General features: G+C 33.0%; 79 protein-coding genes (2 of these 79 only partly in view). 51 read left to right on the top strand and 28 right to left on the bottom strand.

Going from position 1 to position 115,343, the window contains the following annotated elements; translation table 11 throughout:
- Positions 1–1,740: the 5' portion of a DEAD/DEAH box helicase gene (locus tag ACVCZW_RS07155; RefSeq protein ID WP_452232043.1), read on the bottom strand. 144 nt of this gene lie to the left of the window's left edge; 1,740 of the gene's 1,884 nt are visible here — the first part of the coding sequence; its start codon is at positions 1,738–1,740; its stop codon lies beyond the left edge, outside the window.
- 490 nt (positions 1,741–2,230) lie between these two features.
- On the opposite strand from ACVCZW_RS07155, the gene ACVCZW_RS07160 reads away from it, so the two are divergent.
- The gene (locus ACVCZW_RS07160) at positions 2,231–3,274 is read left to right on the top strand and encodes a flavin-containing monooxygenase (RefSeq protein ID WP_452228419.1); all 1,044 of its coding nucleotides are present in this window, start codon (positions 2,231–2,233) and stop codon (positions 3,272–3,274) included.
- Between the two features lie 3 nt (positions 3,275–3,277).
- Here ACVCZW_RS07160 and ACVCZW_RS07165 read toward each other — a convergent pair whose 3' ends face one another.
- Positions 3,278–3,856: a non-canonical purine NTP diphosphatase gene (locus ACVCZW_RS07165; RefSeq protein ID WP_452228420.1), complete on the bottom strand. Its 579-nt coding sequence runs from the start codon at positions 3,854–3,856 to the stop codon at positions 3,278–3,280.
- 86 nt (positions 3,857–3,942) lie between these two features.
- Here ACVCZW_RS07165 and ACVCZW_RS07170 point away from each other — a divergent pair, with 86 nt between their 5' ends.
- Together ACVCZW_RS07170 and hpf are read left to right on the top strand one after the other, a co-directional pair.
- Positions 3,943–4,905 (top strand): DUF4421 family protein, encoded by a 963-nt coding sequence (locus ACVCZW_RS07170; protein WP_452232044.1) that lies wholly within the window; start codon positions 3,943–3,945, stop codon positions 4,903–4,905.
- A gap of 89 nt (positions 4,906–4,994) precedes the next feature.
- Positions 4,995–5,294, top strand: a complete 300-nt coding sequence (gene hpf, locus ACVCZW_RS07175) for a ribosome hibernation-promoting factor, HPF/YfiA family (protein ID WP_452228422.1) — start codon at positions 4,995–4,997, stop codon at positions 5,292–5,294.
- A gap of 19 nt (positions 5,295–5,313) precedes the next feature.
- Here the strand turns inward: hpf and rlmH are convergent, their stop codons facing one another.
- On the bottom strand, positions 5,314–5,787 hold the full coding sequence (rlmH, locus tag ACVCZW_RS07180; protein WP_452228423.1) for a 23S rRNA (pseudouridine(1915)-N(3))-methyltransferase RlmH: 474 nt from the start codon (positions 5,785–5,787) through the stop codon (positions 5,314–5,316).
- A gap of 91 nt (positions 5,788–5,878) precedes the next feature.
- On the opposite strand from rlmH, the gene nadC reads away from it, so the two are divergent.
- The 4 genes from nadC (at position 5,879) to priA (ending at position 10,698) form a co-directional block, all read left to right on the top strand.
- Positions 5,879–6,739 carry a carboxylating nicotinate-nucleotide diphosphorylase gene (nadC, locus tag ACVCZW_RS07185; protein ID WP_452232045.1) on the top strand — a complete coding sequence of 287 codons (861 nt, stop codon included), beginning with the start codon at positions 5,879–5,881 and terminating at the stop codon, positions 6,737–6,739.
- A gap of 101 nt (positions 6,740–6,840) precedes the next feature.
- Positions 6,841–7,788, top strand: coding sequence for a YihY/virulence factor BrkB family protein (locus ACVCZW_RS07190; protein WP_452228425.1), 948 nt, complete (start codon positions 6,841–6,843; stop codon positions 7,786–7,788).
- Positions 7,781–8,215, top strand: coding sequence for a DUF2147 domain-containing protein (locus tag ACVCZW_RS07195; protein WP_452232046.1), 435 nt, complete (start codon positions 7,781–7,783; stop codon positions 8,213–8,215). The genes ACVCZW_RS07190 and ACVCZW_RS07195 overlap by 8 nt, the downstream gene beginning before the upstream one ends.
- 32 nt (positions 8,216–8,247) lie before the next feature.
- Positions 8,248–10,698 carry a replication restart helicase PriA gene (gene priA / locus ACVCZW_RS07200; RefSeq protein ID WP_452228427.1) on the top strand — a complete coding sequence of 817 codons (2,451 nt, stop codon included), beginning with the start codon at positions 8,248–8,250 and terminating at the stop codon, positions 10,696–10,698.
- Positions 10,699–10,855: 157 nt separating this feature from the next.
- On the opposite strand, the gene ACVCZW_RS07205 is transcribed toward priA, so the two are convergent.
- The gene (locus tag ACVCZW_RS07205) at positions 10,856–11,551 is read right to left on the bottom strand and encodes a LytR/AlgR family response regulator transcription factor (protein WP_055442300.1); all 696 of its coding nucleotides are present in this window, start codon (positions 11,549–11,551) and stop codon (positions 10,856–10,858) included.
- A gap of 208 nt (positions 11,552–11,759) precedes the next feature.
- Here ACVCZW_RS07205 and rpsF point away from each other — a divergent pair, with 208 nt between their 5' ends.
- The 6 genes from rpsF (at position 11,760) to ACVCZW_RS07235 (ending at position 17,723) form a co-directional block, all read left to right on the top strand.
- Positions 11,760–12,098 (top strand): 30S ribosomal protein S6, encoded by a 339-nt coding sequence (rpsF, locus tag ACVCZW_RS07210; protein WP_452228428.1) that lies wholly within the window; start codon positions 11,760–11,762, stop codon positions 12,096–12,098.
- A gap of 2 nt (positions 12,099–12,100) precedes the next feature.
- Complete coding sequence (gene rpsR, locus ACVCZW_RS07215; RefSeq protein ID WP_055442298.1) at positions 12,101–12,400, top strand: 30S ribosomal protein S18; 300 nt, start codon at positions 12,101–12,103, stop codon at positions 12,398–12,400.
- 13 nt (positions 12,401–12,413) lie between these two features.
- Complete coding sequence (gene rplI / locus ACVCZW_RS07220; RefSeq protein ID WP_452228429.1) at positions 12,414–12,857, top strand: 50S ribosomal protein L9; 444 nt, start codon at positions 12,414–12,416, stop codon at positions 12,855–12,857.
- A 134-nt stretch (positions 12,858–12,991) separates the two neighbouring features.
- Positions 12,992–16,108 (top strand): TonB-dependent receptor, encoded by a 3,117-nt coding sequence (locus ACVCZW_RS07225; protein WP_452232047.1) that lies wholly within the window; start codon positions 12,992–12,994, stop codon positions 16,106–16,108.
- A gap of 84 nt (positions 16,109–16,192) precedes the next feature.
- Positions 16,193–17,134, top strand: coding sequence for a glycerophosphodiester phosphodiesterase family protein (locus ACVCZW_RS07230; protein WP_452232048.1), 942 nt, complete (start codon positions 16,193–16,195; stop codon positions 17,132–17,134).
- Between the two features lie 121 nt (positions 17,135–17,255).
- Positions 17,256–17,723 (top strand): DUF6495 family protein, encoded by a 468-nt coding sequence (locus tag ACVCZW_RS07235; protein WP_452228432.1) that lies wholly within the window; start codon positions 17,256–17,258, stop codon positions 17,721–17,723.
- 120 nt (positions 17,724–17,843) lie between these two features.
- Here ACVCZW_RS07235 and ACVCZW_RS07240 read toward each other — a convergent pair whose 3' ends face one another.
- On the bottom strand, positions 17,844–19,085 hold the full coding sequence (locus ACVCZW_RS07240) for an ABC transporter permease (protein WP_452228433.1): 1,242 nt from the start codon (positions 19,083–19,085) through the stop codon (positions 17,844–17,846).
- A 310-nt stretch (positions 19,086–19,395) separates the two neighbouring features.
- Between ACVCZW_RS07240 and hisS the strand changes: the two genes are divergently transcribed.
- On the top strand, positions 19,396–20,787 hold the full coding sequence (gene hisS / locus ACVCZW_RS07245) for a histidine--tRNA ligase (protein WP_452228434.1): 1,392 nt from the start codon (positions 19,396–19,398) through the stop codon (positions 20,785–20,787).
- An 83-nt stretch (positions 20,788–20,870) separates the two neighbouring features.
- Here hisS and ACVCZW_RS07250 read toward each other — a convergent pair whose 3' ends face one another.
- The 7 genes from ACVCZW_RS07250 to ACVCZW_RS07280 all read right to left on the bottom strand — a co-directional run bounded on the left by ACVCZW_RS07250 (position 20,871) and on the right by ACVCZW_RS07280 (position 42,697).
- The gene (locus ACVCZW_RS07250; protein ID WP_452228435.1) at positions 20,871–21,689 is read right to left on the bottom strand and encodes a T9SS type A sorting domain-containing protein; all 819 of its coding nucleotides are present in this window, start codon (positions 21,687–21,689) and stop codon (positions 20,871–20,873) included.
- 291 nt (positions 21,690–21,980) lie between these two features.
- Entirely contained in the window at positions 21,981–22,832 is an 852-nt protein-coding gene (locus tag ACVCZW_RS07255) for a T9SS type A sorting domain-containing protein (protein WP_452232049.1), read from the bottom strand.
- A gap of 358 nt (positions 22,833–23,190) precedes the next feature.
- Positions 23,191–28,173 carry a LamG-like jellyroll fold domain-containing protein gene (locus ACVCZW_RS07260; protein ID WP_452232050.1) on the bottom strand — a complete coding sequence of 1,661 codons (4,983 nt, stop codon included), beginning with the start codon at positions 28,171–28,173 and terminating at the stop codon, positions 23,191–23,193.
- A 157-nt stretch (positions 28,174–28,330) separates the two neighbouring features.
- Positions 28,331–29,989, bottom strand: a complete 1,659-nt coding sequence (locus ACVCZW_RS07265) for a PQQ-dependent sugar dehydrogenase (protein WP_452232051.1) — start codon at positions 29,987–29,989, stop codon at positions 28,331–28,333.
- A 229-nt stretch (positions 29,990–30,218) separates the two neighbouring features.
- Entirely contained in the window at positions 30,219–36,611 is a 6,393-nt protein-coding gene (locus ACVCZW_RS07270; protein ID WP_452232052.1) for a choice-of-anchor D domain-containing protein, read from the bottom strand.
- A 220-nt stretch (positions 36,612–36,831) separates the two neighbouring features.
- Positions 36,832–40,800 (bottom strand): M14 family zinc carboxypeptidase, encoded by a 3,969-nt coding sequence (locus ACVCZW_RS07275; protein ID WP_452232053.1) that lies wholly within the window; start codon positions 40,798–40,800, stop codon positions 36,832–36,834.
- 358 nt (positions 40,801–41,158) lie between these two features.
- Entirely contained in the window at positions 41,159–42,697 is a 1,539-nt protein-coding gene (locus ACVCZW_RS07280; RefSeq protein ID WP_452232054.1) for a T9SS type A sorting domain-containing protein, read from the bottom strand.
- Positions 42,698–43,287: 590 nt separating this feature from the next.
- On the opposite strand from ACVCZW_RS07280, the gene ACVCZW_RS07285 reads away from it, so the two are divergent.
- From ACVCZW_RS07285 to ACVCZW_RS07345, 13 genes are all read left to right on the top strand, one after another.
- Positions 43,288–46,089 (top strand): type I restriction endonuclease subunit R, encoded by a 2,802-nt coding sequence (locus ACVCZW_RS07285; RefSeq protein ID WP_452232055.1) that lies wholly within the window; start codon positions 43,288–43,290, stop codon positions 46,087–46,089.
- The gene (locus tag ACVCZW_RS07290; protein WP_452232056.1) at positions 46,089–46,466 is read left to right on the top strand and encodes a hypothetical protein; all 378 of its coding nucleotides are present in this window, start codon (positions 46,089–46,091) and stop codon (positions 46,464–46,466) included. Before ACVCZW_RS07285 ends, ACVCZW_RS07290 begins: the two co-directional genes overlap by 1 nt.
- 10 nt (positions 46,467–46,476) lie before the next feature.
- A complete protein-coding gene (locus ACVCZW_RS07295) occupies positions 46,477–48,114 on the top strand; it encodes an N-6 DNA methylase (RefSeq protein WP_452232057.1) in 1,638 nt (545 codons plus the stop codon).
- Positions 48,115–49,263, top strand: a complete 1,149-nt coding sequence (locus tag ACVCZW_RS07300) for a restriction endonuclease subunit S (protein WP_452232058.1) — start codon at positions 48,115–48,117, stop codon at positions 49,261–49,263.
- Entirely contained in the window at positions 49,260–51,008 is a 1,749-nt protein-coding gene (locus ACVCZW_RS07305) for an AAA family ATPase (protein WP_452232059.1), read from the top strand. Before ACVCZW_RS07300 ends, ACVCZW_RS07305 begins: the two co-directional genes overlap by 4 nt.
- 1 nt (position 51,009) lies before the next feature.
- The gene (locus ACVCZW_RS07310; RefSeq protein ID WP_452232060.1) at positions 51,010–51,894 is read left to right on the top strand and encodes a hypothetical protein; all 885 of its coding nucleotides are present in this window, start codon (positions 51,010–51,012) and stop codon (positions 51,892–51,894) included.
- Between the two features lie 91 nt (positions 51,895–51,985).
- Positions 51,986–54,364 (top strand): AAA family ATPase, encoded by a 2,379-nt coding sequence (locus ACVCZW_RS07315; protein WP_452232061.1) that lies wholly within the window; start codon positions 51,986–51,988, stop codon positions 54,362–54,364.
- Position 54,365: 1 nt separating this feature from the next.
- Positions 54,366–55,667, top strand: coding sequence for a 5-methylcytosine restriction system specificity protein McrC (locus ACVCZW_RS07320; protein ID WP_452232062.1), 1,302 nt, complete (start codon positions 54,366–54,368; stop codon positions 55,665–55,667).
- 120 nt (positions 55,668–55,787) lie between these two features.
- Complete coding sequence (locus ACVCZW_RS07325; protein ID WP_452232063.1) at positions 55,788–56,270, top strand: hypothetical protein; 483 nt, start codon at positions 55,788–55,790, stop codon at positions 56,268–56,270.
- Positions 56,271–56,439: 169 nt separating this feature from the next.
- Positions 56,440–56,724, top strand: a complete 285-nt coding sequence (locus ACVCZW_RS07330) for a hypothetical protein (protein ID WP_452232064.1) — start codon at positions 56,440–56,442, stop codon at positions 56,722–56,724.
- Between the two features lie 50 nt (positions 56,725–56,774).
- Positions 56,775–57,128, top strand: coding sequence for a hypothetical protein (locus tag ACVCZW_RS07335; RefSeq protein ID WP_452232065.1), 354 nt, complete (start codon positions 56,775–56,777; stop codon positions 57,126–57,128).
- A gap of 65 nt (positions 57,129–57,193) precedes the next feature.
- The gene (locus ACVCZW_RS07340) at positions 57,194–57,799 is read left to right on the top strand and encodes a hypothetical protein (RefSeq protein WP_452232066.1); all 606 of its coding nucleotides are present in this window, start codon (positions 57,194–57,196) and stop codon (positions 57,797–57,799) included.
- 9 nt (positions 57,800–57,808) lie between these two features.
- On the top strand, positions 57,809–58,708 hold the full coding sequence (locus ACVCZW_RS07345; RefSeq protein WP_452232067.1) for a helix-turn-helix transcriptional regulator: 900 nt from the start codon (positions 57,809–57,811) through the stop codon (positions 58,706–58,708).
- Between the two features lie 31 nt (positions 58,709–58,739).
- Here the strand turns inward: ACVCZW_RS07345 and ACVCZW_RS07350 are convergent, their stop codons facing one another.
- Entirely contained in the window at positions 58,740–60,560 is a 1,821-nt protein-coding gene (locus tag ACVCZW_RS07350) for a sigma 54-interacting transcriptional regulator (protein ID WP_452232068.1), read from the bottom strand.
- Between the two features lie 163 nt (positions 60,561–60,723).
- On the opposite strand from ACVCZW_RS07350, the gene ACVCZW_RS07355 reads away from it, so the two are divergent.
- From ACVCZW_RS07355 to ACVCZW_RS07395, 9 genes are all read left to right on the top strand, one after another.
- Complete coding sequence (locus ACVCZW_RS07355) at positions 60,724–60,864, top strand: hypothetical protein (RefSeq protein WP_452232069.1); 141 nt, start codon at positions 60,724–60,726, stop codon at positions 60,862–60,864.
- Positions 60,865–60,927: 63 nt separating this feature from the next.
- A complete protein-coding gene (locus ACVCZW_RS07360; RefSeq protein ID WP_452232070.1) occupies positions 60,928–61,218 on the top strand; it encodes a hypothetical protein in 291 nt (96 codons plus the stop codon).
- A gap of 103 nt (positions 61,219–61,321) precedes the next feature.
- Positions 61,322–63,622, top strand: coding sequence for a glycosyltransferase (locus ACVCZW_RS07365; RefSeq protein ID WP_452232071.1), 2,301 nt, complete (start codon positions 61,322–61,324; stop codon positions 63,620–63,622).
- Positions 63,622–65,049, top strand: a complete 1,428-nt coding sequence (locus ACVCZW_RS07370; protein WP_452232072.1) for a tyrosine-protein phosphatase — start codon at positions 63,622–63,624, stop codon at positions 65,047–65,049. The genes ACVCZW_RS07365 and ACVCZW_RS07370 overlap by 1 nt, the downstream gene beginning before the upstream one ends.
- Positions 65,042–66,007, top strand: a complete 966-nt coding sequence (locus ACVCZW_RS07375) for a methyltransferase (protein ID WP_452232073.1) — start codon at positions 65,042–65,044, stop codon at positions 66,005–66,007. Before ACVCZW_RS07370 ends, ACVCZW_RS07375 begins: the two co-directional genes overlap by 8 nt.
- A complete protein-coding gene (locus ACVCZW_RS07380) occupies positions 66,007–67,785 on the top strand; it encodes a carbamoyltransferase family protein (protein WP_452232074.1) in 1,779 nt (592 codons plus the stop codon). The genes ACVCZW_RS07375 and ACVCZW_RS07380 overlap by 1 nt, the downstream gene beginning before the upstream one ends.
- Positions 67,782–68,483 carry a WG repeat-containing protein gene (locus ACVCZW_RS07385; RefSeq protein WP_452232075.1) on the top strand — a complete coding sequence of 234 codons (702 nt, stop codon included), beginning with the start codon at positions 67,782–67,784 and terminating at the stop codon, positions 68,481–68,483. The genes ACVCZW_RS07380 and ACVCZW_RS07385 overlap by 4 nt, the downstream gene beginning before the upstream one ends.
- Before the next feature lie 4 nt (positions 68,484–68,487).
- Positions 68,488–68,847, top strand: a complete 360-nt coding sequence (locus tag ACVCZW_RS07390) for a hypothetical protein (protein WP_452232076.1) — start codon at positions 68,488–68,490, stop codon at positions 68,845–68,847.
- 153 nt (positions 68,848–69,000) lie between these two features.
- A complete protein-coding gene (locus ACVCZW_RS07395) occupies positions 69,001–69,288 on the top strand; it encodes a GIY-YIG nuclease family protein (protein WP_452232077.1) in 288 nt (95 codons plus the stop codon).
- Positions 69,289–69,357: 69 nt separating this feature from the next.
- Here the strand turns inward: ACVCZW_RS07395 and ACVCZW_RS07400 are convergent, their stop codons facing one another.
- On the bottom strand, positions 69,358–70,692 hold the full coding sequence (locus ACVCZW_RS07400) for an exonuclease domain-containing protein (RefSeq protein ID WP_452232078.1): 1,335 nt from the start codon (positions 70,690–70,692) through the stop codon (positions 69,358–69,360).
- On the bottom strand, positions 70,689–71,462 hold the full coding sequence (locus tag ACVCZW_RS07405; protein WP_452232079.1) for an XRE family transcriptional regulator: 774 nt from the start codon (positions 71,460–71,462) through the stop codon (positions 70,689–70,691). Before ACVCZW_RS07405 ends, ACVCZW_RS07400 begins: the two co-directional genes overlap by 4 nt.
- Before the next feature lie 52 nt (positions 71,463–71,514).
- Here ACVCZW_RS07405 and dinB point away from each other — a divergent pair, with 52 nt between their 5' ends.
- Together dinB and ACVCZW_RS07415 are read left to right on the top strand one after the other, a co-directional pair.
- Complete coding sequence (dinB, locus tag ACVCZW_RS07410) at positions 71,515–72,729, top strand: DNA polymerase IV (protein WP_452232080.1); 1,215 nt, start codon at positions 71,515–71,517, stop codon at positions 72,727–72,729.
- Entirely contained in the window at positions 72,729–75,686 is a 2,958-nt protein-coding gene (locus ACVCZW_RS07415; RefSeq protein ID WP_452232081.1) for a DNA polymerase III subunit alpha, read from the top strand. The genes dinB and ACVCZW_RS07415 overlap by 1 nt, the downstream gene beginning before the upstream one ends.
- 61 nt (positions 75,687–75,747) lie before the next feature.
- Here ACVCZW_RS07415 and tamL read toward each other — a convergent pair whose 3' ends face one another.
- Positions 75,748–78,003 carry a translocation and assembly module lipoprotein TamL gene (gene tamL, locus ACVCZW_RS07420; protein ID WP_452232082.1) on the bottom strand — a complete coding sequence of 752 codons (2,256 nt, stop codon included), beginning with the start codon at positions 78,001–78,003 and terminating at the stop codon, positions 75,748–75,750.
- A gap of 4 nt (positions 78,004–78,007) precedes the next feature.
- Positions 78,008–83,035 carry a translocation/assembly module TamB domain-containing protein gene (locus tag ACVCZW_RS07425; protein ID WP_452232083.1) on the bottom strand — a complete coding sequence of 1,676 codons (5,028 nt, stop codon included), beginning with the start codon at positions 83,033–83,035 and terminating at the stop codon, positions 78,008–78,010.
- Between the two features lie 398 nt (positions 83,036–83,433).
- Between ACVCZW_RS07425 and ACVCZW_RS07430 the strand changes: the two genes are divergently transcribed.
- On the top strand, positions 83,434–85,137 hold the full coding sequence (locus ACVCZW_RS07430) for a hypothetical protein (RefSeq protein ID WP_452228470.1): 1,704 nt from the start codon (positions 83,434–83,436) through the stop codon (positions 85,135–85,137).
- Between the two features lie 176 nt (positions 85,138–85,313).
- Here the strand turns inward: ACVCZW_RS07430 and ACVCZW_RS07435 are convergent, their stop codons facing one another.
- Together ACVCZW_RS07435 and galE are read right to left on the bottom strand one after the other, a co-directional pair.
- The gene (locus tag ACVCZW_RS07435) at positions 85,314–86,324 is read right to left on the bottom strand and encodes a LacI family DNA-binding transcriptional regulator (protein ID WP_452228471.1); all 1,011 of its coding nucleotides are present in this window, start codon (positions 86,322–86,324) and stop codon (positions 85,314–85,316) included.
- A gap of 71 nt (positions 86,325–86,395) precedes the next feature.
- Positions 86,396–87,421, bottom strand: a complete 1,026-nt coding sequence (galE, locus tag ACVCZW_RS07440; protein ID WP_452228472.1) for a UDP-glucose 4-epimerase GalE — start codon at positions 87,419–87,421, stop codon at positions 86,396–86,398.
- Positions 87,422–87,516: 95 nt separating this feature from the next.
- Between galE and ACVCZW_RS07445 the strand changes: the two genes are divergently transcribed.
- The 8 genes from ACVCZW_RS07445 (at position 87,517) to ACVCZW_RS07480 (ending at position 96,558) form a co-directional block, all read left to right on the top strand.
- Positions 87,517–88,515 (top strand): GntR family transcriptional regulator, encoded by a 999-nt coding sequence (locus ACVCZW_RS07445; RefSeq protein ID WP_452228473.1) that lies wholly within the window; start codon positions 87,517–87,519, stop codon positions 88,513–88,515.
- A gap of 1 nt (position 88,516) precedes the next feature.
- Positions 88,517–89,413, top strand: coding sequence for an aldose epimerase family protein (locus ACVCZW_RS07450; RefSeq protein ID WP_452228474.1), 897 nt, complete (start codon positions 88,517–88,519; stop codon positions 89,411–89,413).
- A gap of 26 nt (positions 89,414–89,439) precedes the next feature.
- Complete coding sequence (gene galK, locus ACVCZW_RS07455; RefSeq protein WP_452228475.1) at positions 89,440–90,585, top strand: galactokinase; 1,146 nt, start codon at positions 89,440–89,442, stop codon at positions 90,583–90,585.
- A gap of 16 nt (positions 90,586–90,601) precedes the next feature.
- Complete coding sequence (locus tag ACVCZW_RS07460; RefSeq protein ID WP_452228476.1) at positions 90,602–91,624, top strand: UDP-glucose--hexose-1-phosphate uridylyltransferase; 1,023 nt, start codon at positions 90,602–90,604, stop codon at positions 91,622–91,624.
- Positions 91,625–91,674: 50 nt separating this feature from the next.
- Complete coding sequence (locus ACVCZW_RS07465; RefSeq protein ID WP_452228477.1) at positions 91,675–93,060, top strand: DUF1800 domain-containing protein; 1,386 nt, start codon at positions 91,675–91,677, stop codon at positions 93,058–93,060.
- A gap of 10 nt (positions 93,061–93,070) precedes the next feature.
- A complete protein-coding gene (locus ACVCZW_RS07470) occupies positions 93,071–94,261 on the top strand; it encodes a DUF1501 domain-containing protein (protein ID WP_452228478.1) in 1,191 nt (396 codons plus the stop codon).
- A 383-nt stretch (positions 94,262–94,644) separates the two neighbouring features.
- Positions 94,645–95,430: a T9SS type A sorting domain-containing protein gene (locus ACVCZW_RS07475; RefSeq protein ID WP_452228479.1), complete on the top strand. Its 786-nt coding sequence runs from the start codon at positions 94,645–94,647 to the stop codon at positions 95,428–95,430.
- A gap of 84 nt (positions 95,431–95,514) precedes the next feature.
- Positions 95,515–96,558 (top strand): T9SS type A sorting domain-containing protein, encoded by a 1,044-nt coding sequence (locus ACVCZW_RS07480; protein WP_452228480.1) that lies wholly within the window; start codon positions 95,515–95,517, stop codon positions 96,556–96,558.
- 325 nt (positions 96,559–96,883) lie between these two features.
- Here the strand turns inward: ACVCZW_RS07480 and ACVCZW_RS07485 are convergent, their stop codons facing one another.
- The 9 genes from ACVCZW_RS07485 to ACVCZW_RS07525 form a co-directional block, all read right to left on the bottom strand.
- The gene (locus ACVCZW_RS07485; protein WP_452228481.1) at positions 96,884–98,338 is read right to left on the bottom strand and encodes an NAD-dependent succinate-semialdehyde dehydrogenase; all 1,455 of its coding nucleotides are present in this window, start codon (positions 98,336–98,338) and stop codon (positions 96,884–96,886) included.
- 14 nt (positions 98,339–98,352) lie between these two features.
- Positions 98,353–99,510: a mandelate racemase/muconate lactonizing enzyme family protein gene (locus ACVCZW_RS07490; RefSeq protein ID WP_452228482.1), complete on the bottom strand. Its 1,158-nt coding sequence runs from the start codon at positions 99,508–99,510 to the stop codon at positions 98,353–98,355.
- 97 nt (positions 99,511–99,607) lie between these two features.
- Positions 99,608–100,252: a hypothetical protein gene (locus ACVCZW_RS07495; protein ID WP_452228483.1), complete on the bottom strand. Its 645-nt coding sequence runs from the start codon at positions 100,250–100,252 to the stop codon at positions 99,608–99,610.
- 17 nt (positions 100,253–100,269) lie between these two features.
- A complete protein-coding gene (locus ACVCZW_RS07500; RefSeq protein WP_452228484.1) occupies positions 100,270–101,982 on the bottom strand; it encodes a hypothetical protein in 1,713 nt (570 codons plus the stop codon).
- Between the two features lie 7 nt (positions 101,983–101,989).
- Entirely contained in the window at positions 101,990–103,750 is a 1,761-nt protein-coding gene (locus ACVCZW_RS07505; protein WP_452228485.1) for a RagB/SusD family nutrient uptake outer membrane protein, read from the bottom strand.
- Between the two features lie 12 nt (positions 103,751–103,762).
- Complete coding sequence (locus ACVCZW_RS07510) at positions 103,763–106,861, bottom strand: SusC/RagA family TonB-linked outer membrane protein (RefSeq protein WP_452228486.1); 3,099 nt, start codon at positions 106,859–106,861, stop codon at positions 103,763–103,765.
- A gap of 41 nt (positions 106,862–106,902) precedes the next feature.
- Complete coding sequence (locus tag ACVCZW_RS07515; RefSeq protein WP_452228487.1) at positions 106,903–109,893, bottom strand: sulfatase-like hydrolase/transferase; 2,991 nt, start codon at positions 109,891–109,893, stop codon at positions 106,903–106,905.
- A gap of 266 nt (positions 109,894–110,159) precedes the next feature.
- Positions 110,160–110,519 carry a hypothetical protein gene (locus tag ACVCZW_RS07520; RefSeq protein ID WP_452228488.1) on the bottom strand — a complete coding sequence of 120 codons (360 nt, stop codon included), beginning with the start codon at positions 110,517–110,519 and terminating at the stop codon, positions 110,160–110,162.
- 39 nt (positions 110,520–110,558) lie between these two features.
- A complete protein-coding gene (locus ACVCZW_RS07525; RefSeq protein ID WP_452232084.1) occupies positions 110,559–111,593 on the bottom strand; it encodes a family 16 glycosylhydrolase in 1,035 nt (344 codons plus the stop codon).
- A 242-nt stretch (positions 111,594–111,835) separates the two neighbouring features.
- Here ACVCZW_RS07525 and ACVCZW_RS07530 point away from each other — a divergent pair, with 242 nt between their 5' ends.
- From ACVCZW_RS07530 to ACVCZW_RS07545, 4 genes are all read left to right on the top strand, one after another.
- A complete protein-coding gene (locus tag ACVCZW_RS07530; protein WP_452228490.1) occupies positions 111,836–112,783 on the top strand; it encodes a 2-dehydro-3-deoxygalactonokinase in 948 nt (315 codons plus the stop codon).
- Complete coding sequence (locus ACVCZW_RS07535) at positions 112,776–113,420, top strand: bifunctional 4-hydroxy-2-oxoglutarate aldolase/2-dehydro-3-deoxy-phosphogluconate aldolase (protein ID WP_452228491.1); 645 nt, start codon at positions 112,776–112,778, stop codon at positions 113,418–113,420. Before ACVCZW_RS07530 ends, ACVCZW_RS07535 begins: the two co-directional genes overlap by 8 nt.
- 159 nt (positions 113,421–113,579) lie before the next feature.
- Positions 113,580–114,443 (top strand): AraC family transcriptional regulator, encoded by an 864-nt coding sequence (locus ACVCZW_RS07540; protein ID WP_452228492.1) that lies wholly within the window; start codon positions 113,580–113,582, stop codon positions 114,441–114,443.
- A 184-nt stretch (positions 114,444–114,627) separates the two neighbouring features.
- Positions 114,628–115,343 carry the 5' portion of a sulfatase-like hydrolase/transferase gene (locus tag ACVCZW_RS07545; RefSeq protein WP_452228493.1) on the top strand. The gene runs 718 nt beyond the window's last position, so 716 of the gene's 1,434 nt are visible here — the first part of the coding sequence; the start codon lies at positions 114,628–114,630; its stop codon lies off the right edge, out of view.

Below are 115,343 nucleotides of genomic sequence, written 5' to 3' on the forward strand. Positions count from 1 at the left end.
AGATTCACTTCTTCTTCCAGAACTACGTCTTTCTCCGCCACCTCTTGGTCTGTCAGATCCACCACGTCTTCTGTCGCCTCCACCGCCGTCACGTCTTCCGCCACCACGATTTCTTCCGCCACCGCCTCCGCGGTTTTCGCTAACTTCTACATTAACAAAACGACCTTCATGTTTGTAATCTGTAAAGAATGCAATGATTTTTTCTTGGTGTTCTTTTTCCGTATTAAAAAAGGAGAAGCTTTCTTTTACATCTACTTTAAATACATCATCTCTACCAAGTTCTAATATTTCTTTTAAGAAGTCTTTTAACTTCATCCAGTCAAAACCATCTTTTTCACCGACATTAATAAAGTAACGAGAATCGCTTCCGCCACCTTGACTTCTTCCGCCTTCGCGATCACTACCTGCTGCTGGTCCAGAAACATTTAAGTTTTTAGATTTTTGGTAGTAATTAAAGAATCTTGTAAATTCTACAGAGAAGAATTTTTTAATCAGTTCTTCTTTAGTTGTTTCTTCAAATAAGCCATTAATATCTTCTAAATACTTATCAATTTCGTGATTGATTTCTGTATTATGAATCTTATTTGCTAAAGACATTAGTTGTACTTCGCAAATAGCCATTCCGTTAGGAATTTCTTTTAATTCAAATTTTTGGTTAATAATACGTTCAATACTTTTTAAACGTCTTACTTCACTTTTAGAAACAATAACCATAGAAACACCAGTTTTACCAGCACGACCAGTTCTACCAGAACGGTGCGTATACGTTTCTATTTCATCACTTAATTGGTAGTTAATTACGTGTGTAATATCATCTACATCAATACCACGAGCAGCAACATCTGTTGCAACAAGCATTTGTATTTGACGAGATCTAAATTGTTTCATCACAATATCACGTTGATTCTGACTTAAATCACCGTGTAATGCACCAGCGCTATATCCATCTTCAATTAAGTTTTCTGCAACTTTTTGCGTATCCCGTTTCGTTCTACAAAAGATTACTGAAAATATATCTGGATTAGCATCTGCTAAACGTTTTAATGCTTGGTAACGATCTCTAGCGTTTACTAAATAGTATTCGTGAGAAACCGTATCTGTACTTTGATTTTTATGACCAACCGTAATTTCTTGTGGGTCGTTCATAAATTTCTTTGCAATCGTAGCTACCTCTCTTGGCATAGTTGCAGAGAACAACCAAGTGTTTTTATCATCAGGAGTTCCAGAAAGAATATCTGTAATATCTTCCTTGAAACCCATGTTAAGCATTTCATCTGCTTCATCTAAAACGGCATATTGTATTTTGGTAATATCTACCAAACGCCTTTTTATCATGTCTTTCATTCTACCAGGAGTAGCCACAATAACTTGTGCGCCACGCTTTACTTCACGTGCTTGATCTGTAATACTAGATCCACCATAAATAGCGACAACGTTTAAGCCTTTACAGTATTTACCGTATGCTTTCATTTCATTTGCAATTTGCAAACAAAGTTCACGAGTAGGAGAAAGTATTAAACCTTGAGTAGTACGACTATCCACGTCTATTTTTTGTAACATTGGAAAACCAAATGCTGCAGTTTTACCAGTTCCAGTTTGCGCTAAGGCAACTAAATCTGTCTCTTCGTTTAATAAAATTGGGATTGCTTTTTCTTGTACTTCAGACGGTGTTTCAAATCCTAAATCTGTAATACCTTTTAATAGTTCTTCGTTAAGACCTAAATCTTGGAATGTGCTCATTCTTGTTTTATGTATTTCAATGTCAATCTATTTTGGTGTTACGAATAGAAGTGCATTGAACATACTTAACCTAAAACTTCTAGTAACACATCCTCTCTCTGAGGAGTAATCAAACCACATGGTTTTTTCAAGTTGCAAAGGTACTCTTTTATTTAATATAAACACTAGATATGTTGTTTATTAATTATTTGGGCGTTTTAACACGCTATTCGTTCTATCTTTTTTTGCCATATACGGCAGCAAAAAAAGGATGCCACTGCTATCGTTAACGCAAACCACTTCGTTTTTTATTTTTATTAAAAGAAAAGCCACTCCGCCTTGAAAAAAATAAGGAACATGCAGTAATCGTATTTCTTAGCGTACTAATCTAAGTGGTCTTACCTTGTGTTTATGCGTGGAATGAAAAGGGGAATGCAATCTTATTCCTTCCTTTATAGTAATCCGTGTAAAAGTTTCTACCTTTGACAGGTATAAATATTAAAGAAGATACATGTTAGATTATATTATAATTGGTGGCGCGCAAGCAGGATTATCGATGGCGTATCATTTAAAAAAATCAGAAAAGGAGTTTGTAGTACTAGATGGTGAAAACGAAATTGGTGCTTCTTGGTTAAATCGATGGGATTCTTTAAAATTATTTACACCAACCGAATACAACCATTTGCCTGGTTTGAAATTTGATGCTCCAAAAGGACATTATCCTACAAAAGTAGAGGTGAGTGAATATTTTAAAAAATATGTAGAAACTTTCCAAATCCCGGTACAGCTGAATACCTTGGCGACTTCCGTAAGAAAAACGGATAAAGGTTTTTTTGTGACGTATACAGACGGCGAATTGCAAGCCAAAAATGTTATTGTTGCTACAGGACCATTTCATATTCCATACACACCGCCTTGTAATACTAAAATAGCTAAAAGTATATTACAATTACATAGCAATTATTATAAAGGAGTACACCAATTACAAGATGGAGATGCTTTGGTAGTTGGAGGAGGAGATTCTGGATATCAAATATTAAATGAAATTTCTAAAGATGCTAACAGAACTGTTTATTTTTCTGGAGATACTACGGTGCGATCCTTGCCACAGCAAATTTTAGGTAAAACCTTATGGTGGTGGTTTACACTTGTTGGTTTTTTAAGTTATAATAAGTATAGTTGGATAGGGAAGAAGATCAGTAATTTTTCACAACCCGTTATTGGTACCGATGTGAAAGAAATTCTTTCTAGAGAAAATGTAATTACCAAAGGAAGAACTAAAGATGCATTACAAGAAGATGTTATTTTTGAAAAGTCGAAAGTTTCTACCATTAAAAATGTGATTTGGGCAACAGGGTATCGTCCAAACTTTACATGGATTGAAGGTTTAGAATTAGATGAAAACAGCTATCCTAAAAATTTTAGGGGTGTCAGTAATATTGACGGTTTATATTTTATTGGTTTGCCTTGGATGTACACACGCGGATCGGCAACTTTAGGAGGTGTTTCAAAAGATGCTAGTTACTTGGCAGATATTATAAGTAAGCAGGATTAGTAGTTAACGGAAGCTTTGTAGAAAATCAACAAGCTGCTTAACGGCTTTTCCTCTGTGTCCAACCTTGTTTTTTTCTGCTATAGAAATTTCAGCAAAGGTTTTATCAAATCCTTCCGCTTTAAAAATAGGGTCATAACCAAAACCATTTTGGCCATGTTTTTCAGGCGTTATTGCACCCTTACAAATTCCTGTAAAGGTTTCTAGTTTTCCGTTTAGATGCAAAGCAACAACGGTTTTAAATCGCGCTTGTCTGTTGGTTTTGTCTTTTAGATTTGATAAAAGTAAATCCATATTATCGTTATCCTTACGCTGTTCTCCCGCATATCTAGCAGAATAAACGCCAGGCTCGTTATTTAAAGCTTCCACTTCTAATCCGGTGTCATCTGCAAAACAATCGTAACCATAGTGTTTTTTAATGTAAGCTGCTTTTTGAACCGCATTACCTTCTATCGTATTTTGCGTTTCTGGTACTTCTTCAAAACAGCCAATATCTTTTAAACCCAAAAGTTTAATGTGCTCCGGAATTAAAGATTGTACTTCTTTTAATTTATTTAAATTGTTGGTTGCGAAAACAAGTTGCATAGTTCGTGGTAATTAATGTATTTTAGCTTCTGTAAAAGTAAATTAATATTCCTTTGTTAGAACAACATATTTTTAAAAAGACTTTCATGTCTAAGTTATTTTTCCTCATTCTTTTTTGTTTTTCTTTTTTTTCTGCGCGTTCACAAACGTTGGAAGATGTAGATTCTATGCTAGTAGATCGTAATTTGGAAAATTATTCGATACGACTATTTTCTAATTTTAAAGTAAAAAAATTCAGCATAAAAGATGGCGATTCCAAGTCCAAGTTTGTGCCTAATAATAGATATGGTTTAGGTTTTGGAGTGGCTAGTGAAAAGTTTATATTGGATATCGCTTTCAATATTAAAAACCCTAATAAAGCAGAAACAAAGCGGTTTGATTTACAAGGGACTACCATTTTAAAGCAGCAGCATTATGTAAATTTATATATACAAACCTATAAAGGATTTAATGTTAAAAATGATTTTGATGTACCAACGGTTTTTAGAAGTGATATTCGTTCGGTAACCTTCGGAATTAATTATTTGTACACTTTTGATGATGTGGCATTTTCATATTCGCAATTGAAAGCAGGCTTGCCACAAAAGAGAAATAAAGATGTGTATATCACCGGAGGAGTTGGTGTTTTTGGGGTGTATGATTATTTTTCAGCAGATGCTACTATTTTATCCGAAGATACTAGTGCATACTATAATGAAGAAGCAAATATTAAAAGATATAATGGTCGCGCTTTAGGTCTTTTAGCCGGATTTGTTTCGTATTTTAAACTTCCCGAAAATATTACAGCTACTTTTAATTTTATGCCTGGAATAGCATTAATAAACAAGAAAATTACCTTAGAAGAAGATAGTTACAGACCATCAAATCCAATGCTTTATAAAATCGATTTTCATGTGGGATTGGGCTATAGTTATAAACGATACTATGCTAGTTTAACGTATGGAAACGGTTTTTATGCCACAGATTTTGATAATGATAACAAATACCTTTTTAATCTGTCTAACGCCAAATTAGCAATCGGTTATAAGTTAAAAAGGAAGAAAAAATAAGAGGTTTTAAAAGAATATGATATAAATCATTTTTAATGATCTATAAAAGTCTTATTTTTAAATAATCGAAAAATAAAATACTTAAGATTATGACTATAAACTTTGAATACGTGGATGTAGATGTTAGTGAGATGCTAAACGCTTTTACGACAGAAAAACTAGATAAATTATTTAACAGATATGACTTTTTAATTAGTGCTACCGTTCGTTTTAAAAAGAACGAAAAAGATCCTAACAAAGGAGAAATCTGTGATATAGAACTAAGCCTTCCAGGACCAAGAGTATTTGCTACTTCCGATGAAAAGAAATATGAAGTTGCCGTACGTGAAACCATTAAAGATTTAGAAAAACAACTTAAAAAACGCAAAGAAACTTTTTCTACCCATTAAATTTTATTCTATAGAGGATTTACCTGTGATGATATGGCTCATTCTTTAAAATGGTAAATCCTCTATATAATTGCTCGATTACAAATAAACGCACCATTTGATGGGAAAAGGTCATTTTTGATAAAGATAGTTTTCCTTGTGCTTTATGATATACATCAGGACTAAAACCATAAGGTCCGCCAATTACAAAAACCAATTGCTTGATACCAGAATTCATGTGTTTTTGTAAGTAGTTTGAAAAACCAACAGAGTCTAATTGTTTCCCGTTTTCATCCAATAAAATCAACACATCGGTTGCATTTAACTTTCCTAAAATAAGCTCGCCTTCTTTTTGTTTTTGCTGCTCCTCGCTTAGATTTTTAACTTTTTTTAAATCCGGAATAACCTCTAATTCAAACTTAATATAAAAGCCTAGACGTTTTGTGTAATCATCTATTAAGCTTTGTAATTGCTTGTTGTCTGTTTTGCCAATGGCTAGTAGTTTAATCATCATAGGTCGCAAAGATAAAGTTTTTTAGAATTTGGAATTTATAAATTTGAATATTTCCATTTTCAATCGTTATTTTAGCACAAAGAAATTTTTTATGATAAGCAAAGCTCAATTGGATACAGAAATAGAATTAATAATTGCCAATGCCATTAGAGAAGATGTTGGAGATGGTGATCATAGCTCACTTGCGTGTATTCCTGCAACAGCACAAGGAAAAGCAAAACTTTTAGTTAAAGATGAAGGTATTATTGCAGGCGTAGCATTCGCAAAACAAGTTTTTGCTTATGTGGATAAGGACTTGAAAGTAGAAACACTTATTGAAGATGGCAGTAAAGTGAAATATGGGGATATTGTTTTTTATGTGGAAGGTGCTTCGCAATCGATCTTAAAAGCAGAGCGTTTGGTGTTAAATGCCATGCAGCGTATGAGTGCAATTGCCACAAAAACCAAGCAGTTTGTAGACCTATTGGATGGTACAGGAACTAAAATTTTAGATACCAGAAAAACAACTCCAGGAATTCGTGCATTAGAAAAATGGGCGGTAAAAATTGGAGGAGGAGAGAATCACAGATTCGCTTTATACGATATGATTATGCTTAAAGATAATCATATCGATTTTGCTGGCGGACTAACCAAAGCAATTGAAAAAACAAAAAATTATCTAAAAGAAACCAATAGAGATTTAAAAATTATAGTGGAAGCTAGAGATTTAAAAGAAATTGAAGAAATCTTGAAAACAGATGGTGTATATCGAATTTTGATTGATAACTTTAATTATGAAGACACTAAAAAAGCAGTCAAATTGATTGGAGACAAAAGCCTAACAGAAAGTTCTGGTGGAATCAATGAAAAAACAGTTAGAAAATATGCCGAATGTGGCGTAGACTATATATCTTCTGGAGCATTAACGCATTCTGTTTATAATATGGATTTAAGCTTAAAGGCTGTGAATTAGGCAGAAGGCAGAAGTTTAATATGGAAAAGTAAAAAGTATTAAAGAATGCAAAATATTATATCCAACAACCCAATCATCCAACAATCGAACCGATCTAATTAATGACCAAAAAAATAGAAGATAAACTAGATAAACTACCAGTAATAAATATATTGGTAAAGCTTTTTAAGCAAATAAAACTTCCGGGTTTTGAGGGTTTATCTATTTATGATTTGTTAGAATTGTATGTAATTGGTATTGCTAGAGGCACTTTGGCAACTCGTGCAAGTGCTATTGCATTTAGCTTTTTTATGGCCATTTTTCCGTTTTTGTTATTTGTCCTTATTGTGATTCCGTATATACCAATAGACGATTTTAGAATAGAATTTATATCTTTTCTAAACTCTTTTTTGCCTCCAAATACCTCCGAGTTTTTTGATGATAATATTTACGAAAATATAAATACAGGCCGTGGAGGTTTGCTTTCTTCTGTATTTTTACTTTCTATATTTTTAATGGCTAATGGCGTAAATGCGCTGTTTTCTGGATTTGAAAATTCCTATCATGTGCAGCTTACTCGTAATGTGATAAAGCAATATTTGTATGCTTTAGGTGTCGCTTTAATTTTAGCAATTATGGTGATTTTAACCGTAGTTATCTTTGGTTATGTAGAGATTTACTTGCTACAACCATTTTTTGATAAATTAAATGAAGAAGGACTTACTAAAGCAGACTCTAATGTGTTTTGGATTGTTGCCGCCAAATATTTATTCTTTTTAATAATGACCTATTTAGCAACGGCAACCTTATATTATTTTGGAACCAGAGAAGGAAAAGATTCTAAATTCTTTTCTGTAGGAGCGATATTAACTACCTTATTATTTGTTTTAACCTCGTATCTTTTTGGTATTTATATCAATAATTTTGCACAGTATAATGAGTTGTATGGTTCTATTGGTGCCATATTAATCTTAATGTTTTATTTGTGGTTAAATGCAAATATTTTATTGTTAGGCTATGAGTTAAATGCCTCTTTAAACGGATTGCGAAAAATTAACGGAAATGACTAAAAGCATCTTATTTGTTTTTTTCTTTTACTTGTCGTTTTCTGTTGCTGCACAAGATATCTTCGGGAAATGGAAAACAATAGACGACGAAACCGGGGAAGCAAAATCTATTGTCGAAATTTATAAAAAGGATGGAAAGGTCTTCGGTAAAATTATAGAACTTCTTAAAGATAAAGATAAAGATAAAGATGCACGTTGTACCACCTGTGAAGGCGAAGAGTATAACAAGCCAGTTCTAGGACTTGAAGTCATAAAAAATCTAACTAAAGAAGGAAAACATTATAAAAACGGAAGCATTTTCGATCCAGAAAAAGGCAAAATGTATACCTGTAGATTAGCTTTAGATAGCGAAGATCCTGATATTTTAGAAGTACGTGGTTATATTTCCTTTTTATACGCTACGCAATATTGGGTTCGTGTTCTGGAATAATTTTAATTCTTAATATTTAATATCAACAACAATTGCATTATATAGACGTCATTCTTCCCGTTCCTCTAGAAAAACTATTTACCTATAGTATTACAGAGGCAGAAGCATCTTTTCTACAAGTAGGAATGCGTGTGGCTGTTCCTTTTGGTAAAACAAAAATGTACACCGCGCTTGTGCATAGTATTCATAACAACAAACCGTTGGGATATGAAGCCAAAGAAATTCATCAAATTTTAGATGAGACCCCAATAATTAATCCGCAACAATTAACGTTTTGGCAGTGGATTTCTAAATACTACATGTGTACTTTAGGGGATGTCATGCGTGCCGCTTTACCAAGTGCATTTTTGCTAGAAAGCGAAACGATTATTAGTAAAAATAACGATAAGGTAATTGCAGAGGACGAATTAAAAGATGATGAGTTTTTGGTTTACGAAGCTTTGCATCATCAGTCTTCCTTAAAGATTCAAGATCTCATAAGTATTTTAGATAAAAAGAATGTACTTCCAGTAATCAAAAGGCTTTTAGAAAAAGAAGCGATTCATTTACAAGAAGAGATTTATGAAAAGTATAAGCCTAAATATGTGCGGTATGTAAAGTTGCATACAGCGTTTACTTCGGAAGCTGCACTTCATAATTTATTAGAAGAATTAAGTAGAGCGCCAAAACAAAAACAAGTGATTATGACTTTGTTTATGTTAACCGCTAAAACGAAGAAACCAATAAAAGTTACCGAATTAACGGAAGCAAGTGGCGCTTCTTCATCCATTATAAAAACATTAGTAGATAAAGGTATTCTAGAAGAATATCATATTCAAACCGATAGAATTAATTATTCTGGTGAAGAAAATGAAGCTTCCAAAGCACTAAACGAATATCAAATTACAGCTTTAGAAGAAGTGAAAACTTCTTTTGAAAAACATAGCGTTACTTTATTACACGGTGTAACTTCTTCTGGGAAAACGGAAATATATGTCAAGCTTATTGAAGAAGCTTTGGCAAAAGGGGAGCAAGTATTGTATTTGCTTCCGGAGATAGCATTAACTACGCAGTTAGTTTCTAGGCTTCAGAATTACTTTGGAGAGCAAGTTTCTGTGTTTCATTCTAAGTATTCGATTCATGAACGCGTAGAAGTCTATCAAAATTTGCTGAACAATTCCGCGAAAGCGCAAATCATATTAGGAGCACGTTCTTCTATATTTTTACCATTCAGTAATCTCGGGCTAATTATCGTAGATGAAGAGCACGAGCAATCTTTTAAACAGTTTGATCCTGCGCCAAGATATCACGCAAGAGATGCAGCAGTTGTTTTAGCAAATATTTTTAAAGCAAAAACCTTATTAGGTTCTGCTACGCCAAGTTTGGAAAGTTCTTTTAATGCACAACAAAATAAGTATGGTTTTGTGGAATTAACCACGCGTTATAATAATGTCATGATGCCAGAAATTGAGTTGGTAGATATTAAAGACAAGCAGAAACGTAAAAAAATGAAAGGCCATTTTAGCGATAGGTTGCTAGAGGAAATGGACGAAACTTTAAAAGACGGACAGCAAATTATACTGTTTCAAAATAGAAGAGGATATTCGCCAATTGTAGAATGTAATACCTGCGGTAATGCGCCGCAATGTCCTAATTGTGATGTGAGTTTGACCTATCATCAATATAGAAATCAGTTGCGTTGTCATTATTGTGGTTATAATTCTGCCATGCTACTAAAATGTATGGCTTGTGGGAGTCCGTCATTAGATAGTAAAGGTTTTGGTACCGAGCAGATAGAAGTAGAGGTGAAGGAGTTGTTTCCGGATTATAAAGTGGGGAGAATGGATTTAGATACCACGCGAGGGAAATATGGGTATGAAAAGATTATTACGTCTTTTGAGCAACAGGAAGTCGATATTTTGGTGGGTACACAAATGCTTACCAAAGGATTGGATTTTAGAAATGTGCGGCTTGTAGGAATTATGAATGCCGATAATATGTTGAATTTTCCAGATTTTAGAGCGCATGAACGTAGTTTTCAATTGATGCTACAGGTTTCTGGTAGAGCAGGACGTACCGAAAAACGAGGAAAAGTATTAATACAAACCTATAATCCGTATCATAAAATTTTACAGCAAGTATCTACCAATGATTATGCTGGAATGTACAAAGAGCAAATGGATGAAAGGTATACTTTTAAGTATCCTCCTATTTTTAGACAAATAAAAATCACTTTAAAGCATAAGGATTATAATCGCGTAAATATGGCTGCAGATTGGTATGCGAAATCCTTGCGACAAGTTTTTGGGGATTTTGTTTTAGGGCCGGAGTTTCCGCCAGTATCTAGAATTAGAAATCAGTTTCACAAGAATATTTTAGTGAAAATTCCGCAAAAGCAGGCTTTAGGAAAAACAAAAGAAACCATATTACGAATAGATGCCAGTTTTAATGCGGTGAAAGATTTTAGATCGGTTCGCGTGATTTTGAATGTGGATAATTATTAAAATAACCCATTTACATTTGAAAAACGATTTGTCTTTTCCAGAGTATTTTATGCTTTTTGAGGCATGCAATTAGTATGGAGAACCTTTCTATCCATAAATGAGTAAAACAAAAAAAGCCCAGCAAATGCTGAACTTTTTAATACTAAATAATTTTTGGTTAGTTATTATTTAATGCTTCTACAAGTTGGGTTTTCTTATTTCTACTTAAAGGAATCTCATAAGCGCCAACTTCAACGTTTTTGCTATTAAATCGATCTACTTTATCTAGATTAACAATATATGATTTATGAATTCTTAAAAACTTACCTTCTGGTAATTCGTGTTCAAAAGCTTTCATTGTAGAAAGAACAACAAGGCTTGTTTCTTCGGTTACTAATTTTACGTAGTCACCAAGAGCTTCAATCCATTTAATGTCCTTAATATATACTTTACGTTTTTTAAGGTTACTTTTCACAAAAATGTGTTCTCCTTCTGCTTCGTTAAAGTCTAATTTTAATTTATGCTGTTCAAGAGCTTTATCGACAGCAGTACTAAATCTTTCTTTTGTAATTGGTTTTTGCAAATAATCTGTTGCATCATAATTAAATGCTTTAAAAGCATATTCTGTTTTACCAGTCACAAAAATAATCTGAGGTTTATTATTTAATACATCCAATAATTCAAATCCGTTAAGCACAGGCATTTCTATGTCTAAGAAAATTAAATCTACTTTGTGCGTATTTAAACCATTTTTAGTTTCAAGAGCACTACTATATTCTGCTATTAAATTAAGAGAAGAGTGATTTTCTATTAACTTTACAATAGACAGCCGTTGTATTGCTGAATCATCAACTACTACACAGTTTAAAGTCATAACATTATTATTTATTCGGTTAAGATATCGACAATAGTACGAATAATTCGGTTAAAAACCAAAAAACGCCGACTAAATGATTCTTTTAACAGAATTTTAACAATTGAAAATATTTCCAAATTGCTTGTAATTTGTTTTCTAATTAGTTGTACTATTTAAATAAAAGGCTTACTTTTGCACCCAATTTTAACAAATAAATTAGATTTTTATGAATCACTATGAAACTGTTTTCATCTTAAATCCCGTTTTATCTGATACACAGATAAAGGAGACAGTAAAGAAATACGAAGATTTTCTTGTTTCTAAAGGAGCAAAGATGGTATCCAAAGAAGATTGGGGCTTAAAGAAATTAGCTTACCCAATTCAAAACAAAAAAAGTGGATTTTACCACTTATTCGAATTCCAAGTAGATGGAGAAGTAATTAACCCTTTAGAAGTAGAGTTTAGACGTGATGAGCGTTTTATGCGTTACTTAACTGTATCTTTAGACAAGCACGCGATTTCGTGGGCAGAAAGAAGAAGAGTTAAACTAAAACAAAAAGCATAATTATGGCAAGTACTATAGAACAACAATCTAAAGGAAAAAAAGACGGAGAAATTAGATATTTAACTCCTCTTAATATAGAAACGAACAAGAATAAAAAGTACTGTCGTTTTCAAAAATCTGGAATCAAATATGTTGATTATAAGAATCCAGACTGGTTATTAGGTTTTGTAAACGAGCAAGGTAAAATTTTACCAAGACGTTTAACAGGAACTTCATTAAAATACCAAAGAAAAGTGTCTGTTGCTGTAAAAAGAGCACGTCACTTAGCATTAATGCCTTATGTGGCAGATTTATTAAAATAAAATACTCATAACAATGGAACTTATATTAAAACAAGACGTTGATAATTTAGGATTTAAAGACGATATTGTAACGGTTAAGAACGGTTATGGTAGAAATTTTTTAATCCCTACAGGTAATGCTGTTATAGCTACATCTTCTGCAAAAAAAGTATTAGCAGAAAATGTAAAGCAAAGAGCATTTAAAGAAAAGAAAGTTATTGATGATGCTAACCAAGTTGCAGATGCACTTAAAGCATTAGAAATTAAAATAGCTGCTAAAGTTGGTTCTGGAGACAAATTATTTGGATCTATTAACAACATTAACGTAGCAGAAGCTTTAACAAAAGAAGGTCAAGCAATTGATAAAAAATTCATTACGGTTACTACTGTAAAACGTTTAGGAAAGTATAATGCTTCTATCCGTTTACACAGAGAAGTAACTGTGGATTTAGAATTCGAAGTTATTGCACAAGCTTAAAATATTATAATTCTTGTTAACAAAACGTTAATAAATTATAAGTAAATTTAAAACCACTCTATCTAGAGTGGTTTTTTTTGTGGTATTTTTGATATATTATGCATGCATATTAATTAATCAAAACCAAAATAACCATGAAAAAACTACATGTAACCATGGCCTTTTTGTTATTTACGGTACTGAGTTTCGCTCAAGTTACTACATCTAACATTAAAGGTCTTATTTTAGAAGACACAGGCCAAACCTTATTTGGCGCAAATGTTATTGCTGTACATCAACCAACTGGTACCAAGTACGGAGCCATAACCAATTTAGATGGCCGTTACAATTTGCTAAACCTAAGAGTAGGTGGACCATATCAAGTAACCATAACCTATGTAGGATTTAAAGATCAAGTATTTAATGAGGTTTATTTAACCTTAGGTAAAACAACCAATATTGACACGGTAATGGCTACAGATACAGCCTCATTAGACGAAGTAATTATTACCACATCCACTTCTGGAACTTTTAGTAGTGATAGAACAGGAGCGGAAACAAGTGTTGGAAGACGAGAATTAACATCGCTACCAACGATTTCTAGATCTGCATCCGATTTTACAAGATTAGAGCCTTCAGCTTCTGGTAACTCTTTTGGTGGTAGAAATGACCAATTTAATAACTTCACATTAGATGGCGCCGTTTTTAATAATCCGTTTGGATTAGATGCAGCAACGCCTGGCGGACAAACAGATTCGCAACCAATATCTTTAGATGCCATCGATCAAATACAGGTTTCATTAGCCCCTTATGATGTTACTTTATCCGGATTTACTGGTGCTGCAGTGAATGCAGTAACCAAAAGTGGATCGAATGAATTTCACGGAACCGTATATGGTTTTACTAGAAATGAAGATATGACTGGTGGAAAAATTAAAGGAGAAGATGTTATTCAAGCAGATTTAGAGCAACAACAATATGGTATTAGTATTGGCGGACCAATTGTAAAGAATAAATTATTCTTCTTTGCAAACTTTGAAAAAGATGAACGTTCCGATTTAGGTACCGCTGGTTTTGCTCCTAATACAGGAAGTGGCGCTATTAATGAAACACGTGTTTTAGAATCTGATTTACTAATTGTTCAAAATGCGTTATTAGATATAGGATATAATCCAGGTAGCTATGAAGGTTTCAATTATAATTCTAACTCGACGAAAGGAATTGTTAAATTCGATTGGAATATTAATGATAATAACCGTTTAGCTGTTATTTATAATTTCTTAGATGCTTCGAAAGAAAAACCTGCACATCCCTCTGCGTTAGGTTTTAGAGGTCCGAGTACCAATACCCTACAATTTGAAAACACAGGATATGAAATTAATAATAAAATAAGATCTGTTCAATTAGAATTAAATTCCACTTTACCTGGAGATGTAACTAATAAATTCCAAATGGGTTTCACGCATTTTGACGATTTTAGAAATCCGCTTTCCACGCCAGCACCAACAGTAACCATTACAAAAGATGGTTCTAACTATATTATTGCAGGACATGAGCCATTCTCTATTAACAATAAATTAGATCAAAAAGTTTTTCAATTTTCTAATAACTTAAACTTTTTTAAAGGAGATCATACCTATACGGTTGGATTCTCTTTCGAGAAATTTCAGTTTGATAATTCCTTTAACTTAGGAGCATATGGAGCGCAAGGTGTTTTCTTTCCAACAACAACCATGGCAGACTTTCAAAACTTTGCAGATTCCGGACAATTACAAGCTTTATTCAACCAAGCAAACGCAGCACATAATAGCTTAGAAGCGAATGGAGATGGTGTTGCTGGCGGATGGACTTTAGCCGAAACGAACGTTGGTCAACTTGCTTTTTATGTACAAGACGAATGGAATGTAACCGACAACTTTAAACTTACCTACGGTTTACGAATGGATAAACCATTATTTTTCGATTCTGCTGAGAAAGCGCAAGAGGTTATTGATAGAGCGTGTTGTTATGCACCAGGGATTGAATATCTAAATCCGAATACCGGCGAATCGGTGTTTTTAGATAATACCGAAATGCCTTCTAGCAAACTTTTATTCTCTCCAAGAGTAGGATTTAATTATGATGTTAAAGGAGATAATAGTTTTCAAGTACGTGGAGGAACAGGAATATTTACAGGTAGATTACCTTTTGTTTGGCTAGGAAATCAAATAGCAAATCCAGAAGTATTCTTTTATCAAGTAGTAGATCCAGATTTTAAATTCCCACAAGTATGGCGAACAAATATTGGAACCGATTACAGATTCGAAAATGGTATTGTAGCAACAGGAGATATTTCTTATACTAAAGATATTCATGGCGCACACGTACAAAACTGGGGAATTCGTGATCCTTCTGGAACCTTAAATGCACCAGGAGATACTAGACCAATCTATACTTCTAGCGATGTTATTAATAACGCGTATGTATTTACAAATTCAGACAAAGGACGTATTTGGAATTTCACAGCTAAAGGACAAAAAACATTCGGTAATGGTTTATATACTAGTTTAGCATATAATTATTTAAATGCGAAAGATGTAAACTCTATTGAAGCAGAAATTACTGGGGATGCTTTTGCTTTTAATCCGGTGGTTGGTAATGCAAATGACGATGTATTATCGTATTCTAAATACGGAGATACGCATCGTTTTATTGGTGTTGCTAGCAAAAAGTTTACCTACGGAAAAGATAAATGGTCCACTACCATTTCTACTTTCTTTGAGTATGCGCAAGGCGGACGTTTCAATTACACCTATGGTGGTGATTTAAATGGAGATGGATCCAATTTAAATGATTTACTATATGTACCAACAAGTTCCGAATTACAACAAATGCAATTCTCGGGTGCCGGACAAGCAGAAGCTTACGAAGCTTTCATTCAACAAGATGATTATTTAAGTGATCGTCGTGGAGATTACGTAGAGCGTTACGGTGCATTAGCGCCTTGGAGAGGTCGTTGGGATCTTAAAATATTACAAGATTATAAATTTAAAGTAGCTGGCGAAAAAACCAATAGTATCCAATTAAGTATCGATGTATTAAACGTAGGAAACTTAATTAGTAGCGATTGGGGACTTGTACAACAACCAACATCGGTACAACCAATAGGTGTAGATGTAGATGGTTCAGGTGTTCCAACCTATACATTTACTGGCGTACAAGAAACTTTTTCTTATGACAGTAGCTTATTATCCAGATGGCAAGCACAATTTGGAGTTAGATACATTTTCTAGTCCATACGTCACATATATTTTTTAAATTTGCGCTCCTTTTAAGGGGCGCATTTTTTTTAACACAACTATTTAAAATTATTTTTAATGACTTTTTTATTTAAACGCTTTCGCGGAAATCGATCTATAAAACATCTATGTTTCGTATTCCTTTGTATAGCCTTTGTGTCTTGCAAGAACCAAAATGCTAATGTTTCTATTCCAACGGAAGCAGCTAAGGAAACCATTAATAAGTCCGCTTTAATGGAAGCTTTTAAATACCAACCCAATGCAGATCCAATAATAAGTGTGCATCGTGGTGGAAAAAGTATTGCCTTCTACCCTGAAAACGCCATAGAAACCATAGCACATGTGTATCAAAGTATTCCGACGGCTATTTTTGAAATAGATGTAGCAAAAACCAAAGACAACCAATTGGTATTATTACATGATAATACGCTAGATAGAACGTCGACAGGAACAGGAAAATTAACCGACTATACCTATTCGCAATTAGAAGCTTTTTATTTGGAAGACGATTTTGGAAATGTAACAACTTTTAAAATTCCATTATTTACAGAAGTTTTAAAATGGGCAAAAAAGAATGATGTAGTTCTAACGGTAGATATCAAACGTAGTGTTTCTGTAGAAACCGTAATAGAAGCGATTAGAGCAGAAAAGGCAGAAGATGTTTGTCTAATTATCACTTATGATATGGAACAAGCACAAAAAGCTTACAAAGCCGCTCCGGAGTTGTTACTATCTGTTTCGGCTAGAAATGAAAAAGAATTAGATTGGTTATTACATTCTAATATACCTACCGAAAATATGTTGGCATTTACAGGAACACGATTATCGCCAGCCGCATTCTATAAAAAAGTACAATCGCATGGTATCAAAACCATTTTGGGTACTTTAGGAAATCTAGATAAACAAGCAGCATCTAAAGCCGACGCACCTTATAGCGTTTGGCAAGAAATGGGCGTAGATGTTTTTGCAACCGATAGACCTTTTGCAGCAGCCAAAGCATTAGGAGTGCATAAACAATAATATAGTTACCCTGCGAGGTTTTTAAAACCTTGTAGGTATTTTAAATAATAATAAATATTCTCTTTTTAAGGGAATGATAATTAGACTTCCGTTTTCACGGAAGCAAAAAAACTTTTTTTTGATGAAGTATTCTAGACTTACGAAAGAGCAATTTGAAGAATTGCACCCAGAATTTATAAACTTTTTAGCAACACAAACCATAACAGCTGCAGAGTGGGATGAAATTAAAACCAGCAAACCAGAAGTTGCAGAACAAGAATTAGATGTGTTTAGTGATTTGGTTTGGGAAGGTGTTTTAAACAAAGCCCAATATATTGAGCATATATCACCACAACAAATGCATTTATTTTCTTTAAATGAAGATAATATGCATGTGATTGCTGTACAGCTTAAAAACGGATTAGATTTAACTTCTAAAGATGGTTTTAACTGGTTACGTGAAAACTTAATGGATGAAAATGTGCATTTTTTACAAGCTAAAAAAGAATACTCCGAAGATAGAAATAAAGACAAGTTTACACTTATTAAACAAGGTGGTGTTATTACAAAAGGGGAGTTGTATGCGTTTTTTAATAAACTGATTAATTAAAAGCGTATAAACGCTTTTTATAGATATAGGAACCCGAACAGTTGCCAACTTTGTTTTATTCCACCGCTACTCCCTGCAGATGGCAAAGGTCTATCATAGTGTAGCTTTTTGTTTGCTTATTTACTCATATCGTAAAGATTCAATAGGATCTAGTTTTGCAGCCTTAAGCGCTGGCATTAACCCTGAAACTACCGCAACTAAAAAGGCGATGGCAAAGGCACTAAACATCGCAAACCAAGGCGTTGTAAATTGAAAATCGGCAAGGGTGGCGACTAATAAACCAATGAGTACACCAAAGATAATTCCTAAGATACCGCCTAATTGTCCAATGATTAACGCTTCCATAAAAAACTGAAAGGCAATTGTTTTTCGTTTTGCACCTAATGCTTTACGGACACCAATTTCTCTAGTTCTTTCGGTTACCGAAACAAAAAGAATATTCATAAGTGCAATCGATGATCCTAGAATGGTTATAATACTAATAATCCAAGCGGCATATTCTAAATAGACTGTTATCGATCCAATTTTATTGATTAAATCGTCACTACGTTCTAATCCGAAATTATTTTCTTCCACAGGATTCAAACCACGAATGTTTCTAAAGGTAAGTATCGCTTGGTCTTGTGCGCCTTCCATCATTTCTTTGTTTTCTACCATAATACTAATATCATAATTGATATTTGGTAAGGTAAAAATAGAACGAGCGTTTTGAATAGGTATAATAACGCGCAAATCTTGGTTGTTTCCAAAAGTGGCACCTTTAGATTCTAGCGTACCAATTACTGTGAATTTTACACCTCTAACGCTAATGGTTTTACCAATTGGATTCACGTTTTCAAATAAGGCTTTATTTAAATCGCTTCCAATAATACAATGGTTGCTATTGTTTTTTACATCAAAGAAATTGAGCTCTCTTCCTGCATCTAATTTTAAACCAGAATTTTGTATAAAATGCTCGTTAGCACCAATTATAGTAACTTCTGGATCGGTTTTATTATTTTCATATTTTACCTCAGCACCACGCGTTCCTGTAAAAGAAAGGGACGTTTTTGTACCAGGAAATTCATAATTCTCTTCAAACTCCTTTACGTTTCTATAGCTAATTATTGGGTTGACTTTTCGTTCTTCACCACGACCTCTACGTTGGGTAGTAAACTCATAGCGTTGTAAATTAAAAGTATTAGAACCCATGGATGAAAAATCACTGGAGATGGTGTTCTCAAGCGCAGAAACAGCACTTAAAATACCAACAAGCGCAGTAATACCAATGGCGATAATTAAAACGGTTAAAATAGTACGTAGTAATTGGCTTTTAATAGAATCGAAAGCAATATTTATATTTTCTCTAACTAATCCAAACATGGTTTGTGGTGGTTGTTTTTTTATAAGACTACTAAAACAGGATAAAGTTACTATAAATACTAAATAATCTTCAAAATAAATATGCTTTATATTAAAATTGATTTGGTATAATTATGACTCTCTTTAAAAATTATGATATTTTTGCGGGAGTAGAATTAATTTGTCATTCCTGCGAAAGCAGGAATCCATCATAAATTTAAGAATTTTTATAAAAATAGATATTGTATAAAACACAACACGTTGTTTCTTTATAATGTTTGATTTTAATTAACTTAATAAAAAAGATTCCTGCCTTCGCAGGAAGTTACACATGGCACAAAAACCAAGCATTCCTAAGGGTACCAGAGATTTTAATCCAGAACAAGTAGCAAAACGTAATTATATTTTTGATGTAATTAAAACGAATTTTCAGCGATTTGGTTTTCAACCTATTGAAACACCAAGCTTTGAAAATAGTGATACTTTAATGGGAAAGTATGGCGAAGAAGGCGATCGACTTATTTTTAAGATTTTGAATTCTGGCGATTATTTATCGAAAGTCGATGATGCACTTTATGTAACAAAGGATTCTACTAAAACAACTTCTAAAATCTCTGAAAAAGCACTTCGGTATGATCTTACCGTACCTTTTGCAAGATACGTGGTGCAACACCAAAACGAGATTGAGTTTCCGTTTAAACGCTATCAAATACAACCGGTTTGGCGTGCAGACAGACCTCAAAAAGGAAGATTTAGAGAGTTTTTTCAATGTGATGCAGATGTAGTTGGTTCTACCTCTTTATTTCAGGAAATAGAATTTATTCAATTATACGACGCTGTTTTTTCTGCTTTGAAATTAGAAGGTGTTACCATTAAAATTAATAACCGAAAAATACTTTCTGGTATTGCCGAAGTTATTGGCGCTAGCGATAAACTTATCGACTTTACGGTTGCTTTAGATAAGCTAGATAAAATAGGAGAGGAGAAGGTAAAAGAAGAAATGCTAGGTAAAGGTATTGCACAAAGCGGCATAGATAAATTGCAGCCTTTGTTTAGTTTGACTGGTGATTTTGAAAGTCAGATAGAAAGTTTAAAAGGAATTCTTAATACTTCCGAAGAAGGAACAAAAGGTATTGAAGAATTAGAGTTTATAAATAATGGGATTCAAGCTTTAGGACTGGAAACGGCTAAATTACAACTGGACGTTACTTTAGCACGTGGTTTAAATTATTATACCGGAGCCATTTTTGAAGTTTCGGCACCAGAAAACGTAAAAATGGGTTCTATTGGTGGCGGAGGTCGTTATGATGATCTTACCGGGATTTTCGGACTTAAAGATGTGAGTGGTGTTGGTATTAGTTTTGGATTAGATAGAATCTATCTAGTTATAGAGGAACTTGAATTGTTTCCGGAAACGGTAAGTAAATCGGTAGATATCCTCTTTATTAATTTTGGGGATGATGAAGCTTTATTCTGCTTAAAAGCAATAAAAGAATTAAGAAATCAAGGTGTAAATGCCGAATTGTATCCAGATAAAATCACAAACGGAAAACACATGAAAAAGCAAATGAATCATGCCAATAAGCGTAGTATTCCTTTTGTGTGTTTAGTTGGTACCGAAGAAATGCATGCGAATACGTATACCATAAAAAACATGGTTTCTGGAGATCAGGTAAAAGTTTCGTTAGAAGATTTAATAGCGTATATAAAGACTGCTTCCTAATTGCTGCATTAGAACATAAATAAAATAAAAAACCCGAAACATATTTATGCTTCGGGTTTTTTAATACTTATGAAATATCTAAATTATCTTACAGATACTTTTTTAGACATGCTTCCTAAATCTGTAGTTACCATTAAAATGTAATTTCCAGCACTTAAGTTGTTTGTTTGAATTACGGCTTGATCTACTGCGTTTATGTTATTAAACACGGTTATTTGTTGTCCAGAAAGACTATATATTTTTACCGCTTTAATATTTTGATTCCCTATGTTTTTAATGGAAATACTTTTTATGTTGTTATAATAATGTAATTCCATTACCGAATTATCTGTAACCTCATGGATCCCTAATTCTTGATCGTTTATGCTTTCACTATTTCCTGAATTAGCTTCCTCGGTATTGCTATTTGAAAACTTTAGCTCAAAACGAGTTAAGTATTCACCAGCTGGCAGATCTATAGAAAAGCTTAACGTTTCTTTTATATTATAAAATATGTCTGTTTCTGTGTCTAAAACACCAATTTCTAAATCTTCAGGAACATTTTCTAATCCCTCAATAGATATGGTGTTGTTACCACCTGTTGCTGTGTGTAATCCTAGAGGCAATGTAGTAGTCGCATCAATGACATTGATACCTTGAATTAAAAATTGTCTATCTTCAATCATCCAGTACATATCATCTGCTAGATGTTGGTAGTTTCCAGAATCGTAACCTAAATCAATTCCTGCTGTAGTATTATCATCTACAGTTACTAATATTTGTCTATATATGTTTTCTGTGGTATACCCTAAACGAATTTTCATTCTGTTGTCTTCATCCGAATTATTTTGAGAAAATAGAGTATTGGATAAAAAAAGTAAGGAGAATGCTAGTAGGGATGTTTTAATAGTAAAGTTCTTCATAAGTAGGGTTTGTTAGAACTCATGGAGGGACTTGAGTGTTAATCTTGGGTCAAATTTAGGACGGAATAACGTGTTAGTGAAAAAAATACTGTAACTAACTCAAAAACTCGATATACTGAAAAAAGGTGCAAATTTCTTGGATTAACGACATGGTTTAAGTGGGAGGTAACTAATATTAATAGCTAGCATGTATTTGTTAATTATTCATGCCATTGTTAGTATTAGATTAATGGATAGAAAAATTAAAAATGCTATGCTTAATGACGTTTTTAATGCTTAATAAAGACGAAATTATTGGACGGATATTTTTTTAGACGTACTTCCTACATCGGAAGTAAGTAATAATATATAATTACCGGGGTTTATATTATAGGTTTGAATAAGCGTTTGGTCTATGGCATTTATATTATGAAATGCGGTTATTAGTTTTCCGTTCATGTTATATACATTAACATGTTTTATGTTTTGTTCTCTTATATTTTTTATGGAAATACTTTTAATGCTATTGATGTAACGTAGTTGTATTCCTGTATTTTTTACTTCCGCTTCATTTTCCGTATCGGTAATGTTTTCATCCAGAGCACTAATTTCTTCTTCTTCTTCTTCTTCTTCTTCTTCGTTTAAAGAGTCATTAATAGTTTCATTCGCAAATTTTAATGTAAAGCGGTTTACATATGCACCAGCTGTTAAATGAATAGAAACGCTAGAAGTTTGTTTCATATCGTAATACGTATTTGTTTCTGTGTCTAAAAGCCCAATTTCTAAATCTTCAGGAACATTAACCAAACCTTCTATAGAGATAATATTCATTCCAGTTGCACCTGTATGTAATCCTATAGGTAGGGTAGTAGTAGCATTAATTGTATTTATACCTTGAATTAGAAATCTTCTATTTTCAATCATCCAGTACATATCGTCCACATGATTTTCAAAATTTTCAGCATCATAGCCAAAATCAACGCCTGGTGTTGCATTGCTATCTACCGTTACTAATATTTGTCTGTGTAGACTATTGGAAGAAGTAAACCCCAAACGAATTTTCATTCTATCGTCGGCATCCGTGTTATTTTGACAAGTTCCGCTTTGCGATAAAAAAAGAAATAAAAATAGGAGCATAGATGCTTTAATGGAGTACGTCTTCATCGGTATCATTTTTAATTCGTGTTTAGGTTGCCTATAATTGGCATGTGAATTTAGGACGTATGGAAAGGGATAAAAAATAAAGACCATAACTAACTTATAAACCCGATATACCGATAAAAGGTGCACGTTTTTAGGATTAACCGCATCGTTTTAGAGAGAAGTATCTTGAAATATAGTGTTTTACGTTTATTAAGCTCGTTTTTTGTATCGGCTATAATCAGTTTTAAAAAGTGCTAAAGCTTGGATGTTTGTCGTATTTCAATAGATTAGGGAAAGTATCATGCATAAAAAAACCCAAAACAATACATTTTGGGTTTTAACAACGTTTAGTGAAAGCTAATAGTAGATTAGGGATCTATTATTTAACTAAAACCTTTTTAGAAATTTCACCAATTTCTGTTTTTAAGCGGATAATATATGTACCAGCACTTAGATCTTTAGCTTTAAGTGCTATATAGTTTGTATCGATAATATCATCATAACTATATACTTCTTGTCCTACTATATTAATAATAGAAGCTTGGTCTATTTGAATGTTTGTAGGGTTGTTTATAACCATGCTCTCTATATCGTTAGCAAAATACACGGCTACATTATTTGTTTCCACTTCTTCTATACTTAAAGTTTGATTGGTAAAAGTAATTTCAAAACGGTTTAAATGCTCTCCTGCGGGTAAACTAATTGCATAATCACTAGTTCTTAAATTGTGGTATAGGTTTAAATCTATATCATGAACATAAATTTGTAAATCTTCTGGGAAGTTTACTAAATGGTCTATGGTTATTGTATTAATTCCTGCATTTTTAGTATGTATACCAATAGGTAATACTGTAGCTTCATGTATTTGGTCAATACCTTGAATTAAATACTTATCTGTAGCAATCATCCAAAACATATCATCCATTTGATCATCTAAACTTTTAGCATCAAAACCCCAATCATAATCTACAGAAGCTCTTTCATCTGCTGTAATTAGTAATTGTCTGTGAATGGTATTTACAGAATTAAAACCAAGACGTAGTTTTATTCTGTTATCGCCGTTGTCGGCATTTGTAATCGCTGCGGAGTTTTCTTCGGTACGAACAAATACAGAACTAGCACCTTCTTTTTGGAAAACACGTTGGCTATTTTTAAATTTAACTGTACCTGTAGCTTCTCCAGTGACAAAGAATCCTTGCGCAACCGGAATATATTTACCTGGTATTTTGGTTGGAGTGCCACCAGTACTTACATCTGGATCACTAGTTCCTAGGGACGCAGATGGTGTTCCGCCAGAAAGATTATAGGTTGCATATCCACCTTGGTATTCTGCAAGAATGTGAGATCCGCCACCCCAATGTTCCCAAAAATATAGTGTTCCAGTAGTATTACCAGTACCCGAAATAGTAGGTCCGTTGTCTAGAATAAATTTTTCGGCATCTATGGCAGATGGATATGGGTTACCAACAAGATAATCATTACCAGCGTTTATAGGAAGTGAAATATCCCCATTGTTTGGTTTTCCAAGAATGGTATAGTTTTGTTTTAAAGCTACGTTATTACTAGTGTTTGTAACTCCTTTCATTGTAAATCCTTCACCAGCAAATAAGGTTCCTGTATTTCTTACATGTTGCCATGATGCGTAATCGTCGGACGCTCGGTTACTAAATTTCCAAATCCAATAATCAGCAATACTAATAGGAGAACCATTGGAACCGTTATAACCAGATACAAAATTTATATTGGAAGGTAATAGCGGATTTGTTCCATCTTTAAATAGGTTGTCATTTAAAGTATAACTATTATTATTGGAAGTGGTATTTCTAATTCCGACAGGAGAAGACCAATAATTATAGGTATAATAATCTTGAGTACCTTGTTGATCCTTTTCTATGGCACCTTTACTGGTAATGTCTAATTCACTTTCGGGTCCTTGAATTAATTGTGATTCTCCAACTAAGTCAATGATACCGTCTAATTTTAAATACCAATTTATAGATAAACCAGAGTTGTTATTGATTTTTAATATAACAGGGTTTGCGCTAGCATCTAATTCATCAATAAAGATTCCTAGGTGTTTGTTTTCATCGGCTGTGGTAACATTATTATGTCTTATTTTAACAATGGACCAGTCGTACATGATGGCATCATTTCCATTAACACCATCTTCTGGAATATCTACAGCGGTAGCTAAATCACCACTTCGTTGTGTGATAAAAGGCATAGGAGCAGTTTGGTAATCAATAATTTTAATATTATATAATTTTGCTCCAGTCCCAGTATCTATAGCAGGTGTTGTTAAATTGTCTGTAATGTCTCCTTTAAACTGATCTAATCTATAATAGCGTAATAAAGAGTTCCATGGCAATGGATGAATAGTACTTTCATCCATAAAATTAGTAATGTCTTTAGGAATCACACTTCCTCTAATAGTAGAGGTATTATTTTCAATTTCTTGATATACTATTTTTTGTAATTCGTTTTCGGAAAGGGATTTATCAAAAATTCGTACTTCATCTAGTGATCCTTTAAAATACGTATCTACATCATAGAAATTTGCAGCCCTACCCATTGTGAATTTGTAGGTATTATTGTCTAATGAGCTATCGGCACTTGTAGTGTTTGCAATTTCTAATCCGTTTAAATATAATTTTAAACTATTGCTTGTGCCGTCAAAAACAGCAGCAAGATGACACCATTGGTTTTTTACTATAGGATTTGTTATTGGGTTATTAGAAATAGTTGTTCCGTTAACTATGGCATATACTCTTGGTTCGGAATAATCTTGAATTTCAATTTCTATATTAGATTGTCCAAAAATTATTGCGCCTCCAGTAAATGAAGGATCTATTTTCACCCATCCCATGATAGATACATTTTGTTTACCGCTTAACATTTCGGCATCTTCTATGTAATCATTTCTTCCATCAAAGAAAAGTAATAGTTTTTTATGTATATCTCTTGGAGAGCCAAAAGCACTATCGTCTGTATCAAAAAGATCTACAAGTCCGTCACCTTCCGCATCATTTGTATCATCAATAACTCCATCGTTATCTGCATCTAAATCTGCGTATAAGGTATGTGAAATATCATAAGTAGCACCATCTGAAGTCGTATCCATATAATCTGGAATACCGTCATTATCTGTATCCAAAACGTAGTAGAAATTACCATTTCCTTGATTGGTGTTTCCGTAAGCGGAATTAAAAGTACCACCATTATAAGCGTCATAAATATCTAAAATACCATCTGTGTAATACTCTAGTGTTCCATCGGAATCTAAGTCTGTAGGTCTAACTTCATCTGTATCTAATCCATCACCAACACCATCACCATCAATATCACCATCCCCATTTTGGTAGTTTGGTTTACCTGAATTTCCAGCACCAGATTCATCGACATCAAAAATAGAGTCATTATCGGAATCTAAATCCAAAAAGTTAGGAGTACCATCATTGTCGGAATCTAAAGTAATATTGCCTTCTACCAAATCATGCATTCCGTTACCATTAAGATCCAGCCAAGTCGCTGCACCTGTTAAGGTCGCACTTGCACCGCTAAAGTTACCTAACCCAGCCTCTACAACATCAGGGATACCGTCATTATCGGAATCTAAATCGAAAACATCAGCAACACCATCACTATCGGTATCGCATAAAGTTTGGCTAATTGTAATATCATCAATAGCAAGGTCATTACCTAAACCACCAAGTTCATTATTAATAAAAAACACATTAAATTCACTAACCGCAAAAGTTAAATCGGCAGTAAATTGGTGCCAACTTGCTGCTGGATTTCCAACTATAGAAGGAGGGATATCTCCAGTAGTAATAGATTGTAAAACATTATTATTTACATCTCTAAATTCTACTAAAATATTAGGTCTTAGCCTGGATCCTATATTTGGCGCATCTGATCGATCTAAATTTAGTACCCAAAAACTATAAGTTACTGGTGTGTTAGGTAAGGAACCTTTAATAGAAGCGGTGTAAAATAATCCCGGATCAAAGGAAGCGTTGAACATTGCCATTCTTCCATTGCTATCTCCAGGAGTATGATCTTCTCCGGTGTACCAAAAATCATCGGACCAACTTGCTACTTCATTTACCGGAGTTTGGTCTGTACCATCGCCATTGGTGGCTTTGTGATACACTACATATTTACCATCATTTAAATCTACTTTATTAGCATCTGGGCAATCTATAGTATTTGTTCCTACTGTGCCTGGTTCATAACAATAGGTAGTTTCTGCATCATAGGTTGTATTAATGGTGGTTCTAGTGTTTCCAGAACCAAAAGTTTCATGTAAAAATTTATAATTAGCAGTAATTGAAATAGTTGAATTTTGACAAGCAGCCTGTTCTTCAGCATCTGTAATTCCATCATTATCGTCATCGATATCTATACTATCATAAATACCATCGCCATCGCTATCATAAAAATTTTCTTCCGATTTAGCGATGATCAAAAACTGATAAGAAGATGCATCACTGTCGTTATTGTTTATGGTCACAGTAGTAGATTTACTTCCTGCACTTAAGGCATTATATTTAATGGAAAATGTTGTGGAACCATTTATAGCTATGGAAGTAGCATAAGGGGAGCCCACAATGGCAAAGTCAGTGGTATTAGAAATAGAAATCCCTGAAATATTTAAATTTGCAGATCCAATATTGTGTATAGAAAAAGATCTTGTAATGGTTATGCCAGAGTTTGCACTTCCATAGTTGGTGTTATCTGTAATACGTGGTGTAGTATCCCCATCAGGAATAGAGTAGGTGTTTCCTCTAACATCGATATCTGGAGCTTTTGGATGTCCAACAATTTTAACATTATCAATATATACTACTCTATTATTATCATTAGTGGCATCACAACGAATTCTAAATTTAGAATTTGCTGAAAAGGTATAGTCGTTATAACTTAAGTCTAAAGATGCTGGGTAATTTACATTGTCACTAGCAAAGTCCGTAATTTTAGCATATTTTTTAATCGTTGTCCACGTACTTCCTCCATCTTCTGAATATTGTACCCAAAAGTCTAATCCCCACCAAAAATCTTTAGTTCTGAAATCGAAAGAGATAGTTGCAGATCCATAAGGTATTAAATTGATATTATTTGTAGTCATGGAAGTATTGGTGTCTGTTGGATCTGTGCTAGCATTTCTTAGCTCAACAGCTCTGGTTCCATTTATTGGTGCATTATTTAGTATTCTACAATGGTCACCACCATCATTCCATATTCCCCAGTTGTTGGCATTGAAGTTATCATTTGAAATTGTTACTTGCGCAGCAGTTTCAGATGTGAAATGTATACAAAATACTAAGACACAAAGTTTTAGTGAAAAAGTGATATTTTTCATGATTGGTTAAGTTTAGTTTGGGACTAAATTTTAATAGCTAATCAAATGTAATTTTTAATTCTATGAAATGCAAATAAAATCGATGAAATGCATTAGTTATTGCTTTTTTCAAGTAAATACTTTGAATATTTCATTTATGAGCGATTGTAATGCTGTATTATTTTTTGATTAGCTTTTTGGAAGCTATTTCATTGCATTGGGAGTTATATATTTTAATAAAGTATAAACCACTAGATAATGAACTTGTGTTCACCGTATCATTACTGGAAATATTACTGACTTGATGCACTATTCGTCCTTGAATGTCTATAACTTTTATGGATACTTTACTAAGCTTAGTAGTTGTAAATTTTAACTTAAAGCTATTGGTAGTAGGGTTAGGGAATAAGGAAAAACTATTTTGTAGACTTATTGTTTCTGTTCCAAGGGTTTGTCCTGTATATCTAATTTTGACAATAACTCCAGGAGTTTCATAAGTGGTTACCGATTGGTTACCTGAAGGCCCAGAAGTACCTCCACTATTATCTGTAATGGCAAAGAATGTAATGCCATCTGGCGCAGCTATAACATCTCTAAATCTAGTATCATCGGAATGAAATTCTTCATAATATTGCGATCCTCCATCTATTGGAACCAAAGCATCACCAGCAGCATTTAATTTGGCTCTATAAATAGTTCCTTTTTTTAACGCAGGAATTAAAAGAGAAGTTCCCCAATTAGGAATTAATCCGCCTTCATAAATATCTATACTTGCCGGACCAATAGTTGGCCATGTTAACCAGCTTCCTGTAGGTTGTATAGCTGCAGTACTGTTATACGTTCCAATAGGTGCTTGAAAGTTTGCTGGCATACCTGATGTTGATTCTGGTATTCCCGATTGGTTATCACAAGAAGTACTTGTAGTACATCCTGATATTGCAGAGGTATTGCAATATCGATACGCCATATCATCATAGTATCCAGCAATTTCTGGCCAACCATAATTTTTACCAGATGCAATGATATTTAATTCATCATCTGTATTTGGTCCATGTTCTGAAGAATATAATTTACCGTTAGATCCAAAAACGATTCCTTGCGGATTTCTATGGCCTAGAGAATAGATATGACTTTGTACACCATTAAGGAATGGATTGTCAGAAGGAATAGTTCCATCTAGATTAAACCTTAAAATTTTTCCTTGATAGCTGTAGTAATTCTCGTTGTTTACTTCTGTTTGCGTTGGTAAAAATTGAGATCTAATTGGGTTACATCTATTATTAAATTGATTTGCGCCATTATCTCCAGCGGTATAGTACAATTTTAAATCGGGACCAATTTTAAGTTTCCCAGAGTTATGATCATTTCCTGCGTCTAAGTCTTCAAAAAGGGTAGTAGCACTTCCACTATCTAATTTTCCATTAGTCGTATTATAGGTATAGCGTTCAATTCTTAATTTTAGACTTCCATTGTTATACGTATACGCTAAATACACATAGTTATTGGAGGTATTAATATTGGTGTATAATTCTGGATGCACTGCCATTCCCATTAATCCGTCTTGTCCAAAATTTTGCGATACTACCGAAGTTAAATCCAACATGGTAGATTTGGTGTTCATACCATTATTCGGACTCACTTTTACTACTTTTTTTCCTGTTCTTTCTGTAATCCATAAATTACCATCGGGACCATAGACGATTGTATTTGGATACTCTAATTCATGATCTGGAGTTATGTTACTAACTGTCCATTCGGCATTATTGGTTATTGGGTTTTGTGCGGCAAGTAGGTGTATGTATAAAAAAGCACTGATAAATAGTAATGTTGTTTTCATGAATAGATTCTTTTATAGGTTTATTCTGTTCCAAATATAAGAAAATATCCCTAACAGCTCTATGAAACGCATAAAAAATACGATGAAATGCATTTTTTAACAAAATAAGCAGTGAAAAACCTTTAATGGAAAGCTGCAAGATTTGCGCTTTTAATGCATAAAAAAGCCTAAAACATAAAGTTTTAGGCTTTTACAAAGTTAGTTGCTTGTATGGTAGATTAGGTATCTATTATTTAACTAAAACCTTTTTAGAAATTTCACCAATTTCTGTTTTTAAGCGGATAATATACGTACCAGCACTTAGGTCTTTAGCTTTAAGTGCTATATAGTTTGTATCGATAATATCGTCATAACTATATACTTCTTGTCCTACTATATTAATAATAGAAGCTTGGTCTATTTGAATGTTTCTAGGGTTGTTTATAACCATGCTCTCTATATCGTTAGCAAAATACACATCCACATTATTTGTTTCCACTTCTTCGATACTTAATTCTTGATCGGTAAAAGTAACTTCAAAACGATCTAAATATTCACCAGCAGCTACCGTTAAAGAATACTCTGTATTACGCAAGTTATGGTATAGATCTAAGGTCTTATCATGCAAGTATACTTGTAAATCTTCTGGGAAATTAATAAGAGCATCAATTTTAAAAGTATGGATTCCAGTGTTACTAATTTTTATTCCTAACGGAAGAACAACAGATTCGTCAATAGCATTAGTACCTTGAATAATAAATTTTTCATCTTCTATCATCCAGAACATATCATTCGCTTGATTATCTTTATTTATCGCATCAAAACCAAAGTCCACTAAATCTGTAGCAGAAGCATCTCTAGTAACTAATAATTGTCTTTTATAGGTATTGGAAGCGTTAAAGCTTAATCTCATTTTTAATCTATTATCGACTTCCGTAGTCACATTTTCTCTGTTAGATGCTGTTGCGCTGCTTCTTATGAAAACAGAAGAAGTACCTTCTTTTGTGAAAACGCGTTGGTTGTTATCAAAATTAATAGTACCTGTTGTATTACCAATAACGAAGAATCCTTGAGCAACAGGAATATATCTACCAGGTTCTTTTACACCAGTACCTCCAGAAGCATCTGTACCACCAGTAACGTAGTCATATTGAAGTGCTGGAGTACCACCAGATAGATTATACACTGCGTATCCACCTTGATATTCTATGGTGTTGTGCGTACCACCACCAAAATGTTCCCAGTAGTATATGGCACCAGTGGTATTGGTATTCGCTAAAATAAAGGTGTCTGCATCTACGGAAGAAGCATATGGATTACCAATTAAGTAATCATTACCGGCATTAATAGGAAGTGTAATATTTCCATTATTAGGTTTTCCTTCTACGGTATAGTTTTGTTGTAAACTTAGATTTCCGCTAGTATTTGCAACACCTTTCATGGTAAATCCTTCACCAGGAAATAAGGTTCCGGTATTTCTAATATGTTGCCAAGAGGCATAATCTTCAGAAGTTCTATTATTAAATTTCCAAATCCAGTAATTAGCAATACCAATCGGAGTACCATTAGAACCATTATAGCCCGATACAAAATTCATATTAACCGGAGCAAGCGGATTAGAACCATCTTTAAATATGTTATCATTTAAGGTATAGCTGTTATTATTCGATGTGGTGTTACTAACTCCAACAGGAGAAGACCAATAGTTATACGTGAAATAATCTTCGGTACCTTGTTGGTCTTTTTCAAGAGTACCAGCACTAGTAACATTAAGATCACTATCTTCTGTTTGAATAAGTTGTGATTCTCCTTGTAAATCTATTTTTCCATCTAAATTTAAGTAATGCGAAACCGTTAAACCGTTACCTGTACTAGAAGCATTATCTCCATTAATAGTAAGTTTGTTTGCATCTACAAATAAACCTAATACCGATCTGTTTTCATTATTTGCACTAGGCAAACTAGTATTATTCATAGTAACGTTATGATTTGTTACTACAATATTCCAGTCTATCGTTTTTGTGTTATCTACAATAGAAGCAGTTCCTGGAATGGTTTGTAGATTTCCATTTAACCAAGTTGCATTGGTATTCCAATCCCCATTTGCAGTGGATATATAAGGAAGTGGAGCAGTTTGGTGATCTACGGTTCTTAAATTTTTAAGAGCACCTTGATGTCCTTTTCCAGAATTATCTTTTGTATTTGTATAGGTATATGTTGACATTGGGTAGTATCCTTCTAAATCATTCCAAGGAATTACGGCAATATCATCTTTAGTAGGATGGATACCATTATCTAAAAAGTATTTTCCAGAAGAAAAACTAGCATTGTCTTCAATTTCTTGATTCATAATAAATCGCAATTGGTTTGCTGTTAAAGCGGTATTCCAAACACGAACTTCATCAATATTACCATTAAAGAAACGCTCAGGATTCTCTTTGGCAGCGGCACCTATAAAGAACGAATGGTCTGTATTAGCAGGAGCGCTTCTATTTGCTGAAGTATCTGCAACACCATCAATGTATAAGGTTGCTCTTGTGCCATTGTAAATGACAGCTAATTGATGCCATTCGTTATTCGGGATTGCAACAGACGAAGTTAAGGATTGCTTAGCGCCTGAGGAATTAAACCAGGAAACATTAAATCTTCCTGTATTATTTATTCTAAAATCATAGCCTTCTGTATATCCTAATAAAAAGCCTTCTTCGTTTCTTTTTGAAAGTATAGAGGTATTATTCGATCCAGATTTTTTATTAACCCAAGCAGATACGGTAAATCCGGATGCACTTAAATCTAAATTATCATCTATATCTATATAGTTTTGATCTGCAGAGTCGAAGTATATAGAACGTTGAAAAGTACGTTCTGGTGCCCATCCAAAGGTGATATATTCGGTACCATCAAAATCATATTCAGCATATAATTTACCGCCTACTTCTTTCATTACTCTATAATCTGCCGTAGGGTCGAAAACACCGGTTTGCGATATAAACATTAAATAATTTCCATCTGGTGGCGTAGCCGTTCGAACAGTACTTACAGGTATGGAAACTTCCACTTTAGGAATATCGCCATTAACTTCCACTACTTTCCAAATACGAGGAATAGCAGTAAAGCTAACTTCTGTTGTTAAAGAAGCATCAGCAATAGCAGCACTCATGTCTACGGTAATGTTCATTGGAGCTCCAAGAATATCTGCATTATTATTACCCCACATTAAAAATTGTCTATTTGCTAAAGCGGTAGTGTTTGCAATGTTTTCTTTATTGGTTTCATGGGTACTTGTAAGTGCCATGGTAAGGAAACCACTTGTTGGTCCGGTACCATCTGCTTCATCATTTTGACTTCTGGATTGTCTTTGATCTAATAGTGAAGCGTCATCACGACCAATTCCTGCGATATCATAATTATGACCAGAATTAGTACTTGTATTCCAAATCACATTACCTTGAGAGTCTATGTAATTTGCATCGTTTAAGCGATGATCTGATAAGGTACTTGTGTCGTCTTGTAATGTTACTCCGTATTTTACCGCTAAATAACTTTGTATTTTTTGTTGATTAATAGCAGAATTAGGCGAGGTATACGATATGATTTCGGTAATCATTCCGTTCATTTGTGAAGATGTTCTTCCTGCAAGGCTACTTCTTCCTACTCCTAATAAATATTGTAAGTTATTGAATTCATTAAAATTTAAATCGGCGTTGTTACCCGCTTTTCCAGTGGTATTATCAATACGTTTTCCGTTTTTATAAATTTCGGTAGAAGTACCAGCTGCATTTGTTTTCACATTTACAATTAACGGGTGATTGCTATACGTGTCAGAAGTTGTAGAATACGATCGTCCGTAAGAGGTTTCATTTGGTGAACCTGATTGTGGAAAGGAACTAATGGTATGGGATAGGATTTCATTATCATATCTTGCAGAAGTACTTCCCATTCCTAAACCTGTAGCATCTTCGTGATATGCTTCGTCAGAGAAACGACCTCCAATAACAAATTCTCTTCCTGGTGATAAATCACCAGTATCTGTAGCTATCTCATCATCACTTCTAAAAACAGCATAGTAATCTTGAGCAAAATAACCACCTTTCCCTTGCATGTATTCTAAGTTGTTATGATTAAAATCGGCAACAGGGTTGTAATTCATATTGCGACTACCATTATCTCTAAAAGTAGGAGCTAAAGTAGTAGAAGCATAGGCATCCTCTTTATCTAAAGTGGTATCATAAGCTTGATCTTCCCAGTTTGTTAATTTGTTTCCATCGGTTGCTGTAATACCAACATTAGATTTTAACCATAACCTTAAGTTATTCGTAATATTGGCAGGAGCAATAGAAGCATCAGATAATGCCGAAATCGGGTTTGCTTCAATTAAAACATTGTCAAATGCAACACCTTCTTTAGTACTACTAGCATCGGATCTAAATTGGACTCTAAATCTAACATTAGCTATGTTTGAAAACGTAGCGTTAGATAACTCTATAGATGCTCTTTCAAATTGACTATGTGGATCAAACGCAGGAGTAGCTGTATGGCCATCATCATTCCAACCATCAGAACCTAATGCGCTAACATTATCTTGATACCATTTTGTACCGTCGCCACTAGAACCTAGTGTTGTAAAAGCGCCATTATTAATAGAATATAAAATACGCATACCATCGGTATTGTTCTGGGTGTTGTATTTAAGATCTATACTAAATTTTAAATCTTTTAATCCGGATAAATTAATAATCGGACTTTGTATTTCAATATCGGTATTGTTGTTATAATTCGCATAGCTTGAATTTCTCCAGAAAGAACCTTCAGCCATTTCATCTGTAGTGGTAAAACTATCTGTCCAAACCCAAGAATCATTGGTTGTGGTTACATTTGTCCAAGCCCCATTATTAGCATCAAAATTCTCATAATAGGCAGTATATAATGGAGGAACACTGTTTGCTGCTCCTAGTACCGTAAATGTGTACGGATTTTCATTACTATCATTATTATTTACGGTTATTACCGAAGTAACTGTTCCAGCTGCTGTTGGAGCAAATTGTACTGTAAATGTAGTAGATGAACCGACTGCTACTGTAGTTGCTGGTGGAGTTAAAATGGTAAATATACCATTACTACTTGTTACGGAGCTAATGTTTAAAGTAGCCGTTCCTGTATTTTGAATAGTATAGGTACGTACTCTTGTGTTTCCTACAAAGGTGTCTCCAAATTCTGTGTTATCTGTGGTGGAAGGCGTAGTATCTCCATCATTGATGGTGTTACCATTACCTGTAATGCTAATTTCTGGTTCCGGAGCATCTCCAGTACCTCGTATTCTAAAATTATAAGGGTTTTCATTACTATCATTATTAGCAATAGAAATGTTTGCCGTAACCGTACCTCCAACAGTAGGAGCAAAGCGTACTACAAAAGTTCTACTACTACCAGCAGCAATCGTATTTCCTCCAGGTTGCGTTACGATGGTAAATGCTGCATTACCTGTTATATCTACTAAAGGAGTACCTCCAGTTAAATTTAAAGGTAACGTTCCTGTATTATGAATCGTAAATGTGTGATCGGAAGTAGCACCTGTTCCCACAGAGCCAAACTCTGTGTCGTCTGTGACTACAGGCGTAGTATCTCCATCATTAATAGTGTTACCATTACCTGTAATATTGATTTCTGGTTGTGGAGAAGAGGCTATTACATTTATGGTGTAATCTTCTACTTCACCGAAATTGAAAGAACCACATGGGTTATTATAACCATAATAACTCATACTAACTCGCATTCTTGTTGCTCCAATGCTGGCTGTTGGAGGAACGGTAAACGTAGCTGTTGCTACTCCGTTAGTATTTTGAATAAGTATTTGTTCTCCAGCATCCGTGAAATCGGAATTTTGGTTAAAATCAATCCAAGCATAATAATTTTCACTATCAGATCCAATTTGACTTACATTAATAGTATATGTGTTTCCGGTATTTAGAGTAGTAGAAATGCCGGTAAAATTCGAATAACCAGTACTAGTTGTACCAGCACCTGAATTATTATTAATAGTGTTTAAGGTTACATTATCAATATATTCATACGCAGTACTGTTTCCATTAGAAGCACAATAACTAGGTGTCCCTCCAGTTCCTTCAATAAGAATATCATCCCACACAGCCCATTCATTTGTTTGATTACATCTACCAATAAATCGAATAGCAGAATTGTTGGAAAAAGTGTAGCTACCGCTATCTATACTAACACTAAAAGAAGTTCTCGCATTATTATAATCTGTCCCTTTTCTAAACTGTCTTAATGTTGTCCAAGCAGAACCATCATAATATTGTAAATCATAACCATCTCCATTTTCTTGATTACCACTATTCACATTACAAAAAGAAATAGTAATATCTGTATATGGTGAGAAGTCATAATTAGGAGAAGTCATTTTTGAGCTAGTGTCAGAATAATAATCATAAAAGGTATAAATAGCACCATAATTGGTACAGCTACTAGCATTATAGTTTCTACCAGCGCGGGAACCTCCATCTGTCCAACCTTCCAAGCCACCACCAAAAGTGTGGTCAGCAATAGTAACTTGAGCGAACGTTAAAGTAGTAGCAAGTAAGGATAAAAGCAGATATAGCTTACCTAGTAAAGTAATATTTTTCATAAGTAGATTAATTTTAGTTTGGGACTAAATAATTAAGGTTACAAATATAGACGAAACATCTTTAAAGCGCAAATTTATTCGACGAAATGCATAATTATGATGTATTTAATTACTGAAATGTTAATTTATGGGATTGGATTTTGTTAGAATAAGTTTCTAATTTTATAAAAAAAAGCTGAATCCTTAGATTCAGCTTTTTTTTATACTTTATAGTGATGGATTAGTTTTTAATTAATCTTTTGGTAACTGTTGTTCCATTTTCAGTATTGCGTATTTTTATGAAATATGGCGCTTGTTCTAATTGTTCTAAATTGTTTACTTTAATAGTTCCTTGCAAACAAGATTTTCTTTGTGTTAAAACAACACGACCATTTAAGTCATAGATATTTATTTCAAATTCGCTATTATTTAAATTAGAGGATAGGTTAATGGTTACATTCGTGTTGAATGGGTTTGGTTTTATAATTACATTATCGGAATTGAAATTAGCAATAGATAAAGCATTATCATTTACGGTTACTATTGCCGTGCAATTAGAACTGTTTCCGTTTACGTCTACTACTGTAAATGTTACCGTATTATCACCAGTGTTTCCTGAATTAAAAGAAGATGGTGTTACTGAGAAACCAGTTAGTCCGCAATTATCTGAAGAACCATTGTCTATTTGACTTGCAGTAATACTTGCATTTCCGCTGGCATCTAATTCTATCGTGATATCTTTTGTTACACATAAAGGATCGATAGAATCTACTACAGTTACTGTGGCAGTACAAGTATCTGTTTGGTTATCTGCATCGGTAACTGTAAGTGTCACATTTACTGGAGTACCCACATTACTACAATCAAAAGTACTAATATCGATACTGTAATTTGTAATGGCTACGTCATCTGTAGAACCGCCATCCACATCTGCAGCAACAATTGTTGCATTTCCAGTAGCATCTAATTGTACGGTAATGTTTTGACAAACAGCTGTTGGCGCTACTAAAACTGCAGGTTCGTCTGCAGTAATACTAATATTATCAATAGAAATATCACTGGTGTAATTTGATCCTGTAAGACCGTAGAAACGTAGCTTTATGGTTTGATCATTGTAATCAGATAAATCTACAGTTTCTGTTATCCATGGATCACTATTAGCATTTTGATTGGGATGGTTACCAGTTCTTGTAAATTCAGTTGTGTACGTCACACCATTATCTATACTTACTTCAAGAGTAAGTGTACCCATATTTGCGCCAAACATGTGATAATCGAAAGTTAATTCCGAGTTTTCCATTCCATTTAATTGTATGCATGGACTAACAAGATAAGCCTCTTTTTCATTATTTGCACTAGAAGATTCTGTATACATATAAAATGATCCATCTGAAGCTGCGCTTGGTCCAGTAGTGTTAATTGGATTTGAGCCCGTGTTTGATGGTGTTAAACCTGAGAAACGTGTCCAATCTATTTCGTTTGAAGCACCTTGACTCCACAAGCCTAAACCACTTTCAAAACTTTCGTTGTACGGAAATACAGAAACTACATCTCCAATACATTGTGAGATGGTAAAGTTTTCCGAATCACTATATGCCGAAGTACTAACCGCACATCTAGTGCGTACCTGCACTTCATAATCATTAAAAGTTAATCCTGTAATAGTATATGTAATATCATTTATATCTGTAGCCTCTGTCCAGTTTGGATCTCCAACTACGCGGTATCTTACATCGTAGGTAGCCGATGGAATAGCATCCCAAGTAACTGTTGCAGTACTTGTTGTTAAGTTAGATACTGCTAAGCTAGTAGGTACCGTTGTTTCACAAGGAATTTGAATACCAATTACTTTAAAGTCATCAAAGGTAAAACCTTCAAAATCCATATTATAATAGGTATCATTTCTATTATTGCTATCTGTTTTAAATTCAAATCTTAAATAAACCGTACTTTGATTGTTTAAAAAGGAATTATCTGTGGCATCGATTACAATTTCTTCCATGTTCCATCTTTCTTGCGTATCTCCATCATAAAGCGGTTCATAGTCTGGTTGAAAATTATTATTTGTACCAGATTTATTAGAATAGTTATTATTATCATCTGGAGCTCCTGGTTTTGTTAGTTTTCCACAAAGTGGTGTCCATGTTGTTCCGTTTGTAGAACCTTCTAATTGTACATAATCAAAACTACGCTCTAAATCCCATTTAGCATAGAACTGAATAACTGTTTTAGCGTTTCCAGTTACATCTAGAGAACCATTCATTTGAATATGTTTAGTATCATTACTTGCATAAGTACCGCCATTTGTTGAGGTAATAGCTGTGCTAGAGTATGCATCGGATGTAGTATACCAAGTACCTGTAGTTTGTGACCAATTAGATAAAGCATTTCCATCAAATAAAACAGTAGGAGAGTAGTGTTTTACAATGTTTGCTTCATATAAAACATTATCGGAAGCATTATCATTAGTAAGCGTTACTTTGAATTCAATTTTGTCATTTAATTGAATTGCAGGATCTAATGTATAGCTTATATTCACATTATTTTGTTGTAATACAGGCATTCCTGTTTGCGTGCTTGGTGCGCCAACCGTTAATATATTTGCAGAAATAGGCGTAACCGTTACTGTAAAATCACTAGCCGTTTGTCCTAAATTTTCAACAGCAAATTTTAAATCCCCATTTAAAGAAATAATATCACTTTGATTAAAGTCATGTAATTTCGCATATTTACCACTATAGTAAGCGGCTAAAAAATTCATTCGCATAGCACGTTTTGCTATGTGCACAAAGTTGGATGGTTGTGGCCAAAAGCCTCCATATGAACCACCTGTACCTTCAGACGATAATCCATTTTCTGGAGTCCAAGACAAGGTGTTTTTTCCAGAACCTGTTCCTGTAGCTGTACCATTTGCGCTTGTTCCGGCAGGGCCTCCAAGCATCCAGTCATTCATGTTACCACTATTAAGAGAAGTCACATTGGTACTTGGGCCATGCATATATCTATTATAATAAGACATGTCATGGTTATACTTAGCGTATTCGTCTGGTCTTGGGTTTGTTTGGTTCACACCAGCATAGGCGTGAAGCATTGCGTTTTTATACGAGTGATGGTTTAAAGCTAGTTTAAAATCATGGTCTAAAAAGAAATCACGCATAATTTGTGTTTCGTTTTCAGAAAATGGTCCAGTTCCCATATAGGTATCATTACACGCTGACGCGGAAGAACCGCCATTACCCCAATAATAAGCAGAGTTTCTATTTAAATCAATACCATTTAAATAGGTACTACAAGAATTAGATCCCGTTGTATTTCTATTTTTACGTTGACCACCACCACCATCTGGAGCTACGGTTTGGTTGTATACAAAACCATCTGGATTTAATACTGGTATAAAATATAACTCTTGGTTGTTTATTAAATTCTGAATTGCAGGATCTGTAGCATAGTTTTCTAAAAGATACCACATAAAATATAACTGATTCATTACTGTCGCTGCCTCTCTAGAGTGAATAAGCGATTGGTATAAAGTTTCCGGTCTGTTAGGATTATCTACATTTGGGTCATTAGAAATTCGAACATAATAAACTTTTCTTCCTTCAAAAGTAGTTTGTTTATTAGCGGCGATATTGGATTCACCAGAAACTAAAGATGCATCCGATTTTACCGAAATAAGTCCCGGATATTGTGCTCGCATAGCATCTAATTCATCTAAAACCATTTGGTACGTTAAACAACCACCAAAGTGATTGGTTTCGGAAGGATAATTTGCCGCATTATTTAAATGCCAATTTGCAGGTACCGCCCAATCTATTTCTTCGCATTCGCTATATTGTCCTACATTATTTAAAACTTCATCTACACTGTAAGAGCGATAGGAAGCTGCAGTAGCTTTCATTTGTTGTAATTCTCGAGTAGCTCTTGGTAAATCTGCTATAGCTCTTTGGCTGTAAAAAGCAACCATATCTTCTATCAATACCGTATATGGAATACCTCTAGCGGTTAATTTATCTAATTGATATTGCGTTAACTCAATATCCATAGTGTTGTTTCTTATAATAACACCACAGGTAAGATCAATACCTTCATCGTCTAATTGTTGTATTGCATTTGGCGTAGCAGTAATACTAACTTTTTTATAAGTTTCTTGAGCGTAGGTTAGCTGTGTAACCAACAGTAGCAATAAAGCTACAAACGTAATTTTTTTCATCAGGATTTGGGTTTGAGAAATTGAATGTTTCATTAATTATGGCGCTAATATATATAATTTTTTAATAAAACATCCTTGAAATGCAAAAAAACCCGACAAAATGTAATATTTAACATTTTATTGTTTCTTAAAAATGGAAAAGCCAGTATGTTTATACTGGCTTTTCTTGGATATAAAAAAGAGGTTATACGACTTGTTTACAGTTTTTTATGGTTTTTTTAATTCATTGTTACCTTCTTGCAAAGCGTTATAATCTTATGCTTTGCGAAAATTCACAGAATTAGAAAATAAACATTAGAGATGCTTTTTAAGGATATGCTTATTTTTACAGATATTGCAATTCATGGTATAAGCGATTTTACCTCTTCAGGATTTGTTTTGTTAGTACTTTACTTTTATTATAGTCTAAAAACTGAAGGATATATAATCCCGTAGGAAAACTAGAAAGGTCTATTTTACCTATGTTTTTATTAAAAAGGTACTTTCCAACGTGTTGTCCGATTGCATTAGATATTAGTACTTCCGATATGTTTTTTGAAGCTTTAAAGTGTATAAAATCTGCTGTTGGATTTGGATATACAAATAAAAGGTGTTCGCTTTCTATAGCATTTGTGCTTAATGTATTGTCTGTAATTTCAATGTTTCTTGTGGTGCTATAGTATCCATTCGGATAGGTGGCAGAAGTTGGTCCAAAAGAATAGGTAACCACATAAGTACCTACTAAGGAGTTGGAAGTATCTATTTCTCCGGTATTCTCATTTATAGTTAATCCTGCTGTGCTTGTAAATTGTCCGCCAGAAACACCTTCTATACTTGGTATGGGATCGCTATCGGTTACATCATAGGTAGCAGCACTATAATTATAAACGGTAAAATCATTATAATGGGTGTCTATATATTCTAAAACCACATGCGCATAATCTATAGCAAAAGGTTCCAGTGTGGTTCCAACATCTCTAACACGTCTGTTTACTTCGGTCATAATACCATCTACAGTACCACCGCCACCTTGACCATCGCTTGTTGCAGGTCCAGAACCATGACGTTCGTTATTGTAATAAAACCCACTAAAATAATTACTGTTATTTGGAGCAGCATCATTACAACCACCGCTTCCGCCAACATAATTACTTGGTGTTGCTCGGTAGCCGTTAGTTCCATCTCTTCCGCAGCCAGGATAATTCTGACTAGAATAAAAGGTGCCTGGTGCATTATGAAATAAAGCCCCTAAGCTATTTGTACCTCTTACCAATTCCTCTTGGGTATAATTATTCAGATTATCGGCAACCAAACTGGTAATAGAAGTACCAGAAACGGTATTTAAATGATTGGTTGTGCTATTGGTTAAATCGGTACGCGATATTCTATATCCGATTTCTATTCTTGGTGTGGTATGACTTTGTCCGTGTAAATCAATATACAAACCTTTACCATAATTGGCCTCTACCGAAGCACTAGCAGTATCTAGAAAACTATGAAAAGCATTCCAATAATATAACGCTTGATTGGTGTCGGAAGCATTGGTGTTACTACTACATGTAGCTTCAGAAACTTCACGATTAGGATCTAGTTTAATTCTATTTAAATTATTAATAACCACATGCGCATAGCCACCTGTTTGTGCAAAAATTTCATCTTGAATGGCGCGAATTAAAATTGCCGTATTATCATCTGGCTCTGTAGTACCGCAAGTTCTGTTTGGTAAAGATCCAGAAGTAATGGTTCCGCCATGCGGTGCAGATATAATTATAGGTAGGTTTCCTGGAATATATTCGATATAGCCATTTCCGCTGCCGTCAAATTCGGATTGTCCCGGAGTTTGCGCCATGTTATTTTGTGGGTACATCGCTAGTATTGCAAAACCTAGCATTGCAATTAGTGTGTTTCGTTGTTTCATAGTTTGGGTATATAGTGACTTTAGCTCGTTGGTTTACAAAGGTAGTTTCTTAGGGGATAGTCGCTTATTGGTCGGTAATATATAATAATAACACCGATAAAGAGTAGCTTTAATCGATAAAATGTAGTTTATAAGTGGGTTACTGGTATTAAAACCTAAAAAAGCAGTACCTCTGGTATTCACTTTTATTAGCATTGGGTTTTATAGATTGCTTTGTGATGGGGTTTGTTGGCGTTTTTATCTTTTATGCGTTGCTTTATAAATAGGTTTTAAAAAGGATGTCTTTATAGAAAGTATCTACGGACTATCTATGGACTATCTATGGATTATCTGCGGACTATCCATTAGCTATTTATTGGTAAGATTTGGAAAGCCTGATTAAGGATTCATCTGTTATTCGAAAGAATGGCGTATTGTATTTTAGGTGTTTACGGGTTTCCGTAAGGATATTTGGCAGAATGGGGTTAGGTTTGAGGTGTTATTACTCTTTGTTTTTTTCGATGTATTACAAACGAAGTTTATAAAAAGGTTATATATTGGAATCTCCTAAGAATTAGAATAGCTGATTGAGTTAAGTTTTAATCAAATCAATGAATAAGCAAATATCAGAATCTAACACAAGAAAAGAATTAATAGACAACCAACTTCAAGAAGCTGGCTGGAATGTCAATGACCAATCTCAAGTGATTATTGAGTATAATATTGGTTTAGATTCATCTGTAAACGAACCGAGTTCAAAATACAATACTACCCAGTTTTCTGATTATGTGTTGCTAGGTAAAAACGGAAAAGCTTTAGCTGTTGTAGAAGCAAAAAAGTCATCTACAGATGCGGAAATAGGTAGAGAGCAAGCCAAGCAATACTGCGAAAATATTCAAAAGGAATCAGATGGAGAATTACCATTTTGTTTTTATACCAATGGTCACGATATATTCTTTTGGGATCTGGGTAATTATCCACCAAGAAAGGTAATTGGTTTTCCTAAACGAGACGATTTAGATCGCTATTTGTACATTAGAAAAAACAGAAAACCTTTATCTGCTCAATTAATCAATACAGATATTGCAGGTCGTGATTATCAAATTCAAGCCATTCGTTCCGTAATGGAAGGTATCGAAAGAAAACGTAAAATGTTTTTGTTAGTAATGGCTACAGGTACTGGTAAAACAAGAACTTGTATAGCATTAGTTGATGCTTTAATGCGATCGCATTGGGCAGAGCGTGTGTTATTTTTAGTAGATAGAATAGCACTTCGTAATCAAGGGCTAGAAGCTTTTAAAGAACACTTGCCTAACGAACCCACTTGGCCAAAGGTTGGTGAAAAAAATATAGCAACAGATAGACGTATTTATGTTTCAACCTATCCAACAATGCTAAACATTGTTAGGGACGAATTGAATACATTATCACCACATTTTTTTGATTTGATAGTGGTTGATGAAAGTCATCGCTCTATTTATAATACTTATGGAGAAGTACTAGATTATTTCAATACCATAACTTTAGGGTTAACAGCAACACCAACCGATGTTATAGATCATAACACTTTCCAATTATTTGAATGTGAAGATGGTCTGCCAACATTTGCATATTCATATGAAGAAGCTGTAAATAATATTCCGCCTTATTTGAGCAATTTTCAGGTGATGAAAATTCAAACTAAGTTTCAAGAAGAAGGTATTAGTAAAAGAACAATTAGTTTAGAAGATCAAAAACGACTGATTCTGCAAGGAAAAGAAGTTGCTGAAATAAATTTTGAAGGCACAGAACTTGAAAAAGCAGTTATAAACAAAGGCACAAATGTTACTATTGTTAAGGAGTTTATGGAGGAATCTATAAAAGATATAGATGGCGTGCTTCCAGGTAAAACGATTTTCTTTTGCTCTACAAAAGCACATGCAAGACGTATAGAAGAAATATTTGATGCACTATATCCTGAGTACACTGGCGAATTAGCAAAAGTAATGGTGTCCGACGATTCTAGAGTCTATGGTAAAGGTGGATTACTACATCAATTTACTAATAACAATATGCCTAGAATCGCCATAAGTGTCGATATGCTAGATACAGGAATTGATGTTAGAGAACTAGTAAATTTAGTATTCGCAAAGCCAGTATATTCTTATACCAAATTTTGGCAAATGATTGGTCGTGGTACAAGATTACTCGAACCAACAAAAATAAAACCATGGTGTCCAGAAAAAGATAATTTTTTAATATTAGACAGTTGGGATAATTTTGAATACTTTAAATTAAACCCAAAAGGAAAAGAACTAAAAGCGCAAATACCATTACCAGTTCGCTATTTTGGATTACGATTAGATAAAATTGAACTCGCCTTAGAATTAGACGAAAGAGAAATTGCTGTTAAAGAAATCAATAAACTCAGAGAGCAGATTTCAGAATTACCAAAAAAATCTGTGGTAATTCAAGACTCAAAGTCAGATATTGCTTTAGTTGAATCTCTAGAATTTTGGAAAAATCTAAAAGCAGAAAACTTCGCGTTTTTAAGAAATAACATAAAACCATTATTCCGAACCGTTTCACAAGTCAACTTTAAAGCCATGCGTTTTGAAAAAGACGTGTTAGAAGTTTCAATTGCTCATTTAGCTGAAGAAACAGATCAGTTTGATACACTTAAAGAAAATATTATCAATATTGTAGGCGAATTACCTTTAACCATTAATAGTGTCGCTAAACATAAAACCTATATCAATCAAGTCGTATCCAATCATTTTTGGAGTACAGTTACAGATGCTGGTTTAGATGTTTTAGCTGAAACTATTGCGCCATTAATTCATTTTAGAGAACCAACAACATTACCTTTGGGAGCAACTAGACTAAATCTAGAAGACGTTTTAAAAACCAAAGAAATGGTTGAGTTTGGTCCAGAGAATGAAGCGGTAAGTATTTCGAAGTATCGTGAAATGGTAGAAGCTAAAGTGAAAGAACTAACAGAACGAAATACCGTTTTACAAAAGTTAAAAGATGGTAAAACGATTACAGAAGACGAAGCCAATGCTTTAGCCGAAGAATTGCATGATGCAGATCCTCACATAACAGAAGCTTTATTGCGCAAAGTGTACAATCATCAAAAAGCAAAACTCATTCAGTTTATAAAGCACATTCTAGGTATAGAAGTTTTAGAACGTTTTGATGATCAGGTTACTAAAGCGGTACAACAATTTATTACCGAACACACCTATTTATCATCAAGACAAATAGAGTTTTTAAACTTATTAAAAAATTATATTATAGAACATGGTTCTATTGAAAAACGCGATTTAATACAAGCGCCTTTTACAATTATTCATTCAAAAGGAATACGTGGTGTATTTTCGCCAAACGAAATTAAAGACATTCTAACATTAACTGACAAATTTGTAGCTTAATGAGTAAAGATATTCGAGATAAATTAATTGAATTAGCTAGGCGAAAATCTACTTGGACATACTCTCAGTTAAACGAACAGTTGCAATTAGGATATGACTTTAATAATTCGCTAGACAGAAAAGAAATAGGTATTCAATTAGGTGAAATTTCAGTTCACGAGTTTAACAAAAGAAGACCATTATTAAGTGCTCTAATAACACATGCAGATAATAAGAGAGAACAAGGTGATGGTTTCTATAAACTTTGTGCAGAACTGTATGATGAAGATTGGGAAGACCTAAAAGCAGATAAGAATTGGGAAAACAAAATGATAGCAGATTGCTATGAGTATTGGACTAATCCCCAGAAATATAAAAATTTTAAAAACGATTATTAAAATATATTAAATGAGCTTAATTAACAGCAATCCACAAATTGCATCAAAAATAAATGACCTTTGGAGTAAATTTTGGTCTGGTGGAATTTCTAACCCACTAACAGCCATAGAGCAAATTACATATTTGCTGTTTATGAAAAAGTATGATGAAAATGATTTAGAAGAATTATCTAAAGCAGAATTTACTGGAGACACTTATACTTCAAAATTTGATGGTACATTTTTCGCAACAAAACAAGACGAAGAAAACGGTCAAAACGGAATAGACAAACAAGAATTACGTTGGAGTAATTTTAAACGCTTACCTGCAGACGATATGTTGCAACACGTGCAACGTTATGTGTTTCCATTTATAAAACAATTAGATACAGCGCAATCACCATTTGTTAAGCATATGGCAAATGCGGTGTTTATTATCCCTAAGCCTTCGTTATTATTAGAGGCTGTAAAAAGCATTGATGATATTTTTGACCTAATGGAGCAAGATGCTACGCAAAACGGTCAAGATTTTCAAGACATACAAGGTGATGTTTACGAAATGTTATTAAGCGAAATCGCTTCTGCAGGTAAAAACGGACAGTTTAGAACACCACGACATATTATTAAATTATTAGCAGAATTAGTGAACCCAAAATTAGGGCAACGCATTGCAGATCCTGCTTGTGGTACAGGTGGATTTTTATTAGGTGCTTACCAATATATGGTAACGCAGTTAGACAAAGAAAAAAGCAAACAAAAACCAGACGAAGATGGTTTTATACGCAGTAGCCGAAGTGCCTTGCTAACAGAAGATGTAAAAGAAATTTTAGGCAGCAGTTTACAAGGGTACGATATAGACCAAACGATGGTGCGTTTAGGATTAATGAACCTGATGATGCACGGTATAGAAAGCCCACAAATAGATTATAAAGATACTTTAAGTAAAAGCTATTTTGAAACTAGCGAGTACGATGTGGTATTAGCAAACCCACCATTTACAGGAAACATTGATAAAGGCGATATACACGAAGAATTAAGCCTTAAAACCACCAAAACCGAATTACTGTTTATAGAGCGTATTTATAATATGCTAAAAATGGGAGGAACAGCTGGTATTGTTATACCACAAGGTGTATTGTTTGGTTCTGGTAAAGCATTTGTAGATGCTAGAAAGTTAATGATTGAAAAATCTGAATTAAAAGCAGTTATTACTATGCCTAGTGGTGTATTTAAACCTTATGCAGGTGTAAGTACAGCCATTTTAATATTTACTAAAGGAGGTGAAACCGAAAACGTTTGGTTTTACGATATGGAAAGTGATGGACGTTCATTGGATGATAAACGTGCGAAACTAAAAGATAAAGAAGGTAATAACGATTATGGCGATTTACAAGACATAATTACCACATATAACAGCAGAGCTAATAAAAAAGAAAACAACCGTAAAGCCAAGCACTTTTTTGTGCCTAAAAAAGAGATTAAAGCCGAAGGTTACGATTTAAGTTTTTCACGCTATAAAGAAGAAGTTTTTGAAGAGATTGTTTATGAAAAACCAGATGCTATTTTAGAAAAATTATTAGGGAAGCTTGATGCTAATGGTGAGGTAATTGAAAAAGGTTTGGAACAGGAAATTTCAGAAGTTTTGAATGAATTAAAGGAATTGTTTTAGATGGAGTGGATAAAAACAAAACTTTCTGAAATATCTAAGCCCAAACAATGGAAGAATTTACCTGGAAAGAATTTATTAGAATCAGGTTACACAGTTTATGGAGCTAACGGAATTATAGGGTATTATTCTAGCTACACTCATGAAGAACCAACTATAGCAATAACTTGTAGGGGAGCAACTTGTGGTAACATTCATATAACAAAACCAAAATCTTATATTAATTCCAACGCAATGGCTTTGGATCAAATTGATGAATCAAAATATGATTTAAAATTTATTTATTATGCTTTGTTGGTTAGAGGCTTGAAAGATACAATTAGTGGTGCCGCGCAACCTCAAATAACTAGAACAAATTTAACTAGAATAAGCTTAAACATTCCTGATAAATTAGAAGATCAAAAACGCATAGCTCAAGTTTTATCTAATTGCGAAAGCTTGATACAAAAACGTAAAGAAAGTATTGGGTTGTTAGATGAGTTGTTGAAATCTACTTTTTTGGAGATGTTTGGGGGTTTAAATAATATGAAATATAATTCTTCTTCTTTAGAAGAGTTTACCATTAAAATAACTGATGGTACACATCAAAGTCCTACGTTTTTGGAATCAGGTATTCCGTTTTTATTAGTATCTAATATAGTCGATAATACAATTAATTTTAATACAAAAAAATTTATTTCTGATAAGGAATATGAACAGCTGAATAAAAGAACGCCAATTGAATTTGGAGATATATTATTTACTTCCGTAGGCTCATATGGAAAAGCCGCTTTAGTGAAAAATCGCACTAAATTCGCTTTCCAAAGGCATATTGCTTATATCAAACCTAATAAGGAAAAAATCAATTATATTTATTTATTTGGAGCAATGCAAAGTGACTTTGTCCAAGTTCAGGTAGAAAAATCTGTAAAAGGCGTAGCTCAAAAAACATTAAATCTTAAAGATTTAAAAAAGATAAGAATTCCTATTCCACCGCTTGATAATCAAAACAAATTCGCAAACATAGTAGGAAAAGTAGAATCCATAAAACAAAACTACAAAACTCATTTACAAGAGTTAGAAAACTTATATGGTAGTTTAATCCAAAAAGCTTTTAAAGGTGAGTTAGATTTGAGTGAGGTTAAATTGAAATTAAACGAGTTAAATTCATGAAATTAAAACGTTTAAAACTTAATCAGAATTACAAAAGTCTTCAGGAAGGTTTTGAAATTGTTTTTGAACCAAATTTAGATTCTACAACAATTGACCCTGTCTGTTTTGTTGGCCCAAATGGAAGTGGTAAGTCTAATGTTTTAGAGGCAATAGCAGATATATTTTATTTTATCGAAAGTTATGTGTTAGGCTATACTGAGCATGCAAAGTATAAAGTGCCTATTCAAGATTTTGAGATTGAATATTTTATTCCAAGATCTATTTCAGGATTATTAATGACATTTGAAGAAACGCTTCTTAATGAAAATTATGCTCATATTTTAATTTCTAAGGTTGCAGGCAACAATCCTGAATTTTCTATAATATCAGCTGATGATGTCCGTCAAATAAATGATACAGATGCAGTACATCTATTACCGCATAGAATTTGGGGTTATTCTTCAGGTGAGAACGAAATTATTAGTATTCCCTTTTTAAAAATGGACTTGTTTTATTTTAAGGAAAAAGAAGATAATTTAAAAGCAGGTGTAACAGAAATTATTAAAGATAATAGATTACACTATGTAGATTACGATACCTGTGCAACCTTAATTCTATCAAACTTTATTATGTTTAATAGGAGGTTAGATGAAGATGCATATGCTGAAAAGCTTGACGTATTTGAGGAACAGTTTGGTATCGAAGAAGTGCTTTCTTTTAAGTTTACAATACGAGATCATTATAGGCAAAAAAGTAGAATGCCACTTGAGCCTCAAGTAAATACTTTAATTCAAAAACTAAAGGATAATTTAGGTTCAAGAAATATAAAAACAGATCATAGAGCATCTTCATTTACTTTTTCTATCGATTTAACCAATACTGAGCATCTTGATATATTTAAAAGTCTAGCATCTGGGGCTAGTGGTTTATATGCGTATTTTGAAAAACTAAAGTTGCACAATAAACATGCTATTCCAGAAAGGAGAAGGAATAAAGTTTTATATGGTAATGATCCTTATTATGTTCACAACAATGTAATCGATCCAACAGCTGATGAAAAACCGTTTATTATAGACGAGATAATGCTAAAAATGAAAGGTATAGATGAACCTATATCTTATAAAACAATTTCAGATGGTGAACACCAAGCTTTAACTATTTTCAGCTTAATTAATTTGATTGATCAAGATGGTGTTCTTTGTCTATTGGATGAGCCAGAAACTCATTTAAATCCAAAATGGAAATATGATTTTATTAATTTAATTAATAAGATTCAAAAACAATATAAGAGTCAAATTTTAATTACTACCCACGATCCTATTTTTATCTCAGGACTAAGGAAAGAGGATGTTATTCTGTTTCATAAAAAAAGAGACTTACCAGAAGGTGTTCCTAGATGGAAATTTGCGGATCAAGACCTTAGAGGGTTGGGTGTTGATGCTATTTTAACTAGCGATATTTTTAATCTGAATACTACCTTAGATGAAAACACATATAGTAAATTTATTCAAAGAAGAATTTTACTTGTAAAGAAGGAACGGAATGAATTAAATCCAGAAGAAATAATTCTTTTAGAGCAACTAAATGAAGAATTAATTGATATTGATTTTAACAAGCCTTTCGATGATCCTCTTTATAAGGATTTTATAATGGCTTTAGATAATCTTGAAGACTATAAAAAGAAAAATATAACTGAAGAAGACAGAAAAGAAAGAGAAAATATTTCAAAAGAAATTATGGAAAGACTAAATAACGAAGGTTTTTAAAATGAGGCACATAAATTTTTCTGGTTATAAACCTAAAAATTGGCAAGCAAAGGCAGATAAAAAGCTTTTGGAATTAAGAAGCAGATCAAGTGCAGATAGAAAAATTTTTATCGATGCTTCTGGTAATAGGATTTGGTCAGAGCATAGATTACCATTACAACGGCTTAGTAAAAACAAATGTTGGTTTTCAGAAGCAGATCCAAGTGTTTCAGATTTAGAGATTGAACATTTTAGACCTAAAAAAAGTATTTCCCCATTAAATAATAAAGACAATTATCCAGAAAAAAGAGTGATTGTTGATAGGGAAGGTTATTGGTGGCTTTCTTATAATTTAGAAAATTTTAGGCTTGCTGGTAGAAAACCAAATCAATTAAAGAGAACTTATTTTCCTCTTGAGACATCAAGTATTATAGCAAATAATAATGATGAGTCATGGCGATTAGAAAATAACATGTTACTAGACCCTTGCGTTAAAGATGACATTAAGTTGTTAACCTATGATGGAACTACACCAACTGAAGCAATTCCTAATACTTCTTCTACAGATCATATTAGAGCTAGAATTTCAATAAAAGTTTACGGCTTAACACATTCTAACTTAAAACGAGCAAGGTCAAGAGTTTATGAAGAAGCTAAAAATTATTTTGAAAGTGCTAAGCAAAATTGGATTGCCTTAAATATAAACAAAGGTGTTAATCAAGATGCTTATGACTTAGCATTAGAAAACTTTAACACCCAATGCACAAATTTAGTTAGTCTATTACATCCTAAAAGAACATTTACTAAAATGCTATATGCTTTTCTAGATGATTTAAGCTTAGCTTGGGTTGATGATTATGTTTTAGATATAGCTGACTCAAAAGGATATTTAAAATCTCTATTGTAGAAGTGTTTTTTTAGTTTAAAGCCTTTAATTTTTTTGGCTTATAAAAAAAAATGGATTGATTTTAAAAACAACAGTATAACAAAAGTTAGCAATGCAAGAAAACTTAAAGTTTATAAATAAAGATTTAGTAGATCAAGCTATTAAACAAATTGATTTAGAATCAATACCCCAAAATAGAAAGGCTAGGGATTATGCTGTAGTTATTAATAATGTTAATTATCCTTTCAAATTAACAATTACTGAAGCTGCAAAAATTGCCAAAATCAATATTACCAGTAATGATTTTAGTAGTGTTGAAGCAAATAGGAAAGGTTTTACAGAATTGACAGGTTACCCAATTATTAATTTAACTGAAGGTCAAGAGTTAACTTTTAAAAATTTAAGAGAGTTGGTAGATAGTGTTAATTCAGATTTGGGTAATTTTTGTAACAACTTTCAAAAAAAGAAAAAAGAGTTGTTTAGTAAAAAGAGAATGAATTCCCCTAATAAATTATTTGTCTTGTGGGATAATGACAGGGATTGGTCCATAAATGAAGGCGGAGGAACGGAATTACAATATCATTTGTTTTTTAGAAATAATACTGTTGGCTATGGTTTAGGGTTTAATACTCAGTATGTACCATTTGCTAATGAGTTTACAACAGTAGATTACATGAAGCCATTTGCTAATTCTTTTTTAGCGCAAAAAGAAGTGCAACAAGAATTATATAATGGTTCATTCGGATTTATAAATGGAAATATAAGTGATTTAGAAAACCTTGTTAATGATAATTATATTCTAGTTGGAAAGCAAATAGAAGTAAGCCAAGAAAATGATGCATTCAATTTAGATAATACTTTTTATTCCGAAATGTTAAACGACATTAAAGGATTGTTGTTTGAATCATATATAAAAATTGTAGAAGAAAGAAATCAACATTTAAATTTTTCAGCAAGTATGCAAAACCATATTGAATTATTAAATCATAAAAAACAAATTATTCTTCAAGGTCCTCCAGGAACAGGGAAAACAAGATTAGCAAAATTGATAGCTCAAGAAATGACTAATTCACCTGAAGAAAAAAAAGATAATAAAAATTTATTTTCAGATAAGTATATAGTCTCAAAATTAGAAAAAGTTGAGGTTGTTGATAGCGCAACAGATATAACGAAATACAAAATAGATGAAGTAGAAAAGGAAAGATGTAAAATATCTTTGTTAAGTACAGGTGCGACTTACAATGTATCTTATAATGGTATTAGAAAAGCTATAGAAGATAAACTTTGGGTAAAAGGAAAACAAAAAGGTGGTTTTGATCCTTATCATGCTGCAATAGGAAAATATTTAGTTGAGAATTCTGAAACAATACAACATAATCAAACCAATACAACAGACTATAAAGTAATTCAGTTTCATCCCTCTTATACTTATGAAGATTTTGTGAGAGGAATAACAGTTGAAAATAATGAAGCAGGAAAAATAGAGTACAAAACTAAAAATAGAGTATTAGGGGAATATGCTGCTTTAGCTTTAAAGAATTATAATGATTTTCATAAAGATGAAACAACATACTCCAACGAAGTTTTATTAGATGACTATTTCAATCAGTTTGTAGATGAGATAAATGAGAATATTGAAAATGATGAAGGCTTTTATAAATTGACAAAAAGTGTAGGTATTGTTCTTTCTGAAGATGATGCTTTTAGATACAAAAGCCAAGCGCAAGGTTGGAATCAAAATGGCAACAGAATGCTTTTTAAAGATATAAAACAAGCATTTTTAGATGGCAATACAGAAAGGCAAGATTTAAAACACAATGAGAATCTTTCTGGTTTGGCTAAACATCATGCCAGTTATTTTGTTAGAGTTCTTAACCTATTTCAGCAATTTCTAGAAGATAAAAAATTAACTTTTGATAATAAAGAAATTCAAAAAGAGCCGTTAAAAAATTACGTTCTAATTATAGATGAAATTAACAGAGCCAATTTATCGAGCGTTTTAGGAGAGTTAATCTACGCGTTAGAATATAGAGGAGAATCTGTAGATAGTATGTATGCTTTAAATGGAAACAGAAGTATAACCTTACCACCAAATCTTTTTATTATTGGCACAATGAACACTGCAGATAGAAGTGTTGGACAAATAGATTATGCTATTAGAAGACGATTTGCATTTGTTGATGTATTACCAAAAGTTTTATCGGAAAACGATTTGAATGCTAATAAAAAAGAAGAAGATTCTAAGTTGTTTTTTAAAGAGGATGTATTCTTAAAAGTAAAAGAATTGTTTACCAATGAAAATGATGAAAACTCTGACCACTTATCAGAAGAGTTTGAAGCTAAAGATGTTCAATTAGGTCATAGCTATTTTATTTATACTGAAAATAATTTCAAGTATAATTTAGATTATGAAATCAAGCCAATTTTAAGAGAATATGTTACTGACGGCATTTTAAAATCTAGCGCATTAACAGTTATTGAAGATTTGTAAAATGATTGTTGTAAACGAACATTATGGTTATAATTATGAAAACTCTTTACTTGATGATTTAAGTGAAGAGCAAAAAGTATTGTTACAACAACAAAACTTTAGGCAATATTTTATACGTTCAAAAAACAGCAATGAACTCTGTTTTGATATTCATTATAATGAAGAAGAAGCGGCTTACAGGTTAAATTCGAGTTATATAGTTGGAGTAAACTGGATTGTAAAAGGAAAACTGCCTATTTACATCAAGCCAAAGTTAAATAATGATACTTCAGAGGTAGATTATTTATCGATGCTATTTGAAGCTTTAAAAGAGACCGAAAATATAGAGCATTTAGATAATTTATATACAATAGATTTTAATGCGCCTTTAATCCAAATTGAGCAACAACAAGATATATTGAGTCCATTGCTGATTCTAGAGTTTTTAACCACTTTAAAACGGATTGTAAAAAAAGGACTGAAAAAATCATATTACGATGTTACTCAAAATTTAAACACAAGAGTTAAAGGTAAAGTATTGGTTAATGCTTCAGTAAAAAAGAATCATACAAAAAGTAAGATGCATTTTAATTACTGTAAGTATCAAGAGTTTGGTTATAATTCTATAGAAAACAGGCTCTTGAAAAGAACTTTAGAATTTGCTAAAGCTGTTATTTCAAATCATAAGACCTTATCTACAGAAAGCGTCAAATATCTTATTAATTATGTAAGTCCTGCTTTTACCAATGTGTCTTCTGTTATTAGCTTAAAGGAAGTTACTAATCTGAAACACAATCCATTTTTTAAAGAGTATAAGTCAGCAGTGAAAATTGCAAAAATTATTTTAAAGCGTTTCTCTTACAATATTTCTCAGGTAAGTGAGACAAGGTATAAAACACCACCGTTTTGGATTGATATGCCTAAGCTCTTTGAGTTGTATCTATTCAAAAAATTAAAAGAAGTTTTCCCTTTAAGAGGAGAGGTGCTTTATCATGAAAAATTCCACAAGTTAGAACCAGATATTTTATTGAATTCTAAATGTGGTAATTTTAAAGTTGTAGTTGATGCAAAATATAAACCTCGGTATGAGAAAGGGAAGATATCACATAAAGATGCTGCACAAGTAAGTGGTTATGGCAGATTAAAATCTGTTCGTAAAGAATTGAATATTGAAAATGATAATTTATTGACAGATACTTTAATCATTTACACAAGTAACAATTCTGCAAATAAAAATATTACAACAGAAGATTTATTAAAAGAAGAAGATAAAAGATATTATAAGCTTTATAAATATTCAATACAAATCCCTATAATAGATTAATTAATAGTCTTAAATTGGAAATAATTTCATCTAAGTTTTGGATATTTTATAATTATAAACTCCTTTTTAATAGTGTTAACTTTAAATATGATCTTTTGTGATTATCTTAATATTTAAACAATGAAAGATACTAGTAAAGAACAAAGTAAATTAGATAAACTTTTAACAACTTCAGATTATAACGAAGTTAGATCTTATTTAAAGGGCAAAAAATACCTTTCCAGTATTAAGGTTTCAAATTCTTTTTGGAAATCAAACTTAATTGTAAAATGGTTTAAGCAAATTTCAAAAGAACCATTTATTGAGGACTTATTACTTAATTATTTTAAAAAGCAGACATTACCAAATGAAACCTTTTTAAAACAGTTCTTTAATTCTAATAAAAAAAATACACTTGTAAAAATTATTAAACTAAGTGAAGCATTTAATCATACTTCACATTGGGAAAGTTTTTCTGTGTTTCAAAATGATAGACAGTTAAATATTTTCTATAAGGAGCTGCAATACATAAAAGTGTATATAACCAACAGGCTAGTTAAATTATTCTTTATTAAAAAAGTATACGGGACGGAATTTCTAATTTTAACCTTTTTAAAACGATAAAAAAATAAGAACCAATAAATAAAAAGGTATCTGGAATAATGGTTAATAGGATAAAAAAACCTCATTTATTTTCAGTGTAAACGAAGCCAAAGATTTAAAGTTTTTTATAACTACGACATGTTTTGTCGCAGCTGCCATATGATATTTGTATTCATTAAAAAATAAAACAATGGATAACGTATTAAAGGAATTTAAAGACTATTTAAAAGTATATGAGTATATGACTTTTAACGAAGCGCAATCCAGCGCAAATAACTTGAAACAGTTTGTAGCGAACTGTTTAAAAACAGTAAACATTAATATATTACTATTAAAGACGCATGAGGAGTTAGAACTAACAATGCGCGCTTATCATTATGTAAATAAAAATAAAGGAGAACGACTTTCTTTTAAAAAGGTATCTAAACAATTTAATCAGTATTTGTTGCACAAAACGGTTATGGAGTGGCTATAAGTAATTCTATAGTCAAGAGGACCTTTTTATAAACAAAAAAATATAACATAATGCGACAATATCAAGCTGAATTTCATAAAACTAAAATTATTGAGGCAATACTGATTAATGTAACCGATAAATCAATATCAAAAATTGAAGTGCAAAACAATGAAAATTATTTACAAAAATTTTTAGATTTTTATAAGTATTATATAGTAGGAGTTTCCGGTTCCAATGATTATTTATTTGTTAGTCGTGATGATGATTCTAAAACGAAGAAATCATTCACTATTGAAGGGGATTCATTTTGTTATCATGGCAATGCTGTGGTGGTGAAAATACCCAAAAGTAACAATTATCAAAAATTAATGAAAACTAATATGTCGGTTGAGGCTATTGAAAAAATCATAAGTTTTGATTAAATAGTGTAAGCAGAGATGCATACCATATTCTGAGTTAGATCTAATTTAAAAATACATTTTTGACCATGCACTACCAAATAGAAACTAAATACTGGCGAAGAGCAGTACCCAATATTCATGATGAATTACATAATGAAACACCTACTAAAGTCGATTTGGTAGAAACAAAAAAAGAGTTTCATCATGTGTCACCAATAGAAGCCAGAAAACAAGTTTTTCAGCATTACGGAAGTATTTTGGATGTATTGTATTGTGGTTTGGGGATTTCTCAAACCACAGATAAACAAGCACGAATAGATTTACAGCAGTATTTTGACTCTGGTAATGGTATAGAGTATTTGAGTAAATATCCAGAGAAAAAATTTAAAATAAACAGTGTCGATATGCATAATCGCATAGCGATTTATATGGTTGTCAATGGTGTGAAAACAGTTATTCACAGTATGAGATATCTCGATTATGCGGATCGCTTAGATTATGATCTTCTGGAAGATTTAGAGGGTTTGGTTTCAGAGTATAATCAGTACTTAGAAAATGATTTTGCTTCAGCAGGTTATGAAATAAACGTAGATTTCACCGCTATTGGCGGGACTGTGGAAACTTTTATAAAAACACCTGTAAACTGGAAGGAATTAGTAAATGAGTATACTGGATTAGAGTTAATTTCTTAAATAGTAAAAATGTCTGTACAAGGAAAAATAAAACGGTATTCATTAATCATAGAAAAAATTAAAAATGGACGAGATACTTCTTTTGAAGCTATAAAAAACTTTTTATTTGATAATGGTTTTGAGCATTCTAAGCGAACTATTCAACGTGATTTTGATGATTTAAGAAATGAGTTTGGGGTTGAGGTGTTATATGATAGTTCTAGAAACAACTATTATATTGATTATGATAATAGTCCGAATTTTGAAAGCTTTGTTCGTTTTTTAGAATTAGTAAATACAGCAGATTTGCTAAAAGAAAGTTTTAAAACCAAAAGCACGTCTTTAGAGCATATTGTTTTTGATAATAGTGAAGGACTTCAAGGAATACAATATTTAGAACTGTTTTTAACAGCAATAAAGCAACATAGAGAAATTAGCTTTACACATTATAATTTTCAGAAAAACACAACTACAAAACGATTGTTAAAACCATATTTATTAAAAGAGTATGCTAATCGTTGGTATATAATTGGAGAACAAGAAGGTGAGAAAGAATTTAGAAACTTTGGAATGGATAGAGTGTCTAATGTGCAGTTAACTGAAAATACGTTTGAACCAAATACAGATGTGAATATTAATTACCTATATCATGATGTTATTGGTATGGTGTATTCCGAAAACACCAAACAAAGAGTAGTATTGTCTTTTACTCCAGAACAAGGACAGTATGTAAAAACATTGCCTTTACATCATTCTCAGCAAATACTTCTGGATACAGATGTTGCGTTTCAAATTTCATTAGATATAATTCCTAATCGATCACTTGTAGAACGAATTTTAATGTATGGTAGTAGTGTTAAGGTGATGGAGCCAATTACTTTGGTTGATGAAATAAAGGAAGTGTTGAAAGCTATGCTTTCTAAATATTAGAGTTTTTATTTTAGAAGATTTAATATTGTGTTTATTCTTTTTTTAGTGAAGCTTTATTTTTCCATTTGTTAAAAGTATTTTCAGTTATAGTGTCGTTTAGTGATTTAAAATGTTCAATAGCTTTTTTTCTACCTCCAAATTTTTCTACAGCCCATTTTTGTAATTCAAAGTAATAATCTGCTTTCATTTCTTTAGTAGTTTGATGTGTATTAAAATTAAATTTTTCGTTTTTTGATTCAGGAATTACAGTATGATATTTGATGAACTCTTGTTTAGTATATGTAAATGGTGTTTTTTCATCAATCATAGTTCTTGTTTCCTCGTCAAAACTAGAATAGGCATTGTAATACATAGCTATTTTTTGTAAATCTCTATAGTTACCATATAGCGAGAGTGTTTTTATCCAATTGTTTAATTGCTCATCTTTAGGTATAGTATAAACTTTACTAAATTTTAAGTCTTTCCAAACAGTCTTCCAGTCTTTCATCCTGTCTTCTTTAGTTTCTCTTAAAGGTGGTATGTTTACAACGTGTTGTACAATCCTGTCATAAAAATCGGGAAGTAATAAAGTTCTTAATTCTTTTATGGTTTTATTTGTTGCGAAAATTAATCGAGCCTCTACTTTGATTTCTTTTATAGCTCCCATTTTTCGAATAGACATTTTGTTGTTTTTGTCTGTCTGTAGAGCTTTCATTAATTTGGCTTGCACTAACTTAGATAGATGATGTATTTCATCTAAAAATAAAATACCATTGTCCGCTTCTTCTATTAATCCATCTTTGCCACCAGGAAGTCCGCCCGTGAAAGCACCTTTTGAGTATCCAAATAATTCAACTTCTGCTTTATTGTCGTCATCAAATGAAGCACAATTTGCTTGAATAAGTTTTCCTTGAGTTTTTAATGTCTTATTGGTTGTGTTAGCGATATGAGATTTTCCAATACCTCTTTCGCCAAGTAATAAAATAGAGAAGCCAGAGTTTAGAAAGACTTCCATTTTTTTATCAACTAATATTCTTGAAGGTGATTTAGTGTCTGTAAATAAACTGAATTCGTCACCTATAGAAGATATTAGATTGGTTGGTATTTCTTTAATGGAGAACGGTTTGAAACGTTTCTCTTTTTCGCTAGATTTATCATCATAAGTTTTTATAAACCGGGTATGTGGCGGTAATTGTTCAGCTTGAGATAGAATATGCCACACTACTTGTGTCTCATTGCTTCCTAGTGATACATTTATGATGTTTTCAGACTTTTTGAGTTTTTGGTTTTGAGGTTTTTTAAGCCATTTGTTTACTTCGTTTGCGATTTGTTTCTCATCTCTTAAGTCGTCTATGTCTAGTTCAATAATTTCTAATTTATCTTCGTATATCTTGTTGAAATTAGAATATTGTTGCAGCCATTTTAATTGTTGTAGTACAGGATAGTGTTGTATGTTTTTCCATATGGATTTTTTGAAAGCATCATATTTTTTTGGATACTTTTCTTCTACATAAAGGAGTTCTTTTGATAGGTTATAGCATAATTCTTCATTGTCTGTAATTTCATCATAGATATGATCTAGTCCTAGCTTTATTATTGTTTCATCATATACTATGTTTTTTTTATAACTAAATCTTCTGCTTGAGAGTTTGTCAAAAGATTGTTGTGGTGTAATTAAGTAAATCACTTTATCGAAAACAAAACCATTTTGATTATCAGGCTTATCGAAAATAGTATTCAATTCCATTTGATTTAGATCATCAAAATGTAGGTTTTCTGGGATATGTCCTTTTTGGTAAAAACAACTTAAAATATGTTTAAGATACGCGACACCATGTGTGGTGTAATGCCAAGTTATGTATGTATTATTCATTTTTAAAGGTAATTAATTATTTATAGATAATTAATTACCTTTTTAATTATTTAAAATTTTAAATTAAGTTAATGATTATCAATGTGTTATGTTGTTTTTGTTTTGTGTGGCATGATTATTCTTATTAGTGAAATAATATTAATAATTAAAACAATAAAAAATTATGAGTAAATCAAAATCAATGTCAAAAGCTGCTTCAGTGAGAATTCAAAGTACAACTGCTAAAACTTCAAGCTCTGGAGGGGTAGCAAAAGGAAGTTTCGCAGCAAGAGCTCAAAGTGCAGCTGCTAAAAGTTCTAAGTAGTAAATATTAATAACACCTCGTCTTTATAATTAGAGACGAGGTTAAATTTAAAACTTAAACAAAATGAAAAATATATTAAACGATAAAAAAAGTTTGCATTTTAAAAAACGATTAAACCAAAGAAAAATTGAAAAGCCTTTAATTCGCCTATGTCTGATTAAAGGGGTGGTAAAGTTAATGGGAGGTAATAAAGTGGAGCATACATTAAGTTTAGAAGGTATTGTAAAAGCTATAGAACAAGGTTATATTTCTGTTGGAGACTGTATTGGTATTACGAAATTGACAGTTGTTGCTAAAGAAAATAGGTTGATTACAGTTTATGCTAGATTTGGAGATACAGGAATAACTCATTAAAATAATATTAAATAAGAGATATTTAAGTTAGTAATTTTTGTTTTAGTAGAAAATTACTACAAATTACACTATTTTGAAACTTTTTAAACCCACCACCATTTAAATGCACATATTAAAAATAATACATGGCTATCCACCACATTATAATGCAGGATCAGAAGTCTACAGCCAATCTATATGTAACGAGTTGTCGAGAGAGCATAAAGTATCCGTTTTTACAAGAGAGGAAAACCCATACGCTAAAGACTTTGAAATTCGTCACGAAAAAGCAAGCCCTAATTTAAACCTATATTTCGTAAACAATCCTAACGGAAAAGATGGATATAAGCATAGAACTATCGATGAGAATTTTAAAAAACTAGTTCAAAGTTTAAAACCAGATGTTGCACATATTGGTCATTTAAACCATGTGTCAACGGGAATAATAGATGTTTTAAACGCATTAGCAATCCCTATCATTTTTACGTTACATGATTTTTGGTTAATGTGTCCACGCGGACAATTTTTAACACGCAGTATTGGTAAAGCGGATAACAACCAGTTGTGTTCTGGTCAAGAAGATAAAAAGTGTGCTACTAGTTGTTATCAAGTCTACTTTAGTGGAAAAGAAGACGAGCAGCAGCAGGATATTGATAATTGGAGTAACTGGGTAAACAGACGAATGCAAGAAACCAAAGCGATAATTAATAAAGTAGATTTATTTATTGCGCCTTCAAAGTATCTTCAAGAACGTTTTGTTAATGAGTTTGACATTCCTGAATCTAAAATCACTTATTTAGATTATGGGTTCCCTACGCATTATTTAACGCAAACAGAAAAAGCTAAAACTAAAGAGGTATTTACTTTTGGTTATATCGGGACTCATATTCCTGCAAAAGGAATTAATCAATTAATAGAAGCTTTTAAACAAGTGAAAAAACCAGCGGTTTTAAAAGTTTTTGGTCGCGAAAAAGGACAGAGTACGGCAGCTTTAAAAGTGTTAGCTGCAACTTGTAATAATAAAGTGGAATTTTTAGGAGAATACATAAATCATAACTTAGCGAACGATGTTTTTGCACATGTTGACAGTATTGTAGTGCCTTCTATTTGGGGAGAAAACTCGCCATTAGTAATTCATGAAGCACAAGCGTGTAAAGTACCTGTAATTACTGCCGATTTTGGAGGAATGAAAGAGTATGTAAAACATGAAGTAAACGGTTTGCTATTTAAACATAGAGATGTAGATGCTTTAGCAGAACAATTAAATTTTGCAGTTTCCAATCCGAATAAAATGAAAGCTTTTGGAGAAAAAGGATATTTGTTTTCGGAGGATGGAAGTGTACCTGATATTAAAGCGCATTGTGATGAATTACTAAATATTTATAACAATTATAGTACTCCAAATAATTTTTGGCGTGTCACTATAGATACCAATCCAGAAGACTGTAACTTAAAGTGTATTATGTGTGAAGAGCACAGTCCGTATAGTAATTTTATAGATACGCTATACAAGGAAACTGGAATCAAGCGTAGACGCATGGATTTTGCAACAGTAACACAGATTTTTGAACAAGCGTCTGGGTTAGGCGTCAAAGAAATAATCCCTTCTACAATGGGAGAACCTTTATTGTATAAACAGTTTGATGAAATTTTCGACCTTGCAAAACAGTATGATATTAAAATTAATTTAACCACAAACGGAACATTTCCTAAAAAGAGTGTTTTAGATTGGGCTAAATTAATTGTTCCAAATACTTCGGATGTTAAAATAAGTTGGAATGGTGCTACTGCAGAAACGTCTAAAGAAGTGATGCATGGCCTGGATTTCGAAAAGGCAATTGCTAATGTAAAAGAGTTTATAGCCTATAGAGATGAGTATTTTAAAACGAATGGATACTTCTGTCGTGTCACATTACAATTAACATTCATGCAGAATAATATGCATGAGTTGGTTGATATTATAAAATTAGCAGCTTCTTTAGGTGTGGATCGTGTTAAAGGTCATCAGTTATGGGATCACTTTGATGAAATTAAAGCGTTGTCCATGAAAGCTACACCACAAAGTATTGCGCAATGGAACAGCTATGTTGTAGAGGCGCATATAGCAGCCGAAGCGTTTAGAAAACCAAATGGAGAGAAAGTATTATTGGAAAATATTATTCCTATTGAAGATCATGAAATTTCGGAAGTTCCAAAGGATTATGAATGTCCTTTTTTAGAGCAAGAATTATGGATATCTGCAACAGGTAAGATATCACCTTGCTGTGCGCCAGATAATTTAAGGCAGTCTTTAGGGGATTTTGGAAATATAAAAACAGCATCTATTCAGGAGGTTTTAAAAAGTGATCGTTATTTAGATTTAGTAAGTAATTATAAAACTAAAGCGGTTTGTAAAACTTGTGTCATGCGTAAACCAAAAGCCTAATGAAACATATTAAAATAATAGAAAACCTAAAAACTATCTTTCCTAAAACGGAAAATATAGAGGCAGCATTATTGTATGGCTCTTATGCTAGAAAAGAGTCTACAGGGAATTCTGATTTGGATGTAAAGCTTATTGTTAATGATGCATTTGATGCTCACGATTTTATAGCGTTTATCAAAAATGAATTATCAGAAAATATAAAGGGTATAAACCTTATTCAATTAAGAAATAAAGTGGTTGTCTATTTTGAAGACTTACCTAAATTAGAATTTGGATTATGTTATAGTTTAGAAGCTATTGAAAGAGATTTTTTAGGTTCTGAAATAACGAATATAGAAGAGGTTATCTTATTTGAAAGAGATGAACACAAAACACAGTTAGATCTCTTTTTACAAGATTTATTAGTTTTAAAAGAAGATAATAAAATAGGAGAAAAAGATATAAATGCTCTAATACAGAAGTTTACTTACGAGTTTGAGAGTTGCTCGTCTAAACATAGTAGGAGTGATGGTTATCAGTTTTATTATTTCTACAATATTGCTTTTCATGTTGCCATTCAATTAAACTATTTAGCTAAAGGTAAAAGAGCATATTATTTTTTACCTAAAAATCTTATGACAAGTGAGCTTTCGACAGAAGAACAAGCAGATTTTCCTAAATTGAATGGAACTACTTTTTTGCCCGAAGCAAATAAAAGAAAAAGAGCTTTATTAGATTTTTTTTACGGTGCTATTGAGCAGTTGGTGACTAAAAAGAGGTTTATAGAATTAAAAGGGTTTTGTGAGTGGATTTATCAACGTGATTTCTTTTGGAACTTTAGAGATGCAACTGTGTTTAATACTAAAATGAAACCGCAGTTAATTTATAGAACCTCTGCTTTATCTTTATTTCAAAACACACAAGAATTAGAAGTGTTGTTAAAGGATAATAACATAAAAACAATTATTGATTTAAGAGCAGATAGAGAGATTGAAGCGATTTCTTATTCAGATGAAATTCTTAACAAAGTGAAATATATTAAAGCGCAGTTTGATCCATGGAACCAACCAGAGTGGTTCAAGGAAAAGCATAATGTAGGTTCAAATCATGAGATTGCATATCGTTTTTTTGCTATGGGTTGTAAGGAATCTGTAAAGAAAACATTTGAAACTATTTTGGAACATGAATCAGGAACTATAGCTATTCACTGCCATGCAGGAAAAGACAGAACAGGAATTATATTTTCGATGTTGCATCTATTGTTAGAGTCACCTATAGGGAATTTATATACAGACTATTTAGCTAGTGAGATGGACGTTTCTAAAGAAAAACTAAACATAGCACTTGATATCATTGAAAAAGAAGGAGGTATTGAAGCTTATTTATTGTCTTGTGGATTAACCGAAAACCAATTGCTAAAATTAAAACAGAAACTGTCAAATGAATAATAGAGACTTTTTAAAATCTTTTTTTACAGAACATTGGAAGTATATGACTGTTAGTGCAGCTTGTAAGCTAAACTTATTTGATACTTTAGATTTTTCAGGAAAAACGATTACAAAGATTTCTGAGGAATTAGAGATTGAAGAAAAAAACCTTGATTTGTTGTTGGAAGGGTTAATTAGTTTGGAGTTTTTGAATAAAATTGAAAACAAATATTTTCTAAATAATTTATCGGAATTATTAACGGACCATCATCCAGACACTTTAAAGTATGCTTGTCTAAATTGGTCAGGAGATCATTTAGAAGCTTGGGGTAGTTTAGATGTCTCGATTAAATCAGGTGATAGTTTCTTCAAAAGTAGATATGAAATGAACTATTTCGGTTTTTTAAATCAAAACAATGTAAAGCTAGATCATTATCATAAAGCGATGTTTGCTTACGCTAAAGATGATTATAAGAATATAAACGATATCATCGATTTTAGTAAACATAAAAGTTTAATGGATGTAGGCGGTGGTTATGGTGCTGCTATATCAATAATAAAGAGAGTAAATCCTGATTTGGAATGTTGTTTATTTGACTTAGAATTAGTTACAGAAAGATGTAATCTAACGGAAGATGTAGATCTTGTTTCAGGAGATTTTTTCAGAGCAATACCTCAAATTACGGAAGCTATATTATTGTCTAGAATATTACACGATTGGGATGATGAAAAGGCACAAGTTATTTTGCAAAACACGTATTCAGCATTACCTCAAAATGGCACTTTGTATTTAATTGAGAATTTAACAGATAAGATGAAAGACAAAGCGGCCTTGTTATCTTTAAATATGCATGTTATAACAAAGAGTTTTGAACGAAGTCTTTCTGATTATAAATATTTACTTTTAAAAAGTAATTTTTCATTTATAGAAATTAAAAAAATTAATGATTTACAATATGTAATAGTTGCAAAAAAGTAATGAAAGATAAATATATATTAGGTATTCATGGCTTTTCATCAAAGAGTCAAAGAGGAATGCATAATTCAGGAGTTTGTATTATTAAAAACGGAGTAGTTATAGCTGCGGTTGATGAAGAACGATATTCTAGAAAAAAGAATGAAGGCAGGTTTCCTTTAGAGTCTCTTAAAGATGTTTTTGAAATTAGTGGAATAACAGCTTCAGAAATAGATATAGTTGCAATGCCTGATGTAAGTCCGTTGAAGCAATTTAGATTGGTCACAAAGTATGCTGTTAAGACCTATTTAGAAACAGGAGTGTTTTTAAATAATTATTTAAAAGAGACTTATAGATTTACTGATTTAAAAAGGTGTTTACCTGATAATTTAAGTCATGCAAAGAAAATATACGTAGAGCATCATATTGCACACGCTTCATCTGCGTATCACACTTCTCCTTGGGGAAAAGCAACTATAGTTACTGTTGATGGTATGGGGGATTTTTCAATGTCAGGAATAACAGCTATTGGTGATTCCGGACAAATAAAAGTGGTAAAACGGCTAAATGGTTTTTATTCACCAGGTTTGTTTTATATGATAATTACTGAAATACTTGGGTTTGTTAGTGGGAGGCACGAGGGTAAAGTAACAGGTTTAGCTGCTTATGGAAAATATAATAAAAAATTAGATTCCATTTTTAATGAGTTTATAAAATATGATGATAAGAAATCAGATTTTTATTCAAAGCATGTTGCTTATGAAATTAATGATTATATATCAAAAAAATGGGTAAATGGTTTTAATCCAAATATTGATACGAACTCTCTTGATGAAAAAGAATATTTAGCACAAAAAGAAAGGCAATTACTAAGTTTTAGAGAGCCTCTAAAAAATTTTTCAAAAGAGGATATTGCTTTTGCTGTTCAAAAAAGGTTAGAAGACATTGTGTTGGATCATATATGTAATACTGTAAAACAGACAAGTATCAAAGACATTGTTCTGGCAGGAGGTGTATTTGCAAATGTAAAACTTAATCAAAAAATACAAGAGTTAGATTGTATTGATAATGTTTATGTATTTCCTGCAATGAATGACAGTGGGCTTTCAGTTGGAGCAGCTCTTTATTCTCATTATAATACCTTAAAAAATAAGTTTAAACCAAAAAGATTCGAAACTGTATATCTTGGTAAAGCGTATTCTAATGATGATATACAACTTGTTTTAGATGATAAACATATTGAATACTTGAAGCCAGAAAATATAGAGAAAGAGATTGCTAAACTAATTTCAAAAGGGAAAATAATTGCTCATTTCAATGGAAGAATGGAGTATGGTCCAAGGGCGCTTGGGAATAGATCTATTTTAGCATCAGCGACAAATGTGAACATAAATAAAACGCTAAATGAAAGACTTAAAAGAACAGAATTTATGCCATTCGCTCCAGCCATATTAGATTGTTATGCAAAAGAGATGTATTATAATTGGGACAAGAATAATATTCCAAGTCAATTTATGACTATGACTTTTAATACTACTAAAAAGCATAAAGAAATGGCTCCTGCAACTGTTCATATTGATGGTACGGCAAGACCACAAGTTGTAAGATTAGAGGATAATCCACGTTTCTATAATATTATTAAAAGCTATTATGAATTAACAGGAATTCCAATTGTTATAAATACAAGTTTTAATATTCATGAAGAACCAATTGTAAATACTCCAATGGAAGCGTTGAAAATTTTAGAACAAGATTCTATCGATGTATTGGTTTTAAATGACTTCTTAATAATACGAAAATGAAATATAACGAAATAATAATATCCAAAGACGGAAGATGTTTTACTTATAAAGGTGAGCCTGTTTTTGATAAAGTGTATGCTGAGGTTTTGAAATTTCACAGTCCTGGAATAGCTCCTGTAAAAGATGAAACAGGTTGGTATCATATCGATGTTCAAGGAAATGAGGTTTATAAACAGCGTTACGATAGAACATTTGGGTATTATTTTAATAGAGCCAGTGTTATTCAAAATAAGAATTGGTTTCATCTAGATCATAAAGGAGAGCGATTGTATGATGCGGATTATGCTTGGACTGGAAATTATCAAGAAAATGTCTGTTCTGTTAGAGATTTTAATAATCAATATTTTCATATCGATTTAAATGGCAATCCTATCTATAATTCAAAATATAAATTTGTAGGCGATTTTAAAGATGGTTATGCTTGTATAAAGCAATTAAACGGATTTTATAAACATATAGATAAACATGGCGATTTCCTAAACGATAAAGAATTTTTAGACTTAGGTGTTTTTCATAAAAACTATGCTATAGCAAAAGATGAAAAAGGTTGGCATCATATCGATAAACATGGAAATGAATTATATACAGAAAGATATAGTATGGTGGAGCCTTTTTATAATGGATTTGCTGTTGTGGATACTTTATTAGGCGAAAAACAAATTATTGATGAAAAAGGTAAATTATCATTAGAAATATAACCCAATGACCATCCAACACCTCCCAGGAACCTACCAAATAACCGGCTCCAACCAAGACGCAGCAGCAGCAACCTATCAAGGAACGCTAACCTTAAGCCTAGATGAAAACCACCGCATACAAGCAGCGTGGCTAATCAACAACAACCAAAAACAATCTGGAACCGGTTTTTTTAAAGACAATATCTTGGTTATTAATTTTAACTATAAAGGCGATGATGCGGTAATCTATAAAGGCGTAGTCGTTTATAAATGTATTACTAAAGATATTCTAGAAGGCTTTTGGTCGGAGAAGCATGGCGATCCGCAGTATTTGGGTAGTGAACGTGCTTTTAGAGTTGGGGCTCAAAAAGAAGACCTTAATTAATATGTGTTTTGGACCGTCACTGCGAGGCACGAAGCAGTCTCATAAAAGATAACGAGAGGCAGATTGCTTCAGGTTTACTTCGTTACCTCGTAAAGCTCGCAATGACCAAAAGAGAAACAGATTGCTTCGTGCCTCGCAATGACACATACAATTATGAAACCAGGTTACATCTACATATTAACCAATAAGAATAATACAACACTTTACGTTGGTGTCACAGCGTATTTAAAAGAACGTATAGTACAACACAAAGAAAAACACGATCCAAAATCTTTTACAGCAAGATACAATGTAGACAAGCTGGTGTATCACGAAGCGCATCAATGGATTGGTGATGCAATTGCAAGAGAAAAACAATTAAAAGGAGGAAGCAGAGCCCAAAAGGTAAGTTTGATTGAAAGTATCAATCCAGAGTGGTTGGATTTGTTTGATTCGCTATAATGTCATTGCGAGGAGGTACGACGAAGCAATCTCATGAAAGGAAACGTAAACTAGAAACAGATCACTTCACTACACTCGCAATGCCGTTCTCAATATCTTCTGCACATCCAAATTATCCTTTTGCGGAATCAAGAAATTTTCTAAATCCTCAGGAGTCGTTATTTGTTCCGATTTATCCACAAAGCCATATCCCAAATACACATTCTTTTTAATAAGCACAAAAGCCTCTTCCTGCGCGTTTCGTCCTTTTTGTTTAAGCACCAAATCTTGCTTGCTTTCGGTAATATAGCTAATGGCTTCGGTAACACGTATATTATAAGAAGCTACGGTTTCTGCAGCACTACAAACGCCTTTGCAAGTCGTAATTTTATAATGCGAACATTGCGTAACCGCTTCTTGTAAATGGCAAAATTTCGGACATAATTCAAATTGCGTACACAGTTTTTCTAAATATGCTCTGCAATCCGCAATGGTAGAAAAGGTTTGCACGGCATTAGGTGTGGCTTTTAGTGTATTGTACGCCAGATGTTTTATGCCTTTTCTATCTTCATAGCTAAAAATAGCGTAGGCTTTTGGTGCGCGTTTAGAAACCACATTATATTCCGGGTAATGCTGTTTAATCGCAGCGTCTTCCATTAGGAAAGCGATAAGCTCAGATCCGGAGAGCTCAAAATCAATATCGGAAGTTTCCCGACAAAGATCTAAAGATTTCTGTGTCTTGCTGTAAAAATGGCTTAAAACTCGTTTCTTGATATCCTTCGCTTTTCCGATGTAAATAATGGTGCCTTTCTTATTTTTAAAGTAATAAATCCCTGCTTTATCGGGTAGGTTATTAAAAACAGCAGTCGGTAAATGCGAAGGCAGTGTCGCTTCTTTAGAGGTCTTCTTTAAGAATTCATTAAAAACCGTTTCCGCACCTTCTTTATTTAGTAACATTTCAAACAAAACAACCGTTGCTTCTGCATCACCTCTTGCGCGGTGTCTACCAACAATATCAATATGTAAAGCAGCACAAAGTTTTCCTAAGCTGTACGATTTATGACCAGGAATCAGTTTCCGTGACAAACGAATAGTACATAGTTTCTTTCGGTTGAAATCGATACCCAAAGTCTTAAATTCATTGCGTATCACATTGTAATCAAAGTTCACATTATGCGCGACAAAAATGGTGTCTTTGGTAATGGCCAATACGTCATCTGCAACTTCTGCAAAAGTAGGCGCATTAGCAACCATAGCATTATCAATTCCGGTTAACGAAGTAATATATACAGGAATAATCACTTCGGGATTGACAAGCGATGTAAACTCATCGACAATTTGTTTTCCATCGTATTTAAAAATGGAGATCTCTGTAATTCGGTTACTAGTTCCGCTAGTTTCCACATCAATAATGGTGTACATCATCTTATAATTCGTTCTAAAGCTTTTAATTCTACGCCTAATTCGTTAAACATACCAAGAATACTACTAATTTTTAGTTCTTCTTCGGTGTATTCTTGGGTATTAATACTACAAGTAAATTCCCATAATTCTAACACTTCATCGATGGGCACACTATAATCGTTGTAGACTTTATTGTCAGACATGAGTAACAAAGAGCCATTCAAATCAATATTATTATACACGCGTTTATACACCATACCATCATTTAACGTGATTAAAACATAGGTTTTTCCCGTTTTTATTTCACTTCTATCTTCTATAAAACGTCCAATAACAAAGGCGCCATTTTTCATTGGGAGCATCGAATCGCCTTTAATAGGAAATGCACGATGTTTTCCGGTTGGTAAAAACGGCAATTTTATCTTTTGAAGTTGCTCAATATATTCCGGATCGTCATATCCTGCCAAATATCCTGCGGAAGCTTTTACAGGAACAATTTCTATTAGATTTTCATTATCACTATCTACCATTATAGGAAATAAAACACGCTGGTTTCCTAATTCGATAAACGAAGTATCTTTTGCTTTCGTTAAATCATTACGAAGCAAAATATCTATAGGAAGCTTAAAATAATCCGACAATTGAATGAGCATTTCAATGGTAGGCGCAGAGCGACCTTCTTCGTAAGAACTTATACGCGATCGGGTTACCTGTAAATCTTCGGCAAGCACTTCTTGCGTAACGCCTTTTAAACTTCTTAAATGACGAATGTTTTTGGATATAAATTTCATAATGCTACAAATATAAGCAATAATTGCTTGTAAATGTAGCTAATTTTGTGACATGAAAAAAAATATTTTGCATTTGGATTTGGATACGTTTTTTGTGTCTTGTGAACGGTTGATTGATAGTCGTTTACAGAAAAGGCCATTACTGGTTGGAGGTACTGGAGATAGAGGTGTTGTGTCTGCTTGTAGCTACGAAACACGACGATTTGGTGTGCATTCTGGTATGTCTATGAAGGTGGCACGACGCTTATGTCCAGAAGCCGTAGTCATTCGTGGTAATGCTTCCATTTACACCAAGCAATCGCATCTGGTGACCGAAATTATAAAGGAGAAAGTTCCCATTTTTGAAAAGGCAAGTATCGATGAGTTTTATGCCGATTTAAGCGGCATGGATACCTTTTTTGGAAGCTATAAATATGCTTCGGAATTGCGGGAAACGATCATTCGAGAAACCGGTTTACCTATTTCTTTCGGATTATCCACAAATAAAATTGTTTCCAAAGTTGCAACAGGCGAAGCAAAACCGAACAACCAATTGCAAATAGATCCTGGTTTTGAAAAATCGTTTTTAGCACCTTTATCGATTCGGAAAATACCTTCCGTTGGTACCAAAACCTATCAGGTATTACGAAATTTAGGAATTGATACCGTTCGTATGGTACAACAAATGCCAGTGGAAATGTTGGTTAGCGCTTTGGGCGTAAATGGTAGAACGATTTGGAAACGTGCCAATGGTATCGATAATCCGCCATTAATTCCTTTTCATGAACGGAAATCGATTTCTACAGAACGTACCTTTACCAAAGATACTATTGATATGGATAAATTGCGAACGACCGTTTTTGCTATGGCAGAAAATTTAGCCTACCAGTTGCGAAAAGGGGAAAAGCTAACCGCTTGCATTAGTGTGAAAATTCGCTATTCGGATTTTAATACCTATACCAAACAGCATAAAATTGCATATACAAGCGCAGATCATGTGCTTATTCCTAAAATTTTAGAACTCTTTGATCAGTTGTACCAACGCCGATTATTAATCCGATTAGTCGGTGTGAAATTCACGAATATTGTTAGCGGTAATTATCAAATTAACCTTTTTGATGATACCGAAGAAATGCTGCGTTTGTATCATGCTATGGATACCATTCGTGGGAAATATGGCGAATTAAGTATACAAAAAGCAGGATCGATAGGCGCAAAAACCATCGGTCGTTTTAATAATCCGTTTAATGGCGAACCACCCATTGTATTAGCACATAGAAAACAATAATGTATATCAACTGTCATAGCTATTATTCCTTGCGTTTTGGTACGTTTTCGGAAGTAGATTTATTAGCATTAGCAAAAGAAAATGGTATCCAAACACTCGCGTTAACGGATATTAATAATACTTCGGCATGTCTGAATTTTGTGCAAAAAGCAAAACAGTATCACATAAAACCTGTACTAGGCATCGACTTTAGAAATGGCGCCACACAGCAGTTTGTAGGATTGGCGAAAAACAATGCTGGTTTTCAGGAATTGAATGCTTTTTTATCAGCGCATACACACCACAAAACGAAAATTCCTAATGTGGCACCAAGTTTTGAAAATGTGTTTGTTATTTATCCGTTTGAACAGGTTTTGCAACAGGAAAAAACGGTTTTTACTGCGAATGAATTTATTGGTGTTTCTGCAGAAGAACTTCGGAAGCTTCCTTTTTCTATCTATAAAGACTTTAAGGAAAAGCTTGTCATTCACCAACGTGTTACTATTAGAAGTCAGCGGGATTTTAATGCACACAGACTCTTACGTGCAATTGATAATAATACCTTATTAAGTAAGCTTCAAAAAACGGAAGAATGTCGGGAAACAGATGTGATGTTGTCTTTAGAGAATCTGAAAAAAGCCTTTGCGGACTTCCCATTTATCCTAGAAAATACAGCACAGCTTTTAGATGCTTGTCGCATTGATTTTAACTTCGGAAAAGATAGAGCCCCACAAAATCAAAGTGTGTATTTAGATACCAAGGAAGCAGATTATGAGATGCTAGAAACCTTGTGTACTGCTAAATTACATAACAGATATTCCAATCCGAATGCAAAAGTAATGCAACGTTTGGCAACCGAATTAAAAACCATTAAGGACTTAGATTTTGTTTCTTACTTTTTAATCAATTATGATATTATTTCCTATTCCAAAAGCATGGAGTATATCCATGTTGGTAGAGGAAGTGGTGCCAATAGTATTGTCGCTTATATTATAGGAATTACAGATGTAGATCCTATTGAATTGGATTTATATTTTGAACGTTTTATCAATCCGTTTCGCGCTTCACCACCAGATTTTGATATTGATTTCTCTTGGAAAGATCGCGAAGATATTACCAGCTATATTTTTAAGCGTTTCAAAAATGTAGCATTATTAGCCGTTTATAATACGTTTAAAACGAAAGCTGTTGTTCGGGAATTGGGTAAAGTCTTCGGATTGCCAAAAGAAGAAATTGATAAATTGAGTAGCGGCCGATTCACCAAAGATGCCCTAGACGAAATTTCCACTTTAGTTTTAAAATATGGCGATTTAATTAAAGGTTTTCCAAATTATATAAGCGTGCATTCTTGCGGAATTCTAATCTTGGATAAACCCATTCATTATTATTCGGCAACCGATATGCCACCAAAAGGCTTTCCAACGGTACAGTTTGATATGATGATTGCCGAAGATGTTGGTGTTTTTAAGTTTGATATTTTAGGACAACGCGGATTGGCAAAAATTAAAGAAGCGATAGAAATTATTAAATATAACCGACCAGAAGTACCGCCAATTGATATTACCCAAGTAGAGAAATTTAAAAAAGATAAGAATATTAATAATTTATTGAAAAGCGGAAAAGCCATTGGCGCCTATTATGTAGAGTCGCCAGCCATGCGCGGATTGATGCAAAAACTGCAAACGCAAGATTATTTGGGTTTGGTAGCAGCGAGTTCTATTATAAGACCAGGCGTTTCTGGCTCTGGAATGAAACAGGAATTTATAGTGCGGCAACGGCATCCTGAAAAACGCAAAGAAGCCAATCCAATATTGCTTCAGATTATGCCAGAAACTTATGGTATTATGGTATATCAAGAAGATGTTCTAAAAGTAGCCAATCAGTTTGCCGGATTAACTTTAGGGGAAGCCGATGTGCTAAGAAGAGGAATGAGCGGGAAATATCGTTCGAAATCCGAATTTGAAGCAGTCGAAGAAAAATTCATTTCTAATTGTAAAGCAAAAGGCTATAAAGAGGAATTGATTTTTGAAGTATGGAACCAAATTAAAAGTTTTGCCGGTTATGCGTTTGCAAAAGGGCATTCGGCTTCCTATGCTGTAGAAAGCTATCAGAGTTTGTATTTAAAATGCTATTTTCCTTTAGAGTTTATGGTGGCTGTTTTGAATAATGGTGGCGGATTTTATAGCGCAGAACATTATATTCATGAAACTAAAATGTGTGGCGGCATAATTAATCCGCCTTGCGTAAATACCAGCGATCATCCAACGCTTATAAAAGGGAAACGTATTTATTTAGGTTTTGGGTATTTAAAAAGTCTGGAAGTTCTTGTTATTAAACGCATACTAACCGAAAGACAACTTTATGGCAGCTTTACATCCTTAGACAATTTTATCGATAGAGTTCCTATTAGTATAGAACAGTTAACTATTTTGATTCGAATTGATGCCTTCCGGTTTACAAAACTATCTAAGATTGCATTGTTATGGCAAGCAATTTTTAAACTGCGTGTTTCTAAAACAAAAACAGCACAGGCAAAACTGTTTAAAACGGAACATAAACAGTTTGATTTGCCAACCATTAATACCTCTTTTGTAGAAGAAGCTTATGACCAAATGGAATTATTAGGCTTTCCGCTGTGTGATTATTTTGATTTAATAGACGAACCTTTAAACGAAAGTATTCTAGTAAAAGATTTAAATAAGAATATTAATAAAACGGTTTTGCTCTATGGCATTTTGGTAAATACCAGATTCCATAAAGCATCCAACGGAAAATTATTGCGTTTTTGCACCTTTACCGATACCGAAGGAAATTATTTTGATACCGTACATTTTACGAAGGTTGTAGAGAAATATCCCATTCATGGTTTAGGAGTGTATGCCTGCTACGGAAAAGTAACCGCATCTTTTGATTTTTGTAGTTTGGATATTATCTGGTCTAGAAAATTAGCTTTAAAACCCGATCCGAGAGGGAATTAAATTTGTGAATCTTGTCTTTTTATAACAGTACATTTCTTTTTTACTTCCATAAAGAAGCTATCTAAAAAGGATATCCTATAGCAAAATTAAAAATACCATTACCAGCATCCAAAGAGTAATTGCTAGTTTGGTTAATAATAGGAGCGTGCAGTGGCGCAGCCCAATCTAACCGAAGTACAAAACTTTGAATGTCTACGCGTAAACCCAAACCAGTACCAATGGCAAGTTCATTTATAAAGTTGGACGTGAATTTTCCACCAGGCAATTCCGTATTTTCATTTTGTAACCAAACATTACCAGCATCGACAAAAAACGCACCTTTAAAGTACGAATATAAAGGAAAACGATATTCTATATTAGCTTCCAGTTTTATATCTCCAGAACGGTCAAAGTATGAATTTGTGCTCGTGCTTTCTGCGGTATATAACCCAGGACCAATAGATCGTGTTCTAAAAGCACGTATGCTATATGGTCCACCAGAGAAAAATTGTCTTGAAAATGGCAGTACGCTGGAGTTACCATACGCATAACCATAACCGCCATACAATCTAGTTACTAAGGTTTGCGATTTCCCTAAATTTAAATAAAAACGAGCATCGGCATCTATTTTTACATACTGTGCAAACTCCACACCTAAGATTGTTTTTTTACCGGTGTCCGTGTTTTTCGAACTCAATAAGCCTAAAGAGTTTCCTACGATATCTACATTAGAACTAAAATATAAAGGGTGTTTTGTTTTGGTATTGCTTAGTTCATTATATGTGAAATTATAGGTTAAACCAGAAATTAACTGCTGCTCAAAACTACTTTTCAAAAAAGGATTGTCCTCTAAAATAGCTTCAAATTCTTCCGTACTATTCGATAGTTTAATATAACTGGTACTAATAGGATTTATGGTATGATACACAAACTTATTTGCTCTATACTGGTATCCAAAACTAGCATTAAAACTATTTAGGCTGTATAATTGACTTCTATTTAAATATTCAAAACCTGCACTTATTACTGTTTTTGGGATATTATATTTAAATTGCTCTGATAAATCCATTGGGAAAATTAGCCTTGGGAAAACAAGATTAGCGGTTACACCCAATTGTGTGCTGCTAAGACCTGTTGTGCCGCTAGAGTTACCACCCAATTGAGATTCATACCCGAAATCTCCAGTAATCTTTAAAACTTCACCACCTTTAAAAAGGTTTCTATTGGTGTAACTTAATGCTAATGTAGGTCCTGTAAAGCCATTCGATTTGGAGTTCGCTTGCAGTTCTGCACTTAATGCACGTTTATTTAAAGGGGATAAGTAAATATTGGTATTTAGATAACCAATGGTATCGTTTTCTTGTATTGGTTGTTCTTCAAACTGCACATTAACAAATTTATAGGTGCTAATAGAGGAAAGACGTCTACTGGTAGATCTAAATTTAGTTGGGTCATAAAACTGTCCGCTTTCAAGCTGCATAAACGGTCGCAATCGTTTGGGTTTGAAAAAAAGGGTATCTTGTATGAAGTTTATGCCATCTATAGTTACAACATCTTCCGGATTACTCGTTTTGTTTATTGTGTAATCTGGATATACATTTATGCTGTCTAATTGGTATGCAAATAATGCTTTTTTTGGTGTGTTCTTTTTTAAACGTAAAAACAAATCATAACGTTGTGTTTTAAGTCGGTTGGTATCTATTTCAAAAATTAAAAAGTCGGCATTAAAATTATAATACCCTTTAGATTTAAGATGTTCATCTATACGTTCCCGTTCTATTTTAAGATTGGAAAGGTTGAAGCGATCTCCTTTTTTAATAAAAGATTCGCTTAGCGTTTTCTGAATTTCTTTATATATAGATAACGAATCGGAGTCCAACTGATAGGTTTCCATGCGATATGGTTGTTTGACTTCGATAGTATAAACAACTTCACTTTTTTTCGTTCCTGTTTTAATTTCTGAAGTTACTGTACTAAAGAAGAATCCTAAATTTTCTAATCTATTTAAAATAAGATTTTCCGTTTTATTGATATCCACATTCGATTGATAAACAGGATCTTCGCCTAGTTTTTTATCTATAAATCGATAGATGAATCCTGGTTTTCCTTTTGCGACTTTATAACGTGCTAGTACTCCTAGTTTTGAGGAATTGGGTTGCGGTCTTAAAACAGCTTGAAGCTCATCTTTTATAGCAGCTAGATCTTTTATTTTTTCTTCGGAATTAATTTTAAAAGTAGCACCATGATATAAAGTTTCATTTTCTGGAATAAACTTATTTACGCTACAAGAGCATACTATGCATATCAAAAATAAAATAGAGTAGTGTTTTAACTTCATGGTTTTATTCTTCAGATTTTTCCTCTTCATTTTTGTCTTTTTCCTCTTCTTGTTTTACGGATTGCTTTTCTTCCTCTTTAATTTTGGCAACTTCTTCTTTTACCGCTTTCGCGAAAAGCTCTTCAAATTTATTAAACTCTTGATTAAAAATTAGAGAAATTCCTGTGAGTATAATTTGTCCGTCAATAACATTTTGAAAATCATTTTTTCGATACGCTTTCAATCTCCATCTGCCATTATCATCAAAAAGATATTGAATATTTACGGTACCAACCAATGGCGTGGTTTCTCCAGCATTTTGCGAACCTTCTTGAATATCTACGCCACTTCCTACTTCTACAATAAGTCTATCGTTAAATAATCGTTTTCTGGCATTCACATCTAATTGTGTTTTGTTGGTTGGTGCATCTCCTTGATAATCGGTGTAACTATCAATTCCGAAGTCCAACTCAATACCAGATTTACCCAAAAGCTTATTTGAAAAATTATTAAGTTGGTTGGAGAGCACACTATTGGCATTATCTCGTGCAATCGATAGGGAGCCACCACTACTACCATCACTAGTAGAGGAAGGAAAAAATTGATTTAGTACTAATAAAGAAAATACTTGCTTATTCAATTCGTCTTCTTGTGTGTTAATTTGTTGTACTTGTGCATAAACTGCGCCGCCAAGTTCTCCTTGACTGTCTTTTGGGATATCTAGATTAAATGAAATCTCCGGTTTTAGAAGTTGTCCTTTTAAATTAAGATATACCAAAAACGGTAATTGTTGCCTATATTTACTGGTAACACTCGCGCTTTCTCCTGTAAGTTGGGTGGCCATTAAACCAGATGCAGCGGTTTCTATTTCATAAATAGCACGAATATCCATATCTGCTTCTAACGGATTACCACGCCAAACAATACTGCTCCCTTTTGCAATATCAAAATGCCTTTTCACTAAATTATATAAACTTACTTCGTAGTGGCCACTATCTACTTCATACTTTCCAGAGAGTGACATGTCTCCATTTTTGGCAATACCAAATTTAAAGTCTCCGGTACCAGAAACTTTTAAATTATCACCAGAACGCTCATCCACAATAATATTAAAAATAGCTTTTTTGGAAACCGTTAGTTGTGCATCGATATCATATCCTGTTAAAACAGCTGTGGATGATAAATCCTCTGTTTGCTTCGTTAAAATATCATCCGGATTTTCCTTGTTTACAAAAATGACAACCCCTTCTTTTTCTACTAGGTTCACTTCATCTTCAGGAATAACATAGGTGAAATTGGAAGCTTCATTGATCATTAAACTACCTCTCACTTTTGGAAGTTCTAAAGTTCCAGTGATAGCTACATCTGTATCGAGATTTACTTTTCCGTAGAATAAATCATTATCCTTTTCTGTGGAATTTAAAACTTCTATGTTTTTTGCTTTTAGAGTTAAATCAAATGACGGATTTGTTAGGTTTTTAGTGGTGATTTTTCCATCTAAAACCAAAGGGTTTTTATTGGTGTCTTCTAAGGTGAATGCATCAAAATAAATACCTGTATTATCCAGTTTTATAGATTCTTTTGGAAGTAAAAAAGAAGCATTAAGCGCATTAATGGTTAGGCCAGATGCATTAAATTTTACATTTCCTAAAAATTTAGGTACTTTCGATGTACCAGTTAGTTTGATTTTTCCAGAAAGATTTCCAGACGTTTTTGAAATATAAGTTCCTGCAAATTGCTCGATTGCTTTTAATTCTAGATTTTTTAAATCGATGTCAAAATGTAGAGGTGCTCCATCTTTATTTGCTTCATAATCGCCAACAATATCTAGGTTTAAGTTGGCACCATTAACCGCTAAATTAAGATCATACTTAGAACTAGTTATAGATTTTGCATTTAAGGTTAAAGCCCCCAAAGGCACTTCTATAACTTGTAAATTAGATACATTGGTGTTGGCTATTATTCCTAAATCTCCAAAAGGATTTTCTATAATAACTTCTCCATTTAATTCACCAGAAGCGAGTAGCTTTTCTTGGTTAAAAAGGCTGGTAATAGTACTTAATTCGAAATTTTTAAAATCAAATCCTATGTGTTCTATGTCTTTTCCAGCTAAGGTATTACTAACGGTAATTTGCTGCTCATTTTGGCTAAGCTTAAAATCGGTAAAGCCTAAAAAATTAGGAGCATAGGTGATTTTATTATTTGGAAGAATAGACCAGTTTTCTTTGTTAAGCAGGAATCCCTTCGGGTTAATATGAAAACCAATGCTGTCTTTATTCTTGGTAACTTCGGAAGCAATTTGAATTAAAGTTTCACTAGAATCTAAAGCATTAAAATTGGAGTAAAGTACCTGATCTATTAAATTTCCTTTTAGGTTTATTTTTTGAATGGCTATCGCTCCAGTTTTTAAATTTCCCAATGCAAAATCAAAATTTAAAGTTTCTTTTTCTGCATTCAGGGAAAAATCAAGGCTGTCCATAGTACTTCCGTCATAGGTTATTTGTGGTGCATTAGCACTCGCTTTAAACAAATTCTTTTGCGCATTAAAGTCGATGGTTATTGCTATTGGCGCTAACGATTCTAACTTGGGTAAAAATAAATCTTTAAGAATTGGTGCTTGTTTTACCGTTGCATTGAACTGCATTGTGGTGGTAGATGGCACATCTGTTTCTAACGGAGTAATAGTATCTTCAAAGTAGTTATTAAATTGATTTTGTAGCTCTGTAATAAGATTTGCTATATCTGTATTGGAAAACAAATCGGCATTTACTGGATTGCTTTCCATAGAAAAAGCAGTAGTCTCATTGGTAAGCGCGCCATCAAAAGAAATGTCGCCCAATAAATAAGGGGTATTGTCTCTAACAGAAAGCGCATCGGTAATTAGACCCTTAAATTGCAGATTGTCTGTATTATTACCTACAATATCTGCTTCTAGGTTAAATTTTGCACGGACATCATTTTGTGTAAGTCCGAAGGATTGGAAATTAACTCCTTTTAGCTGTAAAACCGAGTGTATTTTTGAAGCAACCGAATCTAATTGAATTGTATTTTCTATCTCAAAATCTAAGTTTTCATCCTTAAAATCTACATTTAGATTTCCGTTACCATTGGTGATTTTTCCGTTTAGATTCAGTTGTGAAAAATCATAGTTATTATAAGAAAGTTGCTTAAAGTTGGTGGTTAATTCTGCATTTAAAGTATTCCAGCTGGTGCCTTCTCCTTTAATCGCTGTTGTAAAAGCGTAAACGCCTAATTTTTCATTTTTAAGAATTTTGCCTAGCTGTAAATTAGTAACATCAAAGTTGCCATTAAAAGCAATCGTATTGGTGTTTTTGAAATTTCCTTTTACGGCAATATTTCCATCCGAAGTGATAAGTTTCGCATTGGTTGTAATAGTACTTAATCCACCATGAATACTACCTTTTAATCGAAAGGTTGCTGGGAATTCGATGTTGCTCGTTTGCGGAGTCGTAAAAGCTAATGCATCCTTTTTAACGGAAGCGATATCCAAGTTTTTAAGATCTACATATAATGTATTGGTATCTAAAATGTTTTTTATAAAACCTTCGGCACTAATTTTTGTGTTTTTCCCCCAATGAAGAGCAGTTTTTGGTATGTTAAGATTATTTAGAGTGCCATTTAGGTGTAATGCACCGGTAATTTGTTTCCGCGAAAGCGTGGTTAGATAACTATTATTTTTAAGTTCTGGTGCGAAGAAAAAAACATCTTTCGGATTGATACTTAAGTTAGGAATGGAAACGGCTATTTTACTTAAATCTGGAGTATTAAATAAAGTATTTATAGTATTGTATTGTATCGAAATAGTACCAGCAACGCTATTATTGTTAGTATGTAACGACAATTCTTTAAATGTAGTGGAAGTGTTATTTAACGCTAATTGCGTGGTACCGTTTTTTAATTGAAAGCCGCTTCGTTCTAGAAACGATACCTTTTCTAAAGATACACTAGCATTTTCGGGTTGATATAAAAGCGTATTGGCTTTAAAATTAAAATCTTTTAGTTGTATATCTTCCGAATTAAACACATAGTTCACCAAGGTTGTTTTTCCGGTTTTTGCTGTAATTTGATTATTAGAGAAATCGATATGGTTTGCGGTAATCTTCCATTGTGGCCATTCGAAATTTGTAGATTTCTCGATAGTCGTTTCTGTAATTGGCTTTAATTGCTGAAATCCTATAACGGAATTTCTTAGTTGGAAATCGGTTATCGTAACCACTTGTTCTTCTAAATCTAAAACAGGCATTTGTAGATGTAATGCATCCAAGAATACATTTAAGTCCAGTTGGTCTGGAGTAGCATTATAAGAAATCCGCGTATTATTGAAGTCCAAATTTTGGATAGCAATTAATGGAGATTTGGTTTCTGGTTCTTCTGTATTGGTAATAAATGGTTTGGTTTGCTTGTAGTTAATCACACCATCTGTAAGTTCTATTTTATTAACATCAAAACCCATCTGCTCTAAATCTATAGCATTGGTTTCTACATTAAGGCTATTTAATCGAATGTCACTCTGCATCCCTAAATGAGCATCTTTGTATGTTACATCTATATCTTTAAGATGTAGTTTTCCTAATGTGATTTTTATAGGCTTTCCAGAAGTTGAAACAGTTGTAGTGTCTTCCGTAGTAAAAGCATCCAATAAAAATTGATAATTAAAGCTAGAAATGCTATCCTTTCTGTAGACATTTGCTTTTAAACCTTCCCATTCTAATGCCTTTAAATAAAACTCATCTCCTTTAATTAAAGGCAATAAAGCTACAGAAGCTTCCATGTTTTTAGAGTAAACTAAAGTATCTCCTTTGATATCTTCTAAATAAAGCCCTTTAAGAAGTAGATTACCAGAAAAAGTAAGGTATAGTTTATTAATTTCAACTTTTGTATTGGTTTTATTAGAGACATAATTGGTTGCTTTGGTTACAATAATGTCTTGTCCCCACGGACTTCTTATAAATAATATAAGCGCAACAAAAAGTACAAAAAGAACTAGAATCGTTCTTTTAACGATTTTCCAAAATGAAGATTTTTTATGCACCTTTTTCGGCTCCATACACTAGCTCAAGTATTTTAGGTAAATAGCAATTTAACGTATTTATTTTATTTTTAATTGTAATGTATACGAAATCCAAATTTACGTCTTTGATATTAAAACAAAGCGTATAGAAATGTTAATAAAAGGGTTTGTCTTTTTTATAAAACATTTATTGGTAATCGCTAAATCATCCATTATTTATATACATAGGATAACGGTACTACGTCTTGGATTGGAATGTCTTACATAAATACCAATTGAAAATGTTAGGACAGATTCATTTTTAGGTATTTCATTCGTATAGTAGATAGGAAAGCGTTAATCTATATTGGGAAAGTAGATTATGAAATAATACGTTAGTTCGAGTTCGTGTTAAAAAAACATTTTTTATATATGTTAATTTGGTTCTAGTTAGGGATAATATAAACTTGATTGGTTGTGGTAAAGGGGAGTACATTAGAGAAAAAATAGTAATCAATAAAACGACTATGTACAAACAGAGTAAATTAATCTTCAGAAATATTGCTTTTTATACCTTATTACTAATGTTCTCTTTTTCTTACGCTCAAGTAGGTGTAGGCAATTCCGATCCAAAAGCGACTATAGATATTACCGCATCTAACCAAGCAGCTCCATCCAATGCAGATGGGATATTGATTCCTAGAGTAGATGCTTTTCCTTTAACTCCTCCTACGGCTGCACAACAAGGTATGCTAATATATCTTACTACTCCTGTTGATGAAAAAGGCTTTTACCATTGGGATCAACCAACTACAAGATGGATTCGACTTTCGAGTATCGAAAAAATAAATGATCTTTCTGATGGTAAATCGGATGTGGATGGCACGGATGATGGCTCTTCTGTTTTTATTGGGATTGAAGCGGGTGAAAATACAGATAGTGATAATAGGAGGAATGTTGGATTAGGTTATAGAGCCCTGCAAGCTAATATAACGGGGTTTGGTAACACAGCGCTGGGTCAAGTTGCTTTAGCATCCAGCACTGGTAATGCGAATACAGCAGTTGGCGCTCAAGCTTTGCATGTTAATACTGCAAATCAAAGTACAGCTGTTGGGTATCAAGCGCTTTTTAAAAATACAACGGGTACATTTAATACCGCAACAGGTTGGTCTGCATTAGTAAATAATGTTACAGGTGCTAATAATTCTGCTTTTGGTAATGGTGCTTTATTGAGTAATACTAATGATGATAACTCTGCATTTGGATATTCGGCATTACGCTTAAATACTGTTGGTTTCGGGAATTCTGCTTTTGGAAGCCAGGCCTTAAACGCGAATACTTCAGGAGAGAATAATACAGCAGTTGGTAGTACAGCACTGAATAAGAATTTAGATGGAGATAAAAATGTAGCGATTGGAAATGGTACACTGTTTTCAAATACAACGGGTAGTCAAAATAGTGCTGTTGGAAGCTTAACAATGACATCAAACAAAACAGGTAACTATAACTCGGCGCTTGGTTATAATGCCTTAAGTGATAATACTTCAGGAGAGTCTAATACTGCTATTGGTCAGGCAGCACTGCTGGAAAATCGAACAGGGTCTAACAATGTAGCCGTCGGTAATGGGGCATTGCGTAAAAATAGAAACGCAGATGATAATACAGCTATTGGACGTGGAGCAATGTTTGATACTACCTCAGGTGCAGAGAATACGGTAGTAGGTGCAACCGCTGGATATGCACTTACTGGTAATAATAACGTATTTATAGGACGTGAAGCAGGTCGGAATATTAGGGGTAATGCTAACGTGTTTATAGGATATAATGCGGGTTTCTTTACAGCTGCTAATTCTACAATTTCTTCTACATTACTTATTAATAATTCTAACGGAGCAATACCTTTAATTTATGGAGATTTTGCCACTAACAAAGTAGGTATTGCTAAAATAGCAACAACGCATGCTTTAGAGGTTAATGGTACAACGGAGGCTACACAGTTTAAAGTTTCTGCTCTAAATGCAGCTCCGGCAACTTCGTCATCTACAGGTGCACAAGGAGAAATTCGAGTTACAGCAACATATATTTATATTTGTACAGCCACTGATACTTGGAAGCGAGTACAGTTAGATGCAACTGCTTGGTAAGGCGTTTATGATTTGTAATTTAGAATCTTTAACAAGGTTTCTAATTAAGAATATTATAGTATATATGTTTTCTGAAAAGCGATAGGAACTCGGTTCTGAAGGTTTAGATTTAAGACGTTTTGGATATTAACACCAAGTATTTTAATGATACCTGTACCTAATCGTACTGCAGTGTTTTATTTTGAAGAATTTCTTAGAACGATATCGGTTTCTACGGTTTCTGATGTCGTATATGCAATTTTATTTTCTAATTTATTAATTAATAAGGTAGCAGCTTTTTCTCCAATAATTTCTCCGTGTCTACTAATTGTACTAAGCCTAGGATTGGAATGTCTTGCAAGAATGCCGTTAGAAAATGCTAAAACAGATAAAGTTTCTGGTATTTTTATTCCTTTTTGTTGCGCTACCTTCATGGCAGCTATTGCAACAGATTCATTAGATGTAATTAAAGCATCAAACGAATGATTAAATAAAGGTTTTACAACAGCCTCATGTTTTTTATAATACATTTCATGTGTTGTAATAATGATGGCATCCTGTTTTTTGAGATTGTTGCTTTTTAAACCAGCTAAATAGCCTTCATATCTAGATTTTCCAATACTTAAATTTATATCGGTGGAAACAAATGCAATCTTTTTGCAACCCTTGTTTTTTAAATAATTAACAGCGTTAATAGATGCCTTGTAATCGTCTGTAATTACTTTGTCGCAATTTATTTCTGCAACAACACGATCAAACATTACTAATGGGATTGCTTTTTCTAGACAGGCGTTTAAATGTGTATAGCTCTCTTTTAATTGGGTTTCTTCAGAAATAGAAATAATAAATCCATCCACAACACCTGTCGATAACATTTCTATAGTTTCAATTTCTTTTTGAAGAGATTCGTTGGAAATACACGTAATTACTCGGTATTCTCTTAGAGAGGCAATTTTTTCTATTCCTTTTAATATTTGTGCAAAGTAATAGTTAAGCATGTTTGGAATAATTACTCCAATAGTCTTCGTCTTTTGATTTTTTAAACTTAGCGCATTAAAATTAGGGGTGTAATTTTTTTCTTTGGCGTATGCTTTTATTTTTTCGGCTGTGGGTTTGCTAATTTCTATACTGTTATTTAGTGACTTAGATACAGTAGAAACGGAAACATTGAAGTGTTTAGCAATGTCTTTTAGTGTGATTTTTTTCATGTTTCCGAAATAAGTACGCTTTAATTAACTGTAGGTTTGCTTGGTGAAAGCTACACCTTTTTTTGCTGCTATTAAATTTTTCTATAGTTCTGTTCCCATTTCCATGAAGAATCAATCATTTCATCCAATCCTTTTTCGGCAATCCAACCTAGTTTTTCTTTCGCTAAATTTGTAGCAGCATAAAGTTCTGGAACATCACCATCTCGACGGTCTGTGATTTCATAATTAAGTTTGGATTTCGATACTTTTTCAAACGAATTAATAACATCCATCACAGAATAGCCAATACCAGTTCCAAGGTTAAAGGTTTCTAGGGATTTTTCATTCGCGTTGTCAAGTAATCGCGTTACGGCAATTACATGGGCTTTAGCCAAATCTACTACGTGGATATAGTCTCTAATTGGTGTGCCATCTTTAGTAGGATAATCTTTACCAAAAACCATAAGTTTTTCTCTTATTCCTGCAGCAGTTTGCGTGATATAAGGCATTAAATTGTTAGGCGTTCCATTAGGTAATTCCCCAATTAAACCAGAAGCATGTGCACCAATAGGATTAAAATATCTGAGCGATATTGCTGAAAATTTTGCATTTGAATTGGTATAATCTTCCAGTATTTCTTCCGCAACTTTTTTCGTGTTTCCGTAAGCAGAAAAAGGGCGTTGGGTTTCATTTTCTTCGGTTATTGGTAACGTTTTTGGTAAGCCATAAACCGTAGCAGAAGAAGAAAATATGAAATTATTAATCCCGTTTTCGCTTTGTGAAATTAAAGTGTTTAAAAGGGAGTAAAAATTGTTTTGGTAATATTTTAAAGGATTGTCAACAGATTCCCCCACGGCTTTGTGTGCCGCGAAGTGTATCACCGCATCTGCATCTGCATGTATTTTAAAAACCTTCGCAGTGGCTGCGCTATTTTTTAAATCGATTTCTACAAAAGCCGGTTTTACGCCAGTAATTTCTTGTATTCTTTCAATGGTTTCTTCAGATGAATTAGATAAATCATCAAAAATTAAAACTTCAAAATTGTTTTGAATCAATTCTATAACGGTATGCGATCCAATATAACCACAACCTCCTGTAACAATTACCTTTTTTTTCATTTCAAATGCATGTTTTAATACCGTGCTAATTTACAAAAAAATATAAAATTACCAACCAGTACCTACTAGTTTATTTTTTTTCTTTACATTTGTTTATGAATCTGATAAAAATTTCTAAAAAATCAAGTGTACCAAAATATAAGCAAATAGTGGATGCCGTGGAGCATGCTATATTACATGGGGATTTAATTAAAGGAGATAAACTACCTTCTTTAAATAGTATCAAGAATAGAAATTCTATATCTAGAGACACCGTTTTAATTGCTTATAATGATTTGAAAGCGAGAGGCATCATACAATCTATTGTTGGTAAAGGGTATTATGTTTTAAGTGAACATGTACATATTTCTCAAAAGATTTTTCTGCTATTTGATGAGTTAAATTCGTTTAAAGAAGATTTATATAATTCCTTCATAAATAATTTAAGTAGTGAAATTCAAGTAGATATTTTCTTTCATCATTTTAATTTTAACATGTTTGAAAAACTGATTAGCGATAGTATAGGTAATTATAATTACTACGTAATTATGCCTGCCAATTTTAAAAACGCGAATACTATTATTCAGCATTTACCTTCAGATAAAGTCTATATTTTAGATCAAACACATTCGGATTTAAAAGCATATCCTTCTATTTTTCAAAATTTTGAAAGTAATATCTACCAGTCGCTTCATGCTGGTATGGATCTCATTAAAAAGTATCATAAAATAGTATTGTTGTTTCAAAGTGAAAAGCAACCAAAAGGAATAGTTACCGGTTTTTTGCGTTTTTGTAAGGATAATAATATGGAAAATGAAGTGATCGCTTCTTTAGAAAATAGAACCCCTTTAAAAGGAGAAATATATTTTGTTTTAGATGATAAAAATCTAATTCGAATGCTAAAAAAGATTAAATCAGAAGTATTAAAACTAGGAGAAGAAGTAGGTATTGTATCTTATAATGATACTATTTTAAAAGAAGTAGTAGCAGAAGGTATTACCACCATTTCAACCGATTTTAATGCGATGGGAAAACGCTTGGCGGAAATGATATTGAATACAGAACATTTACAAGAAGAAAATCCGTGTCATCTAACTATAAGAAAATCTTTATAATATGTTTCAAATAAAAACACATGCTAAAAAGGACTTAAACTATGTGGAATTATATAGTCCGGAAGGAAATTCAGTAGCAAGAATTTGTTTAGATGAAGGAGGAAGACTAGACCTATTGACTTTAAATAAAGCACCTTTAATTACCCTAAACAATGCGTTTCCATATAAAGAATCGTATGCTTCTTCCATTTTATTTCCTTTTGCAAATAGAGTAAAGGATGGTATATATTCTTTTGAAAATAAGACATATAATCTAGGCTGTAATGAGGAAGATAGAAATAATGCATTACATGGATTAGTATATGATAAAACGTTTAAAGTGATTAAAAAGGAAGCATCCTTAAATTTCGCAAAATTAGAATTACAGTATAAAGCTATAGGCAAAAATGCAGGGTTTCCTTTTGCATATAATATCCATGTTATTTATAAAATGTCGCAAAACGGTCTTCGCTTAAAATTGAAGGTAAAAAATACAGATACTACCTCTTTCCCTTTTACTTTGGGGTGGCATCCTTATTTTTTGTCGGATGACTTATATAATAGTTCTGTCGCTTTTGATAGTAAAATGCAAATGGAAAGTGATGTTAGAATGATAACTAAAGGTACTTCCGCATTTAGCGCACCTATGCCATTTCAAATAAAAAAGAATGCACTGGATACTGCATATCACTTAGATGAAAATAGGGTAATATTCAGGACACCTAAGTATAAATTGAGCATGACATCTTCGGCCAAAAACAATTACTTGCAACTTTATACGCCAAATATTTTAAACCTTATTGCAATAGAACCTACAACAGGTGTTTCAAATAGTTTAAATAATAAAATAGGATTACAAATACTAGAACCAGGACAGACCTATAAAGTATCATATGTACTGGATCTTGAAAATAATTAAAAGCATCTAGTCTAAAACGAAATAAAATGAGCAAAAAGCTAATTAAAGAAGTGAAAAAAAGTTTTGAAGAGCATTTTAAAACGAAGCCATTAATGGTGTTTGCACCAGGAAGAATAAATCTTATTGGAGAGCATACAGACTATAACGATGGTTTTGTTTTTCCTGCAGCAATTAATAAAGGTATTGTACTAGCAATTCAAAAAAATAAAAGAGATACAAGTACGGTATTTGCTATAAACAAAAATGACTTTTACGAATTTAAACTTAAAGATCTTCAGCCGATAGAAAATGGTGGTTGGCGTAATTATATTTTGGGAGTCGTTGGCGAGATTTTAGACTTAGGGCATGCATTAGAAAATTTTGACATTGCATTTGCAGGTAATGTTCCTGGTGGAGCTGGTTTGTCGTCTTCTGCAGCTTTAGAAAACAGTGTGGTTTATGCTTTAAATAAATTATTTAAGCTAAAGCTAACCAAAAAGCAAATGATACTTATTTCACAAAAAGCAGAGCATAAATATGCAGGTGTTAAATGTGGTATTATGGATCAATATGCGAGTATGTTTGGTATTAAAAAAAGTGCTTTGCTTTTAGATTGTAAAACGGTTACTGCAACACCATATAAGATAGATTTTAAGGATTATACACTGATGCTTATCAACACCAATGTAAAGCATGATCTATCTGAAAGTGCTTATAATGATAGAAGGTCTGTTTGCGAAGCTATATCTAAAAAACTAAATGTTAACGCTTTAAGAGAGGTAAGCATTGAAGATTTAAATGGAATTAAAGAGGATATCACAGAAGAAGACTACCAAAAAGCACTGTATGTTATTGAAGAAAATTTACGTGTTCATGCGTTTGCAAAATATATTGATACCGGTGATTTAGAGATGTTAGGTGCTTTACTTAATCAATCGCATAACGGATTAAGTACACAGTACAAAGTAAGTTGTGAAGAGTTAGATTTTTTAGCCACGCTTGCAAAAGAAAATCAAAATGTGTTAGGAGCCAGAATGATGGGAGGCGGTTTTGGTGGTTGTACCATAAATTTGGTATTGAAAAGTGAATTTAAAAATTTTAAAAAAGAAGCTTCAGATAAATTTCAGAAAAGGTTTGGGAGAACTTGTAATGTATACAAAGTAAAACTTTCCAAAGGAACAAATGTTATATAATAAAAATCAGAATACAATGAATTCTAATTTACAAGAGTACTCACACAAACGATTTAATATTTTAACAGGAGAATGGGTTTTAGTTTCTCCACATAGAGCAAAACGACCTTGGCAAGGTCAAAATGAAGCTGTTCAAGAAGAACATAGACCAGCACATGATCCTTCTTGTTACTTATGCGCCGGGAATACTCGTATTAATGGAGAACAAAATCCAGAGTATAAAGACGTGTTTGTTTTTACTAATGATTTTGCAGCATTACAAACAACTTCGCCTACATTTTCTGTAAATGAAGGGTTGTTTAAGGCAGAAAGCGAACAAGGAATTTGTAAAGTTATTTGTTTTAGTCCAGACCACTCTAAGAGTTTAGCAGATATCGAAGTTGCTGACATTAATAAAGTGGTAACTACTTGGCAAAAGGAATACTTAGAGTTAGGAGCGCATGCCATGATTAATTACGTACAAATATTTGAAAACAAGGGAGCAGTTATGGGTTGTAGTAATCCGCATCCTCACGGACAAATATGGAGTCAGTCTACCTTACCAAATGAAGTAGAGAAGAAAGACAAAAATCAGGAAGCGTATTTCGCAAAGCATAAATCTAGTTTGTTAGGCGATTATTTGAAACAAGAATTGGAAGCTGATGAACGTATTATTTATCAAAATGAAAATTTTGTAGTACTAACCCCATTTTGGGCAGTTTGGCCTTTTGAAACCATGATTGTTCCTAAAAAACAACATGCTAATATTGCGGAAATTTCAGCAGAAGAAAGTTTAGATTTTTCGGAAGCTATTTCGAAAATAACAAAAGCTTACGATGCGTTATTTGAATGCTCATTTCCGTATTCTAGTGGTATTCATCAATCACCAACTAATGGAGAAGCGAATAAACATTGGCATTGGCACATGAGTTTTTACCCACCATTATTGCGAAGTGCAACGGTTAAAAAATTTATGGTAGGTTATGAAATGTTTGGTTCTCCGCAACGCGATATCACAGCAGAACAAGCAGTACATAGGTTAAAAGCATTAGTAGTTTAAACCTTTTACGGTTCAACACGTCTTAGTATATGTAATTAAAGCGCTTTAATATGAAAAGGAAACAGATACAGCATTTATATTTTAGGGCAGGTTTTGGGTTAAATAATACCGAACTTTCTAAGGCGTCCTTAAAATCTAAAGCAGAAGTTGTTTCTGATTTATTTTTAAAGTCCGAAAATTTTGAGCCTATTACGATGGACTTATCCGAGTTTGACGACTATATAAATATGTCTAATGAGGAAAGAAAAAACAACGAAGAACTATATAGAGCACTCATTAAAAAAAGCAGACTAAAAGTAAGAGCACTAAATAGTGTTTGGTTGCATAAATTAAGAGATACAGATGCGGTTTTAAATGAAAAATTAACCTTGTTTTGGGCTAACGTTTTTGTTTGTAAAGACAATCATATCATTCATGTCTTAAAATATAACAATACTTTAAGAACATACGCATTGGGAGATTTTAAAGCATTTGTAAAAGCAATTGCAAGAGAAGCTTCCATGAGTAAATATCTAAATAATAGGCAAAATGTAAAATTAAAGCCTAATGAGAATTTTGCACGAGAACTGATGGAGCTTTTTACATTAGGTCTTGGTGAGTATACAGAACAAGATATAAAGGAAGCTGCACGTGCATTTACAGGATGGAGGTTCGAACAAAATGGAGATTTCACCTTGAATGCGAAGTTTCATGATTATGGGGAGAAAACGTTTCTTGGTCAAACAGGTACTTTTGATGGTGACGATATCATCGATATTATTTTACAACAAAAAGCGTGCGCGCGTTTTATTTGCACAAAAATATATGCCTATTTTATTAATCCTAAAATAGATTCGGCTAGGCTAGAGGAGTTAACAGAAGTGTTTTTTAAAGATTATAATACCAAAACGCTAATGCATTACATATTTTCATCCGATTGGTTTTATGAGGAAGAAAATATTGGGGTTAAAATAAAATCGCCCATGGAGTTGTTTGTGGGGATTCAAAAAATTGTTCCTTTAAAATTCAAAAAACAGAACCAATTACTTTTCGTTCAAAAATTAATGGGACAAGTGTTACTAAATCCACCAAATGTAGCAGGTTGGAAGCAAGATAGAAATTGGATAGATAGTAATACCTTAATGTTTAGATTAAAATTAGCATCTGTTTTATTAAATGGACATGTTATAAATATAGATGAAAAAGGGGAGTTTGAAGATGCTTTTGAAGAGTACTATGCTAAAGAGAAAAATAAGGATAGATACTTAAAATTAGAATCCTCTTGGGATAACTTTAATCGGAATTATAAAAATTTAGAAGCAGACATATTACAAGAATTATTAATTATTTCTCCAATAGATAAAGACACACAAGTAATGCTCTCTAATCTGTTTAAAAAGGAAGTAAAGGAGTATTTAATACAGTTAATGTCTTTACCAGAATATCAATTATGCTAAACCGTTTCAGATGAAAAGAAGAGATTTTATAAAGCAAAGTAGTTTAGCAAGTAGTTTATTGTTTGTTCCAAGTTTTGTAAAAGCTTTTGAAAACAAAACGGCGCATACATTGTCTCAAAAAAAACTGGTAATTATTCAATTGTCTGGAGGAAACGATGGCTTAAATACAATCATTCCTTATAGAAATGATATTTATTACAAAAGCAGACCTAAGTTGGCGGTTTCTGCTTCAGATGTAATGAAATCTTCTAACGATTTAGGTTTTCATTCTTCCTTAAAAGGGTTGAAAAATTTATATGATAAAGGCTATCTATCGGTAATCAATAATGTAGGTTATCCAAATCCGGTACGTTCGCATTTTAGATCTTCTGATATTTGGCATACCGCCAGTGGAAGAGAGGACGTAATAAATACGGGATGGTTGGGTCGATATATAGAGCATCATGGAAAAATGCCTTATTCCGGAATAGAAATAGACGATAGTTTGTCGTTAATTTTAAAAGGAGAAAGCATGAATGGTATCGCAACAAAAAACCCTGAAATATTATTTAAAAATATGGATACGCCATATTTTAATAAAATATTAGATTACCAAACCAGTGCACATTTAAGTGAGCATAATCTAGGGTATTTGTACAAGACAATGATAGAAGCAAAGTCGAGTGCCAAATATATTTTTGAAACTACTAAAACCTATTCTAGTGCAATAGAATATCCAAACAATCCCTTTGCAAAACAGTTAAAAACGACTGCACAATTTATTAATTCGGGTATAGATAGCCAAGTATTTTATGTGTCTATGGGCGGATTTGATACGCATGCCAATCAATTAAATAGACAAAGTAAACTATTGAAAACGTATGATGATTCGATTACTACTTTTATAAAAGACTTAGAAAAGAAGGATACCTTTAAAGACACGCTGGTGTTAACTTTTTCAGAATTTGGAAGACGTGTACAACAAAATGCAGCGGGAGGAACCGATCATGGTGCAGCCAATAATGTATTTGTTTTAGGAAAACATTTAAATAAACCAGGATTTTATAATGAAGCTCCTAATTTATTAAATTTAGATGCTAATCAAGACATCCAGTATTCTGTTGACTTTAGAGAAATATATGCTACTATTTTAGAAAATTGGCTAGATGTAAATCAAAAGCCTATTCTTAATAAACCGTTTACCGCTCTAGACTTTATTTAATTTTATTTTTCAGCCTTTGCCATCTCTTTATGGCAACAGTTCTAAACCCCATATGGTCAGATCCAGAATCTTGACTAACACCCATTTTCTATTTGATACGGATTTCCAGGGCTAAATGCTTTTTTTGGTCCTTTTCGGTTTTCTATAAGATTGGAAGTATCTAATTCATTATAGTAATTATTATTCTATAAAGCATCAAATTTATTTTATCCAGGTTGTAGTAAAAATGTAACACCTTATTATAAGGTATACTAAGTTGGGTTTTTCATTTACAGATAATTAAGTGTTAGTCTATGGTAATATTAAGGAACGATACATCTCCTATAAATATTAATTTTACTTGTGAATAAAACACATAAAACCAATAACTTAAATTTTTTATTATGAAAAAAAATTACATTCTTTTCTTAGCTTTTTTATCCTTAACATTTTTCATGAATGCACAATCAGATATTGAATATACTTTTGATGCTAATTCATTTGAAGGATGGACACAAGGAGGAAGTGGTGGTGCTTTTGCTTCTACTTTTACAAATAATCCAAATGGAGAATTAGAAATTAATTGGACAGCAGATGCATCTACAAAAAACATTGTTATGTATGGTGATGCCGCAGTTCAAACATTAAATGCAGACGATTATAAATTTATGCAATTAAGAATTAGTAACACATCTAGTCAAATTAACGTATTAAGAATTAGAGGTAGAGTTGCAGGCTTGAATGGTTTTCCTACTTTTATTGATGTTCCAGTTACTACAAATGCAGCAGGTGAGTTTTCTACATACAATTTTGAGATTACCAGTAATGCATATGCAGGAACATTAGATAGATTACAGGTTGTATTTAGAAAAAACGATGGTAGTGTAATTACAGATTCTGGTACTATTGAAGTAGATAATATTTTGGTTTCTGCATCGAATACATTATCCGTAAACCAGTTAGAAGCTTTTGCTTTTACTATGTATCCTAATCCAGTAAAAAATAAATTAAATATTACTTCTAAGGAAGCAATTACAAAATTAGAGGTAATTGATTTATTAGGAAGATCTGTATTAACCGTTAATGAGGTTAGTGATTCTGTAGATATATCCTCTTTAACTAATGCGATGTATCTTATTAGAGTAACATCGGAGAATGGTATTTCTACTAAAAAGTTTATAAAAGAATAGTGCAATTACCTTTAAAAGGTTGGTTAAAGAATACAATCAGCAACAACCCATATTTAAATTAATTATCCATTAAAACAATTTATTATGAAAAAAAATAACACTTTACTTATAGTTGTTCTTGCTTTTTTTGCTTTGAGCTTAAATGCACAAACAACCATTATTGATGATGATTATACAGATGCTTCTTATGATGCTGCAGCTGCTCAATCCAATTTAGAGGATCATCCAGATTGGTCCGCTGGACATAATGTCCCTAACGGACCTCCAAATACAAAAACATGGAGTGCTAATGGTGCTGATCAAATAAAAACACAAACTAATTTTGCTTATGCTATCAATCAAACACCTATTACGGGAGTAGCGGGAGATGTAATCACTATTACAGTTGTAGCGCAATTGGGTAATAACCCTCAAATCTTTAATGCTACTGACGCAAACAAGCAATTATATGTTACAGGTTTATCTCCTGTTGCAACAATTCCTGCAGGTCAGGTAGGTAATATTCTTGGACAAAATCGTGATGGCGTGTTGGTAAGATCTGACGGGCCAGGTGCTAGAGTTTTTTTGAGTGATGGTGGACCATCAGGTTTTGGTACACAACCAGAAATTAGTACAGCAGATAAATCTGCTTACCAAATTATAATAGAATATACGCTTGGAGCTGATTCGGGTTCATCCACTAAAACTGCTAGAATAAGAAATCTAGGTTCTAATGAAACATCTCCAATTGGATCTGCTAATAATGGAATTAGACCTGATGTTTATACAGCATTGACTGGTTCTGGAGCTTATTTCTTTAATTGGGGTCTTGGATTTGTTGTTGCGGGAGAGATTAATATTATTTATAATAATAGAATCCTAGTTACGAAGAACATACCATTACTTTCGACTGAAAACTTTAGTGCTTTTCAGTTTGAAATGTTTCCAAATCCGGTACATGATGTGTTAAACATTAAAACGCAAGAAACTCTTGAAAAAGTAGAAGTACTTGACTTATTGGGAAGAACGGTATTAACGGTTAATAAAATTGGTTCATCTATAGATGTTTCTTCTTTAAAAGCTGCCATGTATGTAGTTAGATTAACATCAAATAAAGGTGTGTCTACTAAAAAGTTTATTAAGAATTAAGTATAGAATTAGTCTTTATAAAAAACTCCTTTTACATGTTGTAAAAGGAGTTTTTTTATGTTTAAAAATCGCGTTAATTGTTTGTTTGAAATTATTTATTTGAGATTACAGATAGTATAAATGTGGAGGTAAGGTATGTATATAATATTCGGTTTTGTTATTGGAGGTGAAGGTTCGTTTAAAAATATTAGGCACATCCATTATTAAAATTTGTTGGATTACACTGCTCATATTTTTTTAAAGAATTTCTATTAGGAAACGGTATACAAATAAAAATGCCTTTTACATCTTGTAAAAGGCATTTTAAATTCAATGTATAGGGCATTTAAATCGCTGTAGAAACACGTTTTTTAACTAGGTAATCATCTAGTGCTAAATGGGAACAATCGTGACCAATACCGCTGTTTTTAATTCCTCCATGAGGTAAGTAAATAGCGTATTTGACACCATTTATTTGTATTTCACCAAATTCTAAGTCTTCGGTAAAGCGTTCAATTCTTTTATGGTTGTTGGTAAAGATGTAAGAAGCTAAACCATATTCGGTATCATTTGCTAATTTTAGAACTTCATCATCTGTATCAAAAGACATTAAGCCAGCAACAGGACCAAAAGTTTCTTTGTTAAACAAGGTCATATCATGGTTCGCTTCAGAAATAATGGTTGGTTTTATCCAGTTTCCATTTTCTGGTAAGCCTTCAGGTATTTTATTACCATAGACTACTTTTCCTCCTTTACTTACTGCATCTTCAATAATATCGAACATACGATCTCTATCTTTCCTAGTAGCAACAGGTCCCATAAAAACGTCCGGATTTTCTTTTGTTCCAAATCCTATTTTTAATGCTGAAACTTTTTCTACATACGCTTTTAAAAACTTGTCATAGATATTTTTATGTACATAGATTCTATTCGCAGCAACACAGATTTGTCCCGTATTACCAAATTTTAAACCTACGGCTAAATTTAAAGCAGTATCAAAATCCGCATCTTCAAAAACGATGAAAGGTGCGTTTCCACCTAATTCCATTCCAAGTTTTTTAATAGAAGTCGTACTATCTGCAATAACTCTTTTTCCTGTTGCTGTGGAACCAATCATGGTTAATACAGAAGGAATGGTGCTAGTAGTTAACACGGTAGCAACTTCACTCACAGAGCCGGATAGAATGTTTACTACACCAGCTGGAAAATTAATAGCATGTAAAATCTCACCTACCATATATGTAGATAATGGCGATATTGCTGAAGGTTTTATAATAATAGAGCATCCGGAAGCTAAAGCAGGTCCTAATTTAAAACCAACGTTTAGTAATGGGAAATTCCAAGCAAGATATGCAACTGCAACACCTGCCGGTTTAGAAATCATTTTATGCGTATGCGTATTTTCGTAATCTGGTATTTGTTCCTCTCTGAGGTTTTTCATAGCATTAGGATACCATTCTAAACCATTTACTAATGCTTCAATATCTTCATAGGCTCCTGCATAGGTTTTACCCATTTCGTGAACCATAGCATTTCTTAGTTCATGCTCTTTTTCTTTTACAGCATCACTAAGTTTTTGCATCCATTGCGTTCTTTCGGCTAATGAAAGTTTAGACCAGTATTTAAATCCTTTTTGGGCAGCTACCAAAGCAGCTTCTGTATCTGCTTTACTAGCTTCGGCAATTTGTGCAATGACTTCTCCTGTTGCAGGACAAATAACATCTGTTTTTTTACCATCTAAGGCATCGACTAATTTACCGTCTATATATAGTTTTTTATAACCAAAATTATGGGTTTTCATAGGTGTTTTTATTCTTAAAAGGTTGTTTGCTTTGCTTTGTGTTCTTTGTCGATATATTCCATTAATACTTTCTCATCCACTTCCAGACCAAGACCAGGTCCAGTAGGTACTTCAATCATACCATCTTTCATTTTTATTTTAGGAAAGGTGAGACGTTCTCTTAAACCGTTTTCAGTTTGATCGTATTCTATTAAAAAATCTGGCGCTTTCATTCTACCAGGCATACATTCTAAATTGGAAATAAAATGTAATGCAACATGAATACCAATAGAGGTTCCCCAAGTATGAGGGACAACTTCAACGCCGTAAGTGCTTGCTAAAGCAGCAATACGTTTTGCTTCGGTTAAACCACCACTAGAACAAATATCTGGCTGTATAATATCTACAGATTTATTTTTTAGTAGTTGTTGAAAACCGAATCTTAAATATTCACATTCTCCACCAGCAATTGGAATGGACGTACTATTTCTTAACTCGTTATATTGTTCGTAATATTCGGGGGAAACAGGTTCTTCAAACCAACTAATATCAAACTGCTCTACTTTTTGGCATAGGGCTTTGGCTTCTTTTAAAGTATAGGCATGGTTAGAGTCTATCATTAATTGCATATCATCGCCCATTAAACCACGTATTTTCTTTATATTCTCAAAGTCTTCTTGTACACCTAATCCAACTTTCATTTTTATAGCTTTAAAACCTTGTGATTTGTATAAAGCAACTTCTTTTTCAAAATCTCTGGACGGGTTATCTGGATCTGTAAAATACAAACCTGTAGCGTATGGTTTGATTTTTTTTCTGTGTGCACCTCCAAGAAGTGTAGATATTGGTAGGTTAAGAATTTTACCTTTTAAATCCCAAAGCGCAATATCAATAGCGCTAATAGATGCTACTAATACTCCTCTTCTTGCATAATCTAGAGTTTTACGGTACATGGTACTCCATATTACTTCATTCTCTAATGGGTTTTGACCTATTACAAGTGGTTTTAAAAATTGTATTCCAGCTTCTAAAATAGCTGCTGGTCCATAGCCTTCTCCCCAACCAACTTGACCATTGGATGCCGTTACTTTAACAATACAAATACAACGTTCTGAGTATTCCCATTGTGAAAAGAAGAACGTTTTAGATAATTTATCTTTAAGAACAAAGGTTTCAATTTTTTCAATAATCATAATTTCAATTTAGTATAGTTAGTACTAATGGCATTTTATAAAAGCAACAAACAATTAACGCTATAATTAGGCCATTTTAATAATCTTTAAGCGTAACTTAATTATATACTTGTTCGTCTTCCATTAGTAATCTATACGCAACAGTTGAAGTTCTTGTTCTTACTCTAGTAGTTGTTCCAGACCCATCTATAGATGTTTCAATTGTAATTACTGCATCACTGGTAACATCCGGATTTTCATCGGTATCTGTAATTGTTTCTGTTCCTGCAACATCCGAATCGATAGTATTACTTCTAGTAGTTGTTACTGTGGTTATATCTATGGTTAAACCAAGAGTTGGTTCGGTAACACTTCTATCGTAATTAATAGTATAGTTATAATCATTGGTAACATCTTGCGTATCCGAAAAACTGGAATCGGAAGCAGCATAAGTTATATCATAATTTAAATCTGTAGAGTTATTAACTAAATTAATAGGGTCATACGCAACTGCATTTCCAAAGGATGTATAGTGGATTACTAAAGGTTTGTCTTTGTAGATATTAATTGCAAAAGGTTTAAAAGATTTATTTAATCCTTCTTGGTTAAAATTTGGGTTATCTGCAAGATTAGCTGCTATGTCTGTAAGACTAATTACAGGTACCAATTGTATATTGGATTCTTTAAAATTGTTTTCTTCATCACAGCTTGTAAAAGAAAATATAATAGTTAAAATGCTGATATATTTTATAATAGTTTTCATGTTCTTGGTATTTAAAATTATGGTCTTGGTTCTAATTCTACAAGTGATAAATCATCAAAATATAGTAATTGTGGTCCAGTAATTCCTGCATTATCTTCAGCTACAACTCTTAATGTAGTTCTATAACTTGCAGGTAAAGCAGTATCAAAGGTTATTGTTTGCGATACTTCTACCCATTCATTATTATTGATGGTTGATATATCAAATGTTGAAATATGTGTTACAGGATTTCCAAATTCCATTCGGAACGCATTTAAATTAGAATTTTCTTTAAAGACTTTATAAGAAACTCTGTAGGTTCCAGCAGCAATACCGCCTGGTTGCGAAAAACTAAATCCAAAAAGATTGATTAACGGAATGTTTTCTCCTGCAGGTAATTGATAACGCATACTAGCATCACCATCAAAAGAATTAGTTGTAACACGTTCCCATACCCAATCACCAAATTGACCATTACCTTGTCCGCCAGGGATGAAAAATTGAGCGGAAGCGTTAGCGTTATTAACGCCACCACCTGCGGTTTCAAAACTAGCCCAGCTAGATGTACCTCCTGGTAGAACGGAATCTCCAAAAAACATTTGTACGTTTTCAGGTCCAAAAGATTGAAGTACTCTTGTGTCTGTAGATGTTATGCCATCTGTTGCATTATTATAGGAAACAGTTATGGTGTCTGAATTATAGATTTGTTGTGCTAATGATAATTCTATAAAAGTAGCATTTGCACTACTTACTGCTACAGATTGCACAGGTATTATTTGATTAAATATACCAGCTTCTGCATTTGTAACGCTTACTGTAAAGTTGTCTTCTTGCCCTGAAAAGTTCACGGTCTCACCGTTTACTTGAAATGAGATTTTTTGACCTTCGTCTTCTTTTAATTGTCCACTAAACACGAAAGGTTGTGAAGAAGGTATTACATTAACTTTTAAAGGAATTAACTTGATTTCTGTAGCTTGTGGATCGGGTGCTTGTCTAAAAGATCTCATTTCACCTGTAAATGTTCCTAGTTGAAAAAAACGAACAACTGCGGTTACTCCTCCAACTTGATTAGGTGTACCTTCTGCAAATCTCCAAGATCTACCGTTTGGTCTACCTTCTGTTGTTAAGTCTGTAAAGGTTAGAGAAGAACCAGCTTCAACATCTACTGTTGGCCATGAATTTATATCATCCAATGTTGGCATATCTGCTTCGGTAACATTTAATATATCGACACCATCTTGCGATACTTTAAATGCGGGTTTAAGTTTTGCAAATACATCAAAAGTAAATGTAGTATCAATAACCCAAAGGTTTCCTTCTTGTACTGCATTCAATTCCCCTTCACTCGAATAATAAGTTACAGGTTCATTAAATTTATTATAAAGCCTTACGGTATTAAGCCCACTATTTCTAAAAAATACGTGTGCTTTTTTAGATGTTTTTACTAAACCAGCTTGGTTATCAATAAATGGAACTAAATCGTCGCTACCTGGTTCAAAATCTGCTTTAAGATAATGATTGCCTTCTTGAATTTGCCATTCGTGACTTGCAGTTCCTTGCGATAAATCGAAAAAAGAGATATGCGTGTCAATATTTATGCTAAAAGGGTTTTGAGCATCTTGATCCACTCCAATTGCCCAAGCTGTATCTGATAGCGTATCTGGTGCACTGTAATCTTGGTATTCGTCTTCATCACAATTCCAAAATAGAACCAAACTTAATGCTAATAATGTTATTCTTATTGTTTTCATAATGCTTTTAATTAATGTTTGGATTAGAATTTATTTCTGAAAAAGGAATCGGATAATCTCCATGTACTGCTTCAGAATAATTTAAAACAGAGGCGTCAAATTCATAATCCACAGTGGCATAAGGAACAGAAGGGATTTCTGCTTTTAAAGAAGGTTTGTTTCCTCTTGTAATAGTTTGTCCTTCTGAATTAATAAATTGAAAATCTACACCATAATAGGTGGCATTAGATAACTCTTGTAAGCGATCTTCAAAACTATAATTGTCAGATCTTTTCCAACGTTTAAAATCAAGATGACGAATGCAGTGTCCTTCGATAGACATTTCTAAAGGTTTTTCAATTCTCATGAGGCGTTGCATTAATGAGTTTGCCGTATAAGCTTCGCCGTCATAGGTTCCAGATAATGGTCCAGACGTACCTATTAACAACAGACCCCATCTTTTTCTAACTTGGTTTATTAAATCCATAGCATCTTGTACAGCTCCTGTTTTAATTTTACACTCTGCTTGCATTAATAATACATCTGCAAGTCTATTTAAGGTTACATTTTTACTAGAGTAGGGAGCACCTCCAGGAACATCACCTTCTCTAGCAAGTATATCATGATTTGTGTATTTTTTCCACCAAGCAAATCCCCAAGCCGTAGCATTAAAACGAGTATATTCACTTACCGTTCCATCTAAATAATAGGTGGTTTGGTTATCTTCTACAATAGCTATCATTGCTGAGGCACGAAGCGGAACGTTTCTTAATGTAGTTCCTGTATTAGGATCTTCATAGTAATTTCTTGTGTCTGAAGGATCCATTGGTTCTGATTTGTAATCATAAGCAATCCAAGCAGGACCAACTGCACCTCTTGTATTCGATGTTTGTTGATTTAACCAGTTGGTTCCAGATTCTCCAGTCCATGGCGGTAAATCTAATCTAACATTATCATTACTAAAATTAATTTCTAGAATTGATTCTTGATTAAATTCTCCTGCTGTAGTAAATAATTTATCCATATCATATTCTAATGAATAACCATGGTTGTTTATTACATCTTGAAAGTAAGGCATAGCTCTGGTGTAATCTAACTCATATAAATAGCTAGTTCCTAAAATGGTTGCAGCAGCACCAGAGGTAACTCTACTTGCATCATTATCTGGATATTCCCCTTTCATATAAAGGTTATCGTATGCAAATTGTAAATCTTCTCTTATAAAAGTTATAACATCTTGGGCAGAAGATAATGGTTTCGCAAAATCGTCTTGCGTTACAGGTACTGCGTCACGAATAACTATACTTCCTTTATTAAAAGTGGTATATAAGTAAAAATGAAATAGGCCTCGTAAAAAACGTGCTTGTGCCATTTGAGAGTTCCATTCCTCTTCATCTCCACCATTATTTTCTAGGTTATTTAAAGCCTCAATTACTTGATTCGCTCTAAATGCCCCTTGGTAGTTTATAGTCCATTTATCTGTAATTTCATTTGTACTACCCGTGTAGGTGTGCAAGTAGAAATCCTCCGTATTTTGAGGAGCAGGTCTACCATATCCTGGATATCCCATATCGGATCTTAGTATTTCTGCTATTTTATTTATAACAGCTGGGTGATGCAGCGTTTGGTATGTTGCATTTAATCCTTGGTTTGTTTGATTTAAATCTTTCCAAAAATCATTTTCCCCAATTTCATTTGGGTTGCTTACTTCAAAATAATCATCGGAACAAGAACTAATAGTCAGTACTACAACTATTAACATAATTAATTTTCGCATGGTATGTTTCATAATTATTATTTTTTAAAAGTTTAAGTTTAATCCTAACATATACATTTTTGATATTGGACCAGTATTTGAATCTAAACCTTTAGATAAAATACCTCCACCAACTTCTGGGTTATACCCTGAGTATTTTGTTAGTGTTAATGGGTTTTGTACTCTAACATAGAAGCGTAAATAATCTAGTCCCCATTTTTCTACTCTCTTTTTAGGAATATTGTATCCTAGAGATGCTTGACGTAATCTAACATAAGATCCATCTTCTAAGTAAAGATCACTGTTACCTCTATAATTTGGATGTCTTCTAATATCATTTTGATATGCAGGAATAGATGTTTCTGGGTTTGCAGGAGACCATTGGTATACTTGATCTTTATGTCTACCAAAACCATATGCCCAAGCATCAAATCCATTCATTACTTCTTGACCAAGTGCTGCATACCAATTCATAGAGAAATCAAAGTTTTTATACCTTGCTTCAAAGGTATAACCAAGCTCGTATTCTGGTAAACCACTACCGCTATAAGCGCGATCATTATCATCTATTGTACCATCATTATTATTATCTATAAAGCGGGTGTCACCCATTTTAGCATTGCTAACTATTTTTTGGTACGCTGCTAGCTTTTCTTCTGTATCAATGATACCATCTGTTTGGTATAAGAAAAAGGAAGCAGCAGGATAACCAACCGCTAGACGCGTGATTCTAGATTGGTCTGGAGCTCTACCTACTAATACAGAGGTGTTGTTTTCAATAAATTCTGTATCTCCATTAATCTTAGTTATTTCATTCTTGTTTGTCGTAAAGGTTCCGTTCATATTAATATTTACGTTACCTAGTTTTGCACGATAGCTGGCACCTAATTCTAAACCGGCATTAACCATATTACCAACGTTTAAAATAAGACTAGCATTTTCTCCACCACCAGCAGAAGGTGGGATTAAAATAGGGAATAGCATATCTACTTTTTTTCTGTAATAGTAATCTGCGGTAAGTGTTATTTTGTTTTTTAGAAAACCAAGATCTAAACCTAGGTTTTTTTCAGCAGTTGTTTCCCATGTTAATATTTCATTCGCAAAATCTTGTTGAATGGTACCTAAATTAATAGTTTCTGTTCCAGTGTCACCATTGGTTCCAAAATAGTTTATGTTTTGAACTAAACTTGGGATGTAGTTATATGGGGAAATTCTGTCATTTCCAATTTCTCCATAAGAAGCTCTTACTCTAAAACTGTTCACAGCACTTTTATAATTTTCCCAAAAATTTTCTTCATGAACATTCCAAGCTAATGCTATATTAGGAAAGATTCCAGAATTGTACTCTAATCCAAAGTTTGTAGATCTATCATTTCTAACCCCAGAGCTTAAGATATATTTATCTTTATAATTGTATTGAATTCTACCTAAAAGACTAAATCTTTTTTCAACATCTTCATAAGAACCTACGCTTTGTGTTCCTGTTGCTAGGTCTAAAGTTGTGCTACCTGGAAAAGTAACACCTGCACGTCTCGCTGAAAATGCTTCCTCACTATTATCTTCTAACTCGGTAAAAAAGGTAAAGGTTACCGTCTGATCTTCTAATAATTCTTTTTCATAAGTAGCACCTATGTTTCCAAATATGTTCGTTCTAAAAATCGTTCGGCTGTCTATATAACTGTTTTCTGGTTCACTTTGTAGTAGACCTGAGTTATTGTAGATTACTTGATAAGGTCTAATGATTTTTCCTATATCACTTATTTTAGTAAGACTTAAATTGGTTTGAAGATTTAAACCATCAATTAATTCATAATTTAATGTTACTGCACCAGAAATTCTGTTTCTTTTTAAATTATTTGTGGTTCTAAGACTTTCTAAAACCCATCCTAATCGGTTCACATCATCACCATCTTGGTTTAATTCTTCCACTATATTATTTATATCTAAACCATTTTGAGTTGGTCTGTAAACAATAGCTTGTGATAATAAATTTCCTTGTGGTATATCTCTGTCTTCTGTTACAAATGCTAAACTAGATTGGATGCGTAATTTATTTTTACTGTAAACCGTGTTAGCACGCATATTAAAGCGGTTAAAAGCAGAGTTTATTTGTAAACCTCCTTGGTCATATAAGCCCAATCCGACATTATATGTAATATCATCTGTACCTCCAGAAATATTTATATTATATGTTTGTGTTGCTGCTTGATCATTAAAAACCAAGTCGTTTAAATCGGTTTCATTTACAAAAGATGCTGGTTGTTGCAATAATTGTAAATTAACTTGATCATAAGTAGTGTTGTTCACATTTGCGGCAGATACAATGTCAAAATAGGTTTGCTCTACAGAATTCATTAATGGTACTGCCGAGTTTCTTTGTTGAATGGCATAACTTGCATTTGTTCGTACTCTTAAGGTACCAGGTTTACCTTGTTTGGTTGTAATTAAAATAACTCCTGTTCCTCCACGTACTCCATAAATCGCTGTGGAAGCAGCATCTTTTAGTACCGTTAAGGATTCTATATCTGTTGGTGGAATTCTTGGGTTACCATCTTGTATAATTCCATCTACAACATATAATGGTTCGTTTTGTCCTTCTGCAAGGGTAGAAATACCACGTATTAATATTTCAGAATCTCCACCTGGTAATTCGGAAGCAACAATGTTAACACCTGCAACTTGTCCTTGTAATGCGGAACCTACATCGGAGGTTACAATACTTTCTAGGTCATCAGATTTTAGTTGCGTTAAGGCTCCTGTAATTTCTTTTTTCTTTACCGTTCCGTATCCAACAACAACTACTTCATCCAGACTATTTTCATCTGGTTTTAAAATAATATTTATTTGAGCTGTTTCATTTACAGTTATTTGTTGTGTTATGAGTCCTAAGTAACTATAAATTAAGATGTCTCCTTTATTCGCTTCAATAGTATAATTTCCATCAAAATCAGTGATTTCTCCTTTATTCGTGTTTTTGATAAGTATCGTAACACCTGGTAGAGGAAAACCATCTTCTTCAGAGGTAATGTTTCCTGAGATTATTGTGTTTTGAGCATATATGTTAAAGCTGCAAAACAAAGCAAAAAGTATAATGGACAGAAGTTTTCCTTTTTGGTCTTTAGTTGATAAGGTTTTATGTTTCATTTAATTATGTTTTAAAGCCTGTTTAAATTAGTTTAATTATATTATAATTTCATTATTTTTTCGAAAGAAAGAGCGGTATCCGATTTTATTCTTAAAAAGTACATGCCAGCTGAAAAGTTTGAAAGATCTATTTTTTGAGAAGTCACATTTTTAGTTTGTATTTTTTTTATCGATTTTCCCGAAATGGATAAAACCTCTATTTCTACATCTTTATGCGTTTTACTAAACTGAACTGTAAAAACTCCTGTAGATGGATTAGGATATATTTTTAAATCTTCCTTAGTTACATGAGTAGTAGATAAACTAAGTTGGCCTAGAAAAATATTTCCCACATTACCACCAACGGTATAATCGCTTTTCCATAAGTAGTACGCATTATCTTCATTTAAATTCCAGTTCATGTAATTGTTTATGCTAGATCTTAATGTAGCAGCATCTCCAGAGGCATTACCAACATAAACTCCATAATTTTGATCATAAGGATTAGCAATATCTCCGCCTGTAACATCGATGTCAAAACCAACAAGAGCTGCAGGTAGCACGCAATAAGCGTTACCACCACCAATAGCCCATCCAGCAGCTTGTACACTACCACCATTATCTACGCCGTTAGTGTTTAATCCTGTAAGCCAAGCATTACTAGTATTATCTGGATGTGTAGCCGTATTTCCATGGTATATTAAAACGGAATCTCCAGCAGGAGAAAGGTCCCAATCACCATCTGTACCAAAGGTCTGTACGGTATTACCAACAGGGGTTTCTACACCACTAATAACCGTTGTAATAATGCCATCGCTGCCTAGTTTAAAAACGGTTCCTCCATTATGAGAACTTGTAGAAGTCCATGAAAATACATCGTCTATGGCATAAGGGCTTCCGCCACCTCCAAGATTAAAGGAGCCATCTGCCTTCCAACTACGGTTTGATAAACTAATGGAAGTTCCAGCATCAATATCTTTTAAAATAATAAAGGCTAATTCTCCTATGTTTTGTGCTGCAGCTTTATAACCTACAATAGCAACATCACCTGTTGTTAAAGTAGTAGGTACCGTAACATCTGAAATATTAATTTGTGCTGGTGTAGCATTTATAGATCCCACCGAGGTATTTGTTAATTGAATAATTACAGTTTCACTTATTTCTGCTAATCCATCTTCACTAGCTACAATGGTAATGTCTGTACTGTTAGTACCTTCATAAATTGTTAAAGTACCCGATAAAGTGGTGTAATCTGAACCATCTGTTGCCGCTTCACCACTAACTATATAAGTAACAATTATATCTTGGTCTGCATTAATACCAGTAGGTAGGCTTACGGTAAAAACACCATTAGTTGTGCCTTCTGTAGCGTCATTTACTCCTGCAATATTAATTAGATCTGTTTGTTGTATTAACGGCATTCCGAAAAAACCATCGTAATTAGGTAGCGTTCCATCATTCCATAAAAAACTATGTGGATGCCCGTTTCCTCCATCATCATTATCAAACCAACAAGGAGTTACATCTTGAAATTCGGATACCCAAGCAACACCAGAAGTTAGCATGTCGTCCACAAGTTGCTCTGCATTTGGTTCTGTACCTCTAATATTTGTTGTTTCCCCAGGATCTGTGATAATATTGTATAATTGAAAACCTGCTGTCGTGTTATTATTTCCTTTTTTAATTATTTTATAGTCTCCACGCATGATTGCTCCGTTTTGAAAACCACTTTGCGGACGCATTATATAAATAGATTCATTTGGTCTAGCGTTTTGATTCGTTTTAATTTGATTCATTACAGATTTTCCTTCCAACAGTTTCCCTGTAGGAACAGAAGCTCCTGCTAAATCTAAAAAAGAAGGATATAAATCAATAGACGATACTAAATGGTCATACGATTGTCCGGCAGAAAATTGATCTGGCCAATGTAATAACATTGGTACACGATGACCACCTTCATCTACGCTACCTTTACCAGCTGTAAGCGGATAATTTACAGCACCAGCTTGTCTTAATTTACCGCCATTATCACTCATAAAAATAACTAAAGTGTTATCTAAAATTCCATTTGCTACTAAGGCATCTTTTACCAAGCCAACACCTTCATCCATAATACTCACCATGGTTGCATATATAAGACGGTCTTCCACTAGTGAATCTCTGTATGCCTGATCGGTACCAGTCCAATTGTTAGGAATGTTCGCGTTTAAAATATCAGGACTATCTGCTACTACTGTAGAGAATGTACTACCAGAAGTTCCGTTACCATTTACAGCATTAAACGCATCTATTTTAGCTTGTGGTGCTTGTAAAGGAGTATGTGGCGCGTTGTATGCTAAATACATAAAAAAGGGATCGTCATTTGGATTTGTTGAAGCATTTACATGGATATAGTTAACAGCTTCTTCCGTCAATATATCTGTTAGGTATTCGTCATTATCAAACTCCGATGGATCGATATAGGCACCATTTCTTCTAAGAGGTACGCGATATTCATTAGTAGTATTGGGATTGTTAACCCATTGAGGTTCATAAGAAGATTCAAAATATTCATGCCCACCACCAAGCATTCCAAAGAAATGATCAAAACCTCTACTATTTGGAGTAAACTGTGTGTCTACACCTAAATGCCATTTACCAATAGCAGCAGTATTATAATCGTTTTCTTGTAAAACTTTACTGAAAAATTTCTCGTTTGTGGTTACCCCATCAAGATCGTTAACACCATTAGGTAAATTATATTGCGCACAGACTCTATGCGGATATACACCTGTTAATAAAGCTGCTCTACTTGGTCCGCAAAAAGGGTGTGCAACGTGTGCGTTTTTAGCAATTATTCCGTTAGCGGCAAGTGCATCTATTTGCGGGGTTGGAATAGCACCATAGGCAGCAGGGAAATCGGCTGGCCTGTTAAACCCAACATCTGTAAAACCTAAATCATCGGCGAAAATTAGAATAATATTTGGCCTTGTGTTTTCTGTTTGGCTAAACCCAAATGCAGATAACATCATGGATAGTATCGTTATGCTTACTTTAAAATTTCTGTTATTCATGAGCATTATTTTTTCTAATTATAAGTATAGTAGTTATTACTTATCAAATCTAAGCTAGTTATGCGAAAACGATTAAGTATATATTAACCTTAACTTGCTCCATATTAACTCATATTTAACAGAACGGTAATCCATTTTTATTATAATAACAGAAAATAACCTAGTGTAAACAGTAAAACCTGCAAACAATTAGCTTTTTTGAGCTAGCTGTTTACAGGTTTATTCATATAACTCTTAACAGAGTTATGACTAATTAATGTAAAGTATTACTTTACTTTTTTAAGTTCTTCTCTCATTTCGTCTAGCCAATCTTTCATATCTGCATATGCCTTACCAGTTAGCTTTGATAATTTATTGTGAAATGTTTTGCTAGCTTCTCTATTGCTTGCTTTCATTTCTTCTTTAGTGATATCTCCAGCTTTTGAATCTTGATTGCTTTTCATGTAAGCAGATACCATTTCTAGTCTAAACTCAGAAAGTTCGGCTTGTTGCTTATCATCCAAATTATATTCTTTAGCTGCTGCTTCAACAAAATGAGCGTTTTGTCTTAATTGAAATTTACCTTGTCCGAAAGATGTTGCTACGGTTACAAATAATAATAATAATGTTAAAACGATTTTTTTCATGATAATTTAAATTTAAGTTGTTAATGTTTTAGTTAGTAATCAATTTTTTTGCCAAACTCTAATGTATTCTATTTCAAAGTCAACAATACCATCCGCTTTCTTTCCTTCAGGACTTTTTGCTTCTAATTCTTCTTTGCTTTTTGGTACGTCGTGCCAAGGAAATGTTTCTTGATCTAGCCATAAGCTTATTGGTGTAGTTGCAACATAGCCATTGTAGTCCTCTGGTAAATCTATTTTCTTTCTGTTTTCTTTAGCCCATGCGGTTACTTCTTTTGGGGATACTTCAGAAAATAGTTTGCCATCTATATAATATTTTACACCATTTTCACTCCAATCAATTCCCCAAATATGAAAATCATCTGCAACTCTAAATCCTACATCTTTTCTTTCGGTGTAGGTTGGTTTGCCTGTTACAGGTTTATTCCAATCTCTAATAGACCACCATAGTTGACTATCTAAATGGGATTTATTAGAATTGCCTGTCCCTCCAAAAAGTTCAAAAAAGTCGAATTCTAGTTTGTCTCCCATAGACCAAAAAGCACTAGAAACAGGTGCGTCTGCAGCCTTACTTTTTATTTCTATATAACCATATTTAAATTCTCTACGACCTATTATGCAAGCGGTTGTGATGTTCTCGTAAGGCAACGCATCTCCGAAAATAGGTTTTCTTACTTCTTCAATAAATGGGAAATCTGGTTCCCAACGTGTTTCAAGTATCAATTTCCCTGCTTCTAAACGGTAGTTTTTTCCTGAAAATTGAGATGGAGCACGACCTGTCCATACTTTTTTATTTGGTTTGTCAGGATGTTTGTAAAAAGGCTTACCATCTTTAAATTTACCAACGATATACCATTTGTCTTCGTCCATAATAGAAGCGTCAAATTCATCGCTTACTTGCGTGTTTAGCTCCCAGTTACCAGTATTGTTTGGGTCTGATGCAGGATAAAAAGAATTATTTTGAATAGCATTTGAAGCGGAAGAATCTGTAACTGTACTTTTTTGATTTCCACATGCAAAGACAAAACTCATACTAATAGTTAGGGCTAAAAAGTGAAAAGGATTAGTCTTATTCATATGCTGTGTTTTATCTGTTATTTGGATTGCTGATTACAAATTTGATAATAATAAAAGATTGAATATTCTTAAAAATTACCCATTTCTAAATTGATATTACCCTTGCCAGTAGAGAAGAAGATAAAGAGGTAAAATAATGCAATAACAAGGTAAACTTTATTGTTTCAAAATAGTTGTAAATTGTGTTCTTTGGATGAAGAGATAATAGGGCTATTAATTAAATCCCTCTGACGCATCAAACAATGGCTATACCAAAATATTTTATAAGTTGTGATTGGGGAACCAGTAATTTTAGATTAACCTTAGTAAAGGGAGAGTCTTTAGAGGTTATACAAGAGCATAGTACAGAAAAAGGTGTGAAAGTTTTATATAATGCCTTTTTAGAACAAGATAAATTAAATCAAAGTGATTTTTTTGCAAATTATCTATTACGGCAGATTCAAGTTTTTCCTAAGCAATATCAAAACTGTTTAATCGTTTCGGCAGGTATGGTGACCTCTAATATAGGATTGCATAATATGGATTATGCGGAAATGCCCTTTGACAGTGAAGGTAAAAAATTTGTATCTAAAAAATTACAGCTTAACTATGGATTAGAAATTTTATTAATTTCTGGTGTAAAAAATAGTCAGGGCATGATGCGAGGAGAAGAAACGCAGGCCCTAGGCTTAGAAGAATATCTGAAGCCGTATAAAGAGGCTATTTTAATTCTACCTGGTACACATAGTAAACACATAACATATAGTAACGGTTTTTTTACCGACCTTAAAAATTATATGACTGGAGAGCTTTTTGAAATTCTTTCTCAAAAAAGTATCCTGTCTAATTCCATTATAAAAGTAGACAAAGATCATATTATGGATATCTCTTTCTTAGAAGGAGTGAAATTTGGATGCCAAGGGAAGCTAACAGAGCGATTATTCTCTATTAGAGCAAATGATTTGTTTGAAAATGCTACCAAAGAAGAAAACTATTATTTTCTAAGTGGATTACTTATTGGAGATGAGCTTTCTTATTTAAAAAACGAATCAAAAAATGTCTTTTTAGGCTGCCCTTATCCATTAGCCAATCTTTATAAAATGGCATTAGATGAAATTTTAGGTAAAAATGAATATGTTCTTTTTGAAAGTGAAATTGTGGGAAAAGCAATGCTTATAGGACAACAAAAAATATTAAAACAATATGACTAATACTTCTTTTTCTTGGGAATTATATTACAAAGCACCAATCGTAGGTATCGTTAGAAGCCTACCGAGTGAAACAGTTAAAAAGATTGCGGAAGCTTATTTAGAAGCTGGCTTGCACACCATTGAAATTACAATGAACACGGAAGGTGCTGCCGAAATTATTCGTGATTTAAGAACCTCTTTTCCTAATCTTAATGTAGGAGCAGGAACCGTTTGTAATATGGGCGATCTTACTAAGGCACTAGATGCAGGATCTCAATTTATTGTAACACCTATTATAGATGAAGAGGTGATTAAAACATGTGTTGCTAAAAATGTGCCTGTATTTCCTGGTGCATATACACCATCAGAAATATACAAAGCATGGACTTTAGGAGCTTCAGCAGTAAAAATATTTCCGGCAACACAACTAGGTCCGCAATATATTAAAGATGTATTAGCGCCATTAAATACCATAAAATTATTACCAACAGGAGGAGTTTCAAAAGAAAATATTAAAGCGTTTTTTGATGCTGGTGCAGTTGGAGTAGGTATGGGAAGCTCGTTACTAAATAAGAAATGTATTCAAGAGGAAGATTTTGATGGTTTAAAAAAATATTTTATTTCTATAAAAAATGAAATCCAAAGTTTTTTAAAATAAATAGCGACTATTTGGTTGTAAAACAGTAGGTTGTGGTTGTTCGTAGGCTTGTTTTTGACTGTTTAAAAGGAGCTGTTTTTTGTGTAAAGACCAAATATTAACATTTCAATAAATTTATGTTAAATAATTATCAAATTATTTTATTTATATTTGATTATTATGAAATTGGTAATAAGAAATAACGACACACTCAGTAATAAGAGATTAAACACATACAAAAAGGTAGATCCTTGTTTGGATGAGCAGTGGCATTACCATGCAGAATTTGAATTATTATATATATCCAGTAGTTTCGGAATACGTTTTGTAGGTGATGACGTATCTCCTTTTAATCCAGGAGATTTAGTTTTAGTTGGTGCGTATTTACCGCATTTATGGAGAAATGATATGAAACATTATATCAAGGATGGTAAAATTCAAGAGCATGTGGAAACCATTGTTACCAAATTCACGAAAAATTTTCTTGGCGAAGATACTTTTGAGAATCCTGAATTTTCTGAAATTTCAAAACTTCTTAAAGAATCTAAATATGGTATTAGCTTTGGAAATAAAGTAAGTGCATCATTAAAAAAGGACTTATTGAAGTTACCAAGTTTATCTAGTACAAAGCAAAGCATTCAGCTTTTAAATATCTTAGATCAGCTTTCTTTAACTACAGATAAAGTACACTTATCTTCTACAGATATGCGTCAATATACTACGGAGAATTCTAAACGAATCGATAGTGTTATTAAATTTATTTCAGATAATTATTCTAAAGCGATTACTTTAAATGATGTCGCAGGAGTAGCATGTATGACCACAAACTCTTTTTGTCGTTTTTTTAAAAAAATGACAAATAAGTCTTTTACACAATTTTTAAATGAAGTTCGTATTAGAAATGCATCCCGTTTATTGGTGCAAGAAAATGTTTCTGTGTCTTCCGTATGTTATGCAGTGGGTTATAATTCGATAACAAACTTCAATAAACAGTTTAAACAAACCATGGGTACCACTCCAAAAAATTACAGACAATCCCTGTAAGTATTCAAACCGTATTCTTTTAAATAAAACGGCAATCCTTCCTTTTTAGGTTCTCTAGGAACCCAAATTATGTTACTATTTAATTATCAAGGTAAATCAGAGTTAATAGTTGGTAAGTTTGATAAAATAAATTGCGAATTTGTGACTAATTTTATGGTCATATAGATTATTAATAATTCGTAAAATGAAAAACTACTTTTTTATACTTCTTTTTCTATTGATTTACACATCAATAACAGCGCAAAAAAAACCGAATATTGTATTTCTTTTTGTAGATGACGCGGGTTATGCGGACTTTGGATTTCAAGGAAGTGATGTTATGATAACTCCAAATCTAGATAAACTAGCAAAACAAGGTGTGAAATTTACACAAGGCTATGTAACAGATGCTACTTGTGGTCCTTCTAGAGCAGGATTAATTACAGGGAAATACCAACAACGTTTTGGTTATCAAGAAATCAACGTTCCAAATTATATGAGTGAAAACTCAAAATTTTTAGGGGATGATATGGGTTTGCCATTGGATCAAAAAACAATTGCAGATTATTTAAAAACAGTAGGATATACCAATGCAGTGTACGGTAAATGGCATTTAGGAAATGCAGATCGTTTTCATCCTTTAAATAGAGGGTTTGATGAGTTTTACGGTTTTAGAGGTGGCGCACGAAGTTATTTTGGATACAAAAACTTTAATGGCGTGCACCATGATAATAAAATGGAACGCAATTTTGGGAATTTTGAAGAGCCTAAAGGATACGCTACAGATGTATTTGCTGATGAAGCAATTTCGTTTATTGAGAAAAATCAGAACAATCCATTTTTTATCTATTTAGCTTTTAATGCCGTGCATACACCAATGGAAGCTACAGAAGAAGATTTAAAGCAATTTCCAAATTTAAA

It is taken from the genome of Lacinutrix sp. MEBiC02595 (assembly GCF_053601555.1).

Coding starts and splice junctions, on each gene's coding strand:
- ACVCZW_RS07160 (WP_452228419.1), top strand. CDS start 2,231: ATGTTAGATTATATTATAATTGGTGGCGCGCAAGCAGGATTATCGATG.
- ACVCZW_RS07165 (WP_452228420.1), bottom strand. CDS start 3,856: ATGCAACTTGTTTTCGCAACCAACAATTTAAATAAATTAAAAGAAGTA.
- ACVCZW_RS07170 (WP_452232044.1), top strand. CDS start 3,943: ATGTCTAAGTTATTTTTCCTCATTCTTTTTTGTTTTTCTTTTTTTTCT.
- hpf (WP_452228422.1), top strand. CDS start 4,995: ATGACTATAAACTTTGAATACGTGGATGTAGATGTTAGTGAGATGCTA.
- rlmH (WP_452228423.1), bottom strand. CDS start 5,787: ATGATGATTAAACTACTAGCCATTGGCAAAACAGACAACAAGCAATTA.
- nadC (WP_452232045.1), top strand. CDS start 5,879: ATGATAAGCAAAGCTCAATTGGATACAGAAATAGAATTAATAATTGCC.
- ACVCZW_RS07190 (WP_452228425.1), top strand. CDS start 6,841: ATGACCAAAAAAATAGAAGATAAACTAGATAAACTACCAGTAATAAAT.
- ACVCZW_RS07195 (WP_452232046.1), top strand. CDS start 7,781: ATGACTAAAAGCATCTTATTTGTTTTTTTCTTTTACTTGTCGTTTTCT.
- ACVCZW_RS07205 (WP_055442300.1), bottom strand. CDS start 11,551: ATGACTTTAAACTGTGTAGTAGTTGATGATTCAGCAATACAACGGCTG.
- rpsF (WP_452228428.1), top strand. CDS start 11,760: ATGAATCACTATGAAACTGTTTTCATCTTAAATCCCGTTTTATCTGAT.
- rpsR (WP_055442298.1), top strand. CDS start 12,101: ATGGCAAGTACTATAGAACAACAATCTAAAGGAAAAAAAGACGGAGAA.
- rplI (WP_452228429.1), top strand. CDS start 12,414: ATGGAACTTATATTAAAACAAGACGTTGATAATTTAGGATTTAAAGAC.
- ACVCZW_RS07225 (WP_452232047.1), top strand. CDS start 12,992: ATGAAAAAACTACATGTAACCATGGCCTTTTTGTTATTTACGGTACTG.
- ACVCZW_RS07230 (WP_452232048.1), top strand. CDS start 16,193: ATGACTTTTTTATTTAAACGCTTTCGCGGAAATCGATCTATAAAACAT.
- ACVCZW_RS07235 (WP_452228432.1), top strand. CDS start 17,256: ATGAAGTATTCTAGACTTACGAAAGAGCAATTTGAAGAATTGCACCCA.
- ACVCZW_RS07240 (WP_452228433.1), bottom strand. CDS start 19,085: ATGTTTGGATTAGTTAGAGAAAATATAAATATTGCTTTCGATTCTATT.
- hisS (WP_452228434.1), top strand. CDS start 19,396: ATGGCACAAAAACCAAGCATTCCTAAGGGTACCAGAGATTTTAATCCA.
- ACVCZW_RS07250 (WP_452228435.1), bottom strand. CDS start 21,689: ATGAAGAACTTTACTATTAAAACATCCCTACTAGCATTCTCCTTACTT.
- ACVCZW_RS07255 (WP_452232049.1), bottom strand. CDS start 22,832: ATGAAGACGTACTCCATTAAAGCATCTATGCTCCTATTTTTATTTCTT.
- ACVCZW_RS07260 (WP_452232050.1), bottom strand. CDS start 28,173: ATGAAAAATATCACTTTTTCACTAAAACTTTGTGTCTTAGTATTTTGT.
- ACVCZW_RS07265 (WP_452232051.1), bottom strand. CDS start 29,989: ATGAAAACAACATTACTATTTATCAGTGCTTTTTTATACATACACCTA.
- ACVCZW_RS07270 (WP_452232052.1), bottom strand. CDS start 36,611: ATGAAAAATATTACTTTACTAGGTAAGCTATATCTGCTTTTATCCTTA.
- ACVCZW_RS07275 (WP_452232053.1), bottom strand. CDS start 40,800: ATGAAAAAAATTACGTTTGTAGCTTTATTGCTACTGTTGGTTACACAG.
- ACVCZW_RS07280 (WP_452232054.1), bottom strand. CDS start 42,697: ATGAAACAACGAAACACACTAATTGCAATGCTAGGTTTTGCAATACTA.
- ACVCZW_RS07285 (WP_452232055.1), top strand. CDS start 43,288: ATGAATAAGCAAATATCAGAATCTAACACAAGAAAAGAATTAATAGAC.
- ACVCZW_RS07290 (WP_452232056.1), top strand. CDS start 46,089: ATGAGTAAAGATATTCGAGATAAATTAATTGAATTAGCTAGGCGAAAA.
- ACVCZW_RS07295 (WP_452232057.1), top strand. CDS start 46,477: ATGAGCTTAATTAACAGCAATCCACAAATTGCATCAAAAATAAATGAC.
- ACVCZW_RS07300 (WP_452232058.1), top strand. CDS start 48,115: ATGGAGTGGATAAAAACAAAACTTTCTGAAATATCTAAGCCCAAACAA.
- ACVCZW_RS07305 (WP_452232059.1), top strand. CDS start 49,260: ATGAAATTAAAACGTTTAAAACTTAATCAGAATTACAAAAGTCTTCAG.
- ACVCZW_RS07310 (WP_452232060.1), top strand. CDS start 51,010: ATGAGGCACATAAATTTTTCTGGTTATAAACCTAAAAATTGGCAAGCA.
- ACVCZW_RS07315 (WP_452232061.1), top strand. CDS start 51,986: ATGCAAGAAAACTTAAAGTTTATAAATAAAGATTTAGTAGATCAAGCT.
- ACVCZW_RS07320 (WP_452232062.1), top strand. CDS start 54,366: ATGATTGTTGTAAACGAACATTATGGTTATAATTATGAAAACTCTTTA.
- ACVCZW_RS07325 (WP_452232063.1), top strand. CDS start 55,788: ATGAAAGATACTAGTAAAGAACAAAGTAAATTAGATAAACTTTTAACA.
- ACVCZW_RS07330 (WP_452232064.1), top strand. CDS start 56,440: ATGGATAACGTATTAAAGGAATTTAAAGACTATTTAAAAGTATATGAG.
- ACVCZW_RS07335 (WP_452232065.1), top strand. CDS start 56,775: ATGCGACAATATCAAGCTGAATTTCATAAAACTAAAATTATTGAGGCA.
- ACVCZW_RS07340 (WP_452232066.1), top strand. CDS start 57,194: ATGCACTACCAAATAGAAACTAAATACTGGCGAAGAGCAGTACCCAAT.
- ACVCZW_RS07345 (WP_452232067.1), top strand. CDS start 57,809: ATGTCTGTACAAGGAAAAATAAAACGGTATTCATTAATCATAGAAAAA.
- ACVCZW_RS07350 (WP_452232068.1), bottom strand. CDS start 60,560: ATGAATAATACATACATAACTTGGCATTACACCACACATGGTGTCGCG.
- ACVCZW_RS07355 (WP_452232069.1), top strand. CDS start 60,724: ATGAGTAAATCAAAATCAATGTCAAAAGCTGCTTCAGTGAGAATTCAA.
- ACVCZW_RS07360 (WP_452232070.1), top strand. CDS start 60,928: ATGAAAAATATATTAAACGATAAAAAAAGTTTGCATTTTAAAAAACGA.
- ACVCZW_RS07365 (WP_452232071.1), top strand. CDS start 61,322: ATGCACATATTAAAAATAATACATGGCTATCCACCACATTATAATGCA.
- ACVCZW_RS07370 (WP_452232072.1), top strand. CDS start 63,622: ATGAAACATATTAAAATAATAGAAAACCTAAAAACTATCTTTCCTAAA.
- ACVCZW_RS07375 (WP_452232073.1), top strand. CDS start 65,042: ATGAATAATAGAGACTTTTTAAAATCTTTTTTTACAGAACATTGGAAG.
- ACVCZW_RS07380 (WP_452232074.1), top strand. CDS start 66,007: ATGAAAGATAAATATATATTAGGTATTCATGGCTTTTCATCAAAGAGT.
- ACVCZW_RS07385 (WP_452232075.1), top strand. CDS start 67,782: ATGAAATATAACGAAATAATAATATCCAAAGACGGAAGATGTTTTACT.
- ACVCZW_RS07390 (WP_452232076.1), top strand. CDS start 68,488: ATGACCATCCAACACCTCCCAGGAACCTACCAAATAACCGGCTCCAAC.
- ACVCZW_RS07395 (WP_452232077.1), top strand. CDS start 69,001: ATGAAACCAGGTTACATCTACATATTAACCAATAAGAATAATACAACA.
- ACVCZW_RS07400 (WP_452232078.1), bottom strand. CDS start 70,692: ATGATGTACACCATTATTGATGTGGAAACTAGCGGAACTAGTAACCGA.
- ACVCZW_RS07405 (WP_452232079.1), bottom strand. CDS start 71,462: ATGAAATTTATATCCAAAAACATTCGTCATTTAAGAAGTTTAAAAGGC.
- dinB (WP_452232080.1), top strand. CDS start 71,515: ATGAAAAAAAATATTTTGCATTTGGATTTGGATACGTTTTTTGTGTCT.
- ACVCZW_RS07415 (WP_452232081.1), top strand. CDS start 72,729: ATGTATATCAACTGTCATAGCTATTATTCCTTGCGTTTTGGTACGTTT.
- tamL (WP_452232082.1), bottom strand. CDS start 78,003: ATGAAGTTAAAACACTACTCTATTTTATTTTTGATATGCATAGTATGC.
- ACVCZW_RS07435 (WP_452228471.1), bottom strand. CDS start 86,324: ATGAAAAAAATCACACTAAAAGACATTGCTAAACACTTCAATGTTTCC.
- galE (WP_452228472.1), bottom strand. CDS start 87,421: ATGAAAAAAAAGGTAATTGTTACAGGAGGTTGTGGTTATATTGGATCG.
- ACVCZW_RS07445 (WP_452228473.1), top strand. CDS start 87,517: ATGAATCTGATAAAAATTTCTAAAAAATCAAGTGTACCAAAATATAAG.
- ACVCZW_RS07450 (WP_452228474.1), top strand. CDS start 88,517: ATGTTTCAAATAAAAACACATGCTAAAAAGGACTTAAACTATGTGGAA.
- galK (WP_452228475.1), top strand. CDS start 89,440: ATGAGCAAAAAGCTAATTAAAGAAGTGAAAAAAAGTTTTGAAGAGCAT.
- ACVCZW_RS07460 (WP_452228476.1), top strand. CDS start 90,602: ATGAATTCTAATTTACAAGAGTACTCACACAAACGATTTAATATTTTA.
- ACVCZW_RS07465 (WP_452228477.1), top strand. CDS start 91,675: ATGAAAAGGAAACAGATACAGCATTTATATTTTAGGGCAGGTTTTGGG.
- ACVCZW_RS07470 (WP_452228478.1), top strand. CDS start 93,071: ATGAAAAGAAGAGATTTTATAAAGCAAAGTAGTTTAGCAAGTAGTTTA.
- ACVCZW_RS07475 (WP_452228479.1), top strand. CDS start 94,645: ATGAAAAAAAATTACATTCTTTTCTTAGCTTTTTTATCCTTAACATTT.
- ACVCZW_RS07480 (WP_452228480.1), top strand. CDS start 95,515: ATGAAAAAAAATAACACTTTACTTATAGTTGTTCTTGCTTTTTTTGCT.
- ACVCZW_RS07485 (WP_452228481.1), bottom strand. CDS start 98,338: ATGAAAACCCATAATTTTGGTTATAAAAAACTATATATAGACGGTAAA.
- ACVCZW_RS07490 (WP_452228482.1), bottom strand. CDS start 99,510: ATGATTATTGAAAAAATTGAAACCTTTGTTCTTAAAGATAAATTATCT.
- ACVCZW_RS07495 (WP_452228483.1), bottom strand. CDS start 100,252: ATGAAAACTATTATAAAATATATCAGCATTTTAACTATTATATTTTCT.
- ACVCZW_RS07500 (WP_452228484.1), bottom strand. CDS start 101,982: ATGAAAACAATAAGAATAACATTATTAGCATTAAGTTTGGTTCTATTT.
- ACVCZW_RS07505 (WP_452228485.1), bottom strand. CDS start 103,750: ATGAAACATACCATGCGAAAATTAATTATGTTAATAGTTGTAGTACTG.
- ACVCZW_RS07510 (WP_452228486.1), bottom strand. CDS start 106,861: ATGAAACATAAAACCTTATCAACTAAAGACCAAAAAGGAAAACTTCTG.
- ACVCZW_RS07515 (WP_452228487.1), bottom strand. CDS start 109,893: ATGAATAACAGAAATTTTAAAGTAAGCATAACGATACTATCCATGATG.
- ACVCZW_RS07520 (WP_452228488.1), bottom strand. CDS start 110,519: ATGAAAAAAATCGTTTTAACATTATTATTATTATTTGTAACCGTAGCA.
- ACVCZW_RS07525 (WP_452232084.1), bottom strand. CDS start 111,593: ATGAATAAGACTAATCCTTTTCACTTTTTAGCCCTAACTATTAGTATG.
- ACVCZW_RS07530 (WP_452228490.1), top strand. CDS start 111,836: ATGGCTATACCAAAATATTTTATAAGTTGTGATTGGGGAACCAGTAAT.
- ACVCZW_RS07535 (WP_452228491.1), top strand. CDS start 112,776: ATGACTAATACTTCTTTTTCTTGGGAATTATATTACAAAGCACCAATC.
- ACVCZW_RS07540 (WP_452228492.1), top strand. CDS start 113,580: ATGAAATTGGTAATAAGAAATAACGACACACTCAGTAATAAGAGATTA.